Annotated in this window: 103 protein-coding genes, 1 tRNA gene and 2 pseudogenes; 62 read left to right on the forward strand and 44 right to left on the reverse strand. The window is 73.2% G+C overall.

All coding sequences use genetic code 11. The features are described 5' to 3' along the window. Positions 1-327 precede the first annotated feature (327 nt). The 6 genes from ACZ4MH_RS22820 to ACZ4MH_RS22845 all read left to right on the forward strand — a co-directional run bounded on the left by ACZ4MH_RS22820 (position 328) and on the right by ACZ4MH_RS22845 (position 4,965). Complete coding sequence (locus ACZ4MH_RS22820) at positions 328-948, forward strand: DUF6230 family protein (protein ID WP_351599428.1); 621 nt, start codon at positions 328-330, stop codon at positions 946-948. Further along, positions 939-1,382, forward strand: a complete 444-nt coding sequence (locus tag ACZ4MH_RS22825; RefSeq protein WP_351599429.1) for a DUF6114 domain-containing protein — start codon at positions 939-941, stop codon at positions 1,380-1,382. The genes ACZ4MH_RS22820 and ACZ4MH_RS22825 overlap by 10 nt, the downstream gene beginning before the upstream one ends. 107 nt (positions 1,383-1,489) lie before the next feature. Then, the gene (locus ACZ4MH_RS22830) at positions 1,490-2,191 is read left to right on the forward strand and encodes a hypothetical protein (protein ID WP_351599430.1); all 702 of its coding nucleotides are present in this window, start codon (positions 1,490-1,492) and stop codon (positions 2,189-2,191) included. Between the two features lie 468 nt (positions 2,192-2,659). Continuing rightward, positions 2,660-4,000: a glycine betaine/L-proline transporter ProP gene (gene proP, locus ACZ4MH_RS22835; protein WP_467754672.1), complete on the forward strand. Its 1,341-nt coding sequence runs from the start codon at positions 2,660-2,662 to the stop codon at positions 3,998-4,000. Between the two features lie 126 nt (positions 4,001-4,126). Beyond that, positions 4,127-4,453 (forward strand): antibiotic biosynthesis monooxygenase family protein, encoded by a 327-nt coding sequence (locus tag ACZ4MH_RS22840; RefSeq protein WP_351599432.1) that lies wholly within the window; start codon positions 4,127-4,129, stop codon positions 4,451-4,453. Between the two features lie 5 nt (positions 4,454-4,458). Continuing rightward, positions 4,459-4,965 (forward strand): GNAT family N-acetyltransferase, encoded by a 507-nt coding sequence (locus tag ACZ4MH_RS22845; RefSeq protein ID WP_351599433.1) that lies wholly within the window; start codon positions 4,459-4,461, stop codon positions 4,963-4,965. A 31-nt stretch (positions 4,966-4,996) separates the two neighbouring features. On the opposite strand, the gene ACZ4MH_RS22850 is transcribed toward ACZ4MH_RS22845, so the two are convergent. After that, positions 4,997-7,057: an MDR family MFS transporter gene (locus ACZ4MH_RS22850; RefSeq protein ID WP_351599434.1), complete on the reverse strand. Its 2,061-nt coding sequence runs from the start codon at positions 7,055-7,057 to the stop codon at positions 4,997-4,999. 216 nt (positions 7,058-7,273) lie between these two features. On the opposite strand from ACZ4MH_RS22850, the gene ACZ4MH_RS22855 reads away from it, so the two are divergent. Together ACZ4MH_RS22855 and ACZ4MH_RS22860 are read left to right on the forward strand one after the other, a co-directional pair. Then, positions 7,274-8,218, forward strand: a complete 945-nt coding sequence (locus tag ACZ4MH_RS22855) for a peptidoglycan-binding domain-containing protein (protein ID WP_467754658.1) — start codon at positions 7,274-7,276, stop codon at positions 8,216-8,218. Between the two features lie 207 nt (positions 8,219-8,425). After that, the gene (locus tag ACZ4MH_RS22860; RefSeq protein WP_351599436.1) at positions 8,426-9,088 is read left to right on the forward strand and encodes an HAD-IA family hydrolase; all 663 of its coding nucleotides are present in this window, start codon (positions 8,426-8,428) and stop codon (positions 9,086-9,088) included. A gap of 73 nt (positions 9,089-9,161) precedes the next feature. On the opposite strand, the gene ACZ4MH_RS22865 is transcribed toward ACZ4MH_RS22860, so the two are convergent. Then, the gene (locus ACZ4MH_RS22865) at positions 9,162-9,743 is read right to left on the reverse strand and encodes a TMEM165/GDT1 family protein (protein ID WP_351599437.1); all 582 of its coding nucleotides are present in this window, start codon (positions 9,741-9,743) and stop codon (positions 9,162-9,164) included. A gap of 247 nt (positions 9,744-9,990) precedes the next feature. Further along, complete coding sequence (locus tag ACZ4MH_RS22870) at positions 9,991-10,749, reverse strand: ABC transporter permease (RefSeq protein ID WP_351599438.1); 759 nt, start codon at positions 10,747-10,749, stop codon at positions 9,991-9,993. Positions 10,750-10,911: 162 nt separating this feature from the next. Here ACZ4MH_RS22870 and ACZ4MH_RS22875 point away from each other — a divergent pair, with 162 nt between their 5' ends. From ACZ4MH_RS22875 to ACZ4MH_RS22885, 3 genes are all read left to right on the forward strand, one after another. After that, a complete protein-coding gene (locus tag ACZ4MH_RS22875) occupies positions 10,912-11,556 on the forward strand; it encodes an HNH endonuclease family protein (protein WP_351599439.1) in 645 nt (214 codons plus the stop codon). Positions 11,557-11,745: 189 nt separating this feature from the next. After that, positions 11,746-13,446 carry an alkaline phosphatase D family protein gene (locus tag ACZ4MH_RS22880; RefSeq protein WP_351599440.1) on the forward strand — a complete coding sequence of 567 codons (1,701 nt, stop codon included), beginning with the start codon at positions 11,746-11,748 and terminating at the stop codon, positions 13,444-13,446. A 180-nt stretch (positions 13,447-13,626) separates the two neighbouring features. Beyond that, the gene (locus ACZ4MH_RS22885; RefSeq protein WP_351599441.1) at positions 13,627-14,100 is read left to right on the forward strand and encodes a DoxX family protein; all 474 of its coding nucleotides are present in this window, start codon (positions 13,627-13,629) and stop codon (positions 14,098-14,100) included. 80 nt (positions 14,101-14,180) lie between these two features. Here the strand turns inward: ACZ4MH_RS22885 and ACZ4MH_RS22890 are convergent, their stop codons facing one another. Then, entirely contained in the window at positions 14,181-14,777 is a 597-nt protein-coding gene (locus ACZ4MH_RS22890) for a superoxide dismutase family protein (RefSeq protein WP_351599442.1), read from the reverse strand. Positions 14,778-15,005: 228 nt separating this feature from the next. On the opposite strand from ACZ4MH_RS22890, the gene ACZ4MH_RS22895 reads away from it, so the two are divergent. Beyond that, positions 15,006-15,644 (forward strand): DedA family protein, encoded by a 639-nt coding sequence (locus tag ACZ4MH_RS22895; protein WP_351599443.1) that lies wholly within the window; start codon positions 15,006-15,008, stop codon positions 15,642-15,644. A gap of 18 nt (positions 15,645-15,662) precedes the next feature. On the opposite strand, the gene ACZ4MH_RS22900 is transcribed toward ACZ4MH_RS22895, so the two are convergent. Next, a complete protein-coding gene (locus tag ACZ4MH_RS22900) occupies positions 15,663-16,616 on the reverse strand; it encodes a universal stress protein (protein WP_467754659.1) in 954 nt (317 codons plus the stop codon). 227 nt (positions 16,617-16,843) lie between these two features. On the opposite strand from ACZ4MH_RS22900, the gene ACZ4MH_RS22905 reads away from it, so the two are divergent. Continuing rightward, positions 16,844-18,118, forward strand: a complete 1,275-nt coding sequence (locus tag ACZ4MH_RS22905) for a class I SAM-dependent methyltransferase (RefSeq protein ID WP_351599387.1) — start codon at positions 16,844-16,846, stop codon at positions 18,116-18,118. Between the two features lie 2 nt (positions 18,119-18,120). Here the strand turns inward: ACZ4MH_RS22905 and ACZ4MH_RS22910 are convergent, their stop codons facing one another. Next, on the reverse strand, positions 18,121-19,695 hold the full coding sequence (locus ACZ4MH_RS22910; protein WP_351599386.1) for a glycosyltransferase family 39 protein: 1,575 nt from the start codon (positions 19,693-19,695) through the stop codon (positions 18,121-18,123). Between the two features lie 138 nt (positions 19,696-19,833). On the opposite strand from ACZ4MH_RS22910, the gene ACZ4MH_RS22915 reads away from it, so the two are divergent. Beyond that, positions 19,834-20,712, forward strand: coding sequence for an alpha/beta fold hydrolase (locus tag ACZ4MH_RS22915; protein WP_351599385.1), 879 nt, complete (start codon positions 19,834-19,836; stop codon positions 20,710-20,712). Positions 20,713-20,792: 80 nt separating this feature from the next. Here the strand turns inward: ACZ4MH_RS22915 and ACZ4MH_RS22920 are convergent, their stop codons facing one another. From ACZ4MH_RS22920 to ACZ4MH_RS22940, 5 genes are all read right to left on the reverse strand, one after another. Beyond that, positions 20,793-21,440: an STAS domain-containing protein gene (locus tag ACZ4MH_RS22920; RefSeq protein ID WP_351599384.1), complete on the reverse strand. Its 648-nt coding sequence runs from the start codon at positions 21,438-21,440 to the stop codon at positions 20,793-20,795. Between the two features lie 310 nt (positions 21,441-21,750). Beyond that, on the reverse strand, positions 21,751-22,290 hold the full coding sequence (locus ACZ4MH_RS22925) for a hypothetical protein (protein WP_351599383.1): 540 nt from the start codon (positions 22,288-22,290) through the stop codon (positions 21,751-21,753). 333 nt (positions 22,291-22,623) lie between these two features. Beyond that, the gene (locus ACZ4MH_RS22930; protein ID WP_351599382.1) at positions 22,624-23,421 is read right to left on the reverse strand and encodes a Crp/Fnr family transcriptional regulator; all 798 of its coding nucleotides are present in this window, start codon (positions 23,419-23,421) and stop codon (positions 22,624-22,626) included. 70 nt (positions 23,422-23,491) lie between these two features. Then, entirely contained in the window at positions 23,492-24,142 is a 651-nt protein-coding gene (locus ACZ4MH_RS22935; RefSeq protein ID WP_351599381.1) for a chemotaxis protein CheB, read from the reverse strand. Positions 24,143-24,250: 108 nt separating this feature from the next. Continuing rightward, a tRNA-Val gene (locus ACZ4MH_RS22940) sits at positions 24,251-24,322 on the reverse strand. 233 nt (positions 24,323-24,555) lie between these two features. Between ACZ4MH_RS22940 and ACZ4MH_RS22945 the strand changes: the two genes are divergently transcribed. Next, complete coding sequence (locus ACZ4MH_RS22945; protein WP_351599380.1) at positions 24,556-25,815, forward strand: coiled-coil domain-containing protein; 1,260 nt, start codon at positions 24,556-24,558, stop codon at positions 25,813-25,815. A gap of 76 nt (positions 25,816-25,891) precedes the next feature. Here the strand turns inward: ACZ4MH_RS22945 and ACZ4MH_RS22950 are convergent, their stop codons facing one another. Together ACZ4MH_RS22950 and ACZ4MH_RS22955 are read right to left on the reverse strand one after the other, a co-directional pair. Then, positions 25,892-26,266 carry an ANTAR domain-containing protein gene (locus ACZ4MH_RS22950; RefSeq protein WP_351599379.1) on the reverse strand — a complete coding sequence of 125 codons (375 nt, stop codon included), beginning with the start codon at positions 26,264-26,266 and terminating at the stop codon, positions 25,892-25,894. After that, positions 26,263-26,478 (reverse strand): hypothetical protein, encoded by a 216-nt coding sequence (locus ACZ4MH_RS22955; protein ID WP_351599378.1) that lies wholly within the window; start codon positions 26,476-26,478, stop codon positions 26,263-26,265. The genes ACZ4MH_RS22950 and ACZ4MH_RS22955 overlap by 4 nt, the downstream gene beginning before the upstream one ends. Positions 26,479-26,612: 134 nt before the next feature. Here ACZ4MH_RS22955 and ACZ4MH_RS22960 point away from each other — a divergent pair, with 134 nt between their 5' ends. The 6 genes from ACZ4MH_RS22960 to ACZ4MH_RS22985 all read left to right on the forward strand — a co-directional run bounded on the left by ACZ4MH_RS22960 (position 26,613) and on the right by ACZ4MH_RS22985 (position 30,982). Further along, positions 26,613-26,963, forward strand: coding sequence for a helix-turn-helix transcriptional regulator (locus ACZ4MH_RS22960; protein WP_351599389.1), 351 nt, complete (start codon positions 26,613-26,615; stop codon positions 26,961-26,963). Positions 26,964-27,106: 143 nt separating this feature from the next. Continuing rightward, on the forward strand, positions 27,107-27,775 hold the full coding sequence (locus ACZ4MH_RS22965) for a DUF4383 domain-containing protein (protein WP_351599377.1): 669 nt from the start codon (positions 27,107-27,109) through the stop codon (positions 27,773-27,775). 45 nt (positions 27,776-27,820) lie between these two features. Continuing rightward, the gene (gene dgoD, locus ACZ4MH_RS22970; RefSeq protein ID WP_351599376.1) at positions 27,821-29,005 is read left to right on the forward strand and encodes a galactonate dehydratase; all 1,185 of its coding nucleotides are present in this window, start codon (positions 27,821-27,823) and stop codon (positions 29,003-29,005) included. Between the two features lie 102 nt (positions 29,006-29,107). Beyond that, complete coding sequence (locus tag ACZ4MH_RS22975) at positions 29,108-29,746, forward strand: bifunctional 4-hydroxy-2-oxoglutarate aldolase/2-dehydro-3-deoxy-phosphogluconate aldolase (protein ID WP_351599375.1); 639 nt, start codon at positions 29,108-29,110, stop codon at positions 29,744-29,746. Further along, entirely contained in the window at positions 29,743-30,717 is a 975-nt protein-coding gene (locus ACZ4MH_RS22980) for a sugar kinase (protein ID WP_351599374.1), read from the forward strand. Before ACZ4MH_RS22975 ends, ACZ4MH_RS22980 begins: the two co-directional genes overlap by 4 nt. A gap of 52 nt (positions 30,718-30,769) precedes the next feature. After that, positions 30,770-30,982: an FmdB family zinc ribbon protein gene (locus ACZ4MH_RS22985; protein WP_030618155.1), complete on the forward strand. Its 213-nt coding sequence runs from the start codon at positions 30,770-30,772 to the stop codon at positions 30,980-30,982. A gap of 60 nt (positions 30,983-31,042) precedes the next feature. Here the strand turns inward: ACZ4MH_RS22985 and ACZ4MH_RS22990 are convergent, their stop codons facing one another. From ACZ4MH_RS22990 to ACZ4MH_RS23000, 3 genes are read right to left on the reverse strand one after another with little or no spacing between them, the layout of a single operon-like run. Continuing rightward, positions 31,043-31,858 carry an HAD family hydrolase gene (locus ACZ4MH_RS22990; RefSeq protein ID WP_351599373.1) on the reverse strand — a complete coding sequence of 272 codons (816 nt, stop codon included), beginning with the start codon at positions 31,856-31,858 and terminating at the stop codon, positions 31,043-31,045. A gap of 11 nt (positions 31,859-31,869) precedes the next feature. Beyond that, positions 31,870-34,347, reverse strand: coding sequence for a phosphoribosyltransferase (locus tag ACZ4MH_RS22995; protein ID WP_351599372.1), 2,478 nt, complete (start codon positions 34,345-34,347; stop codon positions 31,870-31,872). Continuing rightward, positions 34,340-35,518, reverse strand: a complete 1,179-nt coding sequence (locus ACZ4MH_RS23000) for an HpcH/HpaI aldolase/citrate lyase family protein (protein ID WP_351599371.1) — start codon at positions 35,516-35,518, stop codon at positions 34,340-34,342. Before ACZ4MH_RS23000 ends, ACZ4MH_RS22995 begins: the two co-directional genes overlap by 8 nt. Before the next feature lie 272 nt (positions 35,519-35,790). Here ACZ4MH_RS23000 and ACZ4MH_RS23005 point away from each other — a divergent pair, with 272 nt between their 5' ends. Then, positions 35,791-36,891: a TerD family protein gene (locus tag ACZ4MH_RS23005; protein WP_467754660.1), complete on the forward strand. Its 1,101-nt coding sequence runs from the start codon at positions 35,791-35,793 to the stop codon at positions 36,889-36,891. Positions 36,892-36,983: 92 nt separating this feature from the next. Here the strand turns inward: ACZ4MH_RS23005 and ACZ4MH_RS23010 are convergent, their stop codons facing one another. From ACZ4MH_RS23010 to ACZ4MH_RS23035, 6 genes are all read right to left on the reverse strand, one after another. Then, positions 36,984-37,718 carry a TerD family protein gene (locus ACZ4MH_RS23010; RefSeq protein WP_351599932.1) on the reverse strand — a complete coding sequence of 245 codons (735 nt, stop codon included), beginning with the start codon at positions 37,716-37,718 and terminating at the stop codon, positions 36,984-36,986. A gap of 103 nt (positions 37,719-37,821) precedes the next feature. Further along, positions 37,822-38,952 (reverse strand): DUF475 domain-containing protein, encoded by a 1,131-nt coding sequence (locus ACZ4MH_RS23015; RefSeq protein WP_351599930.1) that lies wholly within the window; start codon positions 38,950-38,952, stop codon positions 37,822-37,824. Between the two features lie 54 nt (positions 38,953-39,006). Continuing rightward, positions 39,007-39,582, reverse strand: coding sequence for a TerD family protein (locus ACZ4MH_RS23020; protein WP_351599928.1), 576 nt, complete (start codon positions 39,580-39,582; stop codon positions 39,007-39,009). Positions 39,583-39,682: 100 nt separating this feature from the next. After that, positions 39,683-40,258, reverse strand: a complete 576-nt coding sequence (locus tag ACZ4MH_RS23025; protein ID WP_351599926.1) for a TerD family protein — start codon at positions 40,256-40,258, stop codon at positions 39,683-39,685. Between the two features lie 122 nt (positions 40,259-40,380). After that, positions 40,381-40,839, reverse strand: a complete 459-nt coding sequence (locus tag ACZ4MH_RS23030; protein ID WP_351599924.1) for a peroxiredoxin — start codon at positions 40,837-40,839, stop codon at positions 40,381-40,383. A 161-nt stretch (positions 40,840-41,000) separates the two neighbouring features. Beyond that, positions 41,001-41,441 (reverse strand): DUF3052 domain-containing protein, encoded by a 441-nt coding sequence (locus tag ACZ4MH_RS23035; RefSeq protein ID WP_031055156.1) that lies wholly within the window; start codon positions 41,439-41,441, stop codon positions 41,001-41,003. Between the two features lie 526 nt (positions 41,442-41,967). Between ACZ4MH_RS23035 and aceE the strand changes: the two genes are divergently transcribed. Then, positions 41,968-44,700: a pyruvate dehydrogenase (acetyl-transferring), homodimeric type gene (aceE, locus tag ACZ4MH_RS23040; protein WP_351599923.1), complete on the forward strand. Its 2,733-nt coding sequence runs from the start codon at positions 41,968-41,970 to the stop codon at positions 44,698-44,700. Positions 44,701-44,764: 64 nt separating this feature from the next. On the opposite strand, the gene ACZ4MH_RS23045 is transcribed toward aceE, so the two are convergent. Both ACZ4MH_RS23045 and ACZ4MH_RS23050 read right to left on the reverse strand, forming a co-directional pair. Next, positions 44,765-45,121, reverse strand: coding sequence for a peptidase inhibitor family I36 protein (locus ACZ4MH_RS23045; protein ID WP_351599922.1), 357 nt, complete (start codon positions 45,119-45,121; stop codon positions 44,765-44,767). Between the two features lie 155 nt (positions 45,122-45,276). Then, positions 45,277-46,878 (reverse strand): MFS transporter, encoded by a 1,602-nt coding sequence (locus ACZ4MH_RS23050; protein ID WP_351599920.1) that lies wholly within the window; start codon positions 46,876-46,878, stop codon positions 45,277-45,279. Positions 46,879-46,992: 114 nt separating this feature from the next. Between ACZ4MH_RS23050 and ACZ4MH_RS23055 the strand changes: the two genes are divergently transcribed. The 7 genes from ACZ4MH_RS23055 to ACZ4MH_RS23085 all read left to right on the forward strand — a co-directional run bounded on the left by ACZ4MH_RS23055 (position 46,993) and on the right by ACZ4MH_RS23085 (position 54,992). Then, positions 46,993-47,658: a TetR/AcrR family transcriptional regulator gene (locus ACZ4MH_RS23055; protein ID WP_351599918.1), complete on the forward strand. Its 666-nt coding sequence runs from the start codon at positions 46,993-46,995 to the stop codon at positions 47,656-47,658. A gap of 145 nt (positions 47,659-47,803) precedes the next feature. Next, positions 47,804-49,018: an alpha/beta hydrolase gene (locus tag ACZ4MH_RS23060; RefSeq protein WP_351599916.1), complete on the forward strand. Its 1,215-nt coding sequence runs from the start codon at positions 47,804-47,806 to the stop codon at positions 49,016-49,018. A gap of 134 nt (positions 49,019-49,152) precedes the next feature. After that, positions 49,153-50,055 (forward strand): DUF4429 domain-containing protein, encoded by a 903-nt coding sequence (locus ACZ4MH_RS23065; protein ID WP_351599914.1) that lies wholly within the window; start codon positions 49,153-49,155, stop codon positions 50,053-50,055. Between the two features lie 235 nt (positions 50,056-50,290). Next, on the forward strand, positions 50,291-51,562 hold the full coding sequence (locus ACZ4MH_RS23070) for a sensor histidine kinase (protein ID WP_351599912.1): 1,272 nt from the start codon (positions 50,291-50,293) through the stop codon (positions 51,560-51,562). Then, a complete protein-coding gene (locus tag ACZ4MH_RS23075) occupies positions 51,559-52,239 on the forward strand; it encodes a response regulator transcription factor (RefSeq protein WP_351599910.1) in 681 nt (226 codons plus the stop codon). Before ACZ4MH_RS23070 ends, ACZ4MH_RS23075 begins: the two co-directional genes overlap by 4 nt. A 198-nt stretch (positions 52,240-52,437) precedes the next feature. Beyond that, positions 52,438-53,673 carry an alpha/beta hydrolase gene (locus tag ACZ4MH_RS23080; RefSeq protein WP_467754661.1) on the forward strand — a complete coding sequence of 412 codons (1,236 nt, stop codon included), beginning with the start codon at positions 52,438-52,440 and terminating at the stop codon, positions 53,671-53,673. Between the two features lie 26 nt (positions 53,674-53,699). After that, the gene (locus ACZ4MH_RS23085) at positions 53,700-54,992 is read left to right on the forward strand and encodes an acyltransferase family protein (protein ID WP_351591868.1); all 1,293 of its coding nucleotides are present in this window, start codon (positions 53,700-53,702) and stop codon (positions 54,990-54,992) included. 37 nt (positions 54,993-55,029) lie between these two features. On the opposite strand, the gene ACZ4MH_RS23090 is transcribed toward ACZ4MH_RS23085, so the two are convergent. From ACZ4MH_RS23090 to ACZ4MH_RS23100, 3 genes are all read right to left on the reverse strand, one after another. Further along, on the reverse strand, positions 55,030-57,279 hold the full coding sequence (locus ACZ4MH_RS23090; RefSeq protein ID WP_351591866.1) for an ATP-binding protein: 2,250 nt from the start codon (positions 57,277-57,279) through the stop codon (positions 55,030-55,032). A 179-nt stretch (positions 57,280-57,458) separates the two neighbouring features. Then, complete coding sequence (locus ACZ4MH_RS23095) at positions 57,459-58,475, reverse strand: aldo/keto reductase (protein ID WP_351591863.1); 1,017 nt, start codon at positions 58,473-58,475, stop codon at positions 57,459-57,461. Continuing rightward, entirely contained in the window at positions 58,468-58,947 is a 480-nt protein-coding gene (locus ACZ4MH_RS23100) for a MerR family transcriptional regulator (RefSeq protein WP_351591860.1), read from the reverse strand. Before ACZ4MH_RS23100 ends, ACZ4MH_RS23095 begins: the two co-directional genes overlap by 8 nt. Positions 58,948-59,060: 113 nt before the next feature. On the opposite strand from ACZ4MH_RS23100, the gene ACZ4MH_RS23105 reads away from it, so the two are divergent. Then, positions 59,061-59,885: a serine hydrolase domain-containing protein gene (locus ACZ4MH_RS23105; protein WP_351591857.1), complete on the forward strand. Its 825-nt coding sequence runs from the start codon at positions 59,061-59,063 to the stop codon at positions 59,883-59,885. Between the two features lie 24 nt (positions 59,886-59,909). On the opposite strand, the gene ACZ4MH_RS23110 is transcribed toward ACZ4MH_RS23105, so the two are convergent. Beyond that, positions 59,910-60,602 carry a pirin family protein gene (locus tag ACZ4MH_RS23110; RefSeq protein ID WP_351591854.1) on the reverse strand — a complete coding sequence of 231 codons (693 nt, stop codon included), beginning with the start codon at positions 60,600-60,602 and terminating at the stop codon, positions 59,910-59,912. 168 nt (positions 60,603-60,770) lie between these two features. On the opposite strand from ACZ4MH_RS23110, the gene ACZ4MH_RS23115 reads away from it, so the two are divergent. The 5 genes from ACZ4MH_RS23115 to ACZ4MH_RS23135 all read left to right on the forward strand — a co-directional run bounded on the left by ACZ4MH_RS23115 (position 60,771) and on the right by ACZ4MH_RS23135 (position 65,774). Then, a complete protein-coding gene (locus tag ACZ4MH_RS23115; protein ID WP_351591851.1) occupies positions 60,771-61,955 on the forward strand; it encodes a PucR family transcriptional regulator in 1,185 nt (394 codons plus the stop codon). 89 nt (positions 61,956-62,044) lie between these two features. Next, a complete protein-coding gene (locus tag ACZ4MH_RS23120) occupies positions 62,045-63,001 on the forward strand; it encodes an ACP S-malonyltransferase (RefSeq protein ID WP_351591848.1) in 957 nt (318 codons plus the stop codon). 14 nt (positions 63,002-63,015) lie between these two features. After that, positions 63,016-64,062 (forward strand): ketoacyl-ACP synthase III, encoded by a 1,047-nt coding sequence (locus ACZ4MH_RS23125; protein WP_351591845.1) that lies wholly within the window; start codon positions 63,016-63,018, stop codon positions 64,060-64,062. A gap of 103 nt (positions 64,063-64,165) precedes the next feature. Continuing rightward, positions 64,166-64,414 (forward strand): acyl carrier protein, encoded by a 249-nt coding sequence (locus ACZ4MH_RS23130; RefSeq protein WP_351591842.1) that lies wholly within the window; start codon positions 64,166-64,168, stop codon positions 64,412-64,414. Positions 64,415-64,490: 76 nt separating this feature from the next. Next, positions 64,491-65,774 carry a beta-ketoacyl-[acyl-carrier-protein] synthase family protein gene (locus ACZ4MH_RS23135; RefSeq protein ID WP_351591839.1) on the forward strand — a complete coding sequence of 428 codons (1,284 nt, stop codon included), beginning with the start codon at positions 64,491-64,493 and terminating at the stop codon, positions 65,772-65,774. Positions 65,775-65,862: 88 nt separating this feature from the next. Here the strand turns inward: ACZ4MH_RS23135 and ACZ4MH_RS23140 are convergent, their stop codons facing one another. Together ACZ4MH_RS23140 and ACZ4MH_RS23145 are read right to left on the reverse strand one after the other, a co-directional pair. Continuing rightward, positions 65,863-66,738 carry an NAD(P)-dependent oxidoreductase gene (locus tag ACZ4MH_RS23140; protein ID WP_351591837.1) on the reverse strand — a complete coding sequence of 292 codons (876 nt, stop codon included), beginning with the start codon at positions 66,736-66,738 and terminating at the stop codon, positions 65,863-65,865. 51 nt (positions 66,739-66,789) lie between these two features. Beyond that, positions 66,790-67,284 carry a DUF3145 domain-containing protein gene (locus ACZ4MH_RS23145; protein WP_031055108.1) on the reverse strand — a complete coding sequence of 165 codons (495 nt, stop codon included), beginning with the start codon at positions 67,282-67,284 and terminating at the stop codon, positions 66,790-66,792. Between the two features lie 326 nt (positions 67,285-67,610). On the opposite strand from ACZ4MH_RS23145, the gene ACZ4MH_RS23150 reads away from it, so the two are divergent. From ACZ4MH_RS23150 to ACZ4MH_RS23165, 4 genes are all read left to right on the forward strand, one after another. After that, entirely contained in the window at positions 67,611-68,534 is a 924-nt protein-coding gene (locus ACZ4MH_RS23150; protein WP_351591833.1) for an SGNH/GDSL hydrolase family protein, read from the forward strand. 56 nt (positions 68,535-68,590) lie between these two features. Further along, complete coding sequence (locus ACZ4MH_RS23155; RefSeq protein ID WP_351591830.1) at positions 68,591-69,637, forward strand: aldose epimerase family protein; 1,047 nt, start codon at positions 68,591-68,593, stop codon at positions 69,635-69,637. 61 nt (positions 69,638-69,698) lie between these two features. After that, complete coding sequence (locus ACZ4MH_RS23160; RefSeq protein ID WP_351591827.1) at positions 69,699-71,009, forward strand: pyroglutamyl peptidase; 1,311 nt, start codon at positions 69,699-69,701, stop codon at positions 71,007-71,009. 7 nt (positions 71,010-71,016) lie between these two features. After that, a complete protein-coding gene (locus ACZ4MH_RS23165; RefSeq protein ID WP_351591824.1) occupies positions 71,017-72,378 on the forward strand; it encodes a nitrilase-related carbon-nitrogen hydrolase in 1,362 nt (453 codons plus the stop codon). A 28-nt stretch (positions 72,379-72,406) separates the two neighbouring features. Here ACZ4MH_RS23165 and ACZ4MH_RS23170 read toward each other — a convergent pair whose 3' ends face one another. The 6 genes and pseudogenes from ACZ4MH_RS23170 to ACZ4MH_RS23195 form a co-directional block, all read right to left on the reverse strand. Then, the gene (locus ACZ4MH_RS23170) at positions 72,407-73,330 is read right to left on the reverse strand and encodes a ribokinase (protein ID WP_351591821.1); all 924 of its coding nucleotides are present in this window, start codon (positions 73,328-73,330) and stop codon (positions 72,407-72,409) included. Between the two features lie 97 nt (positions 73,331-73,427). Beyond that, positions 73,428-75,397: pseudogene (locus ACZ4MH_RS23175) on the reverse strand (ABC transporter permease/substrate-binding protein). After that, positions 75,387-77,000 (reverse strand): sugar ABC transporter ATP-binding protein, encoded by a 1,614-nt coding sequence (locus ACZ4MH_RS23180; RefSeq protein ID WP_351591818.1) that lies wholly within the window; start codon positions 76,998-77,000, stop codon positions 75,387-75,389. Before ACZ4MH_RS23180 ends, ACZ4MH_RS23175 begins: the two are co-directional and overlap by 11 nt. After that, complete coding sequence (locus ACZ4MH_RS23185) at positions 76,997-78,070, reverse strand: LacI family DNA-binding transcriptional regulator (RefSeq protein WP_351591815.1); 1,074 nt, start codon at positions 78,068-78,070, stop codon at positions 76,997-76,999. Before ACZ4MH_RS23185 ends, ACZ4MH_RS23180 begins: the two co-directional genes overlap by 4 nt. A gap of 506 nt (positions 78,071-78,576) precedes the next feature. Beyond that, complete coding sequence (locus ACZ4MH_RS23190) at positions 78,577-79,005, reverse strand: organic hydroperoxide resistance protein (RefSeq protein WP_103834187.1); 429 nt, start codon at positions 79,003-79,005, stop codon at positions 78,577-78,579. A gap of 160 nt (positions 79,006-79,165) precedes the next feature. Continuing rightward, entirely contained in the window at positions 79,166-80,185 is a 1,020-nt protein-coding gene (locus tag ACZ4MH_RS23195) for an NADP-dependent oxidoreductase (RefSeq protein ID WP_351591811.1), read from the reverse strand. 96 nt (positions 80,186-80,281) lie between these two features. Between ACZ4MH_RS23195 and ACZ4MH_RS23200 the strand changes: the two genes are divergently transcribed. After that, on the forward strand, positions 80,282-80,779 hold the full coding sequence (locus ACZ4MH_RS23200; RefSeq protein ID WP_351591808.1) for a MarR family winged helix-turn-helix transcriptional regulator: 498 nt from the start codon (positions 80,282-80,284) through the stop codon (positions 80,777-80,779). A gap of 4 nt (positions 80,780-80,783) precedes the next feature. Continuing rightward, positions 80,784-81,407, forward strand: a complete 624-nt coding sequence (locus ACZ4MH_RS23205; protein ID WP_351591805.1) for a mycothiol-dependent nitroreductase Rv2466c family protein — start codon at positions 80,784-80,786, stop codon at positions 81,405-81,407. A gap of 78 nt (positions 81,408-81,485) precedes the next feature. Here ACZ4MH_RS23205 and ACZ4MH_RS23210 read toward each other — a convergent pair whose 3' ends face one another. Then, positions 81,486-81,632 (reverse strand): hypothetical protein, encoded by a 147-nt coding sequence (locus ACZ4MH_RS23210; protein WP_169746102.1) that lies wholly within the window; start codon positions 81,630-81,632, stop codon positions 81,486-81,488. A 269-nt stretch (positions 81,633-81,901) separates the two neighbouring features. Between ACZ4MH_RS23210 and pgfA the strand changes: the two genes are divergently transcribed. The 10 genes and pseudogenes from pgfA (at position 81,902) to ACZ4MH_RS23260 (ending at position 94,784) form a co-directional block, all read left to right on the forward strand. Continuing rightward, on the forward strand, positions 81,902-82,951 hold the full coding sequence (pgfA, locus tag ACZ4MH_RS23215; RefSeq protein ID WP_351591803.1) for a cell envelope lipid trafficking protein PgfA: 1,050 nt from the start codon (positions 81,902-81,904) through the stop codon (positions 82,949-82,951). A 106-nt stretch (positions 82,952-83,057) separates the two neighbouring features. Beyond that, positions 83,058-84,242, forward strand: coding sequence for a glycosyltransferase family 4 protein (locus ACZ4MH_RS23220; RefSeq protein WP_351591800.1), 1,185 nt, complete (start codon positions 83,058-83,060; stop codon positions 84,240-84,242). 8 nt (positions 84,243-84,250) lie between these two features. Then, the gene (locus ACZ4MH_RS23225) at positions 84,251-84,976 is read left to right on the forward strand and encodes a class I SAM-dependent methyltransferase (protein WP_351591797.1); all 726 of its coding nucleotides are present in this window, start codon (positions 84,251-84,253) and stop codon (positions 84,974-84,976) included. Further along, positions 84,973-89,573: pseudogene (locus ACZ4MH_RS23230) on the forward strand (alpha-(1->3)-arabinofuranosyltransferase domain-containing protein). Before ACZ4MH_RS23225 ends, ACZ4MH_RS23230 begins: the two are co-directional and overlap by 4 nt. 23 nt (positions 89,574-89,596) lie before the next feature. Then, positions 89,597-91,036 (forward strand): condensation protein, encoded by a 1,440-nt coding sequence (locus ACZ4MH_RS23235; protein ID WP_351591791.1) that lies wholly within the window; start codon positions 89,597-89,599, stop codon positions 91,034-91,036. Beyond that, positions 91,033-91,815 carry a class I SAM-dependent methyltransferase gene (locus ACZ4MH_RS23240; protein WP_351591788.1) on the forward strand — a complete coding sequence of 261 codons (783 nt, stop codon included), beginning with the start codon at positions 91,033-91,035 and terminating at the stop codon, positions 91,813-91,815. The genes ACZ4MH_RS23235 and ACZ4MH_RS23240 overlap by 4 nt, the downstream gene beginning before the upstream one ends. Before the next feature lie 88 nt (positions 91,816-91,903). After that, on the forward strand, positions 91,904-92,164 hold the full coding sequence (locus ACZ4MH_RS23245) for a Trm112 family protein (protein WP_351591786.1): 261 nt from the start codon (positions 91,904-91,906) through the stop codon (positions 92,162-92,164). Continuing rightward, positions 92,161-92,994, forward strand: a complete 834-nt coding sequence (locus ACZ4MH_RS23250) for an FkbM family methyltransferase (RefSeq protein WP_351591783.1) — start codon at positions 92,161-92,163, stop codon at positions 92,992-92,994. The genes ACZ4MH_RS23245 and ACZ4MH_RS23250 overlap by 4 nt, the downstream gene beginning before the upstream one ends. Continuing rightward, positions 92,978-93,622 carry a hypothetical protein gene (locus ACZ4MH_RS23255; RefSeq protein WP_351591780.1) on the forward strand — a complete coding sequence of 215 codons (645 nt, stop codon included), beginning with the start codon at positions 92,978-92,980 and terminating at the stop codon, positions 93,620-93,622. The genes ACZ4MH_RS23250 and ACZ4MH_RS23255 overlap by 17 nt, the downstream gene beginning before the upstream one ends. Before the next feature lie 130 nt (positions 93,623-93,752). Next, a complete protein-coding gene (locus ACZ4MH_RS23260) occupies positions 93,753-94,784 on the forward strand; it encodes a rod shape-determining protein (RefSeq protein ID WP_351591777.1) in 1,032 nt (343 codons plus the stop codon). A 134-nt stretch (positions 94,785-94,918) separates the two neighbouring features. Here the strand turns inward: ACZ4MH_RS23260 and ACZ4MH_RS23265 are convergent, their stop codons facing one another. The 5 genes from ACZ4MH_RS23265 to paaI all read right to left on the reverse strand — a co-directional run bounded on the left by ACZ4MH_RS23265 (position 94,919) and on the right by paaI (position 98,584). After that, a complete protein-coding gene (locus tag ACZ4MH_RS23265) occupies positions 94,919-95,515 on the reverse strand; it encodes a histidine phosphatase family protein (protein WP_351591774.1) in 597 nt (198 codons plus the stop codon). Beyond that, positions 95,508-95,891 carry a thioredoxin gene (gene trxA / locus ACZ4MH_RS23270; protein WP_467754662.1) on the reverse strand — a complete coding sequence of 128 codons (384 nt, stop codon included), beginning with the start codon at positions 95,889-95,891 and terminating at the stop codon, positions 95,508-95,510. The genes ACZ4MH_RS23265 and trxA overlap by 8 nt, the downstream gene beginning before the upstream one ends. A 243-nt stretch (positions 95,892-96,134) precedes the next feature. Then, positions 96,135-96,752 (reverse strand): TetR/AcrR family transcriptional regulator, encoded by a 618-nt coding sequence (locus ACZ4MH_RS23275; RefSeq protein ID WP_351591769.1) that lies wholly within the window; start codon positions 96,750-96,752, stop codon positions 96,135-96,137. Between the two features lie 72 nt (positions 96,753-96,824). Continuing rightward, positions 96,825-98,174, reverse strand: a complete 1,350-nt coding sequence (gene paaK / locus ACZ4MH_RS23280; RefSeq protein WP_351591873.1) for a phenylacetate--CoA ligase PaaK — start codon at positions 98,172-98,174, stop codon at positions 96,825-96,827. Between the two features lie 5 nt (positions 98,175-98,179). Beyond that, positions 98,180-98,584, reverse strand: coding sequence for a hydroxyphenylacetyl-CoA thioesterase PaaI (paaI, locus tag ACZ4MH_RS23285; protein WP_351591767.1), 405 nt, complete (start codon positions 98,582-98,584; stop codon positions 98,180-98,182). A 100-nt stretch (positions 98,585-98,684) separates the two neighbouring features. Between paaI and paaN the strand changes: the two genes are divergently transcribed. The 9 genes from paaN (at position 98,685) to paaE (ending at position 107,628) form a co-directional block, all read left to right on the forward strand. Continuing rightward, entirely contained in the window at positions 98,685-100,472 is a 1,788-nt protein-coding gene (gene paaN, locus ACZ4MH_RS23290; protein WP_351591765.1) for a phenylacetic acid degradation protein PaaN, read from the forward strand. A gap of 1 nt (position 100,473) precedes the next feature. Further along, positions 100,474-101,709 carry a thiolase family protein gene (locus ACZ4MH_RS23295; RefSeq protein WP_351591763.1) on the forward strand — a complete coding sequence of 412 codons (1,236 nt, stop codon included), beginning with the start codon at positions 100,474-100,476 and terminating at the stop codon, positions 101,707-101,709. Beyond that, positions 101,706-102,605: an enoyl-CoA hydratase/isomerase family protein gene (locus ACZ4MH_RS23300; protein WP_351591761.1), complete on the forward strand. Its 900-nt coding sequence runs from the start codon at positions 101,706-101,708 to the stop codon at positions 102,603-102,605. Before ACZ4MH_RS23295 ends, ACZ4MH_RS23300 begins: the two co-directional genes overlap by 4 nt. Next, positions 102,602-103,501: a 3-hydroxyacyl-CoA dehydrogenase family protein gene (locus ACZ4MH_RS23305; RefSeq protein ID WP_351591759.1), complete on the forward strand. Its 900-nt coding sequence runs from the start codon at positions 102,602-102,604 to the stop codon at positions 103,499-103,501. The genes ACZ4MH_RS23300 and ACZ4MH_RS23305 overlap by 4 nt, the downstream gene beginning before the upstream one ends. Before the next feature lie 206 nt (positions 103,502-103,707). Beyond that, positions 103,708-104,715, forward strand: a complete 1,008-nt coding sequence (paaA, locus tag ACZ4MH_RS23310) for a 1,2-phenylacetyl-CoA epoxidase subunit PaaA (protein WP_351591757.1) — start codon at positions 103,708-103,710, stop codon at positions 104,713-104,715. Next, positions 104,712-105,038, forward strand: a complete 327-nt coding sequence (paaB, locus tag ACZ4MH_RS23315) for a 1,2-phenylacetyl-CoA epoxidase subunit PaaB (RefSeq protein WP_351591755.1) — start codon at positions 104,712-104,714, stop codon at positions 105,036-105,038. Before paaA ends, paaB begins: the two co-directional genes overlap by 4 nt. Positions 105,039-105,074: 36 nt before the next feature. Then, the gene (gene paaC, locus ACZ4MH_RS23320; RefSeq protein ID WP_351591752.1) at positions 105,075-105,962 is read left to right on the forward strand and encodes a 1,2-phenylacetyl-CoA epoxidase subunit PaaC; all 888 of its coding nucleotides are present in this window, start codon (positions 105,075-105,077) and stop codon (positions 105,960-105,962) included. A gap of 2 nt (positions 105,963-105,964) precedes the next feature. Then, positions 105,965-106,513 carry a 1,2-phenylacetyl-CoA epoxidase subunit PaaD gene (gene paaD, locus ACZ4MH_RS23325; protein WP_351591747.1) on the forward strand — a complete coding sequence of 183 codons (549 nt, stop codon included), beginning with the start codon at positions 105,965-105,967 and terminating at the stop codon, positions 106,511-106,513. Continuing rightward, entirely contained in the window at positions 106,513-107,628 is a 1,116-nt protein-coding gene (gene paaE / locus ACZ4MH_RS23330) for a 1,2-phenylacetyl-CoA epoxidase subunit PaaE (RefSeq protein WP_351591744.1), read from the forward strand. The genes paaD and paaE overlap by 1 nt, the downstream gene beginning before the upstream one ends. A 41-nt stretch (positions 107,629-107,669) precedes the next feature. Here the strand turns inward: paaE and ACZ4MH_RS23335 are convergent, their stop codons facing one another. Then, a complete protein-coding gene (locus ACZ4MH_RS23335) occupies positions 107,670-109,463 on the reverse strand; it encodes a helix-turn-helix domain-containing protein (RefSeq protein WP_467754663.1) in 1,794 nt (597 codons plus the stop codon). A gap of 133 nt (positions 109,464-109,596) precedes the next feature. Here ACZ4MH_RS23335 and lysA point away from each other — a divergent pair, with 133 nt between their 5' ends. Then, on the forward strand, positions 109,597-110,892 hold the full coding sequence (gene lysA, locus ACZ4MH_RS23340) for a diaminopimelate decarboxylase (RefSeq protein ID WP_351592395.1): 1,296 nt from the start codon (positions 109,597-109,599) through the stop codon (positions 110,890-110,892). A 73-nt stretch (positions 110,893-110,965) separates the two neighbouring features. Here the strand turns inward: lysA and ACZ4MH_RS23345 are convergent, their stop codons facing one another. Continuing rightward, complete coding sequence (locus tag ACZ4MH_RS23345; protein WP_351592392.1) at positions 110,966-111,919, reverse strand: DUF6801 domain-containing protein; 954 nt, start codon at positions 111,917-111,919, stop codon at positions 110,966-110,968. Between the last annotated feature and the right edge of the window lie 83 nt (positions 111,920-112,002).

Genomic DNA, 112,002 nt, shown 5'->3' on the forward strand with positions numbered 1-112,002 from the left:
GTGGGTGGGTGGGGTGGGGAGAAGGGGGGGAAGGGGGGGGGGGGCAAGAGAGGGCCCCCCCCCCCCCCCCACAGTTGCTCCCCCCCCCCCCCCCCCCCCCCCACCGCCCTTCTTTTCGTACTTACCGAGGCTGCCATTTGGCGGAAAACCACCTGACGCGCAACCTTGCCAACACCTACTGGCGCACTTACATTCAACTCAACTCGCCAGTAACACCGGCGGTAACACCCGGCGCGCGGCCCGACCCCCGCGCTCGCCCCACCCCCACGCGCCTCGCTCTTCTCCCCCCACTCATCGATCACGCACGCATCGAAGGGGACAGCAGCCATGAAAGACGCACACGGCAGACCGGTCACGGGACGCGTCAGCGCACGGAAGTTCGCCGTGCTCGCCGTCCCGGCCTTCGCGGGCACGGCGGCCCTGGCCATCGCGCTGGCCAACGGGGCGCTGGCGGCGTCCTTCGCCGTATCCGGCCAGCAGTTCAAGGTCTCGGCGAGCAGCCTCGACGGGGACGGCTTCGCGCAGTACGGCAGCGTGGACGCGAACGCCCGCGGCGAGCTGCTGCCGGTCGCGGTGACGGCCATCAAGAAGGCGGAACTGAACGACCTCTGCCAGTCGGTGGTCACCAAGCTGCCCGTACTGGGCAACATCTCGCTCAACCTGACAGCGGGCACGGGCGGCAAGCCCGTCGAGGCCGAGAACCTCTACGTGGACGCCACCCAGCTCTCCGGCAACGCGTCCTTCCACAACATCGAGATCGGCCGGGACGCCTCGACGCTGGACAAGGGGCCGGCCGACGCGCAGGGCATGCAGGACGCGTTCTCCCAGCAGGCCGACGACGTGCACATCACCGGCCTGAAGCAGACCGCCTGGGCGACCAACGCGGGCACCTTCAAGCTCTCCGGCCTGAGCATGAAGATCAGCAAGGGCAAGAAGGAATGCTTCTGACCCGGCGACCGGCGGCCCGGCAGTCGGCCGACGGCGCGGCGCGGCCGCGCTCCGCCTGGTGGCGCTGGCGCAAGGGGCGTCCCTTCTGGGGCGGCCTGGCCACCGTCCTGGCGGGCGCCGAGATCTGCGCGATCCCGCTGGCCCCGCTGAAGATCATGCTGCAGCAGGGCATCGCCGGCGTCCCGTCCGTGCTGATGGGGCTGGTGATGATCGTCATGGGCCTGACGGCCTGGTTCACGCCGCAGTACCGCGGCCCGGCAGGCGTACTGACCGTCCTGATGGCGGCCGCCGCGCTGGTCATGTCCAACCTCGGCGGCTTCCTCATCGGCACCCTGATCGGCATCCTCGGCGGCGCCCTGATGTTCGCGTGGCAGCCCCTGCCCGCCGCCGCTGATCCGCTGCCCGGCGCCCCGGCCGCGCCGACCGCTCCGTGAGCCGCGGAGCCCGTCGCCCCCGGCCCCTCCACCGACCCACCCCCCGCACCTCCGCACCGGTAACCGCACGTTCACCCGCAACGGCAACCGTGAAGGAGCTCCCCCCGATGAGGCACCTCAGATCCCGCACGTACGCCCGTCCGCACGCCCGCACCCTGCTCGCCACCGCCACCGGCATCGCGGCGGCCGGCGCGCTGTGCCTGTCCGCCGCCGGTACCGCGACCGCGGCGGCGCCCGCCGCACCCGGAATCGCGGCCGGCTCCACCACCGTCACCCCCGCAGGGCACGCCTTCGCCGCGAAGCTCAGCGGCAAGGCCACCTTCAAGGCCGGTTCGGTGACCGTGACCTGTACGGTCTCGAACGCCACCGGCAAGGTCCCGGACGCGCCGGCGAATCACAACGACGCGGGCGCGGTGGCCAGTACGATCACCGCCCCGACGTACAGCTCCTGCACGACGAGCATGGCGGGCGTCAGCGCCACCGTCACCACCAGCGGCACCTGGGGCGTGGCCATGCAGAACGGCGCGCCCAGCACCGCGGCCATGAACATCCCCCAGGGCGGCGTCGTCGTGAAGACCAGCGGCCTCGCCACCTGTACGGTCACGGCGGCGCCCGGCGGCCCCGCCACCGTCAACGGCACGTGGACCAACGGCGCGCCGTCCACGCTCACCTTCTCCGGCGCCTCGGTCCCGGTGACCGTCACCGGCGGTTTCGGCTGCCCGACCAGCGCGACCACCTCGACGTTCGGCGCCACCTATACGGTGTCGGACACCACCGACCCGGCCGCGCAGATCACCGTCACCGGCTGACACCCCTGACCGGGTGACCGGCCGGCCCGCATATCGTCCGAGTGGCGCGGCACGGCCGCCGGGCGGATGCTGGACGGGCGACGATCCGACGGCGCGGTGCTCACCGGAGTACCGCGCCGTCCACGTGCGCCAGGCCACACGAGAGGCCCCAGTTCCGCCGGATCGCAGCGACAAGGATCACAGGCATACTTTCCCGGTGTCCGGTTTGCCGCCGACGTCGGCCCTGCAATGAGGCGGTTTTCCTGCATTCCCTTATGCAACTGTGCACACTCCGTGACGATCCGATCTGCCCCTATGGTCGGTGTTCGCCCGTCGGTGGCCCGGCGGGCGATTGTTTTGCAGTCGTCCCAGAGAGCGCAGGCGAGCGAACACGTGCCGACGCACACTTCCGTCGCACCCGGTCCCCGTACCCGTACGAAGAGTCCGTCCAGCACGTCGGCGCACGGCGCCACGGTCGTCGACCCGGCCATGGCGAAACGGGCCGTCTCGGCGGCCGCGCTCGGTAACGCGATGGAGTGGTTCGACTTCGGCGTCTACAGCTACATCGCGGTCACCCTCGGACAGGTGTTCTTCCCGTCCGGGAATCCGACCGCGCAGTTGCTGTCGACGTTCGGAGCGTTCGCGGCGGCCTTCCTCGTGCGGCCCATCGGCGGCATGGTCTTCGGTCCGCTCGGCGACCGTATCGGACGCCAGAAGGTCCTCGCCATCACCATGATCATGATGGCGATCGGCACCTTCGCGATCGGCCTGATCCCCTCGTACTCCGCCATCGGCGTCGGGGCCCCGATCCTGCTGCTGATCGCCCGCCTGGTGCAGGGCTTCTCCACCGGCGGTGAGTACGGCGGCGCCTCGACCTTCATCGCCGAGTACTCGCCCGACAAGAAGCGCGGCTTCCTCGGCAGCTGGCTGGAGTTCGGCACGCTGGCCGGCTACATCGGCGGCGCCGGCCTGGTCACGCTGATGACCGCGCTGCTCAGCCACGACGACCTGCTCTCCTGGGGCTGGCGGATCCCGTTCCTGATCGCGGGCCCGATGGGCATCATCGGCCTGTACCTGCGGATGCGCCTGGAGGAGACCCCGGCCTTCGCGGAGATGGAGAAGGAGGCCGCGGAGCAGGAGAAGGAGCGCCGCGCCGCCGAGAAGAAGACCGGCATCCGCGACATGGTCTTCGGCCAGTGGCGCGCGATGCTGCTCTGCATCGGCCTGGTCCTGGTCTTCAACGTCACGGACTACATGCTGCTGTCGTACATGCCCAGCTACCTGACCTCGGAGCTGAAGTACGACGAGACGCACGGCCTGCTGGTCGTACTGGCCGTGATGGCCGTGATGATGTGCGTCCAGCCGTTCGCGGGCCGGGCCTCCGACCGCTTCGGCCGCCGCCCGGTCATCGCCGCCGGCTGCGTCGGATTCTTCGTCCTCTCCATCCCGGCGCTGCTGCTGATCCGCCAGGGCTCGCTGGCCGCGATCGGCCTGGGCATGGCCGCGCTCGGCCTGCTGCTGGTCTGCTTCACCTCGACGATGCCGTCCACGCTCCCCGCGCTCTTCCCCACGAAGGTCCGCTACGGCTCCCTCTCGATCGGCTTCAACATCTCCGTCTCGCTCTTCGGCGGCACGACCCCGCTGGTCGTGACGGCCCTGATCAGCGCGACCGGCGACAAGATGATGCCCGCGTACTACATGATGGCCGCCGGCGTCATCGGCGGTATCGCGGTGTGGAAGATGACCGAGAGCGCCGGCCGCCCGCTGCCCGGCTCCAAGCCCGCGGTGGCCAGCGAGGCCGAGGCCCGCGAACTGCGCACAGCGGCCTGACCCCGCCACCGCCCGCACCGACTGCACGACGGAGCCCCCTACCGCCCCGGCAGGGGGCTCCGTCGTGGGCGCGTCCGCCCGTGGGGCGCCCGGGGGTCGCGTGGGGCGATGCGGCAGGATGACGGCATGAGCATCGTGAAGATCAATGTGCTGACCGTCCCCGAGGAGCAGCGGGAGGTGCTGGAGAAGCGCTTCGGCGCCCGGGCCGGTGCCGTGGAGTCCTCGGACGGCTTCGAGTGGTTCGAGCTGCTGCGCCCGGTGGAGGGCACCGACCAGTACCTCGTGTACACCCGCTGGCGTGACGAGGAGTCCTTCCAGGCGTGGATGGAGGGCCCGATGAAGGCCGCGCACCAGGGCGGCGGCGAGGGTGGCGAGCGTCCGAAGCCGGCCGCTTCCGGCTCCACCGTGTGGTCGTTCGAGGTCGTCCAGCAGGCCGCCCCGAAGCAGGGCTGAGCCGCGTGACGGGGGATTGCGCGACCGGCCGCCGGGCGTGGACGGTCGGCGAGGAGCCGGTCGCCTCGTCCGGGGCCGCCGCCCTCCTGCGGGCCTACCTCGCCGAGGTGGCGTCCCGCTGGTACCGCCGCCCTGCCACCGACGAGGAGCTGGACCGGGCCGTCGCCGAGGACCCGGTCGAGGACCTGACGCCGCCCGCCGGGGCCTTCCTGATGGCCCGGTACGGCGACGAGCCGGGCGGCTGCGCCGGCGTACGGCTGCTGGCTCCGGGCACGGCCGAGCTCAAGCGCATGTACGTCCGGCCCGAGCTGCGCGGCAGCGGGGGCAGCGGCGCGCTGCTGGCCGCCGCGGAGGCCGCCGCGCGCGGGCTCGGCGCCCGGCGCGTCCGCCTCGACACGCGCCTCGACCTGGTGGAGGCGATCGCCTTCTACCGGCGGTCGGGGTTCGTGGAGATACCGGCGTACAACGAGGGTCCGTACGCGCAGATCTGGTTCGAGAAGCGGCTGGACTGAGGGCGGAACGAGGGTCAGGGCGGGCCGGGGATCAGGCCGGGCCGGCCCCCGTCGTGCGGCGCTGGAGGCGTGCGTCGTCGCCGTCGTGCGGGCGCTCGCCGTCCGAGCCGCCCATCTCGGCGGTCAGCTGCTGGACGAGTTCGGTCAGGTCGGTGGGGCGGTCCTTGGTCCACCAGTCGCCGAGCAGCTCGGCCAGCGCTTCCTGGCGGGCGGCCGCGAGCCGGCTCGCGACCCGCTGCCCCGCCTCGGTGAGCACCATCGGCATCCCGTGCCGCTCCGCGAGCCCCCGCTCCTCCAGCTGCCGGGACGCCTCCGAGATCACGCCGAGCGGTACGGCGCTGCGCTCGGCGAGCAGCGCGGGCTCCACCGAGCCGTAGCGGTTCATCCGCAGCGCCATCCAGCTCGCCGCCGGTTTCAGGTCGTACCCGGCGCGCGCGGTGATCGACTGGTACAGCTTCTTGCGGCCTTCCAGGCAGCCCAGCTTGGTGAGCGCGCGGGCGCATTCGTCGCGCGAGGACCGTTCGACCGGGTTCGAGGAGAGCACCTCGGTGGTGTCCGGCGCGGTGACCGAGCCCCGCAGCGGCTCCTCCTTGAGCAGCCAGGCCAGCGCGAAGGCCAGCAGCACGACGGGCACCGCGTACAGGAAGACGTCGGTGATCGACGACGAGTAGGCGTCCAGCACGCCGGACGCCTGGCCGGGCGGCAGCTTCGCGACCGAGCGGGGGTCCTCGGCCAGCGTGCCCGGGTCCACGCCGGGCGGCAGCCGGCGGCCGGCGAGCGCGTCGGCGATCCGCGGGCCCAGCATGTTGGCGAAGACCGTGCCGAAGATCGAGACGCCGAAGGACGCGCCGATCGAGCGGAAGAAGGTCGCGCCAGAGGTGGCCACGCCCAGGTCGGCGTACGGGACGGCGTTCTGCACGATGAGCACGAGGACCTGCATGACCAGGCCGAGCCCGAGGCCGAAGACGAAGAAGTACCCGCTCATCTCCGCGACGCTGCTGGCCCGGTCGAGCTGGTGCAGGAGGAGCAGGCCCACGGCGGTGACCGCGGTGCCGGCGATCGGGAAGACCTTGTAGCGCCCCGTACGGCTGACGAGCTGGCCCGAGACCGTGGAGGAGAGCAGCATGCCGACCACCATCGGCAGCATGTGCACGCCGGACATGGTCGGCGAGACGCGGTGGACGACCTGGAGGAACGTCGGCAGGTAGGTCATCGCGCCGAACATCGCGAAGCCGATGACGAAGCCGATGGCCGAGGTGAGCGCGAAGGTGCGGATCGTGAAGAGGCGCAGCGGCAGCACGGGCTCGGCTGCCCTGCGTTCGACCAGTACGAAGGCGCCGAGGAGCAGCACGCCGAGCACGCCGAGGCCGATGATCTGCCAGGAGCCCCACGGGTAGCTGACGCCGCCGAGCGAGGTCATCAGCACGAAGCAGGCGGCGACCGCGGCGATCAGGACCGTGCCGGGGTAGTCGATGCGGTGCGGGGTGCGGCTCGACGGGATGTGCAGCACGGCGGCGATGACGATGAGCGCGACCGCGCCGATGGGCAGGTTGATGTAGAAGACCCAGCGCCAGGTGAGATGGTCGACGAAGAGGCCGCCGAGGAGCGGCCCGAGGACGCTCGTCCCGCCGAAGACCGCGCCGAACAGTCCCTGGTACTTGCCGCGCTCGCGGGGCGGCACGATGTCGCCGACGATCGCCATCGACAGCACCATGAGGCCGCCGCCGCCCAGGCCCTGGACGGCGCGGAAGGCGATGAGCTGCGGCATGTTCTGCGCGATGCCGCACAGCACGGAGCCGATGAGGAAGATGACGATGGCGGTCTGGAAGAGTTTCTTGCGGCCGTACTGGTCGCCGAGCTTGCCCCACAGCGGGGTGGCCGCCGTGGAGGCCAGGAGGTAGGCGGTGACCACCCAGGAGAGGTGGTCCAGGCCGCCGAGCTCGCTGACGATCGTGGGCAGCGCGGTGGCGACGATGGTCTGGTCGAGCGCCGCGATCAGCATGCCGAGCAGCAGCGCGCCGATCGCCACCAGGACGGTCCGCTGCGGCCGGTCCTCGGCGGGGACGGCGGGAGCGCTGGTGTCCTGCGCCATGGACGTCTCCTTACGTCGGAACCGCGGCGGCGGGCGGACACGGGCGGGCCCGGCCGCGGCCGGGGAGCGGAGCCGCACTCCCCGTCCGGATCATTTTGCCCCGCTATGGCCCGTCGGGCGATGTGTTGGACTCCACTTGTTCACGTCCGGGCGCCCTGTGCAGGAGGCGGCGGCGTCTGGATAATCGCAGCCGACGACGAGGGAGGGGACCCGTACGTGGAGGCCAGGAACTGCCCGACCTGCTTAGCCCCCGCTCGGACCGACGGCCGCCCCGGCTGCCGGTGCGAGCAGGCGGTGGCGCCGGATTTCGACCCCCTGCACATCCGGCCGTACGTCACGCTGCCGGACGCGCCCGACCCGGACGATCCGCCGGACCCGCCCCGCAGGCCGCGCGCGTTCACGGTGCGGGCCTACGGTCCGCCGGCGTTCCCGCCGCCTTCGTACGTCCGGGTGGAGCGGCCGCCGTACGCGCCGCCGCCGTACTCCTCGCTGCCGGCCCCCGAGCCGTACGCCACCCAGGCCGATGAGCCGGTCCCGGAGCCGTACTCCGGGGAGACGCCCGACCGGCGGCGCGCCGCGCTCCCCGTCGTGGGTCCGGTGGCGTTCATGGACCCGCCGCCGGAGGCCGCTCCCGTCATGGGGCGGGCGGGCGGGCAGACGGTTCCGCCCGCGCCCCGGCGGCACGGCCGGTCCGCGCTGCTGGCCGGGCTCGTGGTCACCGCGGCGGCCGGTTCGGTCTGCGCGGCGCTCTTCGGCGGTGAGCTGCGGCCCGCGGGCGGGACGGGTCAGGCGCTGCCCGACCTCGGCGGACGCTCCAGCGCCGACCTGCCCACCGAGGAGGCCGGGGAAGCCGGGGAAGCCGCGCGGGCCCGGCCGACCGCCCCGGCCGCGGCCTCCCGCTCGGCCGCCCGGCTGCCCGGTGCGCGGACCGTCGACGCGGCCCTGCTGTCCGAGGGCGCGAACGGCCCGGAGGTCGTCGAGCTGCAGCGGCGGCTGGCGCAGCTGGCCCTGTACGCCGGCGCCGCGGACGGCCGGTACGACGCCGGGGTGACCGCCTCCGTGGCCCGTTACCAGCGGGCGTACGGCGGGACCGGCGATCCGTACGGCGTCTACGGCCCCGTGACCCGTGCCTCACTGGAGTCGCGCACGGCCCGGCCCTGACGCCTCTGACCGGCCCTTTTCCGCTCCGTACCACTTCGCCCCCTTGGTCCTTCGGCCAGGGGGGCCTGGCGTATGGCGGCAGCGCTTTGTATCGTGGATGAACAAAGTGGTTCCGCCCGTTTTCCCTGACCGGCGGGCGGAGCCGCTCTTGTTCTCGCGTCGCTCTCGTTCTCGCACCACTTCAGCCCTCCAGCCGAGGAGCCCGCCATGACGGCACCCCGCACGCTCACCGCCCGCGCGCTGCTGCTCGACATGGACAGCACCATCGTCAACTCCGAGGCCGTCGTCGAGCGCTGCTGGCGCCGCTGGGCCGCCGAGCAGGGCATGGCCGCCGAGGACGTGCTGAAGGTCGTGCACGGCCGCCAGGGCTGGGCCACCATGGCCGCGCTCCTCCCCGACCGCCCGATGGAGCAGAACCACGAGGACAACCGGCGGATGCTGGCACAGGAGACCGCGGACACCGACGGCGTCGTACCGGTACCGGGCGCGCCCGCCTTCATGGCCGCGCTCGACGGCGTGCCGCACGCCCTGGTGACCTCCGCGAGCGTCCCGCTGGCCGACGCCCGGATGGGCGCCGCCGGGCTGGCGATGCCGGCCGTACGGATCACCGCTGAATCGGTGAGCGCGAGCAAGCCGGACCCGGAGGGCTTCCTCAAGGGCGCCGCCGAGCTGGGCTTCGCCCCCGAGGACTGCCTCGTCTTCGAGGACTCCGAGGCGGGCATCCGGGCCGGCCAGGCCGCCGGGATGCGGGTCGCCGGCGTGGGCGAGCGGGCCGCGGCCTTCGCGCCGACGGTGCAGGTGGACGACCTGACGCAGGTACGCGTCGAGGTACTGCCCGAGGGCGGCGTGCGGCTGCACTTCGCCGTCTGAGGGCGCGAGCGACCAGGAACCACGAGGGGCGCCACCCGGCCGGGTGGCGCCCCTCGACGCTGTCACGGCGCGCTCAGCCCGCGATCGCCTCGTACAGGCTGAAGCCCGCGAGCACGATCATCACGCAGGCCGCGATCTTCGTGATGAGCTTCAGGGGGACGAACCGCATCAGCGTGCGGCCGCCCAGGATGCCGAGCGCGGCCACCGCCCACAGGGCGAGCACGGCACCGACGCCGACGGAGACGGGATCGCTGTAGCGGGCCGCGAGGTTCGCCGTCATGATCTGCGTGAGGTCACCGAACTCGGCGACCAGGATCATCATGAAGCCGGCCCCGGAGACCTTCCAGAAGCTCTGGTCGGCGGGCTTCTTGACCTCTTCCTCGTCGTCGTCCTTCTTGAACAGCAGCACGGCGGCGCCCGCCAGGAAGAGCACGCCGACGATGCCCTGGACCAGGCGGTGCGGCAGCAGGGTAAGCACGCTGCCCGCGGCGATGGCGAGCGCGACGTGCACCAGGAAGGCCGCCGCGACGCCGACGAACACGTACGACGCGCGGTAGCGGGTGCCGAGCATCAGCCCGGCCAGTGCGGTCTTGTCGGGCAGCTCGGCGAGGAAGACGACGCCGAAGACGACGGCTGCGACGGAAAAGCTGAACACGGGGTGGAATACCTCGTTCGATAGGGCCGCACCGAAAGGGGCCCGGGAAGAGGGGTCGCTTCGGCACGGCAGCGTCGGACACTGCGGCCGAAGGTCTCGCTGGCGTACGGAAACGATCCCGCGGATCCGATCCGTACGCTCCGGGCGCCGGCGGGTCCATCCATCGCGCGCGTGCGAAGCACGCTCCACCAGGGGTGGTGGTCGGGCGACGGGTGGGACCGCAGTATGTCGACGGTCCGGCGAAGAGCTACTCCCCTTCTGCTGGGACCAAGCGTACGCGGTGCAGCCGCCCGCGGGCGACCAGCTCCAGTACCACCGATACCGCGACCGCCTGCACGGCCAGCAGCGCCACCAGGACGAACAGCTGCACCGCACCGGCCTGAACGGGTGAAGCGCCGCCCAGCAGCATGCCGACGAACGCGCCCGGCAGTGTGACCAGCCCCACCGTCCGGGTCTGGTCGAGGCCCGGCAGCAGCGCCTCGGAGGCGACCGGCCGGGCCACCTCCATCCGCGCCTCCCGGTCGAGCAGCCCCAGCGCCAGGCCCGCCTCCACCTCGCCGCGCCGGGACTCCAGCTCGTCCAGCGCGCGCCGCCCGCTCAGTACCGTCGCCGTGAGCGCCCCGCCGATGAGGATGCCGGTCACCGGGATGAGGGTGACCCCGCGGGGCGGCACCAGGCCGGTCAGCAGCAGCACGGCGACCACCGGCAGCACGCCCGCGGCGATCGGCGCCGCGGCCCACCACCACGTGCGGTTGGGGGTGATCCGGCGGCCCGCCGTCCGCACCGCGACCAGGAACATCAGCAGCAGGAAGCAGACCAGCAGCGGGGCCGCGCGCACCACCCAGCCGATGAGGAAGGAGACGGCGGCGAGCTGGGCGGCGGCGCGCAGGCCCGCGACGGCGATGTCCCGGGCGTGGTCCAGCCGGCACAGCGCGGCGACCGTCACGGCGGCGACGAGCAGCACCCCGAGCACGACCGCGAGGGTGACGTTGACCGGCAGCAGCACACGATCACCTTAAGGACTCCGGGCCGGCCGGCACGGTCAACGGACGCATGTTCGGCGCGTGCTGGCGGCGCGTCACCTCTTGATCTGACGTGGGCATGTCGCCACTCTGTTACCTGGAACCCGCACGACTTCCCTTGTCCCCCCACATCAACGGGAGTTCCGATGTCCAAGGTCTACGCGCGTCGCGCATCCCTCGCCGCCGGTTCGGCCGCGGCCCTCGTCTGCACACTGCTGCTCAACGGCCAGTCCGCCCAGGCCGCGCCGCCCGCGCCGCCGAGCGCCGCCACCGCCCGTACGTACCTCGCCGAGATCAAGGAACAGGCCGAGGGCCCGCAGGACGGCTACAGCCGCGACAAGTTCCCGCACTGGAGCGACCAGGGCGGCAGCTGCAACACCCGTGAGGTCGTCCTCAAGCGCGACGGCAAGGACGTCGAGACGGACGGCAGCTGCGCCGCGGTGAGCGGCAGCTGGACCTCCCCCTACGACGGCGCGACCTGGACGCAGTCCTCGGACGTCGACATCGACCACGTCGTACCGCTCTCCGAGGCGTGGAAGTCCGGCGCCGCCGACTGGACCACCGACCGCCGCGAACAGCTCGCCAACGACCTCACGCACTCCCAGCTCATCGCGGTCACCGACAACGTGAACCAGGAGAAGGGCGACCAGGACCCGGCCGAGTGGCTGCCGTCGAAGACCTCTTACCACTGCGAGTACGCGCGGATGTGGGTATGGGTCAAGCACGAGTACGGCATGACCGCCGACTCCGCGGAGAAGGCCGCGCTGAAGAAGATCCTCGACGGCTGCTGACCGGGCGGCCGCCGACCCGCGGCCACCACCGACCGGGCGGCTCCGCCCTCCATCCCCATGCCCGGCGGAGCCGCCCGACCTCCCTCCGGCCGCCGCCCCTGAAGCGGGGTGCTCCTATCCTCGGAGCCGAGTGCGGGCGGCCGTCCGTACGGGGTGCGGGCACACCGGCCCGCGCGAGGGAGGACCGCGATGACCGGACTGCGGCTCGGACCGCTGCTGCGCTACGTGGACGAGGACAGCGCGACGGTGTGGGTGAAGACCGCGGCGCCCTGCGAGGTGACCGTGGCGTGCGGCAGCGGCGTCACCGGCGCGGACCGCACCTGGCAGGTCGCCGGGCACCACTACGCGCTGGTGCCCGTCGAGGGCCTGGCGCCGGGCGAGGAGACGCCGTACCGGGTCCTGCTGGACGGGGAGCAGGTCTGGCCGCTGCCGGACAGCCCGTACCCGCCCTCCGTCATCCGCACCCTGCCCGCCGAGGGGCGCGGCCCGCTCTCCGTGGCGTTCGGCTCCTGCCGCTGGGCCGCGCCGCCCTCGGGCGGCAAGAGCCACCTGGCCGCGGTGCCGGGCGTGCCGGGCGAGCACCACGACCCGGCGGGCCCCGACGCACTGGACACCCTCGCCGCCACGCTGGCCCGCGATCCGGCCCGTCCCCGCCCCGACGTGCTGCTGCTCCTGGGCGACCAGGTCTACGCCGACCAGACCTCGGAGGCGACCGCGGCGCTGCTGGCCCGCCGCCGCGACACCGCGCGCCCGCCGTGGACGCAGGTGGCGGACTACGAGGAGTACACCCACCTCTACGACGAGTCCTGGCTGGACCCGGAGGTGCGCTGGCTGCTCTCCACGGTCCCCAGCTGCATGATCTTCGACGACCACGACGTGATCGACGACTGGAACACCTCGGCCGCCTGGCTGACCCGGATGCGCGCGACCCCGTGGTGGCGCGACCGGATCCTCGGCGGCCTGATGTCGTACTGGGTCCACCAGCACCTGGGGAACCTCTCCCCCGCCGACCTCGCGCGCGACGAGCTGTACGCCCGGGTGCGGGCGGCGGCGGACGGCACCGCGCTCGTACGGGACTTCGCCGCGGCGGCGGACGCCGACCCGACCTGCGCGCGCTGGAGCTACCGGCGCGACTTCGGGCGGGTACGCCTGGTCATGGTCGACACGCGCGCCACCCGCGTCCTGGAGGAGGGCGGCCGGGCGATGCTCGACGCGGAAGAGGCGAAGTGGGTGCGGCAGGAGGTGCTGGACGGACCCGGCAGCTACGACCACCTGCTGATCGGGAGTTCGCTGCCGTGGCTGCTGCCCCACCTGGTGCACGACGCGGAAGTCTGGAACGCGGCGCTGTGCCGCGGCGCGCGCGGCCCGGGGTGGGCGCGGCGCGGTGAAGCGCTGCGCCAGCGGGCCGATCTGGAGCACTGGGCCGCCTTCCCGGAGTCCTTCGCGGCGCTGGCCGACCTGATCTCGGAGGCCGCCGACGGGCCGGCCGCGCCGGCCACCGTGTGCGTCCTGTCCGGCGACGTGCATCACGCGTACGTGGCCGAGCCGCACTGGCCCGAGGGGGCGGGCCCGGCGGGCCGCGTCCTGCAGCTGACCTGCTCGCCGGTGCACAACAGCATCCCGGCGGTGATGCGGGTGGGCTTCCGCTTCGGCTGGAGCCGGGCGGGCCGGTGGCTGGGACGCGCGCTGTCCCGGCACGCGCGGGCCGGCCGGCCGCCGGTGTCCTGGCGCCGCACCGGCGGCCCGTGGTTCGGCAACCAGCTGATGACCCTCACCCTGCGTGGCCGCGACGCCCGGCTGAGCCTGGACCAGGCCCGCGAGGCGACGGACGCCGCGAGCGGACGACGGTCGGCACGCCTGGAGCGCGTACTGGAGCGGTCCCTGACGTGATCCGGCGGGCGGCGACCGGGGACTGCGCACCCTCTTGACGAGTCCACTGGTCTGGACCAAAGTGACGGTCACGGCAAAGGTTCAGACCAAGCACAACAAACGCTTGAAGTTGCAAGCACCAATAAGGCACGCCTAACCTCAGGTCTCTCGGTTACGTCCCCAACCGCAGGAGTCCCTGTCATGTCCACACCTCTCCCCTCGTTCACCGAACGCGCCCGCCCCCACGCGACGGCGCTCTTCCGCATCGTCACCGGCCTGCTCTTCGCCTGCCACGGCGCCTCCTCGCTCTTCGGCGTCCTCGGCGGCGCGATGGGCCAGGGCGGCACCGTCCCGACCGGTACCTGGCCGGGCTGGTACGCCGCGGTCATCCAGCTCGTCGGCGGCCTCCTGGTGCTGCTCGGCCTCGGCACCCGCACCGCCGCCCTGATCAGCTCCGGCTCCATGGCGTACGCATACTTCTCCGTCCACCAGGGCGAGGCGCTGTGGCCGATCCAGAACGGCGGGGAGGCGTCCGCGATGTTCTGCTGGGCCTTCCTCCTGCTGGTCTTCACCGGCCCCGGCGCCTGGGCGCTGGACCGCGTCTTCTTCGGCCCCGGCGACCGGGACGAGAGCGCCGCTCCGGCCGCGCCCCGGCGGGAGCCCAGCGCCGCCTGACCCGCCGCCCGGCAGCACCACTCTCCGCTCAGCCCTGAGGGCCGCCTGTCCCGGCGGCCCTCAGGTCGTTCCCGGCCCCGCTACCTCGCCGCGTGCTTGAACGGCACCGAGAAGCAGCCCAGCCGGTCGCCCGCCATGCCGGCGTGCCCCTGCCCGGTGTGCGTCTTGTGGTCGTGGATCACCACGGACCGTGCCTCACCCGGCCGGAACCACCACGAGTGCTTCGACGCCATCGAGGCGTCGCCGTCGGAGTCCGTGGTGAAGTCCAGCCACACCTCGTTCTCCGGATTGGCGTACTTCGGGTCGGTGGACGGCTGATGCGGGTCCTTCCGGTTCTGGTAGTGCGGCCCGGAGTCGTCCGGCTTCTCACCGCACGGCTTGGTGTGGACGTGCGCACCGTAGGTGCGATGCGGCTCAAGCCCCCGCACCTTCAGCCGGATGGTCATCCCGCGCTCGTTCTTCCACTGCGCGACCATGATCCGCGCGTTGGCCGGCACCTTCTTCGTGTTGTACGTCACCGCGTCGGAAGGGTCGAACTCCGACACCGGGGTGAACCGGCTGTCCTTGCCCACCACGAGGTCTCCGCCGCCGGGTGTGCCACCGTGCACGGGCGCCGCAACAACCGGCGCCGCCAGTAACAGTGCCGCCATCGCGCCCGTCAGAATTCCTGCCGCCATCCCACGTCCTCCTTGTCACTCCCCGTAGGCGCGCGGACGCGCGCCGGATCCCCCGTGTAGCCCAGCAGGGGATCTCACCGGCAGGAAACGCGTGATTCGGACAACACCTGCGGCCCCTGGCTCCGATCTCCGGACATCCCAGGCGTACGCTGTACAGCTGTACGAGCGACAAGCCGCCCCTGCCGCTGCCATGCGACGTCGCGGCCGGGGACGACTTGGAGTAATGAGGTGCTGGAGAGTCTGGGGGCGCTGGCCGATCCCCCGTGGATTTATCTGATCGTCGGGCTGTGTGTACTGCTCGACGTCTTCGTGCCCTTCCTGCCGAGCGGCGTGCTGCTGATCGCCGCCGCGACGGCCGCCGGGACCCGGTCCGCCGCCGTCGGCGTCTCCCCGGTGCGCGGTGACTCCGGCCTGCCGGACCTGCTCGCGCTCGCCCTGTGCGCCGCGACCGCTTCGGTACTGGGCGACCTGGCCGCCTACCGGGTGGCCTGGCGCGGCGGCGATCGCTTCGACCGCGCCATCGCTCGCTCGCGCCGCCTGACCGCCGCGCAGGAACGTCTCGGCACCGCGCTCACCCGGGGCGGTGGGACCATCGTCGTACTGGCCCGCTTCGCGCCCGCCGGGCGCTCCGTGGTCAGCCTCGGCGCGGGCGTCGCCCACCGCACGGTCCGCGAGTTCCTGCCCTGGTCGATGGTGGCCGGGGTGGCCTGGGCGGCGTACAGCGTGGCGCTGGGCTACTTCGGGGGCCACCTGCTGGGCGCCACGTGGTTCAGCACCGCGGTCTCGTTCCTCGCCCTCTTCGCCGCCGGCTCCGCCGCGCTGTACGTGATGCGCCGCCCGGAGCGCCGGCCCGCACACTCGGGCTGACGTCCGGCGCCGGTCCGCCTAAAACGCGTCTTTCGGATCAGCCCGTACCGCCTCCGGCACCACCGCGATCGGGCACAGCGCGTGCAGCAGCACGGCGTGGGCGACCGAGCCCAGGCGGCGGCCGACCGGCAGCCTCCGGCGGTGCCGCCCGACCACCACCAGGTCGCTCTGCTCGGACGCCTCGACCAGCTGCCCGGCCGCGTCCGCAGGGCGCAGCGCGGCCTCCACCTCGACCTCCGGGTACCGCTCCCGGTACCCGGCGAGGACCTCAGACACCTGCCTGACCAGCGCTTGTTCGTACTCCCGCTGTGTCGTGTCGTACGCGATCAGGTAGTCGAAGGCGTTCGGTACGACCATCGGCCACATGTACGCGGCGATCACCTGGAGGGCCGCTCCGCGCCGGGCCGCCTCCTGGAAGGCGAAGCCGAGCGCGCTGCTCGCCCGGGTCTCCTCCGCCGTCGGGTCGATGCCCAGGGTGACGCGGCCGTGCGCCGGTCCCTGCCGGTGGCCGACGCCGGGCCGGGCGGCCCCGCCGTCCGCGGCCGCCGTCCGCGCGCCGCCCCGGTCCGGGCGCGGCACGACCACGACGGGGCAGGCGGCGTGCGCGGCACAGGCCATGCCGTTGGAGCCGAGCAGCAGGCTGGCGAAGCCGCCCCGGCCGCGCGAGCCGAGCACCAGGAGCTGCGCCTCGTCGCCGAGCGCGGGGAGGATCGTGTCGGTGAGGCCGTTGAGGCTGCGGAACTCGACCTCCGGCGGCCCGGCATCCCCGGCCAGCTGCTGCCGCAGCTCTTCCAGTACGGGGTCGCCGGTGCCCGCCTCGGCGTCGGCGGCGCGGGCGGCGGTGACGTACGGCCAGACGTGCACGACCTGCAGTGGCGCGGAGCGGAGCCGGGCCGCCTCCGCCGCCCAGCGCACCGCGCGCTCGCTGTCCGGGGACCCGTCCACCCCGACGATGACCGGCATGCTGTCCATGTCTGCCTCCCTGCGTTCCGCCGGGCTACCCCGCACGGGAAGTACGGTGCCAGCATGCATGACAGGCGATATAGGCGTGCATTCCGGACAGGCGGGACACGGTCGGCCAGCCGGCCGGGTGTGCCGGAGCCGGTAAAGTCGAACGTCCCCGCACCGCCCCGCCTCTGGGGCGTGCCCCTCCTCCGGGACGCGCCCTCCATCGGCCGTGCCGCCTGATCCGGGACGTCATGAACGCACACCGGCCCCACGCCGCCACCGCCGCCGACCCCTCGGCCCCCGTCCTCACCTGGGAGGAGTCGGGGGTGCGACGCTCCGCCCGCTGGCGTTCGGAGAACGGCGCGGCGCCGCCGCGGCGGGTCGAGATCGCCGACGACCGGACGAAGGCCGACGCGGCGTACAAGCTGGCCTGCGAGGGCACCGCGCTGCTCTGGCGCGGCGACTTCCACAACGCCCGCCAGCTGCTGGCCGCGCTGGCCCGTCGGATCGACCGCCGCCCCCGCAAGCCGGCCCCCGCCGACGACCCAGCCCGCGCCTTCCACCTGCACCGCGCCGCGCAGAGCCAGCGCGCCCGCATCCTCGGCATGCTGCTGGTGCCGCTCGACGCCGAGTACGGGGTCCCGCTGCACCGCGCCCCCGACGTCCGCGCGGCCTGCGCCCGGGCGTACGGCCCCGCCGCGCCGCACGCCTCCGGTGCTCCCGACGCCTCCGATGCGCCGGGCGGCGACGGTACGGATTCGGCCGTCATGGAATCGGTCGTCACGGATTCGGCCGTCACGGATTCGGTCGTCTCGCTGCGCGAGCTCCTCGGGCTCGTCGGCGCGTACGAATGGCACCGCAAGGGCGTCGAGATCCCCGCCCTCGGCGGCGAGCGCGTCCACCCGGACTACGGCGTCTTCTCGCCCCAGCGCGGCGAGTACGTCGACCTGGTCGCCGAGGCGCCGCTGCCCGGACAGCCGCCGGCGCTGGCGTTCGACATCGGCACGGGCACCGGCGTACTCGCGGCGGTACTGGCCCGGCGCGGCGTCCCGCGCGTCATCGGGACCGACCAGGACCCGCGCGCGCTGGCCTGCGCGCGGCAGAACGCCGAGCGGCTCGGCGTCGCCGACCGGGTGGAGATCGTCGAGGCGGACCTCTTCCCCGCCGGGCGCGCCCCGCTGGTCGTCTGCAACCCGCCCTGGGTACCGGCCAAGCCGACCTCCTCCGTGGAGTACGCCGTCTACGACCCCAACAGCCGGATGCTGCGCGGCTTCCTCGCGGGGCTCCCGGAGCATCTGACGCCGGGCGGCGAGGGCTGGCTGATCCTCTCCGACCTCGCCGAGCACCTCGGGCTGCGCACCCGCGCCGATCTGCTCGCCCTCTTCGACGCGGCCGGGCTGACGGTCCTCGACCGGCTGGACATCGCACCGCGGCATCCGCGCGCCCGCGACACCGCCGACCCGCTGCACGCGGCCCGCGCGGCGGAGGTCACGTCCCTGTGGCGGCTGGGGGCCGCGGCGAGCTGAGTTCAGGGCTGCTTCCGTACGTAGACGTCGACGCGGCGGCCGCGCGTCTCGGTGCTGCCAATGCGCGCGAAGTGCCGTGCCAGTACGCGCTGCTTCGTGGCCTCGCGCGCCGGTACCGGCCGGGAGGCGGGCGGTGCGGCGTCCGTGACCAGCACGATCCGGCGGTGCGCGAGCATCTCGGCCCGTATGCGCGCGGGCGGGTGCTCAACCCCCTTGAGCGTGCCGCCGGCCACCGGCCCCTGCCGCAGCGCGAGATCGTCGAGTCCCGCGAAGGCCGCCGGGCTCACCAGCTCCGTGTCGCGCCGCGCCGCGGGGAGGAAGACCACCCCGTCGCCGCTGATGCTCCGCGCGGCGACCACCTCGGCGGCCCGGAGGACGTCGTCCACCCGGCTCTGCGGGCTCCGCAGCCCGGTCTCGACGGGCAGCAGCGCCAGGAAGCCGAGCGCCGTCACGCCCGCGAGCAACGCCCCGCCGGGTATGCGTAGCCGTACGGGAAGACCGCGGACCGCGAGCGCCCGTACGGCCGTCGCGACGGCCAGGCCGGCCGGCAGCGCGAAGCCGATGTTGGTGAAGAGCACGTAGCGGTCGAGGTAGAGCGGGCGTGCCAAGGAGGCCAGCAGCAGGCCGGCCTGCGGGACGGCGAGCAGGGGGAGCGCGACGGACGCGAGGGAAAGCGCGGGCACAGGGCGGGTCTTCCGGATCTTCCCGGGGCCGCACGGGACGCGCGCGCAGACCAGGCCCGCGAGCACGAGGGCGGCGATGCCCAGCAGCGTGGTCCAGGCGACCGGCTTGATCCATGACACCTGTTCGGCCTGCGAGCGGCTGGCCAGTACGAGGGGCAGCGCCCCGGCCACCGCGAGCCCCGCCGCTCCGCACCAGCGCACGAGGACGCCGCGCAGGCCACGGCGGCGGGCCAGCAGCACGGTCACCGCGTGGGCGGGCAGCACCAGCAGCGAGAACCAGTTCAGCAGCGCGGCGCACAGCACGGCCGCGGCGTAACCGGCCCACCAACCGCGGCTCTTCCGGGCCGCGTCGGCGCCGCGGACCAAGAACCAGGTGGCGGCCGCGACGCACGCGGTCACCAGGGCGTAGGAGCGGCCCTCCTGGGCGTAGTGCTGGATGTTGGGGATCAGCGCGAGGACGAGCCCCGCGGCCAGTCCGGCCCACGGCCCGGCCAGCCGCCGCCCGGTGGCCGCCGTCACCGCTGCGGCTGCCGCGACGGCCAGTACCGACGGCAGCCGCAGCGCCACCAGGTTCGGCCCGCCGAGCGCGAAGGCGGCGTGCATCAGCGCGTAGTAGACCCCGTGCACGACGTCGACCTGGCCCACGAGGTGCCAGATCTCCGGCAGCGAACGCCGGGCCGCCTGCCAGGTCGCCGCCTCGTCCCGCCACATGCTGTGTTCGCGGGTGATGCCCCAGCAGCCGAGCGCCAGCGCGAGCAGCGCGGGGACCGCGGCGACCAGCGCGGCACGGGGCGCGGGCCACCGGTCCGCCGGCCCTGCACGGCGAACGGTGCGCCGGGGAACCAACTGGCCCGGGGGGCTGTCTATGGGGGCAAGGGCGGCATCTGAGGACATGAACTGCACACTACATCGAGTGTATACACGCAGCGTATACGGATTCGGACGCGTGCGCCGCGGACGAGCGAAGTGACCGACTCCGCCCGATCTCTCCCTCCCTTCCCCTCTCCACGGCAAAAGTGTGATCATGACACCATGAGCAGCGATATGAGGATGTCCGCAGACATCGAGCCGGAGTGGTTCCCCGAGCCGGGCGTCGCGTCGGGCACCGCCCCCGTGGCGGGCGGCGAGCTGTACTACGAAGCGGCGGGAGCGGGCCCGGCGGTGGTGCTGCTGCACGAGGGCATGCTCGATCTGACCATGTGGGACGAGCAGTTCGAGTGGCTCGCGCGGTCCGGGTACCGGGTGATCCGGTACGACGCACGGGGCCACGGCCGTTCCTCCGTCGTCGACGGGGAGTACGCCCACCACGAGGACCTCCGGGCGCTGCTCGCCCATCTCAGCATCGCCCGCGCGACGTTGGTGGGGCATTCGCACGGCGCGCGCGTCGCGCTGGACAGCGCGCTGGCCCACCCGGACGCCGTCGCCGCTCTGGTACTGGCCGCGCCCGGCATCAGCGGCCGCGCGTTCTCCGACCCGTTCCTGCTGCACCACATCAGGGAGCAGGTGGCGGCGGTGAGCGCGCCGGGCGGCGTGACGCTCTTCATCGAGCACTTCCTGCGGATGTGGGTGGACGGCCCGCACCGCGAACCGACGGCCGTGGACACCGACTTGCGCGAGCGGATACGGGTGACGGCCAGGGCCACCGTGCGGGCGCACGCCGAGGGGATGGGGCGCGGCACGGCCCTGGAGGTCGGCGCGGCGGACCGACTGGCGGAGATCGGAGTGCCGACCCTCGTCATGGACGGCGACCTCGACAGCACCGACATTTCGGCCAACGCCCATGCGATTGCCCTCGCGGTACCGGGCGCCCGACGGGCCCGTATCCCGGCCGCCGGCCACCTGGTGAACCTGGAGAACGCCGCACTGTTCGACCGCGAACTGGCCGAATTCCTACGGGGCGCCGCGTACTGACGCTGACGCGCCTCGGCCCCCGCGGAGGGTTGCCGCTCCCGCGGGGAGCCGGGTCGCGTGCCGCCCGGCGACGGGCGGCGTCAGATGCCGGGCAGTACGTCGTCGTCCACCTGCTCGACCAGCTCGAAGGACTCGCGCAGGGCGGCCAGTTTGAGCAGGCGGAGCACGATGGGCCGGAGATTCATGAGCGCCAGCCGGCCGCCCCGGGCCGTCACCTGGTCCCGCAGCCGGCAGAGCAGGTCCAGGCCGCTGCAGTCCATGAACGTGACGTGCCGCAGATCGATCACCATGGCCTTCTCACCGGGCCCGGCGTTCCTGCCGCCGACGTCGCAGCAGCCCGCGAACACGCCCGAGCGCCCGTCGTACCGCACTTCGGGAAGAAATCCGGGAAGGGCGGCCGGAACCCCGCTCGTCAGCGGAATCATTTCCGCGGGCGCTCCGGGCCGGACTTCGGGACGCGCGTCCGGAGGGAGTTCCGGGTGGGCTTCGGTCCGGACGTCGGGGCGGGCTTCCGGAAGGGCCTTCACGCGCGGAAGTATCCGCGGAATCACCCTCGGCGTCCTCGGCACCGCACGGGCCCGAGGAGCGGGAAATATCGCGGACCGCCGCAGCGCGTACAGCGCGTGGAGCGCCAGCAGAACGTCGGCTTCGATGCGCAGCGCCATGGCCAGGTCGAGTTCGCCATGAAGTGCGAGAACGACCAGGTCGCCACCACGGCGAACGGTCACCTGCACATCGGCGTCGCTTCCCCCCACGTCACCCCCAGTTGTGCTTCAGGCCGTATCACGAACACGGCGACGGGCCGGTACGCACCAGGGTCTGGGATGCACAGGCACCGTAACCGCGCCCTGCAACGCAGAATCGATCAGGCATGACAGAACGCCACTGACGGGTGAATTTTATCCATATCGCTTGACGGCAAGCCAGGCTCAGACAGTGGCCGAATGGCGGCGAAAAACACCGCGAAGGGGAGCAGAACTCTGCATTTATGCAGACATTCCCCGGTCACCGGAAAGCATAAAGCAGGACGGTGAACGGTCAACCCTCGGCGGCCATATCCGTGGTGACGACCTCGGGCCTGCCGCGGGCCCCGGACGCGAGCGGAACGACCGGCAGCGGAACGACGTCTGCCGAGCCCTCCTGCTCCGGGCCGCTCGGCGCCAGTTCGGCGACCACCGGGAACGGCCGGCGGAAGCACACCTCGAGCGAGCCGTCCGTCCGGTGGTGCACGCACAGCCGCCCCGCACCCGCGTCCCCGGCACCCTGCCGCTGCCCGGGTTCCTCGTCCTCGGGGGGCTCGTCGACCCGTACCGCGCACTGCCCGTCGTCGATCTCGATCGTGAGGCGGTACGCGTCCGCGCTGCCGTGAGTCAGCATGTAGGCCGTCGCCCGGGCCAGGTCCGAGACCAGGGACGCGCTCCCCTCCGCCGGCACGCCGAGCGCGTCCAGCACCGCGCAAGCCAGCACGGTGGCCTCCTTGTCGCTACCGGGCCGTCGTCGTGCGCTGAGCGCCCAGCGGAACGCGGGGGCTCGGCCGGCGGCCGGGGACATACGGGAGGCGGCCGTACTCTGCTCCATGGCCGGACCCTGCTCTCCTTCGGAAGTGGACTCGGGGGCCTGTCCGCCGGGGAATCCCACCGGCACTCGCCACTGAAAGGGCGCGCTGAACAGGCGCGACCGGGGTCCGGGGCCACTCCGTTTCACCATAGAACTCACGATCGACGCGGAACCCGCCAATTCCGGCCACTTCGGCCCTGGACCACCTCACTCGCACGCTGTTCCTGCCGTCCGTCACACGTGCCCCTCCCGTCGCGCTCCCGGCGCAGGAAGTCACCACACCTGCATAACCGACAGAAAGGACACCGGCGTCCTCCTTACGGCATGACCGGCTTCCCGCGCGGCGACCGCTGCTCAGGCGTGGCCCGCGGCCGGCGGGAACGCGGTGTCGATGACCTCCCGCAGGGCCCGGTAACAGCTGCACGCCCGGGCCTCCAGGCGCGCGCGGTCCAGCACGGTGATCGTGCCGCGGCGGTACCTGATGCACCCCTCCTCGGCCAGCGCGCCCGCGACCTCGCTCACCGAGGACCTGCGCACCGAGAGCATCCGGGCGAGGAATTCCTGGGTGAGCACGAACTCGTCGCTGTGCATACGATCGGCGGTCATCAGCAGCCAGCGTGCGCAGCGTTGCCGGGTGCGGTGGCTGCGGTTGCAGGCCGCGTTCCGTGCCAGCTGGGTGAACATGGTCTGGGTGTAGCGCTGCAGCACCTGCTGGAACGCGCCGTCCACCACGGCCATCTCGTGCCGGAACCGGTCGGCGTCCATCCGCAGCCCCCACCCGGCGACCTGGCACGTGGCCCGCTCGGTCGGGGTGCCGACGCCCAGGAACACCGGAAGCCCGACCAGGCCCTCGTCGCCGACGGTGGCGACCTCGACGCTCGTCCCCTCCGGCTCGGCGCCCGGCTCATCCGGCTCGGCGCCCGGTCCGTCCGGCGCGCTCGGTCCGTCCAGCTCGGCGAGGAGCGAGCACACGCCGCGCACCGGGAACCACAGCGCCTCGATCCGCTCGCCGGGCCGGTACAGCACGTCCGAAAGCTTCATCTCGACCGGCTCCAGCCCGGACCGCAGCCGCTCCAGCTCCGGCTTCGGCAGGGCGGCGAGCAGCCGGTTGTCCAGTAGCGCGTCGGCACCACCCGTCGCGTTGCCCGCCATGGCGCACTCACCCTTCGGTCCGGCCGGCACTCGGGTCGCCGGCAGTTCCCTCCGGTTCATCCTCCGGCACTCAGCCGGCGACCGCCGGTGGGATCACCGCCGCCCAGGGCGGCAGCGACACGCGCATCAAGCCTGCGGCGCCCGGCGCCATCACAAGGCTGACCAGCGCGTGCGCCAGCACCGGCAAGGGGAGTACGAAGTCTACGCAGCCGGTGGCGATCGCCGCGCTGGGCATGCCGAAGGCCTCCGCCGTTCCGGCGTCCTGGGCGAGCACCCGGCCCCCGGCGCCCCGGATGTGCCGCGCCCCCAGCGCCCCGTCCTCCAGCCGCCCGGTCAGCACCGCCGCCAGCACCCGCGACCCGAACGCGGCAGCGGCCGAGGCGAACGTCGGATCCGCCACCTGACGGCCGTCGACGGCGCGCAGCGACACGTCCCCCGTCGGCGTGAAAACGGCCGACCGCCCCGCCGGCACGACATGCGCGACACCCGGCGCAAGCCGGTCCTCGTCCCCCAGCAGCCGCACCGGCAGCGCCGAGCGGTACCCCAGCACCTTGAGCAGCCCGTCCTGCTCCCGCACCGGCCGGTGCTGCACCAGCACCACCGCGGCCGGAAACCCCTCGGGCAGCGCCGCGAGCACCTCCCGGTAGGCGCTCACCCCGCCCAACGACGCGGCGAGACACACCACATCGAACGCGGCAGCCCGCTGCCCGGTACCGAACACAACGCCACTCCAATCCACCGCCCCGACACCGTCCGCCGTCCAGCCGCCCCGAAGACGGTCAAGACGCCGAAGACCCCCAGCCGAGCCGGCTGGGGGTCTTCACACATGTGGGCACAACAGGATTTGAACCTGTGACATCTGCTTTGTAAGAGCAGCGCTCTACCGCTGAGCTATGCGCCCGGATGAACCGACAGACTACCTTGCCTGCGGGGATGGTTCGCAAACCCGTGGGGCGGTCGGTCCGGATGCTGAACCTACCGGCCGGTGTGTTCGTCCGTACAGGGTGGGAGAATGGCTTCGGGCCTGGGGCGACGCGAGCGGGAGAGGGTTGTGACGGCGACACACACGCGGCCGTACGAGCAGCGAGCACGTCGTCGGTGCCCGTGCCGGCCGCGGCGACAGTCGGTGGGGGGATGATGGCGTTCGCCGGTGGCGGTACCAGACGGTGGTTCGGGCGCGGGGAGAGTCAGCGGGCGGAGGCGCAGGCGGCGAAGGACGCCGCGGCGGCCGCTTTCTACGAGCTGGACACCGCGCAGCGGGACCTGCGGATCTCGATCGAGACGATCACGGCGGTGGACGACTCGCCGGGCGCGCGGCGGGCCGCCGAGGGGTATGCGCAGCTGGGGCAACGGATCGACGAGGTCAGCCGGACGTACATCGCGGCCGTGGACGCGCACGACCTGGACCGGGACGACCTTGATGGCGCCGCCGCCTCGCGGGCGCGCGCCGATCTGACCCGGGCCAAGGACGAGCTGACGGCGGTCGGCAAGGAGCTGGAGCGGTTCGCGCAGGGCCTCGGGCCGCTGCTGCAGTCCGCGGAGACGCAGCTCGCGCGGTTGGCGCCGGCGGTGGAGCGGGCGCGGCAGGCGCTGCTCGCGGCGACCCAGGCGCTGGACGCGGTGCGCGCGAGCGGCCTGAAGGCCGACGATCTCGCGGCCCGGCTGGCGGCGCTGTCGCCCGAGCTGACCAAGCTGAACCAGGGGGCCGGGCAGCACGGCGTGCAGGAGACGATCCAGCGCGCCGACGACGTACTGCGCCGGGCCGAGGCCGTCCGTACGGAGGCGGAGCGGCTGCCGGAGAAGGCCGCGGACATCGACAAGCGGCTGGTGTCGCTGCGGACCCGGGCGCAGGCGATCACGACGCGCGCGGGCGGGGTCGATCCGGTACTGAGCGAGCTGCGGCGGCGGTACAGCGCGGCGTGCTGGCAGGACCTGCAGCAGGTACCCGACCAGGCGGCGGACGCCGTGCGGCAGGCCGAGACGAAGCTGCGGGAGGCGCAGCGCGCGCGGGACGAGCAGCGGTGGGCGGACGCGACGAGTCTGCTGGCGACCGTACGGGCGCTGCTGAACACGACGGACGAGGCGGTGTCGGCGGCCGGGGACCGGCTGCGGCGGCTGGACGAGGTGTCCTTCGACCGGCAGAAGGAGGTCGAGCGGACACGGTTCGCGATCCGGGACGCGCAGCGGCTGGCGATGGCCGGGCGCAGTACGCCCGATCCGCGGCACGCGCGTCCGCTGGACGAGGCGGTGGCCCGGCTGGAGCGCGCGGAGGCCGGGCTGGAGGGCAGCCGGCATCCGGACTGGTGGCACTTCCTGACCGAGACGGACGCGGTGCGGGAGACCGCGGCGCGGGTGGTCCGGACGATCCGCGAGGAGCGGGGCGGCGGGAGCTGAACCGTTCCGTTCGTGAGGCGCCCCACCGCCGGCCGGGCCGGTGAGGCGCCGGCCCGGCCGGTGGTGGCGTCCGCCTTCACTGGTGTTCCGGGGCGGTGTTGCACAGGGTCGAGGGGCCCGGCTGGGGCGTGACGTTCGGCAGTGTTGTGTGGGCCTTGGCGACCGCGACTCTGAGCTCGTGGTGCACGGCCTCGGACAGCGTGCTTCCCTGGGCCGTGCCCACCAGCTCTCCGGCCAGGCGGTGCAGTTTGGTGTTGGTGTTCTGCGAGGCCGCGACCAGGACGTCCCAGGCCGCCTCGGGGCTCAGCCCGAAGGAGGCCATGAGGATGCCGCGGGCCAGGTCGATGGTCGGCCGGGTCTGCATCGCCCGCCGCAACTGGGCGACCAGGGCGCGCAGGTCCTGGTCGGTGTCCTCGGGCGGGTTCACATCGTGGTCTTCGCGGTGCGTCATGTCTTCGCCGTCCGGGTGGGGGTGGGTAACAGGTCCCGGCTGCCGGTCAGGTCGAGCGGCCGCTCGACCGCGGGGCTGCTGGAGCGGAGGTCCAGGTCGATGCCGTCGGCCGAGCGGTAGAGGGTCCGGCGCAGAGCGGGGCGGAGCTCTTGACCGGCGTCGAGGGCCGGCTCTCCCCGCACCGCCACGCGCGTCCGGTCGCCGTCCGGCATGGCCTCTCCCTTGCGTGTGCCTGCGTGTCCGTCTGCGGTCCCAGGCTGCCTTCCGCGCCCATACACGTCAACCAATACCGGAAATGCAGTACGTGTTTTTGAACTCACGCATGTGGGGTCGCTACGGTTGGGGGATGGATGGAGTGCCCGAGCCACACGCCGGATGGACGTTTGTCACCAACCACGCACGGGTGCTGGCAGCCATCGCCGACAACCACAGCGCCCGCATCCGTGACATCGCCGCTCACTGCCGGCTCACCGAACGTGCCGTGCAGAAGATCATTGCCGACCTGGAGCAGGACGGTTACCTCTCTCACACCCGGGAGGGACGCACCAACACCTACCGGATCGACCCCAGCAAAGTGCTTCGGCACCCGGCCGAATCCGGGCTGACCGTGGCCGCGCTGCTCTCCCTGCTCGTCCATGACGAAGCCGGCCGCTCCCCGTCGCCCGACGCGAACGGCCGACGCCGCGCACCGGCCTGAGAGCCCGACCGTCACGACTGGCTGCCGGTCCGGCCCGCACGGCTTGCTGCCGGTGGGATGGCGTCCCGCCGCCCCGGGGCGGAAGCTGGAGAGAGGTACGGCAGTACGGCCCTGGCGGTCACTCTGCGCAAAGGAGGCCGGACATGACTGCTGGCCACGCCCTTCACGGGCCCGCCCGCACCCCGCGGCGGCACGCTCCCGGACGGCACATCCCCGGGCGGCACGCCCCTCGGCGGCACACCAAGCTCGACGAGCATCTGCCCGTCGACCACCGGCTGAGCACGGTCTACCGGGTCGGCGCCGGGCTGATGGGGCTGGTGCTCGTCGCCTTCGGCGTCCTCGGTCTGATCGACCGGATCGGCTTCTTCGACACCGGCGGCGACACGGTCGCGGGCCTGAACACGAACGGCGCGCTGAGCGTGCTGTCCATCCTCATCGGCCTGCTGCTCTTCGTGGGGATGGTGATCGGCGGGAACTTCGCCTCCACCCTCAACACCGTGCTCGGCCTCGCCTTCCTGCTGAGCGGCTTCGTCAATCTGGCGGTCCTGGAGACCGGCTTCAACTACCTCGCCTTCCACCTCCAGAACGTCCTGTTCAGCTTCGTGGTCGGGCTGATGCTGCTGGTCTTCGGCATGTACGGCCGGGTCAGCGGCGGCCTGCCGCACGACAACCCGTACTGGCTCGCCCGGCACCCGGAGGCGGTGCCCCGCTCCGCCCGCCCGACCCCGCAGCAGGCCGCGCTCCTGCGCAAGACCGAGCGCGAGGCGCAGGAGCGGGAGGCGCGGGAGCGGGAGCGGAATCCGGGACGGTAGGCCACCGGAGAAAGCGCAAGGACGAAGGACGACAGGAGGCCGCGGTTGGCAGCGGGACGGATTGCGCGGGTCGAGACGTTCCTGGTGCCGCCGCGGTGGCACTTCGTGCGCGTCGAGACCGAGGACGGCGTGGTCGGGTGGGGCGAGCCGGTGGTCGAGGGGCGCGCGGAGCCGGTGCGCGCCGCGGTCGGCGTGCTCGCCGAGTACCTGGTCGGGCGGGACGCGTCACGCATCGAGGACCACTGGCAGGTGCTGACCAAGGGCGGCTTCTACCGGGGCGGCCCGGTGCTGTCCTCGGCCGTCGCCGGGCTGGACCAGGCGCTGTGGGACATCAAGGGCAAGACGTACGGCGTGCCCGTGTACGAGCTGCTGGGCGGGGCGGTACGGGAGCGGGTGCGGGCGTACGCCTGGGTGGGCGGTGACGAGCCCGCCGAGGTCAGGGACGCGGTATCGGCGCAGGTGGCGGCCGGTTTCACGGCAGTGAAGATGAACGGCTGCGGGCGGCTGACGCCGGTCGCGACCCGGGCCGAGGTACGGGACTGTCTGCGGCGGGCCGAGGCCGCGCGCGAGGTGCTGGGGGACGAGCGGGACTTCGGGCTGGACTTCCACGGGCGGGTCTCGCCCGCGAACGCGCGCCGGCTGCTGCCGCTGCTCGCCGAGTACGCGCCGATGTTCGTGGAGGAGCCGGTGCTCGGCGAGTACGCCCACGAGGGGACGCTCGCCGGCCTGGTGAACGCGCCCGGGTCCGGCATCCCGATCGCGCTCGGCGAGCGGCTGTACTCGCGGCGGGAGTTCCTGGAGCCGCTGCGGGCCGGGGTGGCGATCGTGCAGCCGGACGTGTCGCACGCGGGCGGGATCTCGGAGCTGCGCCGGATCGCGGCGCTGGCGGAGACGTACGGGGCGCAGCTCGCCCCGCACTGCCCGCTGGGCCCTGTCGCGCTGGCGGCCTGTCTGCAGCTCGCGTTCACCACCCCGAACTTCCTCATCCAGGAGCAGAGCATCGGCATCCACTACCACCGGGGTGCGGACGGGCAGCGCGGCGCCGAACTGCTGGATTACGTGGTCGACCCGGAGCCGTTCCGCTTCGAGGGAGGCTCCCTGCTGCGGACGGCCCGGCCGGGGCTGGGCGTGGACGTCGACGAGGCGGCCGTACGCGCCGCCGACCGCAGGGGGCACGCCTGGCGGAACCCGGTGTGGCGGTACGAGGACGGGTCGTTCGCCGAGTGGTGAGGTCGGTGTCCGCACCCTGGTCGGCCCGGGTCCCTCGGTGCGGCGCGCGGTGATTCAGAATGGGCGGCACGTACCGCCCCCGCCGCACCCACCGGGAGAACCATGGACTTCAGCGCAGCGCTCCGGGCCGGGCGACTCGTCGCCATCATCCGCGGCAAGGACCCCGAGGCGTCCTTCCGTACGGTCATGACCCTCGTCGAGGAGGGGGTGCGGCTCGTCGAGGTGTCCCTCAGCGGTACGGACGCGCTGGGCGTCATCCGGCGGGCGCGGCAGGAGCTGGGGCCGGACGCCTGGCTCGGCGCGGGAACGGTCACCACCGCTGAGGACGTCGAGCGGGCCGCCGAGGCCGGCGCGAACCTGGCGGTCACGCCGGGGCTGGGCGCCGGCGTGGACGAGTGCGTGCGCCGGGGGCTGCCGGTGGCGGCCGGGGTGCTGACGCCGACCGAGGTGATCGCGGCGGAGGCGGCGGGGGCGACGGCGCTGAAGCTCTTCCCCGCGTCGTTCGGCGGCCCGGCGTACCTCAAGGCGCTGCGGGCGCCCTTCCCGGAGCTGCCGTTCGTGCCGGTCGGCGGGGTGGACGCGGCGGCGGCCCGCGCGTACCTGGCGGCAGGCGCGGTGGCGGTGGGCGTCGGCTCGCCGCTCATCGGGGACGCGGCGGACGGCGGCGACCTGAGCGCGCTGCGCCGCCGGGCCGCCGACTTCCGGGCGGTGTGCGCCGAGGGTGCGGAGGGGCTGGCGTGAGCGGTACGGACGCGGCCGGGCCGGAGGTGCTGACCCTCGGCGAGACCATGGTCGCGCTGCGCGGCAGCGGGCCGCTGAAGCTGGGCGGCACGATGCAGGTGTCCGTCGCGGGCGCGGAGAGCAACGTGGCCATCGGTCTGGCCCGGCTCGGGCACCCGGTGCGCTGGGCGGGCGCGGTCGGCGACGACGAGGCCGGGCAGCTCGTGCTGCGGACGCTGCGGGCCGAGGGCGTGGACGTCTCGGGCGCGTCGACGGACGCCGGCGGCGCGCCGACCGGGCTGCTGATGTTCGAGCCGCGGCTGCCCGAGGTGACGCGGGTGCACTACTACCGGGCGGGCTCGGCCGGTTCGCGGCTGCGCGCGGACGCCGTAGAACGGGCGTTCGCGGCAGCGCCGCCGCGCGTCCTGCACCTCACCGGCATCACCCCCGCGCTGGGCCCCGAGGCGCGGGATGCGGCCGAGCGGGCCCTGCGGCTGGCCCGCGCGCACGGCAGCACGGTCTGCCTCGACGTGAACTTCCGGTCCCGGCTGTGGAGCGCGGAGGCGGCGGCCGAGGTGCTGTGCGCCTGGGTGCCGTCCGTGGACGTACTGATCGCCTCCGAGGACGAGCTGCCGCTGTGCCTGCCGGAAAGCGCGGCTTCCCTGGAGTTCCAGGCCGAGTTGCTCCTGAAGGCCGGGCCCGGCGAGGTCGTGGTCAAGCTCGGCGCGGCGGGCGCCACCGCCTACACGGCCGACGGGCCGCGGCACGCGCCCGCGAAGGCCGTACGGGCGGTGGACGCGGTCGGCGCGGGCGACGCCTTCGTGGCGGGGTACCTCTCGGCCCTGCTGGACGGCGATCCTGTGGCCGGGCGGCTGGAGCGCGCGGTCACCACGGGCGCGTTCGCGGTCGCCTCGCCCGGTGACTGGGAGGGCGCCCCGACCCGCGCCGAGCTGGGGATGCTGGGCGCGGCGCCGGGCACGGTCGTGCGCTGAGCGCCGGTGTCCGGGCGGGCCTCCGCCCGGCCGCACGCCGTATTCTTGGGCCATGCCCCGATACGAGTACCGCTGCCGGTCCTGCGAGACGACCTTCGAGGTCAGCCGCCCGATGGCCGAGTCCGCCGCGCCGGCCCCCTGCCCCGAGGGCCATGCCGACACGGTGAAGCTGCTGTCGGCCGTCGCGGTCGGCGGTACGGCCGCGGCACCGGCCCCGAGCGGGGGCGGAGGCGGCGGCTGCTGCGGGGGCGGCTGCTGCGGCTGACGGCCCGCCGGGCGTACGGCTGACGCCGGGCCGAGCGGCGGCGCACGGGTCGGCTGCCTCTCAGTAACTCCCCACTTCCCCCAGGAACGCCCGCAGGATCTCCTCCCCCGCCGCCACGCCACGCTCGTCCAGCGCCGTGACGTGCGGGGCCGACCAGCCCGCGTCGGCCAGTTCGCCGTGGCCAGGGCGCCAGCCGCGGTCCGCCGCCAGCAGCAGGTCGGCGTCCAGCAGGGAGTCGCCGGCCGCGAGGACGCGCTCGGCGCCCGCGCGGCGCGCGGCCTCCCGGACCGCCGCGCTCTTCGTGAGCGGCTTCGGCACCGCGTAGATCTTGCGGCCCTGGAGGGAGACGGTCCAGCCGCGCACCTCCGCCCAGCCCGCGAGGTCCTTCACCCAGGTCTCCGGCAGCCGCGCCCGGTCGACGACGAGGTACGCGAAGAGGTCCTCGGCGGTACGTTCCTTCAGCAGCCAGGCCGGGTCCGCGGTGGCCAGCAGATGTGCCCGTACCTCGTCGAGCGGGGCGCACTCGGCGGCCAGCCGGGCCGCGACCGTCCGCTGCCAGTCCCGGTCGGACTCCCCGTTGACCAGCAGATGGCCGCCGTTCGCGCAGACCGCGAACTCCGGGACGGGACCCGGGAGATGGATGCGGGCGTACTGCTCGCGGGTGCGGGTGGTGGCCGGGACGAAGCGGGCGCGGCGGGCGGCCGCCAGGGTGGCGAGCAGCGCGGCCGCGGTCTCGGTCAGGTACGAGAGCGGCTTGTGGTCGTACACCTCGACGCAGAGCAGGCGGGGTGCCCGCGCGTCGGGCACGGTCAGGCCGAGCGCGGCGGCGGAGTAGATGAGCGTACGGTCGAGGTCGCTGGCGACCAGCGTGGGCATCGGTGAGCCGGTCACTCGGCCGCCACCGCCCTGCCGTCGGCGCCGGTCGCGCCGCGGGTGTAGCGCGGGTGGATCAGTCCGACGCAGCTGTACGGCAGGCCGTCGGTCTCCTCCACCGGCACGCCGCGCTGCTCCGCCAGCAGCCGTATGTGCGTGAGGTCCGCGCCCGCGCCCTTCCTGGCGAGGATCTTCCAGGGGACGCGGCGCAGCAGGACGCGGGTGGTCTCACCGACGCCCGGCTTCACGAGGTTGACGTCGTGGATGCCGTACTCCTCGCTGATCCGCTCCACCGCCGCCCAGCCCTCCCAGGTGGGCGCGCGGTCGGCGGCGAGCAGCGCCGCGGCGTCGGCGCGGGCTTCCGCCGCGACCTCGTCGAAGCGGGCCGCGACGGTGTCGAGGAAGTGCTGCGAGACGTCCGTGTCCGCCAGCTCGCGGTAGAACTTCGCGCCGTGGAAGTCGTCCGGGCCGACCAGGTCGGCGCGCAGCACCGTGCGGGATATCAGGCCTGAGACCGTGGAGTTCAGGCAGGCGGAGGGGATGAGGAAGTCGTCGCGGGTGCCGTAGGTGTCCACGCAGCCGCCGGGGTCGGCGAGCACCGCGATCCGCGGGTCGAAGGCCGCGCCGGGGAAGTCCCGGAGCGCCTGCGCCAGTTCGCGGGTGATCGCGCCCTTGCCGGTCCAGCCGTCGACGAAGACCACGTCGGCCGGGTCGTGGTGGGCCGCGAGCCAGCGCAGCGCGGTGGTGTCGATACCGCGGCCGCGGACGATCGATATCGCGTAGTGCGGCAGGTCGAGGCCGTGCGCGTGCTGCGCCCAGCGGCGCATCAGGACGCCGACGGGGGTGCCTGCGCGGGCCAGGGAGACCAGCACCGGGCGGGGCGACCGCTCGGCGAGCACCGTTTCGGTGACGGCGCCGACGGCCCGGGCGATGCGCGCCGCCGAGGTGTCCAGGGCGGCGCGGAAGAGCGCCTGGTACTCCTCGCTGGGCTGGTACTCCACCGGCAGCGATTCGGCGTAGTGCGCGCCGCCGCGCTGGATCGCCTCCTCGCGCTCCTCGGTGGGTGCTTCGAGGGAGACCTCGGAGAGGTCCTGCAGCAGCCAGCCGACGTCCTCGGGGGCGTAGGAGGAGAAGGCGGGGCCGCGCAGCGGTCCGGCTCCCGGCGCGTACGCGGGGACGACGCCGAGCAGGACGTGGTCCGTGTGCGCGGCGAGGGACGCCAACAGGCCGCCGGGGGCGTGCAGTTCGGGGGTGTCACCGGCCGAGTCGACCAGCGCGACGACCGCGTCGAAGCGGCGGCCGGGGTCCGCGCCGGGCGCGACGTTGTACGCGTACCGCTCGCCGGGGCCGTCCGCCGGGCGGTCGTGCGCCGGGAAGACGAGCTTCGTACGGATCGCGTAGCCGGGGTCGTCCACGGCGAGCACCGGGGAGCGCGTCGTGGTGGAGAAGCGGACCTCGGCGGGCAGCGCCTCGTCCAGCGCGCCGGCCACCCGCAGCGGCGCGTACATCAGCTCTTCGTTGCCGAGGACGAGGACCCGGGCGTCCGCGCGGAGCCCGCGCTCGCCCAGCGCGGCGGCGATCCGGGCCGCCATGGCCGGCAGGGCGGCCTCCAGCCGGGCGCGGTGCTCCGGGGTGAAGCCGTGCCGGCCGCCGTCCGGGAGACCGGCGGGCCACTCCAGGGCGACCCGGGTGACCTCGGCCGCGTCCGGGGCGGCGGGGACGGGGGCGGGCTCCGTGCCGTACTCCGCCACCAGCGCCCGGCCCCGCTCCAGTACGTCCGCCGGGAGCCCGGCCGTGCCGGCGGCCAGCGCGACCAGGTCGACGCGCGCCCCCAGCTCGGCGGCGAACTTCTCCAGGTGGGCGCGGTCCGCCGCGGACCGCATGTCGGTCAGGGCGACGATCACGTACCGCGGGCGGGGGTAACGGGCGTGCAGGGCCGCGATGGTGTTGAGGACCGTGCGCCCGGTGGAGAACTCGTCGTCGACCAGGACCAGCGGGCCGTCGCCGGTGAACAGGGCGCGGTCCTCGGGGAGCAGCAGATGCGAGGTGGCGTGGCTGTGCTCCTCCTCGAAGCCGCCGGCCTGCTCGACGCCGCGCACCGGGCGGCGGGTGGAGTGCACGTACGTCGCGAGCGCCAGGCCGTCGGCGACGCTGTGCCCGAGCCCGGTGGCGGTCTCGGCGTACCCGAGGACCACGGCCCGCGCGGCGGCCGCGTCGCCCAGCAGGGCGCGGACCCGGCGGCCGAGGCCGTGCCCCGCTTCGTACACCACGGCGGGCCGCTGCGGCACGTGCTTGCCGAGCACCTGCGACACGAGCAGATGGGCCCGCTTCGGATTGCGCCGCAGCGCGAGCCCCAGCAGCCCGGACAGTCCGTCAGCGCTCTCGGAGCCGGGCTCACCGGCCGGCCCCGCCGCGCCCTTCAGTTCGACCCCGAGCCGCTCCGCGACCCATTCGCCGGTCCACACCACGCCGTTATTCCCTCTCTCATGCATGCGGCACGCTCGCCGCCAGCAGTTCCACGAAGCTGACGCCCTCGCGCGCGACGCCGAAGACCTCGGCGCGCAGCAGCGTGCGCTCCGCCCAGGCGCGGTGCGGCTTCACCTCGTTCATCTTGTTCGTGTAGGCGGAGCGCAGGACGCCGCCGCCGTCGCGCTCGGGGCGCAGGATGTCGGCCGCGTCGCTGAACTCCTCGTGGCTGACGACCGACAGCGCGTGCACCGGGGGGACGTGCGAGGGGTGGATGCAGGTCTTGCCCTGCAGGCCGTTCGCCCGGTCCAGCTCGATCTCGCGCAGCAGGCCGTCCATGGCGTGCTCGATGAGGGAGGTGCGCAGCTCCTCGGCGCGGCCCCGGAAGGGGCTCTGCCGCAGCTGCGGCTTGAACATCCGCTCGTGCAGCCGGAAGTACTCCCAGACCGGCCCGGTGACCGTGAAGCCGCTGCCGTCGGCGCGGCCCAGGACGTTGACGACGTCGGCGATCACGGACGCGACGATCCGTACGTCGTACGCGGTCATGTCCGGCGCGCGGCGCAGGCCGTACGCGGAGCAGAAGTCCGTGACGCCGAGGCGCAGCGCGAGGACGCGGTCGCGGTAGGCGTCGACGGCGCGGGCGATGCCCTGCAGGGTCTCCGTGCGGCTCTCCAGGTGCAGCAGCTCGGGGGACTCCAGGACCGGCATCGCGAACAGCCGCCGCCCGCAGGCCGCTTCGGCGGCGGCGAGGGCCTCCAGGAACGGCACGCCGCGCAGCGCGGTGAACTTCGGCAGCACGAATCCGGAGAGCAGCCGGACAGCGGGGCCGAGCCGCCGGGTCAGGTCCGGTATCTGGTCGGGGGTGCGGACGCGGATGAAGAGAAGGGGAAGCGGACTTTCCGGGTCCCTGGCCTCGATTTCGGCCAGCTCGGTGAACTGCCGTACGAGATTGTCCTCACCGGCCGCCACGTCGCCGTCGCCGATGGAGTCCTCCAGGCACAGCACCATCGACACGACGCCGCGCGCGGCCTGCTTGATCACGTCGGCGGCCAGCCGTGACCTGGTCGCGGGGCTGTAGAGGGTGGCGCCGAGCGCGACGGCGAGCAGCCGCTGCGGGGAGTCGGCGGTGAACTCCGCGGGCTCCTGGTGGAACAGCGTCGCGCGGAGGCCCGGCGGCAGGTGTCCGAAATGACGCATACAACTCCCCGTGTGCGGGCGGGATTCGGCCACCCCTGCGGTTCTTTCTCCGGCTTCCGGTGTCTGGATCCGGTCGGTAATCGTACGTGTGAGCCCCTATGGAAAGTTCCCGCGCAGGTGAAAATCACGTGACGCGCGCCCGGCCGGCGGGGGCCGCGCATCCTGTCTGCGGGGGCCGCGCGCCCTGCCGGGCGAGGCCGCGCGCCGCCGTTTCCGCACGCCGTCGGTCCCCCGCGTTGTCCGCCGCCCCGCTCAGCAGGCAGGATGACGTCATGACGCACGCCATGCAGAAGGGGTCGAACGTGCCCCTCGACGCCACTGCCGTACGCGCCGTCCTGCGCTGGACGCCGGGCACGGAAGTGCCCGATGTGGACGCCTCCGCGCTGCTGCTGGGCACCGACGGGCGGGTGCGCTCGGACGCGGACTTCGTGTTCTACAACCAGCCGCGGCACCCCAGCGGCCTGGTGCGTCATCTCCCCAAGAAGCAGCTGTCCGACGCGCTGACCGACACCGTCGAGGCCGACCTGTCGGCGCTGGACCCGTCGGTGGACCGGGTGGTGCTGGCCGCGTCGGCGGACGGCGGCCCGTTCGGGCGGGTGCCGGATCTGCGGGTGGTGCTGTACGACGCGACCGGGGGCGACGGGGAACCACTGGCGGTGTTCGAGGTGGAGCCGGAGACCGGCGAGGAGACCGCGCTGATGTGCGGCGAGCTGTACCGGCGGGCGGACGCCTGGAAGTTCCGCGCGCTGGGCCAGGGGTACGACAGCGGCCTGGTGGGGCTGGCGACGGAGTTCGGCATCTCGGTGGACGACGGCGAGGACGCGGCGGACGACGCCGTGGAGCCGGCCGGCGCCGCACAGGGGGCCGACGGGGCGACGGCGGCGCAGGGAGCCGTGCCGGGCGCCGACGACGCGACCCGCGCGGTGCCCCAGCCGCCGGCGGCCGGCTCCGAGGACGTCACGCGTGCCGTGCCGGACCCGGTGCCGTTCCCCGAACCGGCCGCCGGGGCCACGGAGCCCGTCGGCACCGCGGCGTTCGCGCCGCCGACGCAGCCCACCGGCGCTCCGGCGGCCGGCCCTGCCGCCTACGGCTACCCGGAGAACGTGCCCCCGCCGCCGGCCATGCCGCCGGGTCCGCCCGCGTACGGCTATCCGGGGCCGCCCGAGCAGTCCCCGGGGCCCGCGTACGGCTACCCCGGCCCGCAGCCGGGCCCGGGCCAGGCGCAGCCCGCGTACGGCTATCCGCAGCCGCAGACGGCGGCCACCGGCTACGGCTACCCGCCGCCCGCGCCCGACGGAGCGGCCCCCGGGCCGGTGCCGGAGCACGGGCCGCTCGTACTGCCGCCGCAGGGACCGCAGTTCCAGCGCCGCTGAGGCGCTCATGGGACGGCGCGCGCCGCCCGTTCACGTCACGTGCGGGCGGGCGGGCGCGCCTGCCCGCACGTGCCGGCAGGCGCGCCCGGCGCTCACACCTGGCTCTTGTAGCCGCGCCCCCACTGCAGGCCCCAGCCGTACAGCCGGTCCAGCTCGGCCTGGAAGCCGTAGACGTACCTCACCTCGCGGCGCACCGTCAGCTCGCCCTTGGTGTTCTCCAGCATGAAGACCGCGCACGAACGGGCCTGCGGCGCCCGCTCGTCCAGCCCGATCTCCACGCGCGGCCCGTTGCTCGGGTAGAGCGTGATGATGGCGTGCGTGCGGTCGAAGGCCGGGGTGCCGTCGTAGATGTAGACGAAGATCAGCAGGCGCTTGAACTCCTCCTGGTGGTCGAGGTTGATGTAGAGCGTCTCGCCCGACCCCGAGCCGAACCGGTCGTCGCCGCTGAGCTGGATGTACGGCGCGTTGTTGATCTCGCCGAGGAAGTTCCCCAGCGGCTGCACGACGCCCTTCGTGCCGTCCTTGAGCTCGTACATGCACGCCAGGTCGAGGTCGATCTTCACGACCGCCGGGCCCTGCGCCTGCACCACTTCGGGCTTGAAGATCCGGCCCGGGTGCCGCCACAGGCTCTGCCGCCTGCCGGCGTACTCCGCGAAGTCCGTGGTGCGCATCTGCCAGGAGAGGTTGACCCGGAGGTTACCGCTGGCGGCGCCCTGTTTGGTCAGCGAGACCACGGGATCGCGTTTGGTCAGTTTGACGACGTACGACGCTCCGCCGTTGTCGAACTGCGGCGCTCCGCCGCGTCGCCAGTTTCCTAAGAACGACACTTCGCCCCACCCCATCGATCAACACCGGACACAGCCGCGGGACGGCCCGAGGTACCCCACCTCATGGCCGCCCCGCTCAGAGCGTTCCTCAATCAGGCCGTGGTCACACCCCCGAGCTGACCTCGGACTTCGAGGACGACCCCGCGCTCGGCTTGCCTTCCAGACGGTTCTTGCGGACCGAGGAGAAGAAGGACAGGGCGATCAGGAGGACGCCGATGAGACCCGTGATGACCTCGTGGATCTCGTACTTGATGGTGATGAGGAGGATCACCGCCAGCGCGCCGATGGCGTAGTGCGCGCCGTGCTCCAGGTAGACGTAGTCGTCCAGGGTGCCCTTGCGGACGAGGTAGACGGTCAGCGACCGGATGTACATCGCGCCGATGCCCAGACCCAGCGCCATCTCGAAGATGTCGTTGGTGATGGCGAAGGCGCCGATGACGCCGTCGAAGGAGAAGGACGCGTCGATGACCTCCAGGTAGAGGAACATGAAGAACGCGGCCTTGCCGGCCAGGCCCACGGCCGCGCCGGTGCCCTTGGCCTTGGCGGGCGCGCGCTCCTCGCCGTCCTCCGCGTCCTCCTCATCCTCCAGCTTGTCCTCGAAGTAGCCGGAGACGCCGCCGACGATGAGGTACGTGAGCAGGCCCGCGACGCCGGAGAGCAGCACTGTGGCGCTCTTGTCACCGCCGCCGTGCGCCACGTCCGTGGCCACGGTCATGGCCGTGACGAGCAGCGCGACCAGCGCGATGATGACCGAGAGGGTGTCGAGCTTGCCCAGCTTGCCCATCGGCTTCTCGATCCACGAGAGCCACTTGTAGTCCCGCTCCTCGAAGATGAAGTCGAGGAAGATCATGAGCAGGAACATGCCGCCGAAGGCGGCGATCGCCGGGTGTGCGGCGGTGACGAGGTGTTCGTACTGCGGCTTGTTGTTGATCGCGAGATCGACGGCCTCGATCGGGCCCAGCTTGGCCGTGATGGCCACGATGACGACCGGGAAGACCAGCCGCATGCCGAACACGGCGATCAGGATGCCGACGGTCAGGAAGACCTTCTGCCAGAAGGCATTCATCTTCCGCAGGATGCCCGCGTTGATGACGGCGTTGTCGAACGAGAGCGAGATCTCCAGGATCGAGAGGATCCCGACGATCGCGAGCCCCTGCCACCCCCAGAGCACGCCGGCCAAGGCCAGGCCCGCCACCGTGACGGCGAATGACCAGCCAAAGGTTTTCAGGAGCACTTCCTACCCAATCCCTCGTTGTGTGGGGTCCCCCGCGCACGGGTGGACGGCGCTTTACGAAACGTTGACCCCGAAGTCTAGAGCGATGCCGCGCAGACCCGACGCGTACCCCTGCCCAACAGCCCTGAACTTCCACTCCCCGCCGTAGCGGTAAACCTCGCCGAAGATCATCGCCGTCTCCGTGGAGGCGTCCTCGCTCAGGTCGTAGCGCGCCAGTTCACTGCCGTCGGCCTGGTTGACCACCCGGATGAAGGCGTTGCTGACCTGCCCGAAGCTCTGTCCGCGGGCGTCGGCGTCGTGGATCGAGACCGGAAAGACGATCTTGTCGACCTGGGCCGGGACCTTGGCGAGGTCCACGAGAATCGATTCGTCGTCGCCCTCGCCCTCACCGGTGAGGTTGTCCCCGGTGTGCTCGACGGAGCCGTCCGGGCTCTTGAGGTTGTTGTAGAAGACGAAGTACTCGTCCCCGAGCACCCGGCCGCTGGTGCACAGCAGGGCGCTGGCGTCCAGGTCGAACGGCGCGCCGGTCGTGGAGCGCGCGTCCCAGCCGAGGCCGACCATGACCTGGGTGAGATTGGGTGCGGCCTTCGAGAGGGAGACATTGCCCCCCTTGGCGAGTGTGACGCCCATGTTCTTCGCTTCCTCCCCGGTGTCGGTGCTCTGGTCTCAAGCGCGCCCGGCGCCGCACTCCCCTTGGGGCGTACGGCGCCGGGCAGGTGTGCGTCCTCGGTCAGACGTTCACGCCGAAGTCCTGCGCGATGCCGCGCAGGCCCGAGGCGTAGCCCTGGCCGATGGCCCGGAACTTCCACTCCGCGCCGTTGCGGTACAGCTCGCCGAAGACCATGGCGGTCTCCGTCGAGGCGTCCTCGCTCAGGTCGTAGCGCGCCAGCTCGGTGTTGTCGGCCTGGTTCACCACGCGGATGAAGGCGTTGCGCACCTGGCCGAAGCTCTGCTGGCGGTTCTCGGCGTCGTAGATCGACACCGGGAACACGATCTTGGAGACATCGGCCGGCACACCGGCCAGGTTCACCTTGATCTGCTCGTCGTCGCCCTCGCCCTCACCGGTGATGTTGTCCCCGGTGTGCTCGACCGACCCGTCCGGGCTCTTCAGGTTGTTGAAGAACACGAAGTTCTGGTCGTTCCCGACCTTGCCCTGGTCGTTGGTCAGCAGAGCGCTGGCGTCGAGGTCGAAGTCGGTACCGGTGGTGGTACGCGCGTCCCAGCCCAGACCGACGATGACCGCGGTCAGATTGGGGGCTTCCTTCGTCAGCGAGACGTTGCCGCCCTTGCTGAGGCTGACTCCCACGAGTCCTCCCATAGGTTCGAGGGGTACACAATCGCCCCCGTCGTGCATGGCATCAGAACAACGAATTGATCCTAGTGACCGGTTCCCGCCGATGACGCGTTGTCGAAACCGAGGGTGTCGGCTCAGAGGGTGTCGAGCGCCTTGGCGTACTCATTCAGGTCACGCGCGTCGGGCAGGCCGTTGACGACCGTCCAGCGGACCACGCCCTCCTTGTCGATGATGAAGGTGCCGCGCACCGCGCAGCCCTTCTCCTCGTCGAAGACGCCGTAGGCGCGGGAGGCCTCGCCGTGCGGCCAGAAGTCCGACAGCAGGGGGTACTCCAGGCCCTCCTGCTCGGCGAAGACGCGCAGCGAGAACGGGGAGTCATTCGAAACGGCGAGCAGCTGCACCTCGTCGTTGACGAACTTGGGCAGTTCGTCGCGCAGGGCGCACAGCTCACCGGTGCACACGCCGGTGAAGGCGAAGGGGTAGAAGAGCAGCACGACGTTCTTCTCGCCGCGGAAGTCGGAGAGCTTGACGGTCTCCCCGTGCTGATTCTTCAGCTCGAACTCCGGAGCCTTCGCGCCGACCTCGATCGCCATGGGTTCTGTTTCCCTTCGCAGATGCTGAACAGATACCCGCCAACCCTACGTGGCGACCCTCTTCCGGATATGCGTCGAGCCCCCTTCCGGACGGCCTTCCCTGGGCACGGGGGCCGGGGAAGGCTGCGGAAGGGGGCTCGGGGACGTGCCGGCGTGAGAGCTCAGCGCTTGCCGGACTTAGCGGCCTTCGGCGTGACCAGCCGGCTGCCGCTCCAGTCCTTGCCCGCGTTGATGCTCTTCGTCTGGGACAGACCCGCAGTCTGCGCGGCCTCATTGATGTCGCTCGGCTCGACGTAACCGTCGCGTCCGGTCTTCGGCGTCAGCAGCCAAACCGGGGCACCTTCGTCGATCAGACCGATGGCGTCGACCAGGGCGTCCGTCAGGTCGCCGTCCTCGTCCCGGAACCAGAGCAGGACGACATCGGCGACGTCGTCGTAGTCCTCGTCGACAAGTTCCTGGCCGATCGCGGCCTCGATGCCTTCACGGAGCTCCTGCTCGACGTCGTCGTCGTAGCCGATCTCCTGGACCACCTGTCCGGGCTCGAACCCCAGCCTGACGGCCGGGTTGGTCCGCTCCTCCGCGTGGTCCGCGGTCGCGCTCACGGATTGCCTCCTGTCATGTCTTGTGGATATGCCTTGTACCTCGCGCGTGCGCGGGGCATTGGGCGTAGTCCACACGGGCGGGGCGAATCGCGCAAGTACCCGGCCCTCCAGACCGCCAAAACGGTGACGGATACGGCCGTCTCGCCGCAACTGCGACCCCTTCTACCCCGTGCTGCGGTGATTCACGCCACAGCGTCGTGCCGGTCCCATGGGGTACACGCGCGCGACCGGGCCCGGTGAGGGGTACGGACAGCCCGCATGCGGGTGTTCGATAACCGTACGGCCAGCCGCCGGGGGCGCGCGACATGGGCGTATGGTTGCGATTTGGTCTCCCCCGGGGCGCGCCTGTCGGCAGCCGTCTACGAGGGGCGGTTACCCGCAGGTAGAGATGACGTATCCGCGTGCCTCGGTACACGATGGAAGACGGCGCGACACCAGCAGAGACAGAAATCTGACCTCGTGCTCGGCACTTCATGGACTCACATGCGTGCAAAGTACGACACGACCAGAACAGTGAAGGAACAGCGTGGCTTCCGGATCCGATCGCAACCCGATCATCATTGGCGGCCTTCCCAGCCAGGTCCCGGACTTCGATCCTGAAGAGACCCAGGAATGGCTCGACTCGCTCGACGCAGCCGTCGATGAGCGAGGCCGGGAACGTGCCCGCTACCTCATGCTCCGCCTCATCGAGCGGGCCCGCGAGAAGCGCGTGGCCGTGCCGGAGATGCGCAGCACGGACTACGTCAACACCATCGCGACCAAGGACGAGCCGTTCTTCCCCGGCAACGAGGAGATCGAGCGCAAGGTCCTGAACGCGACCCGGTGGAACGCGGCCGTCATGGTCTCCCGGGCCCAGCGCCCCGGCATCGGTGTCGGCGGCCACATCGCCACCTTCGCCTCCTCCGCCTCCCTGTACGACGTGGGCTTCAACCACTTCTTCCGGGGCAAGGACGACGGCAAGGGCGGCGACCAGATCTTCTTCCAGGGCCACGCCTCCCCCGGCGTCTACGCCCGCGCCTACCTGCTGGACCGGCTCAGCTCCGACCAGCTGGACGCCTTCCGCCAGGAGAAGTCCAAGGCCCCGAACGGCCTGTCCAGCTACCCGCACCCGCGGCTGATGCCGGACTTCTGGGAGTTCCCGACCGTCTCGATGGGCCTCGGCCCGCTCGGCGCGATCTACCAGGCCCGGATGAACCGCTACATGGAGGCGCGCGGCATCGCCGACACCTCCGACAGCCACGTGTGGGCGTTCCTCGGCGACGGCGAGATGGACGAGCCGGAGTCGCTGGGCCAGCTGTCCATCGCCGCGCGCGAGGGCCTGGACAACCTCACCTTCGTCGTCAACTGCAACCTGCAGCGCCTGGACGGCCCGGTCCGCGGCAACGGCAAGATCATGCAGGAGCTGGAGTCGCAGTTCCGCGGCGCCGGCTGGAACGTGATCAAGCTGGTCTGGGACCGCTCCTGGGACCCGCTGCTCGCGCAGGACCGGGACGGCGTGCTGGTCAACAAGCTGAACACCACGCCGGACGGCCAGTTCCAGACGTACGCCACCGAGACCGGTGCGTACATCCGCGACCACTTCTTCGGTGACGACCACCGGCTGCGCAAGATGGTCGAGAACATGACCGACGACCAGATCCTGCACCTGGGCCGCGGCGGTCACGACCACAAGAAGATCTACGCGGCGTACGCGGCGGCCAAGGCGCACAAGGGTCAGCCGACCGTGATCCTCGCGCAGACCGTCAAGGGCTGGACGCTCGGCCCGAACTTCGAGGGCCGCAACGCGACCCACCAGATGAAGAAGCTGACGGTCGACGACCTGAAGATGTTCCGCGACCGGCTGCACCTGCCGATCCCGGACAAGGACCTGGAGAACGGCAACCCGCCGTACTACCACCCCGGCCGGGACTCCGAAGAGATCCAGTACATGCACGACCGCCGCAAGGCGAACGGCGGGTACGTCCCGACCCGTATCGTGCGCGCGAAGCCGCTGGAGCTGCCGGGCGACAAGGCGTACGCGACCGCCAAGAAGGGCTCGGGCCAGCAGAAGATCGCCACGACCATGGCGTTCGTCCGCGTCCTGAAGGACCTGATGCGGGACAAGGAGATCGGCAAGCGCTTCGTGCCGATCGCGCCGGACGAGTACCGCACGTTCGGCATGGACGCGTTCTTCCCGACCTCCAAGATCTACAACCCGCTGGGCCAGATCTACGAGTCGGTCGACCGCGAGCTGCTGCTGGCGTACAAGGAGTCGCCGACCGGCCAGATGCTGCACGACGGCATCACCGAGGCCGGCTGCACGGCGTCGCTGATCGCGGCGGGCTCGGCGTACGCCACGCACGGCGAGCCGCTGATCCCGGTGTACGTCTTCTACTCGATGTTCGGTTTCCAGCGGACCGGCGACCAGTTCTGGCAGATGGCCGACCAGCTGGCGCGCGGTTTCGTCCTGGGTGCGACCGCGGGCCGTACGACCCTGACCGGTGAGGGTCTGCAGCACGCCGACGGCCACTCGCAGCTGCTCGCCTCGACCAACCCGGCGTGCGTCGCCTACGACCCGGCCTTCGGGTTCGAGATCGCGCACATCGTCCGGGACGGTCTGCGCCGCATGTACGGCGAGAACAGCGAGGACATCTTCTACTACCTCACGGTCTACAACGAGCCGATCGTGCACCCGGCCGAGCCGGAGGACGTGGACGTCGAGGGCATCCTCCAGGGCATCCACAAGTTCCGGCCGGGCACGGCGGGCAGCATCCCGGCGCAGATCATGGCGTCCGGCGTGGCCGTGCCGTGGGCCATCGAGGCGCAGCGGATCCTCGCCGAGGAGTGGAACGTCAAGGCGGACGTCTGGTCGGCGACCTCCTGGAACGAGCTGCGCCGCGAGGCCGTCGAGGTGGAGGAGCACAACCTCCTGCACCCGGAGGAGGAGCAGCGCGTCCCGTACGTGACGCGGAAGCTCGCCGACTCCGAGGGTCCGTTCGTGGCCGTGTCCGACTGGATGCGTGCGGTTCCGGACCAGATCGCGCGCTGGGTGCCGGGCACGTACCAGTCGCTGGGTGCGGACGGCTTCGGCTTCGCCGACACCCGTGGCGCGGCCCGCCGCTTCTTCCACATCGACGCGCAGTCGATCGTGCTGGGTGTGCTCACCGAGCTCGCCAAGGAAGGCAAGATCGACCGCTCCGACCTGAAGAAGGCCGTGGACCGGTACCAGCTGCTGGACGTCACGGCGGCGGAAGCCGGCGAGGCGGGCGGCGACGCGTAGAACTGGCTGCTGAGCGCACGCGGGGCCCCCGGACAGCACGACTGTCCGGGGGCCCCGGCGCGTTTCACCGCTCGGCGATCCGGAAGGCACGCACCGTGTACGGCGCGTCCGGGACGTACGTCCCACCGCCCGGATACGTGTCGAACTCGCCGGTCTCGGCGCATTCGGCGCTCTGGAAGGTGGTCACGGGCCGTCCCGTGCGGTTCACGAAGGAGCGCGCGGGGCGGCCGTCGGGCAGCGGTACGCAGCTCTCGATGTCGGTGTCGGAGAGCTCGTGGGTCACGCGCGGGCCTTCGTAACCGGCCTTCGGCCAGAGACAGAGCTGCCCGGCGGCACAGGAGCCGGATGCCGCGTGCGCGGCGAAGGGCGTGCTGAGCAGTGCGGCCGCGCCTACCGCGGCGGCGAGGACGGTCGTACGCATACGGATCAACCCCCGTGTGATGACGGTTCTGGTGGCCGCCACGGTGGCCCGTCCGCGTACACGGTGAAAAGGCATCCGGGCCCCGTCCACCCTGATAGGGGAAGACGGGGCCCGGTGGTGGTGCGAGGCGGCGCTCCGAAGCGCGAGGCGGCGCGTCAGATGTGGCCGACGCCGGCGCCCGCCTCGGCATTCGCGCCACGCTTGGTGAACACCGCTACCGCCGCCGCGACGATGGCGACACCGCAGGCGACCGTGAAGGCCAGCCCCATGCCGGAGATGAAGGTGTCGTGGGCGACCGCGGTGATCTTCTCGGCGATCGGCGCGGGGGTGCCCTTGGGAACCGGCGAGATGCCGACCGCGACCGCGTCGGCGGCCTTGTCCAGCTGCGCCTGCGGGACCGGCGGGAGGTGTGCGCCGTTCCAGTTCTCGGGCAGCTTGGTGTCGACCCGGGAGGCCATCACGGCGCCCAGTACAGCCGTGCCGAGGCTGCCGCCGACCTGCATCGCGGCCTGCTGGAGACCGCCGGCGACGCCGGACAGCTCCATGGGCGCGTTGCCGACGATGACCTCGGTGGCACCAACCATGACGGGCGCGAGGCCGAGGCCCAGGAGGGCGAACCAGAGGGACATCGCGCCGGTACCGGTGCCGGTGTCCAGCGTGGACATGCCGTACATCGCGACGGCGGTGAGGACCATGCCGCCGACCAGCGGCACCCGCGGCCCGAACTTGGTGATCATGGCGCCGGCGAGCGGCGAGCCGACGATCATCATGCCGGTGAGCGGGAGCAGGTGCAGCCCGCTGTCCACCGGGCTCATCCCGTGCACGTTCTGCAGGTAGAAGGTGACGAAGAACAGTCCGCCCATGAAGGCGAACGCCATCAGCACCATCAGGATCGTGCCGGCGGTGAGCGGTACGGAGCGGAACATCCGCAGCGGGATGAGCGGCTCGCGGACCTTGGTCTCCAGCACGGCGAAGAGCGCGAAGAGCACGATCGAGCCGATCAGGAAGCCCCAGGTCTTGCCGTCGCCCCAGCCCCAGGTGCCGGCCTTGATGAGCGCCCAGATGAGGCAGAACATCGCGCCGGACAGCAGCACGATGCCGGGGACGTCGAAGGAGCGCGGGGCGTTCTTCGCGCGGTGGTCCTTGAGGATGACCAGGCCGAGGAGGAGGGCCACGACGCCGACGGGCACGTTGATGAAGAAGACGGACTGCCAGTTGACGTGCTCGACGAGCAGGCCGCCGACGATCGGGCCGCCGGCGGTGGACGCGCCGATGACCATGCCCCAGATGCCGATGGCCATGTTGAGCTTCTCGGCAGGGAAGGTCGCGCGCAGCAGGCCGAGCGCGGCCGGCATCAGCAGCGCGCCGAAGAGGCCCTGCAGTACGCGGAAGACGATGACCAGCGACACCTCGCTGGACAGGCCGATGGCCCCGGAGGCGAGGGCGAAGCCGATCACGCCGATGAGGAAGGTCTGCCGGTGGCCGAAGCGGTCACCGAGCTTGCCCGCCGTGATCAGCGCGACGGCCAGCGCGAGGAGGTACCCGTTGGTGATCCACTGGACGTCGGCGAGCGTGGCGCCGAGGTCCTTCTGGATGGCCGGGTTGGCGATGGCGACGATGGTGCCGTCGAGCGCCACCATCATCACGCCGATCGCGACGGAGAAGAGGGTCAGCCAGGGATGGCCACGCAGTCCCCTGCGCGGCTCCGGGGTCGGTGCGTCCGGTATCGCCTCGGCTACCGGGGTCTGTGAGCTCATGTCCCCGACAATAATGTCAGCCACTGACAGTTGACAAAGCATTTCATCAGTCGGTAACTGTCAGTTAGCTCACAGGTATCGTGAGCAGCAGTGATCCATCGAGGAGGGCGGCGCATGAAGGCCGAGGTGACGCCGCGTGAGGGACTGCGCTGCGGACTGCGCGAGCGGAAGAAGCGGCGTACGCACGACGCGCTGATCCGCGCCGCGCTGGAGCTGTGCACCCAGCAGGGGTACGACCACACCACGATCGACGAGATCGCCGAGGCGGTCGACGTCTCCCAGCGGACGTTCTTCCGGTACTTCACCACCAAGGAAGACGTGGTCTTCGCCGTCCAGGAGATCGTGGAGGCGCGCTTCCTGGAGGCACTGCGGGCCCGGCCGGCCGCCGAGGTCCCCCTGGAGGCCCTGCGCAACGCCGTCCTGCTGGCCTGGGACGACCTCGGCCAGGTGATCGAGTCGATCATCCCGGTCGAGCTGCACATGCGGACGTACCAGATGATCGAGTCGACGCCTGGACTGCTCGCCGCGCACCTGCGGCGCAGCTCCGACCTGGAGGAGCTGATCGCCACGGTCATCGCCCGGCGCGAGGGCCTGGACGTGGACGCCGACCCGCGGCCGCGGATCGTGGTGGCGGCGTTCAGCGGCGTGATGCGGCTGGCCGGGCGACTCTGGGGCGAGGCCGGGGAGTGCAGCGTGGAATCCATCCGCGCGATCACCGAGAACCACCTGGACGGCATCGTTCCGGCAATCGCGGGCCAGTGGCGGAAAACCACCCCTTAACGGGACCACATGAGCATCTCGCCGCACTCGTGAGCAGGACAAATGGGCGCGAAGTGTCCGTTGTGACCCTAATGACCCACACTGAAACGTGAGTTGACTCACCCAATCCACGGCCACCGCGCGCCGTCTCCTAGGCTGTCCCGCGGTGACTTCCTTCTCCGAGCTCGGCGCTCCTCCCGGTTTTCTGCAGTCCTCCGCCTGGCGTGCGGCACTCGCCCTGGTGGTGGTGTTCGTGATGCTCGCGGTGACCGGCTGGACGGGCATCAGAGGTACCAGAGGGGACACCGATCCGCTGGGCAGCTCCCGGGCCGCCTGGGCGGGCGGCACCTTCCACGGCCACCGGCTGCCCGACCCGGCAGCGGGACCGCACCGCATCGCGGCGTTCTTCGCCGGGCTGCGCAAGGCGGACCGGCTGCGGCTGGCCGACCGCTATCCGCTCGCCGTCGGCAACATGGCGGGCGCCCCCGCCTCGCTGCGCTACCTGGCCAACCACAAGGCCATGGACCGGGCACGCGACGTGGCCGCGCAGCGCTCGCACGACGGACGGCTGACGCCGGAGGGGCGCCAGGACGCCGGCCGGCTCATGCACCGCCTGGACTCGATGATGCGGCCGGGGCGGCAGATCCTGTCCTTCGACCCGGCCGCCGGCGGCCGCGCCGCCGAGGTCTTCGGCGACCTCACGCACGCCCGCCGGGTCTCGGTCGTGGTGCCCGGCGTGGACACCAATCTGGTGAACTTCGAGCGCACCAAGCGCGCGGACAGCGCACCGGTGGGCATGGCCTCCTCGCTGTACGACGCGGAGCGCGCGGTGCGCCCCGACGCCCGTACCGCAGTGATCGCCTGGGCCGACTACACCGCGCCCGCCGGCATCGGCGTGGACGCGGCGGCCGGGCAGCTGGCGCAGGCGGGCGCGCAGCGCCTGGAATCGATGGTCGGCGCGCTGCCGACCGGCGCCGACGTCTCGCTGTTCTGCCACAGCTACGGCTCCGTGGTGTGCGGGGTGGCGGCCCGCGCGCTGCCCTCCCGGGTCGGCGACATCGTGGTGGCGGGCAGCCCCGGCATGCGCGCCCGGAACGCCGCCGCGCTGCACACCACCGCCCGGGTGTGGGCGATGCGGGACTCCGACGACTGGATCCAGGACGTGCCCAACCTGGAGCTGGGCGGGCTGGGGCACGGCGCCGACCCGGTGGACCCGGCGTTCGGCTCCCGGGTGCTCTCCGCGGCGGGCGCGAACGGCCACGCGGGGTACTTCACCCGGGGGACGCAGAGCCTGTCCAACTTCGCGCTCGTCGGAGTCGGCGCGGTCGCGGGCGTCAGCTGCGCGGCCGACGACGGGAACTGCTCGGCCGACCTGGCGTGAGGGCCGGCCCGGCGCCGTACGGGACCGGCGGCCGGCCGGAGCCGCCAACGGGGCCGGGGAACGGCGTGACGCGCGTAGCGCAGTGCTGTACGGAAGGGGGACGGGCGGGCTGCCCGCCGCTTACGATGAACCGCATGGGTGATGTGCTGGCCGGTTTTCATGCCGTCTGGGAGTTCGACACGGACTCCGTGCTCATCCGCTTCGAACGGGGGATCCGCAAGCCCAAGCTGTTCCAGGCGCTCGGCGAGCGCCGCATCCCCTACGAAGCGCTGAGCTCGGTGAAGCTCTCGCGGGGCAGGCGCGGGACGGTGGTCCTGCATGCCCGGCCCCGGCCGGGCGCCGACCCGCTGATGGACGCCGCCGACGGGCAGCTGAAGGACGACGCCGACCCGTACCGCCTGGTGCTCCCCGCCGACCGCGCCGAGCAGGCCGAGTACTACCGCGACCAGCTGACCGGCCTCCTCGGCCCGTACGCGGCGGGCCCCGCCGACCAGCACCTCGTGGCGGCCCCGGAGCCGCCGCTGACCTTCAAGGCGTACGACGGCAAGGCGTCCTTCGACGGCAGCTCGGTGGCGTTCCGCTGGTTCTGGACCGGCGCCTCGTCCGCGAAGTGGAAGTCCGGCGACCAGAGCTTCCCGGTCGACGGGCTGGCCGGCGTGGTGTGGCGCTCCCCGGAGAACGGCAGCTCGGCGCCCGCGCCGCCCGGCGCGTGGCACAACGGCTACCTGCGGCTGCTGGCGCACGGCACCGAGGAGGAGGGCCAGGGCGGCGCCGACCAGGACCCGGCCTCGGTGATCTTCGGCCTCGGCTACGGCCCGGTCCACGAGTCGCTGCCGTTCGCCGCGGCCGTCCTGCAGGCCGTACGGACCGCGGGCCCGGCCCCCGCGCCCGCACCCCAGCGCCGCACCCTGGAGCCGCACCGCGGCCCCGCCGACATCGCCGACCGCATACGGCAGCTCGGCGAGCTGCACGACGCGGGACTGCTGACGGACGCCGAGTTCAGCGCGAAGAAGGCGGAACTGCTGGCGGAGCTGTAGGGCTCCTACGGTGCGGTGACCGCTTTCGGTACGGCGCCGTGATGAGCCGCCGTACGGCGGAGGGGCGGCGCTTCGTACGACAGGGCGGCGGGCCTTCGTACAGCGAGGCGGCCTGTCCGGTGCGACCGGCGGGGCCGGCCCTCGTACCGCCGCTCCTGATACCCAGGTATGACCCCGGACCGACGACTCCGGTATGACGCCCCGGCGTACCCGGCCCGCATACGCTGATCCGGCGATGTCCACGTCCTCCCCTTCCTCCCCCTCCTCCGGCCCCTCCCCCGGGCCGCTCTTCGGCGCGGGCCGGCCCCGCTGGCTGCAATGGCTGCCGTACGTCGTCGCCTTCGGGTTCACCGTCTCGCTGCTGCCCATCACCATCGTCGTGCTGACCGACGACTACGGCTTGAACGCCGGACTGGCCGGTGCGCTCGGCGTCGCCCAGACCGCCCCGCTGCTGCTGGCGGTGGTCCGCCCGCTGCAGGCGTGGTGGGTGATCTTCGCGGCCGACCTCGCCGCCGGTTTCGCGCTGGCGCTCATCCCCGTCCACCAGGGCACCAGCTGGCCCTGGCCGCCGCCCACCATCGTGGGGTACCTCGCCCTGGCGCTCGCCCTCGGGCTGCGCGAGCGGCGCCGCGTACTGCTCGCCGTGTGGCTCGCCACCGGCGCCGCCGGCATCCTCTTCGGAGGCCTGCGGCCCGCCCGCTCCGACGCCACCTGGCTGCTGCTCTTCGTACTCTCCGGCGTGGTCCTGCTGCTGGCGGGCGCGCTGCGGGAACGCGGCGACGCCCGGCGCCAGTTGGCGGAGCAGGAAACGATCAGTGAGGCGGAGCGCGCCCGGCGCACGCTGCTGGAGGAGCGCACCCGCATCGCCCGCGAGCTGCACGACGTCGTCGCGCACCACATGTCGGTGATCACGGTGCAGGCGGACAGCGCGCCGTACCGCCTCCAGGGACTCCCGCCGGAGGCCGCCGAGGAGTTCGGGACGATCGCCGCGACCGCACGCGAGTCGCTGGGCGAGATGCGCCGACTGCTGGGCGTGCTGCGCAGCGAGGAGAGCGAGCGGCACGGCGGCCCCGAGAAGGCGCCGCAGCCGGGCCTGGACCAGCTGTCGCGGCTGGTGGAGGGGACCGTACGCGCGGGTGTGCCGGTGGAATTGACGCTCTCCCGGGCGCTCGGCGAACTCCCGCCCGCCGTCGGCCTGTCGGGGTACCGCATCGTGCAGGAGGCGCTGTCGAACGTCGTACGGCACGCGCCCGGCGCGCGCACCCGCGTCTCGGTCACGCCGGACCGCACGAGCCTGACCGTCCTGGTCGTCAACGGCCCGCCGCCGCGCCCCGCCGCGCCGCTGGAGACGACCGGAACCGGCCACGGCCTGGTCGGCATGCGCGAGCGCGTACGCCTGCTGGACGGCACCCTGGACACCGGCCCCCTGCCGGACGGGGGTTACCGTGTCGCCGCCCGGCTCCCGCTCACGGAGCCCCCGACGGGGAAGGACCCGACACGCGCATGACCACCCGCGTGATCATCGTTGACGACCAGGCCATGGTGCGGGCGGGCTTCGCCGCGCTGCTCGCCGCGCAGAGCGACATCGACGTCGTCGGCGACGCGGAGGACGGGGCGCGCGGCGTCGAACTGAGCCGCCGCAGCCACCCCGACGTGGTGCTGATGGACGTCCGGATGCCGGAGATGGACGGCCTGGAGGCGGCCCGGCAGCTGCTCTCCCCGCCCCCGGGCGTCGTGCACCGCCCGAAAGTGCTGATGCTCACCACCTTCGACGTCGACGACTACGTGTACGAAGCGCTGCGCGCCGGCGCGTCCGGCTTCCTGCTGAAGGACGCGCCGCCGGCCGACCTGATCTCGGCGGTACGGGTCGTGGCGGCCGGCGAGGCACTGCTCGCCCCCTCGGTGACCCGCCGTCTGATCGCCGACTTCGCGCGGCAGCGCCCTGCGCCCCGCAAGGACCGCGCCTCGCTGCGTCTGAACGGCCTCACCCCGCGCGAGACCGAGGTGCTGGAGCTGATCGCGCGCGGCCTGTCCAACCAGGAGATCGCGGCCGAACTGGTGCTGGCCGAGCAGACGGTGAAGACCCACATCGGACGGGTGCTGGCCAAGCTGGACCTGCGCGACCGCGCCCAGGCCGTGATCTTCGCGTACGAGTCGGGCCTGGTGACACCGGGCACGTCGTAAGAAACGGGGAGCTGCGCCCCGTAAGGGGCGCGGGGAACTGCGCGCTCAGCCACAACGGTGCCGCGCCCGGCCATCGGCCACGTCCCCCACCCCCTACCCCGGTATCACCGGGCAGTTGGCCCCATGGTGTGACGCCTCACCACCCTTCCCCTTCCTACGTTTCCCTCCGCCAGATCACCGGAAGAGGGGAACACCGTCATGCCGCTGCGCACACCGCCGCGTACCGCGGACACCGGACGCGCGACGGACAACCACGCAACGGACGACCGTCCCGCACCGGCACGCCGCCGCGCCCCGCGGCACCGCGGCCTGGCGGCCCTCGCCGCCGTCGTCGCGCTCGTCGCCGGCACCGGCGGCTGGGCCGCCGGCAGCGAGCAGACCGCCGTCACCGGGCCCGCGCCGGGCGCCGCCGCCTGGCGCGCCGACCACACGCTCGGCCGGCCGCTGCCCGACCCGGCGACCGCCTCGCCCGCCGCCGTGGCCCGCTTCTTCGCCGGCCTGACCGAGACGGAGCGGCAGCGGCTCGCCCACCGGCACCCGATGACCGTGGGCACCTTGGACGGCGCACCCGTACGGCTGCGCTACCGCGCGAACGCCCGCGCCCTCCGGGCCGAACGCGCCCGCCTCTACGCCCGCGCGGACGACCCCGCCCGCGCCGCCGAGGACCGCAGCCGGGCCCGCGCGCTGGCCGCCCGCTGCACCGAACTCCTCGCCCCGGGGCGGCAGATCCTCTTCTTCGACCCGCGCGGCCGGGGCCAGGTCGCCGAGGTGTACGGGGACCTCGGCGCGGCCCGGCGCACGGCCGTGATCGTGCCTGGCTCGGACATCGACCTCGGCACGTTCGACCGTGAGCGGGACCGGTACGGCACACCGACCGGCATGGCCGCCTCGCTGCGCGCCCGGATGTCCGCCGAGGACCCGGCGACGCCCACCTCGGTGATCGCCTGGGCCGGCTACACCACGCCGGTCGGCCTCGGCCCGGACGCCGCGACGGGGCGGCTCGCGGAGGCCGGCGCGCCCCGGCTGGCCCGGCTGCTGACGGGGCTCGCCGCGACCGGCGCCCCGGCGCCCGCCCTGCTCTGCCACAGCTACGGCTCGGTCGTCTGCGGCCTGGCGTCGCCCCGCGCCGGACGGAGCGCGGTCGGCGACGTGATCCTCTTCGGCTCGCCGGGGGCGCGCACGGAGCGCGCCGCGGACCTGCACGCCGGCGGGCGGGTGTGGGCGGCCCGGGACGCCTCGGACTGGATCGGCGACATCCCGAACGTCGAGGTGCTGGGCCTGGGCCACGGCACCGACCCGACCGACCCCGCGTTCGGCGCGCGCCGCGTCGCCGCCGACCGCGCCGAGGGCCACACCGGCTACCTCGTGCCCGGCACCGACTCCCTGGACGGCTTCGCCGACATCGTGCTCGGCCGTCCCTCCCGCGGGCGCTGAGCGCGCCCTCAGCCAAGGACACCGCCATGACCATCGCGTTCCTGAACCCCGGCGGCGGACCGGCCGCCGGTGCCGCCGGCAGCGGCCTGCGGGCCAACCGGACCGAGAAGCACGGGCCGCTCCGCAGGGCCGTGACCGCCATCGAGGGCCGCACCCCCGCGCACCGCGACCGCGCGATCGACGGGCTGCGGGCGCTCGCGCTGCTCGCCGTGCCGACCGGGCACTGGCTGGTCGGCGGCTTCACGCGGGACGCCGACGGCGCGCTGCACAACGCCAGCCCGCTGTCCACGCTCGGCTTCTTCGCGCCGGTGAGCTGGGTGTTCCAACTGCTGGGGATCTTCTTCCTGGTCGGCGGGTACTCCTCGGTGCTGTCCTACCGGCGCGCGAGCGGGCGCGGCGAGTCCACCGCGCGCTGGCTGGGCGGCCGGCTGGCCCGCCTGGGCCGCCCGGTCCTCGCCGTGACGGCCGTGTGGGCGCTGCTGATCGGGGTGCTGTTCGCTGCCGGAGTGCCCGAGGCGACGCTGCGGACGGGGGCGACGCTGGTCGTGCAGCCGTTGTGGTTCGTGGGCGTGTACGCCGGGGTCACGGCGCTCACGCCGTACTGCGTGCGCGCCGCGCGCCGGCTCGGGCCATGGGCGGCCGCGCCGCTGTTCGCGGCCGTCGCGGTGGTCGACTTCCTGCGCTACGGCCCGTACGCGGCCGCCGTGCCGTCCTGGCTCGCCCTGCTCAACCTGCTCCCCGGCTGGCTCTTCGCGTACCAACTCGGGGTCTGCTGGGGCGAGAAGCGACTCGGCCGCCGCACCGCCTGGGTACTCCTGGCAGGCGGAGCGGCCGTGTTCGCCGCCCTCCTCCTGGTCTTCCACTACCCCGCGAGCATGGTCGGCGTCCCGGGCACGGCCCGGACGAACTCGCACCCGCCGTCGCTGCTGGTCCTGGCGCTGGCGGCGGCGCAGTGCGGGGCCGCCGTCCTGCTGCGGGACCGGATCGCCGCGCTGCTGCGCCGGCCGGCGCTGTGGGCGCCGGTCGTGGTCGTCAACCTCTGCGCGATGACCGTCTTCTGCTGGCACCAGACCGCGATGCTGACGGTGGCGGTGCCGTCGTCGTACTTCGGCCCGGTACCCGGCCTGACCACGGCGCCCGACTCAGGGGCCTGGCTGCTGACCCGCCTCGCCTGGCTCCCGCTCTTCGCGCTGACGCTGGTCGCGCTCGGCCTGCTCACCCGCCGCTTCGAGGCCCCCTGGGGCGCGAGCCGCACCCGCCGCGCCACCGCCACCGTCCTCTCCACCGGCTTCACCCTCTTCGCGCTGGGTATGGGCTGAGTGGGGCCCTCCCCCCGCTCAGCGCCCGGCGAATCCGCTACGCGTGCTCCTCCCCGAGAGCCGGGGCGATTTCCGCGCGGGAGGAGCAGCCGAGTTTGCCGAGGATGTGTTCCAGGTGGGCGTCGGCGGTGCGTTTGGAGATGACGAGCCGCTCGGCGATCTCACGGTTGGACAGCCCCTCCCGCACGAGAGCCGCGACCTCGCGCTCGCGACGCGTCAGGGTGTGGGTCGGGTGCGGGTCGGCGTCGCAGGGCGCGCCCGCGTCCGGGCGCTCGGCGTCCGCCTCGACGAGGTCCACCACCTCCCCTACGGAGAGCCCCGCGCCGCGGCGGAGCAGCCGCTCGAAATGCGTCTCGCCCAGCTGCCGGGCGGCCTCGGCCCGTGCGCCGTCGTAGGCCCCGGTCAGGCTCGGGAACCCGAGCAGGATGGCGGACATGTTCTCCCCCAGCTTCTCGGCAGCGCCCACCAGCCAGGCCGTGCGGACATACCGTCCCTGGCCGGCGGCGAGCCAGGTCAGGATGGCCAGGCAGGCAGCCGTCCCGTCCTTGTCGCCCATCCGGTACTTCAGCCGGACCGCCGTCCGCACGGCGGACGTGGCCGCCCCGAGGTCTCCGCGACGCCAGTACGCCAGGCCCCGCGCGACGAAGCCGTAGCCGCGCATCCAGCACTCATCCGGATACTCGGCGAGAAGATCCAGGAACTCGTCGATGAGTACCAGCCCCTTGCCGGGGTCGCCGCCGATGGAGTGCATCATGCCGTGCTCCGACAGGGCCCGCATCCGGATGGCGCGTTCGCCGAGGCGCCGGAACCTCTTATAGCCCTCTTCGAAGAGGGCCATGGCCGTGTCCACTTCACCAGTGATGAAGCTCTGGAATGCCGCGAAATGGACGGCGTGGGCCAGCAGGCGTTCGTCGTCGAGCCGTTCGGCGAGGGTGCGGAGCTCCTGGACCGCGGCCAGCGCCGGTCCGCGGTCGGCCTGCCGGCAGGCGCAATAGCACAGCACGATCAGCGCGTCCGCCCGCTCCGCCACCGGCTCCGGCGCCTGCTCCAGGCACCGCGTCAGCCAGCGGCGTCCCTCGCTGAAATACGCTCCGCACTCCCAGTAGTGTCCGAGCGTGACCGCGAAGGCCAGCGCCTCCCGTTCGGCTCCCGGCCGCAGGCAGGCGTATTCGAGGGCGGCCCGTACATTGGCGCGCTCCCGGTCCACCGCCCGGAACAGCTCGACCTGCTCACTGCTGCACCAGCCGTCCCCCAGGCGCCGGGCCAGCGCACGGTAGTGGTTCACGTGCCGCTCCCGGCAGGGGTCCACCTCGCCGAGCTCGGTGAGCCGGTCGGCCCCGTACTCGCGGATCGTGTCGAGCAGCCGGTAGCGGGGATCCTGCTGATCGGGGTCGTCGATCCGGGTCACCACGGACTTGTCGACCAGGCCGATCAGGGTCTCGACCACGTACTCGGCGGGCAGCGCGCCGCCCGCACACACCCGTTCCACCGCGGCCAGGTCGAAGGAGCCGGCGAAGACCGAGAGCCGTGCCCACAGCAGCCGTTCGACGTCGGTGCACAGCTCATGACTCCAGCCGATCGTCGTACGGAGCGTCTGGTGGCGCGGGACCGCGGTGCGCCGGCCGCCCGTCAGCACCCGGAAGCGGTCCTCAAGCTGGGTGACCAGCTGGCCCAGGCTGATCGCGCGCAGCCGTACGGTCGCCAGCTCGATCGCCAGGGGGATGCCGTCCAGGCGGCGGCACAGGGCTTCGACCTCGCCGCGGTTGCCGTCGGTGACGGCGAAGCCGGGGCAGACGACGGCGGCGCGCTGCTGGAACAACTCGACCGCCGTGCCGACGGGGAGCGCCGGCACGGGGAAGATGTGCTCGCCGGGCACGTCCAGCGGCTGCCGGCTGGTGGCGAACACGGTCACGCCGGGCGCCTCGCCGAGCACCACGTCCGCGAACATCGCGCAGGCGTCGACCAGATGCTCGCACGTGTCGAGGATGAGCAGCAGCCGTCGACCCTGCAGATGGTCGAGGAGGATGTCCAGCGGCGGTTCGGCCGTCTGGCTCGGCAGGCCCAGGAGCGTACACAGGGTGTGCGGCAGCAGCTCCGGGTCGCGCAGGGCGGTCAGCTCGGCCAGGCACAGGCCGTCGGGGAAGTCCTCCCTGACGGTGGCCGCGGCGCGCAGCGCTATCCGCGTCTTGCCGACGCCGCCGGGGCCGGTGAGCGTCACCAGCCGAGCCCCGGCCAACATCTCCCGTACCCGGGCGAGTTCTTCCGTGCGACCGACGAAGCCGGTCACCTCAGCGGGAAGTTCGCCTCCGCGCCGACCGAAAACCCGTGCCATGTCGCACCGCCCGGCGTCGTGACCGCCCTGCCCACTTGCCCAGGCTACTCACGGCACGCCGGCCCTCGTGGCCCGTACGGGAGAAGAACCCGACCGAGGGAGGCGCCCCTATAGGCCGTCCCGGAGGCCCCGGATCACTCCCGTCCCGCCGAAGTGAACGCCATGTCGGCGTAGCGGTCGCCCGCCACTCGGGAGGCGATGGGGTCCAGGCGGGACAGTTCTTCGGGGGTGAGGCGGAGGAAGGTCGCGGCGGTGTTCTCCGTGACGCGGGCGGCGCGGCGGGTGCCGGGGATCGGGACGACGGCGAGGTCGCGGAGTCCGGCCTGCTGCTGCACCCAGGCCAGCGCGATCTGGCCCGGCGTCACACCGCGCGCCTCGGCGATCTCCCGTACGGGCGCGAGCAGTTCGGCGTTGGCGGCCGCGTTGTCGCCGGTGAAGCGCGGCTGGGTGCGGCGGAAGTCGTCCTCGGTCAGTTCCTTGTCGGCGCTGACGAACGAGCCGGTCAGGAAGCCGCGGCCGAGCGGCGAGTACGGTACGAAGCCGACGCCCAGTTCGGCGGCGGCCGGCACCACGCCGGCCTCCACGTCCCGGCTGAAGAGCGACCACTCCGACTGCACTGCGGCGATCGGGTGCACGGCGTGCGCGGCGCGCAGCTCCTCGCCCGTGACCTCGCTCAGGCCCAGGTGCTTGACCTTGCCCTCGGCGATCAGTTCGGCCATCGCGTCGACCGTCTCCTCGATGGGCACGTTCACGTCGCGGCGGTGCATGTAGTACAGGTCGATCGTCTCGACGCCGAGCCGCGCGAGGCTCGCGTCGATGGCCTGGCGGATGTAGGGGCGGTCGTTGCGGATGCCGCGCTTGTACGGGTCGGACGGGTCGCTGATGATCGAGAACTTGGTGGCGAGCACGACCTCGTCACGGTGCGCCTGGATGAAGGGCGCGATGAGCTTCTCGTTCTCGCCGTTGCCGTAGACGTCGGCGGTGTCGTAGAGCGTGACGCCCAGTTCGAGGGCGCGCTCCAGCGTGCCGCGGGTCTGGGCGGCGTCGGAGCCGGGGCCGTACGCCCAGCTCATGCCCATGCAGCCGAGGCCCTGGACGCCGACGCGCGGTCCCCCGTTGCCCAGCTCGACGGTCGCGATCTTCTCAGCCATGTTCCAGCTCCCTCTCCGACGCCCGGCGGGCGTCGGCGTACAGGTCGATCTTGTAGTCGAGGACGTCCAGCGTGTCGCGCAGCTCGTCGATCCGCTGCCGGACGTCCTCGCGGTGTGCCGTGAGGAGCCGTTCCCGTGCGGCGAACGTCGCCGGGCCTTCGCGGACCATTTCGGCGTACCGGACCATGTCGGCGACCGGCATGCCGGTCAGCCGCAGCTTGCCCACCAGGTCCAGCCAGTCCAGGTCGCGGTTGGTGAAGCGGCGCTGCCCGGTGTGGGTGCGGTCGACGTGGGGCATCAGGCCGATGCGTTCGTACCAGCGCAGGGTGTGGGCGCTGAGCCCGGTGAGGCCGACGACCTCGCTGATCGTGTACTGGTCCCGGCCGTCCGCCCGCCGCGGTCCGGACCGCAGGCCGGCGCAGTTGCGCGGCTTCGCCGGGGCCGTGACCGGAGCGCTCTCCATGACCGTCATGCCGTCTCTCCCGTTCGCCGTTTCGCTCACGACGCTGACAACGCTAGAGAGCTGGAGTGCACTCCAAGCAAGGGAAGACTTGGCGGAATCTTGAGGAAGTTACGCTGGGCGCCATGGAGAGCCTGCGGATGATCGAGAACTGGCCGGTGCCCACCGCTGCGGCGGTCGTCGTACGAGCCGACGGCACGGTGGCCGGCGCGCACGGGCCGCAGGAGCACCGGTTCGCGCTGGCCTCCGTGACCAAGCCGCTGGCCGCGTACGCGGCGCTGCTCGCGGTGGAGGAGGGCGCGGTGGAGCTGGACGAGCCGGCGGGCCCGGACGGCGCCACGGTACGGCATCTGCTCGCGCACACGTCCGGGCTGGCGTTCGACGAGGACCGGGTCATGGCCGCGCCCGGTACGCGGCGGATCTACTCCAACGCCGGTTTCGAGGCGCTGGGCGAGCACCTCGCGAAGGCCACGGACATCCCCTTCCCGCAGTACCTGAAGGAGGCCGTGCTCGATCCGCTGGGCATGGCGGCGACCGAGCTGCCGGCCGGCGGCTCGCCCGCCAAGGACGGCACCTCGACCGCCGCCGACCTGGCCCGTTTCGGCGCCGAGCTGCTGGCGCCGCGACTGCTGGCGCGCGAGACGCTGGACGCGGCGACGTCGGTGGTCTTCCCCGGGCTGTCGGGTGTGCTGCCGGGCTACGGCAACCAGAAGCCGAACGACTGGGGGCTGGGCTTCGAGATCCGGGACGGCAAGTCGCCGCACTGGACGGGTGCCGCGTCCTCGCCGCGTACGTTCGGGCACTTCGGGCAGGCCGGAACGTTCCTGTGGGTGGACCCGGACGCGGGCGCCGCCTGCGCCGCGCTCGCGGACCGCGCGTTCGGCCCGTGGGCGATCGAGGCGTGGCCGCCCTTCACGGACGCGGTACTGGCGGACCTGCGGGCGGCCTGAGCCGCCCTCCCCGCCGGGGACGCGTCAGCCGTACGCCGGCTCCTCCGGCATCTCCCACAGCAGGCACTCCGCCGCCGACTCCGCGGTCAGCTCCAGCTCCTTGGCGTCGGTGACGCGCGCCGCGTCGCCCGCCTCCAGCAGCGCGGGGCCGCCGTCGGTGAGCGCGTCGCCGAGCCGTACCGCGCCGCGCACGACGTGGACGTAGACCCGCGCGCCGTCCGGTACGGCCGTGCGGTCGCCCGGCGCGAGCCGCCGTACGTGCAGCATCGCGTCGGCGCGCGGCACGGCGTACGGGGTGCCGTCGGCGATGCCGCGCACCACTTCGTAGTCCGGTTCGCCGCCGAAGGCGGTGGGCGCCAGCCACATCTGGACGAAGCGGAGCGGCTCGGTGCCGTCGTTGCGCTCCACGTGCCGTACGCCGCCGGCCGAGCTGAGCCGCTGCACGTCCCCGGCCCGTACGAGCGTCTCGTGTCCGGTGGTGTCGCGGTGGGTCAGTTCGCCCTCGACGACCCAGGTGAGGATCTCGGTGTTGCTGTGCGGGTGCTCGTCGAAGCCGCTGCCCGGCGCCAGCCGCTCCTCGTTGCAGGCGATCAGCGCGCCGAAGCGGATGTTGCCGGGGTCGTAGTGCGGTCCGAAGGAGAAGGCGTGCCGCGTGTCGATGCCGGCGTCCGCGTCCCCGCCCCGGTACCGCTCGTCGCTTCTCCGTACCTCGATCACGCGTGTCCACCTCTCCTGATCCGCTCCGGCCCGTCCGGCCGGCGGCCCGGCCGGGGCCCGCCCGCGGCGGTGCCGCCGGCGTGCGCGGCGTCCCGCGGGCAACACAGCATTCAGCCACCGTAGCCCCACCGCGCCACCACCCCGCCCCGATGAGGCAGGCTTGTCCCCGTGTCTGAACCCGCATCGCACGACGCCCACCCGCACTCCGCGACCCTGCGCCGCCTGGAGAAGTCCTCCGGCAAGCTCGCGGCCCATGCCATCGCCCGCATGGACGAGACACTGCCGTGGTACCGGGCGATGCCGCCGGAGAACCGGTCGTGGATCGGTCTGGTGGCGCAGGCGGGCATCGCGGCCTTCACGGAGTGGTTCCGGCATCCGGAGACCCCGCAGGCGATCTCCACGGACGTCTTCGGCACGGCGCCGCGCGAGCTGACCCGGGCGATCACGCTGCGGCAGACCGTGGAGATGGTCCGCACCACGATCGAGGTCATGGAGACGGCGATCGACGATGTCGCCGCTCCGGGTGACGAGTCGGTGCTGCGCGAGGCGCTGCTGGTGTACGCCCGGGAGATCGCCTTCGCGACCGCACAGGTCTACGCGCAGGCGGCGGAGGCCCGGGGCGCCTGGGACGCGCGGCTGGAGTCGCTGGTGGTCAACGCCGTGCTGTCCGGTGAGGCGGACGAGGGCGCGGTGTCCCGGGCCGCGGCGCTGGGCTGGAACTCCCCGGAGCACGTCGCGGTGGTGCTCGGTACGGCCCCGGACGGGGACAGCGAGCTGACGGTGGAGGCGATCCGGCGCGCCGCGCGGCACGCGAAGCTGCAGGTGCTGACGGGCGTGCTCGGGACCCGGCTGGTGGTGATCGCGGGGGGTTCGGACAATCCGCTGAAGGCGGCGAAGGCGCTGATCGGGCCGTTCGCGGCGGGCCCTGTGGTGGCGGGCCCGGTGGTCTCGGACCTGCTGGCGGCGACGCGGTCGGCGCAGGCGGCCGCGGCGGGCCTGAGGGCGTGCGCGGCGTGGCCGGACGCGCCGCGGCCGGTACTGGCGGACGACCTGCTGCCGGAGCGCGCGATGGCCGGGGACCCGGCCGCACGCGATCAGCTGGTGGAGGAGATCTACAGACCACTGGAGGAAGCGGGCAGTGCCCTCCTGGAGACGCTGAGCGTCTACCTGGAGCAGGCGAGCAGCCTGGAGGGGGCGGCGCGGATGCTCTTCGTGCACCCCAACACCGTGCGCTACCGGCTGCGACGTGTGACGGACGTCACCGGATGGTCGCCGTCCGATGTCCGCTCGGCGTTCACCTTGCGTATCGCCCTCATCCTGGGGCGTCTGGCCGACCGTGAGGCCCAGCCCTAAGCTTTTGTCGGACACCCACAATTACCCCGATGGTTCTTCGTCCCTGTCCCCACGGGCGGGCGGGACCTCCCACAAGAGAGAGTGTGAGAGTGCTCGTACTCGTCGCTCCCGGCCAAGGCGCTCAGACGCCCGGCTTCCTGACCCCCTGGCTCGACCTCCCCGGTGTCGAGGACCGGCTGCGTGCCTGGTCCGCGGCCATCGACCTCGACCTGGTCCACTACGGCACGAAGGCGGACGCGGAAGAGATCCGTGACACCGCCGTCGCCCAGCCGCTGCTGGTCGCTTCCGCGCTGGTCTCCGCGCGGCAGCTCTTCGCCACGCCGGAGGACTTCGCGTCGCTCGTCGGCGCCGCGGCCGGGCACAGCGTCGGTGAGCTCGCCGCCGCCGCGCTGACCGGCGTGCTGCCGGACGAGGCCGCGCTGGGACTCGTACGCAAGCGCGGCCTGGCCATGGCCGAGGCCGCCGCGATCACCGAGACCGGCATGTCGGCCCTGCTGGGCGGCGAGCCGGAGACGGTACTGCCGCACCTGGAGAAGCTGGGCCTGACCCCGGCGAACGTGAACGGCGCGGGCCAGATCGTGGCCGCCGGCACCGCCGAGCAGCTGGCGGCGCTGGCCGAGGACAAGCCGGAGGGCACCCGGCGGGTCGTCCCGCTGAAGGTGGCCGGCGCGTTCCACACGGTGCACATGGCCCCGGCCGTCGCCACGCTGGAGTCCGCGGTGGCACAGCTGTCCCCCGCGGCCCCGCACACCCGGTACGTCTCGAACAAGGACGGCCAGGTCGTCACCGGCGGCCAGGAGGTCGTGCAGCGGCTGGTGGGCCAGGTGGCCAACCCGGTCCGCTGGGACCTGTGCATGGAGACCTTCAAGGAGCTGGGCGTCACCGCGATGATCGAGGCGGCCCCCGGCGGGACCCTGGTGGGTCTGGCCAAGCGCGCGCTGCCCGGTGTGAAGACCCTCGCGCTGAAGACCCCGGATGACCTCGACGCTGCCCGCGAGCTGATCGCCGAGCACGCTTCTCCCGCTGCCGAGAACTCGGCCGGATAAGGAGACCGAAGAGCATGACCTCGAAGATCAAGCCCGCGCAGGGCGCCCCGTACGCGCGGATCATGGGCGTGGGCGGCTACCGCCCCGTCAACGTCGTGCCGAACGAGGAGATCCTCAAGTACATCGACTCGTCCGACGAATGGATCCGGTCGCGCTCGGGCATCTCCACGCGCCACTGGGCCGGTCCGGAAGAGACCGTCGCGGCGATGTCGGTGGAGGCCGCGGGCAAGGCGATCGCCGACGCCGGGCTCACGCCGGAGCAGATCGGCGGCGTGATCGTCTCGACGGTCTCGCACTTCAAGCAGACCCCCGCGGTCGCGACGGAGATCGCGCACCGGATAGGGGCGGGCAAGCCGGCCGCGTTCGACATCTCCGCGGGCTGCGCGGGCTTCGGTTACGGCCTGACCCTGGCCAAGGGCATGATCACCGACGGCTCGGCCGAGTACGTGCTGGTCATCGGCGTGGAGCGGCTCTCGGACCTGACCGACCTGGAGGACCGCGCGACGGCCTTCCTCTTCGGTGACGGCGCCGGTGCCGTGGTCGTGGGCCCCGCGCAGGAGCCGGCCATCGGCCCGACGGTCTGGGGCTCGGAGGGCGACAAGTCCGAGACCATCAAGCAGACGGTGGGCTGGGACGCGTACCGCCGCACCCCGGTGCCCGGCGGCAACGGCCCCGGCGACCAGCTGGCCCTGGACGAGATCCGCTACCCGGCGATCACCCAGGAGGGCCAGGCGGTCTTCCGCTGGGCGGTCTTCGAGATGGCCAAGGTCGCCCAGGAGGCGCTGGACGTGGCCGGCGTCGCCCCGGAGGACCTGGACGTCTTCATCCCGCACCAGGCCAACATGCGGATCATCGACTCGATGGTGAAGACGCTCAAGCTCCCCGAGTCCGTCACGGTCGCCCGTGACGTGGAGACCACCGGAAACACCTCGGCCGCCTCGATTCCGCTCGCGATGGAGCGGCTGCTGGCGACCGGTCAGGCCAAGAGCGGCGACACCGCGCTCGTCATCGGGTTCGGGGCGGGTCTCGTGTACGCCGCCACGGTCGTTACTCTCCCCTAGGCAAGATCTACGCAGCGCCGACGTCCCCGTACGATCCGGCGGCTGTACTGGAACTTCACCGCAAAGCACAGTTTCACTCGAAAAACACCGAAGGAGCGCCATCATGGCCGCCACTCAGGAAGAGATCGTCGCCGGTCTCGCCGAGATCGTGAACGAGATCGCCGGGATCCCCACCGAGGACGTCCAGCTGGACAAGTCCTTCACCGATGACCTGGACGTCGACTCGCTGTCCATGGTCGAGGTCGTCGTCGCCGCCGAAGAGCGCTTCGACGTGAAGATCCCCGACGACGACGTCAAGAACCTCAAGACGGTCGGCGACGCCACCAAGTACATCCTCGAGCACCAGGCCTGATCCAGGCCCGCATGTCGCCACCCCGCGGTGGCGCCGTCGATTCTCGACCCCTCTACCTGTGGAGACAAGAATTCCCGTGAACGCGACCAATCGCACCGTGGTCGTCACCGGTATCGGCGCAACCACACCGCTGGGTGGCGACTCCGCTTCGACCTGGGAAGGTCTGCTGGCGGGCCGCTCCGGCGTGCGGCCTCTGGAAGGCGAGCGCTTCGCCGACCTGCCCGTACGGATGGCCGCCACCGCGGCCGTCGAGCCGGACCAGGTCCTGCCGCGCCCCGTCGCCCGCAAGCTCGACCGCTCGGCGCAGTTCGCGCTGATCGCCGCTCGTGAGGCGTGGGCCGACGCCGGTTACACCGGCCCGGCCGGCGAGGACACCGCCGAGGACGGCTCGGCCCTGATCGACCCGGACCGCCTGGGCACCGTGATCGCCTCCGGCATCGGCGGCGTGACCACCCTGCTCGACCAGTACGACGTGCTGAAGGAGAAGGGCGTACGCCGCGTCTCCCCGCACACCGTGCCCATGCTCATGCCCAACGGCCCGTCCGCCAACGTCGGCCTGGAGGTCGGCGCGCAGGCGGGCGTGCACACCCCCGTGAGCGCCTGCGCCTCCGGCGCCGAGGCCATCGGGTACGCCGTCGAGATGATCCGCACCGGCCGTGCCGATGTGGTCGTCGCGGGCGGCACCGAGGCGGCGATCCACCCGCTGCCCATCGTCGCCTTCGCGAACATGATGGCGATGTCGAAGAGCAACGACGAGCCGGAGAAGGCGTCCCGCCCGTACGACACCGCCCGGGACGGCTTCGTCCTCGGTGAGGGCGCGGGCGTGGTGATCCTGGAGTCGGCGGAGCACGCGGCCAAGCGCGGCGCCAAGGTGTACTGCGAGGTGCTGGGCCAGGGCCTGTCCGCGGACAGCCACCACATCGCGCAGCCCGAGCCGACCGGCCGGGGCATCGCGGCGGCCGTGCAGAACCTGCTGGACGCCACCGACCTCAAGCCGGCCGAGCTGGTGCACCTCAACGCGCACGCCACGTCCACCCCGCAGGGTGACGTCGCCGAGATCAAGGCGCTGCGCCGGGTGCTGGGCGACGATGTGGACCACATCGCGATCTCCGGTACCAAGTCGATGACCGGCCACCTGCTGGGCGGCGCGGGCGGCGTCGAGACCGTCGCGACGGTCCTCGCGCTGTACCACCGCCAGGCCCCGCCGACCATCAACGTCGAGAACCTCGACGACGAGGTGGACGCGGACATCGTCCGCGACGAGCCCCGGCAGCTGCCGGAGGGCACGATCGCGGCGATCAACAACTCGTTCGGCTTCGGCGGGCACAACGTGGTGCTGGCGTTCCGCAGCACGAGCTAGCCCCTGCCGTCGTACGTGACGAGGCCCGCCCCGGGTGTTTCCGGGGCGGGCCTCGTCACGTATGCGAAGGCGTCAGAACTCGCAGGCGTCAGTCCTCGAAGCTCGCGAAGTACGAAGCGGCCATGTCCTCGTCGCCGTGTCCGGCCGCCGTCGCGCGGCGGAAGCGTTCCGCGCCCGCCGCCGTGACGTCCAGGCGTACCCCCGCGCTCTTGCCCGCCTCGACGATGAGCCGGGCGTCCTTCTCGGCGGTGCGGGTCTGGAAGCTGGGGGTGAGGTCGCCCTCCAGCAGGGCGTGGGTCTTGGCGCGCAGGTACCCCATGTCCAGCGGGCCGCCCTCGACGGCGTCCAGGAACTCCTGCGGGGCGACACCGAGCCCCTTGGCCAGGGCCAGCGCCTCGGCGGCGCCGTGGGTGACCGTGAGCACCCAGCTGTTGATGACGAGCTTGAGGCGGGTGGCGGCGCCCTCGTCGCCGTTCTCGCCGATCCAGGCCGTCCGGCTGCCGATCGCTTCGAAGACGGGCGCGAGCAGTTCGCGTGCGGCGCCCGGCCCGGCCGCGAGGACCACGAGCTTCCCGGCCTCGGCGGGCTCCTTGGTGCCCAGCACGGGCGCGTCGACGAAGACCAGGCCGTGCTCCCGGGCGAAGCCGGCGAGCTCGCCGAGCGCTTCGAGGCCTGCGGTGGTGGACTGCGCCCAGACCGTACCGGGGCGCAGCGCGGTGCCGGCGGCGCGCACCGTCTCCAGGGCGGCCGGGCCGTCGTGCAGCATCGTCAGGACGACGTCGGCGCCGTCCACGGCCTCGGCCGGGGTGTCCGTGACGCGTGCGCCGTCCTCGGCGAGCGGTTCGGCCTTGGCGCGGGTGCGGTTCCACACCCGGACGTCCAGGCCTGCCCCGGCGAGGTTGCGGGCCATCGCGGCACCCATGATCCCGGTGCCCAGCACTGCTACTGAGATGTTGTCAGCCATGGGGGAACGCTAGGCGTTCGAGCGGGCTCGACGACAACCACGCCACGCGCCTCAGACGACTTGGTGCAGCCAGCGGACCGGGGCGCCCTCGCCCGCGTACCGGAAGGGCTCCAACTCGTCGTCCCAGGGCTTCCCGAGGAGCCGGGCGACCTCGGCCGCCAGGTCGGTCTCGCCGCGCGCAGAGCGGGCCACAGCGGCCCGCAGCCGGTCCTCGGGGATCAGGATGTCGCCGTGGATGCCCGTGACGGCGTGGAAGATGCCCAGGTCGGGCGTGGAGCTGTAGCGCTCGCCCTCGGCGGCCGCGCAGGGCTCGGCGGTCACCTCGAAGCGCAGGAGGTGCCAGCCGCGCAGCGCGGAGGCGAGTTTGGAGGCGGTGCCGGACTCGCCCTGCCAGGAGAACTCCGCGCGCCAGGTGCCGGGCGAGGCGGGCTGCCGGATCCAGTCGAGATTGACGCGCACGCCGAGGACGCCCGCGACGGCCCATTCGACGTGCGGGCACAGCGCGCGCGGAGCGGAGTGGACGTACAGAACTCCACGTGTCGTCACCGGGACCTCCAGTACGGTTCGAGGTTCGCCTTCCCCAGCGGCCTCGTGCCCGTTCCGGTCGCGGCCGGGACAGCTGCTGACATTCTGCCCCAATGATCACTTCGGCACCAGCACGCGAGGTTACCTTCAGTAAACACCATGGGGCTCAATTCGCCACAAAAGGGACAGGAAATGACGTGTTGTAATTTGTTCGTACGGGAGTGCGCTACTCCTCCAGGTCGCCGCCCGACGGCCACGGGGCAAAGCTATCGCGCTGTGACCGCCGAGGAGTGACGTACCGTCGCTCACGGAAGAGATATCACTCGCACGTCGGAGGGGGACAGGGGATGGCAAAGATCAACTGGACCTCCGGCCGCCTCCGCCGGCGGCCGTTCACTTTGCGCGCGGCGCTCGCCGCCGCCCTGCTCCTCGCCGTGCCGGCCTGCGGTTCCGGCGACGGTGGCGACAACTCCCCGGCCTCGCGCGGCCGCACGGAATCCGCCCGTCCGCACTCGGCGCCCCCACCGGTTTGGGACACCCGTCCGGATTCGGTGGCCGCGCTGGGTGACTCGATAACGGCCGGCTTCGACGCCTGCGGACTGCTGGCCGACTGCGCCGCCGCCTCCTGGGCCACGGGCACCGATCCGGCCGTCCGCAGCCTGGCCGAACGCCTGCTGGCGCACCCCTCGGGACACGCCTGGAACTACGCCCGCACGGGTGCCCTCATGGACGATCTGCCGCGCCAGATCGACCGCGCGATTCCGCACAAACCCCAACTTGTCACGATCCTGATCGGCGCCAACGACGCCTGCCGGAACAACGCCTCCGCCATGACACCGACGGCTGATTTCCGCGCCGGTTTCCGGACGTCCCTGAAGAGGCTGCGCCAGGCGCTGCCCCGTACGCAGGTCTACGTCGCCGCGGTGCCCGACCTGATGCGGCTGTGGTCGCAGGGCCGCCGGAACCCGGTGGGCAAGCAGGTGTGGCAGCTCGGGATCTGCCAGTCGATGCTGCACGACGCCGACGACGTCTCACGCGCCGCGAGTGACCGCAGGGAAGGTGTGCGGGACCAGGTGGTGGCCTACAACACGGCGCTGCGCGAGGTGTGCGAGCAGGACCGCCACTGCCGGTTCGACCAGGCGGTTTTCGACTACCGCTTCACCGGCAGGGAGTTGAGCGAGTGGGACTGGTTCCACCCGAGCAAGCGCGGCCAGCGGGAACTGGCCGGGATGGCCTACCGCACCGTCACCCGCCCCGAGGGCCGCGGCTGACCGGGCGCCGCCTTCGGGGCGCGCGGGCATGGACGCGCGGGCATAGGCTCGCCGCCATGAGCGCGACCCACGTCGCCGAAGAGCCCTTCGGCACCTTGAAAAACGGCAGTATCGTCCACCGCTGGACACTCGAAGCAGGCGCAGTCCGGGTACGGATCCTGACGTACGGCGGCATCGTGCAGAGCATCGAGACACCCGACCGGCACGGTGCGCGCGGCGAGATCGCGCTCGGCTTCCCGGACGCGGCCGGGTACGAGGCGCACGGCGAGTCGTACTTCGGGGCGCTGGTCGGCCGGTACGCGGGCCGCATCGGGGGCGCCGCGTTCACCCTCGAAGGGCGGCGGTACGCGCTGCCCGCCAACGACGGCCCGAACTGCCTGCACGGCGGCGTCGCGAACTTCTCCACGGCCCTGTGGGACGCCGCGCCGTGCCCAGGAGGGGTGGAGCTGCGCCGCACCAGTAGGGACGGCGAGGAGGGCTTCCCCGGGGCGCTGGACGTCCGCGTCCGGTACACCCTCTCCGCAGCGGGCGAGCTGGCCGTCGACTACCTCGCCACCACGGACGCGCCGACCGTCCTCAACCTCACCAACCACACGTACTTCGACCTCAGCGGCGACGGCAGCGGCGGCGCGGAGACCCACCGGCTGCGGATGGCGGCCGACCACTACCTCCCGGTCGACGCGGCCGGGATCCCGGCCGGCGCCCCGGCCCCCGTCGCCGGCACCCGCTTCGACTTCCGGGCGCGCCGCACCGTCGGCCGCGGGTACGACCACACCTTCGTGGTCGGCGACGGCTCCGGGACGATCGGCGACCCCGAGGACCGGGCTCCAGAGCCGCGTCCGGTGGCCGAGCTGAGCGAGCCCGCCTCCGGGCGCGTCGTACGGCTGTCGACCACGGAGCCGGGCATCCAGCTCTACACGGCCGAGCACCTCGACGGTACGTATACGGGCACCACCGGCCGTCCCTACGAGGCGGGCGCCGGCCTCGCCCTGGAGACCCAGCACTTCCCCGACTCCCCCAACCGCCCGGACTTCCCGGGCACGGCGCTGCGCCCGGGGCAGGTGTTCCGGTCGCGGACGGTTTACGGGTTCGGGGCGGAGTAGCGGCCGGGCCGGGCCCGCCGCCCCCTACCGGCACACGGGCCCCTCCCGCTTTACTCGCCGCATGAGACGCATACGTACCAGGCTGAGGCTCATCGCTCTCGGGGCGGCGCTGACCGCCGCGCTCCCTCTGGCGCTGACCGCTCCGGCGGCCGCCCACGACCGGGCCGCAGACACCGAACAGTCCCCCGTCGCCGTGGAGGAGCAGCGGCTGTCGCTGGCCGCGCCGCGGGAGATCCTGCGGCGCAGCGGCTTCGACGAGGTCGGGCCGGAGTTCGCCCGGGGGCTGGCCGCGACGCGCTCGGAGGGAGCGGCGAAGCGGTACGTCGAACACGCCGCGCGTGCCCTGTGGGAGCGGGCCGTGGACCGGGTCCAGGGGCACGGCCCGGCGGGCGGCGATCTCAGCCGGGACGACGACCGGCCGCTGTACTGGGCGCGGCTGGAGATGACCCGGGCGCTGCGGGAGTGGCAGCCGTCCTTCGGGCTGTCCGACGGGCGGCGCGCGGCGCTGGCCGGGGCGCTGGAGCGCGCGTCCCGGGGCGAGGACTCGATCGACCTGCCCGCGGGCCGGCACGTGACGCGCGTCCTGGTGACCGGCTTCGACCCGTTCCAGCTGGACGCCGACGCGCGCCGCAGCAACCCGTCGGGCGCGTCGGCGCTCGCGCTGGACGGGACGACGGTGCGTACCGCTTCGGGGCGGGCCGTACGGATCGAGACGGCGGTCTTCCCGGTCCGCTGGTCGGACTTCGCCGCGGGAACCGTGGAGCGCACCCTGCTGCCGCACTTCCGGCCGGGGCCGCGCCAGGTCGACCTCTTCACGACCGTCAGCCAGGGGCGGCCCGGCCGCTTCGACGTGGAGCGGACCAACGGGGCCTGGCGTGGCGGCTATCCGGACAACGCCCGGGAGTCGCGCACGGAGACGGTGCCGATCCCGCACGGCGTACCGACCGTACGGCCGCAGCCCCAGTGGACGCGCACGACGCTGCCGTACGAGGCGCTCGCGGGCGGCGACACCGGACCGTACCCGGTGCACGACAACACCGCCGTCACCGAGATCCCGGCGGGCGGCGGCGCGCCCGTGGAGCGCCCGGACGGCCCGACCCCGGGCTCCACGGCCCGCGCGGGCGGGGGCGGCGACTACCTCTCCAACGAGATCGCCTACCGGGCAACGCTCCTACGGGACGCGGTGGCCCCGTCTCTGACCGGCGGCCATCTGCACACGCCGGTACTGGAATTCGGCCCCGGCAACACCGACCCGAAGACCGGCACGGTCACCGACCCGGCCTTCGTCCACAACCGACTGACCATCGTCGGCCAGCTGCGGGAGCTGCTGCGGACGGCGGTCGAGGCCGGTTGTCAGTGGCCGGGTGCATGATGGCCAAATGATCCTCGCAGCAGCACAGTTCACCCCCGTTCCGCTGGACGCGGCCGCCAACGCGACGCGGATGGCCGGGCTGATCACCGAGGCCGCGAACCGCGGCGCCGGGCTCGTCGCCTTCGCCGAACTGGCCCTGACGGGGTACGAGCTGGACGCGATAGCCGCCGCGCCGGAGCGGTATGCGTACGCGCCGGACGACCCGGCCCTCGCGCCGATCGCGGCGGCCTGCCGGGCGACGGCCACGGCCGCGATAGTCGGCTGCCCGGCCCCCGCGCCGGACGGCACCCTGACGCTCACGTCGTACGTCTACGGCCCGGACGGCGCGCTGCTGACCCGTTACGACAAGCGGCATCTGTACGGCCCGGAGAAGGCGGTCTTCGCACCGGGCCGCGCCGACGGCCGGTGCACCCTCGGCGGCCTGCGCATCGCCCTGGCCACGTGCTACGACACCGCGCATCCGGAGGTGTGGGACCGGGCCGCGGCGGACGGCTGCGGGGTGCTGGTGGCGAGCGCGTTCCACGGCACGGCGGAGCGGGTCGGGGAGTATGCGGCGGCCGCGCGGGAGCACCGTCTGCACGTACTGCTGGCCAACGGTCTGGGCCCCGGGAGCCCGGGCCCGGCCTGCGGGCTGAGCGGCGCGTGGTCGCCGGAGGCCGGCCGGCTCGCGGACGCCGGTCCCGAGGAGGGGCTCGTGCTCGCCGACCTCCGGGAGCGGATCACGCTGATGTCCGACCCGGCGGTGGCGGCCGTACCGGTCGTGGAGTGCGGGGAGCCGCTGCTCGACGTGCGGACGGCGGCGCCGGAGCTGCGGATCTCCGGGATACGGCAGGATGCGCCGGGCGCCTTCGCGTATCTGCGCGCGGGCGTGGTGGAGCGGCTGCTGCGCGCCCAGGATTCGCTGCCCGACGGCCTGCGGCTGCAGCTGGTGGAGGGATACCGCCCGCCTGCCCTGCAGCGCCGGTACTTCGAGGAGTACGCCGACGAGCTGCGGGCCGCACATCCGGAGTGGCCGCCCGCGCGCATCCGGGACGCCGCCGGCCGGTACGTCTCGCCGCCGGAGATCGCCCCGCACAGCGCGGGCGGCGCGGTGGACCTGCTGCTCGTCACGGACGGCGGCACGGAGCTCGACATGGGCTCGCCGATCAACGCGAGCCCCGAGGAGAGCGGCGGCGCCTGCTACACACACGCGCCGGGGCTCGGCACCGAGGCCCGCGCCAACCGCCGCCTGCTGGCAGCGGCACTCGGCGGCGCGGGCCTGGTCAACTACCCCACGGAGTGGTGGCACTGGTCGTACGGCGACCGGTACTGGGCACTGATGACCGGTGCGGACCACTGCCTGTACGGCCCGAAGGAGCTGAGCGCATGACACGGCTGTGGCATTCGTTCCAGCCGGCTCAGCCCGCCGGGAGTTCCTCCGGTGTCGGGTAGGAGGGCTGGGCGCCGGGCTTGGTGACGGCGGCGGCGCCGACGCGTACGGCGTAGTGCGCGGCCGTGGCCAGGGTCTCGCCGCGGGCGAGGCGGGTGGCGAGGGCGCCGGTGAAGGCGTCGCCCGCGCCCGTGGTGTCCACGGCCGTCACCTTCACGCCCGGTACGGACGCGTCGCCGTCCGCGTCCAGGACGTACGCGCCGTCGCCGCCGAGGGTGACGACGACCGTCCGCGCGCCCAGGTCGCGCAGCGCGCGGGCCCAGTCCGCCGGGCCGCCGTCCGCGGCGCCGGAGAGCCGGCGTGCCTCGTGCTCGTTGACCACCAGCGGATCGGCGGCGGCGAGCAGCGCCGGGGACAGGCTCTCGGGTGCCGGGGAGGGGTTGAGCACGACCCGGGTGCCGGCCTCGCGCGCCGCCGCGGCGGCCGCCTCCACGGACTCCATCGGGATCTCCAGCTGGAGGGAGACCACGGCGGCGCCCGCGATGACCTCGCGCGCCGCGGCGACGTCCTTCGGGGTGAGCGCCGCGTTGGCGCCGGGCGAGACGACGATGCTGTTGTCGCCGTCCGTGCCGACGATGATCATCGCGGTGCCGGTGCGGGCTTCCGGGTCGGCGATGACGTGCCGTACATCGGTGCCGGCCGCGCGCTGGGCGTTCATCAGCAGCTCGCCGTACGCGTCCCCGCCGATCCGCGCCAGCAGCGCGACCCGGCCGCCGAGCCGGGCGGCGGCGGCTGCCTGGTTGGCGCCCTTGCCGCCCGCCGACTCGACCAGGTCCGTACCGAGCACGGTCTCGCCCGCGTCCGGCCGCCGGTCCACCCGGACCGTCAGGTCGGCGTTGGCCGAGCCCACCACCAGTACGTCGTAGTCGTAGTCGTCGTTGTGTGCGTCCACGTCCGCCGTTTCCATCCTTTGTCACTGCCGGGCAGCGGTCTGCCGCTGCCCGGTGTCCTGCTGCCGCACGGTGGTCATCCGCCGTACCGTGCGGCGGTCATCCGTCGTACTGCGCGGCGTTCTTCTTGGTCACGAGCACCACCGGCACCTTGATCTGCTTCGGCAGCGGCTGGTGCCGGGCCGCCTTGAGCGCCCAGTCCACGGCCTGCTTGCCGAGCAGCTTCGGCTGCTGCGCGACGGTCGCCGTCAGCGTCCCATTCCGTACCGCCTTGATGCCGTCCGGCGTGCCGTCGAAGGCCACGACCCGCACCTTCGAGCCGGACTTGGCGCCGAGCGCCTTGGACGCGCCGAGCGCCATCTCGTCGTTGGCGGCGAAGACGCCGGCGATGTCGCGGTGTGCCTGGAGCATATTGGACATCACGTCCATGCCCTTGGTCCGGTCGAAGTCGGCGGGCTGCCGCGCGACGACCTGGATGCCGGGGTACTTCTTGATGCCTTCCTCGAAGCCCTGGCCGCGCTCGCGCGCCGCCGAGGTGCCCGCCTGGCCTTCGAGGAACGCCACCTTGCCCTTGCCGCCGAGCGACTCGGCGAGCGTCTTCGCGGCGAGCCGGCCGCCCGCGACGTTGTCGGAGGCGATGGTCGAGCCGACCGTGCCGCCGTTGACGCCGCGGTCCAGAGAAATGACGGGGACGTCGGCACGGTTGGCGACGCCGACGGCCGGTACGGCGGCGTCGGAGTCGACCGGGTTGATGATCGCGGCCTTGACGTTCTGGCTGGTGAACGTCTCCAGCTGGTTGATCTGCTGGGTGGGGTCGTTCTGCGCGTCGGTGATGTTGATCTTCAGCCCGCGGGCGTCCGCCTCGGCCTGCGCGCCTTCCTTGATGCCCACGAAGAACGGGTTGTTCATGGTGGACAGGGCGAGGCCGAGGTCGGTGTTCCCGCCGCGGTCGCAGCCGCTGAGGGCGAGGGCTGCCAGTACGGTCCCCACCACCCCGAGTGCTCCTATGCGCCCCTTCATCGCACGCCCCCTCATCACGCGCCCCGTCCTCGTACGGCCCCTCATCGCGCGCTCCGCCGCCGCAGCGTGTCCAGCAGGACCGCGAGGGCGATGACCAGGCCGGTGGCGACCTGCTGCCAGAACGCGGAGACGCTCAGCAGGTTCAGGCCGTTGCGCAGCACCGCGAGGATCAGCGCGCCGATGAGCGTGCCGGACGCCTTGCCGGAGCCGCCGGAGAGGCTGGCGCCGCCGATGACGACGGCCGCGATGGCGTCCAGTTCGTAACCGGTGGCGGCCTGCGGCTGGGCGGAGGTGAGCCGCGCCGCCAGCACGATGCCGGCGACCGCGGCGAACAGCCCGGACAGCGCGTAGATGACCAGCTTGCGGCGCTTGACGTGGATGCCGGAGAGCCGCGCCGCCTCCTCGTTGCCGCCGATGGCGAACATCGCGCGCCCGGTGTACGTACGGGCCAGTATCAGCGCCGCGATCAGCCCCATCACGATCATGACGAGGACGGGCACCGGCAGCCAGCCGCCCAGCGTGTCGCCGAGCTTGCCGATCGAGGCGGGGAACGCGATCGGCGAGCCGCCGGAGATCACCAGCGCGAGGCCGCGGCCGACGGAGAGCATCGCGAGGGTGGCGATGAAGGCGGGCAGCCTGCCGTACGCGACGAGCGCGCCGGAGACCAGGCCCGCGGCGGCGCCGACCACCAGGCCGAGCAGTACGGCGACGACGACCGGCAGGCCCTCGTTCGAGGCCGCCCAGGCGACGACCGTCGCCGACAGGCCCGCGACCGAGCCGACGGACAGGTCGATGCCGGCCGAGACGATCACGAAGGTGACGCCGAAGGCCAGGATCGCGGTGACCGACGCCTGCACGCCGACGTTGAGCAGATTCTGTCCGTTCAGGAAGTCCCTGGACAGCACCGCCATCACCACGACCAGCGCGATCAGGCCGCCCAGCGGCCCGTTCCGCAGCACCGCGCGGGAGAACCACGGCCCGAAACCGTCCCGGTCCGGTGCCTCACCCACCGCCTCGGCGGCGGCTCCCGTCTTCACCTCAGCGGACATCGGAGCCCTCCATCGCGCTCTCGTCATTGTTCGTCGTGTTGTGGGGGGCGGCCTGGAGCGCCAGCTCCATCACCGCGTCCTGGGTGGCCTCGGCCGCCGGCAGTTCGCCGGCCAGCCGGCCCTGGGACATCACCAGCACCCGGTCGCTCATGCCGAGCACCTCGGGCAGATCGCTGGAGATCATCAGGACGGCCCGTCCGGACGCCGTCAGTTCGTTGATCAGCTGGTAGATCTCGACCTTCGCGCCGACGTCGATGCCGCGCGTCGGCTCGTCGAGGATCAGCAGCCGGGTGTCGGTCAGCAGCCACTTGCCGATGACGATCTTCTGCTGGTTGCCGCCGGAGAGGGTGCGGGCGCTCTGCCCGAGGCCGCTCATCCGTACCTTCAACTGCCCCGCCACCCGGGCCGCTTCGCGCCGCTGCGCACCGCGGTCCACCAAACCGCCGCGGGTGTCCCGGTCCAGCCGCGCCAGGGTCAGGTTGTCCTGCAGCGACGCGTCCAGGACCAGGCCCTGGCCCTTGCGGTCCTCGGGTACGAGACCGAGCCCGGCCCGCATGGCCGCGCGGACGTCGCCGCGCGCCAGCTCCGTACCGTCGATCTCGACCGTGCCGGCGTCGTACGCGTCCACGCCGAAGATCGCCCGGGCGACCTCGGTACGGCCCGCGCCCACCAGCCCGGCGAGGCCGACGACCTCCCCGGCCCGCACCTCGAAGCCGACGTCCTGGAACACCGGCCCGCCCTTCGGGCCGTTACGGGTCAGCCCGCGCACCCGCAGCAGGGGCGCGCCCGGCTCCTCGGGGCGCTGCCGCGGGTACTGCTCGGCGATGTCCCGGCCGACCATGAGGCGGATCAGCTCGTCCTCGTCGGTGGATGCGGGCACCTCGTCGACGGACCGGCCGTCGCGCAGCACGGTGACCCGGTCGCCGAGCGCGCCGATCTCCTCCAGGTGGTGGGTGATGAAGATGATCCCGACACCGGATTCGCGCAGCTCGCGGACGAGGCCGAAGAGCGTCTCCACCTCCTCGGAGGTGAGGACGGCGGTCGGCTCGTCCATGATCAGGATGCGCGCCTTGAGGCTGAGCGCCTTGGCGATCTCGACCATCTGCAGCCGGGCGATGCCCAGTTCGGCGACGGGCGTGTTCGGGGAGACGTCCAGCCGTACCCGCTTCAGCAGCTCGGCGGCGCGGGCCCGCATGGTCTTCCGGTCGACCAGGCCGAGCGCGGTGCGCGGCTGGCGGCCGAGGAAGATGTTCTCGGCGACGGTGAGGCCGGGGACGAGGTTGAACTCCTGGTAGATGGTGGCGATGCCGAGCCGTTCGGCGTCCTGCGCGGAGCGGATGTGCACCTCGTGCAGGCCGTCGTGCGCGCCGTCCTGTCCGCCGTCGGCCAGGATGCGGCCGTCGTCGGGGCGGTGCGCGCCGGAGAGCATCTTGATCAGGGTGCTCTTGCCCGCGCCGTTCTCGCCGAGGAGTACATGCACCTCGCCCGCGCGCAGACTCATGTCCACGCCGTCCAGGGCGCGCACACCGGGGAACGACTTCGTCACCCCCTCCACGCGCAGCAGTTCGCGGCCGCCCGGTACGTCGTCGTTGACGCCGGTCATGCGCTGCCCCTCTCGTTGTGGGTGTCGGTGTACGTGTCGGTGTACGTGTCGCCGGTGGTCGGGGGGTTCGCCGCCGGGTCGGGTTCGCCGCAGGAGCGGCGCGGTACGAGGCGGGCGGGGAGCAGGACGGACTCGGCCGGCCTGCCCTCGATCCGCTCCAGCAGGGTGTGCACGGCGGCCCGGCCCAGCTCGCGGGTGGGCTGCGCGATGGCGGTCAGCGGCGGGTCGGTGTGGGTGAACCACGGCACGTCGTCGTAGACCACCAGCGCCACGTCGTCCGGTACGCGCAGGCCGCGCGCCCGGATCTCGTCCATCGCGCCGAGCGCCATCAGGTTGTCCGTGGCGAGCACGGCGTCCGGCGGCTCGGGGAGGTCGAGGAAGTCGCGCATGACCCGGCGGCCGCCGGTGTGCTGGAGGTCGGGCGTGGAGCCGACCCGCTCGTCGGGCAGCTCGATGCCGTACGGGCGCAGCGCCTCCCGGAAGAAGCGCAGCCGGTCCGCGCCGGTGCGGGTGCCGGCCGGGGCGACGATGATCGCGGGGCGGCGGCGGCCCAGCGCGGCGAAGTGGGCGGCGAGGTCGGCCAGCGCCGCGCGGCCGTCGGCCCGTACGCAGGGCACGTCGAGCCCGTCCACGGCGCGGTCGAGCAGGACCAGCGGGGTGCCGGCCGCGGCGATCTCGCGCAGTACGGGCGAACCGGTGCCGGCCGAGCTGACCAGCAGGCCGTCGATCCGCCGGTCGATGAGCGTACGGATGTGGTCGTCCTGCTGCTGCGGGCTCTCGCCGGCGTTGCCGATGACCAGGCTGTAGCCGAGGCTGCGGGCCTCGTCCTCCACGGCGTCGGCGAGTTCGGTGAAGAACGGGTTGGTGAGGTCGCCGATGAGCAGGCCGAGCGCGCCGGTGCGGGCGGTGCGCAGGGCGCGGGCGACGTTGTTGGGCCGGTAGCCGAGTTCGGCGACGGCGGCGAGCACCCGGTCGCGGGTGGCCGCCACCGGCGAGTGCCCGTTGAGCACGCGCGAGACGGTGGCCACGGAAACGCCTGCCCGCTCCGCCACGTCCTTGATGTTCGCCAAGGCGCCCTCGCCCTCCCCGTTCGTCGTCGACCGGTGATCCGCGTGTAATCGATTACTCGCGCTGTCGTGGGGGCTACGTAATCGATTACACGGGTGCGGCGTCAAGGTTTCGTAAGTGTGGCCTGTGTCACGGGGGGTGAGGGGTGTGGGCGGTGTGGGGGGTGTGGGGGGTGTGGGCGGTATGGGCGGGCGCGGGGGCTGCCGCGGCGGAGGACTCCGGGTGCGGCGGGCGCGGCTGAAGCGCGGGCGCGGCAGGGCGCGCGGGCGCGGGGGGGCGCGAGGGGGCGCGGGGGGGGCGCGGCGAAAGGTGCGGGCGGGGAGCGGGGCCGCCGGGGGCAACGGGCCCGGCGCACGGTGCGGGCGGAAGCGGGGCCGGTATCGGGGGGACGGGAAGCGCCACCCGACGTGGGCATGAGGGCGAGTCGGCCCGGCCGCCGCGGACGGCGAAGGGCCGCACCCCCGGCAGGGGTGCGGCCCTTCTTGCGGCGTGCGCCGCGCGTCACGGGTCAGGCGACGGTCAGCGTGACCTCGATGTTGCCGCGGGTGGCGTTCGAGTACGGGCAGACCTGGTGCGCCTTCTCCACGAGCGCCTTCGCGGTGTCCGCGTCGACGTTCGGGATCGAGGCCGAGATCTCGACCTTGAGGCCGAAGCCGCCGGCCGGGGTCTTGCCGATGCCGACCTTGGCGGTCACCCGCGAGCCGGAGACGTCCGCCTTCTCCTGGCGGGCGACGACGCTCAGCGCGCCCTGGAAGCAGGCGCTGTACCCGGCGGCGAAGAGCTGCTCGGGGTTGGTGCCGGCGCCGCTGCCGCCCTGCTCCTTGGGCGGGTTGACGACGACGTCGAGCTTGCCGTCGTCGGAGGCGACACGGCCGTCACGGCCGTTCTCCGCCGTGGCGACAGCGGTGTAGACGACGTCGACGGGCTGGATGGACATACGGATTCCTCCTGTACGTACGCCGCGACTCGCGCCCACGATCGCGACGGCTTGCCCCGAGCCTAACGGGCGACCGCAAGGGGCCTGCGGGCAAGGGGGCTTGACGGATTGCGCAGCTGCCGGTAGGGCGAGGGCGATCTCCCGCAGCCGCCGTGACGCGTCAGGCGGGCAGGCTGACGACCATCTTGCCGGTGTTCTCGCCGCGGAGCATGCCGAGGAACGCCTCGACGCCGTTCTCGATGCCCTCCACGAACGTCTCGCGGTACTTCAGCTCGCCGGACCGCACCCAGGCGGAGACCTCCTCGACGAACTTCGGCTGGAGGTCGTAGTGGTCGCCGACGAGCAGGCCCTCCATGCGGAAGCGCTTGGCGATGATCTGGGCCAGATTGCGCGGGGCCGGGGTCGGCTCGGTCGCGTTGTACTGGGAGATCATGCCGCAGACGGCGATGCGGCCGTGGAGGTTCAGCGCCGCGATGGCCGCCTCCAGGTGGTCCCCGCCGACATTGTCGAAGTAGACGTCGATGCCGTCGGGCGCGGCCTCCTTGAGCTGGTCCTTCACCGGGCCGTTCTTGTAGTTGAACGCCGCGTCGAAGCCGTACTCCTCCAGGAGGACCTTGACCTTCTCGTCCGAACCGGCCGAGCCGATCACCCGGGACGCGCCCTTGAGCTTGGCGATCTGGCCGACCTGGCCGCCGACCGCGCCCGCCGCGCCGGAGACGAAGACCGAGTCGCCCTCCTTGAAGTCGGCGACCCGCAGCAGGCCGGCGTAGGCGGTCAGGCCCGGCATGCCGAGCACGCCGAGGTAGGTGCTCAGCGGGGCGGTGTCGGAGTCGATCTTCACCGCGGTCTTCGCGTTGACCGTGGCGTACTCGCGCCAGCCGAGGAAGTGCAGGGCGTGGTCGCCCACCTCGAACCCCTCGGCGTTGGAGGCGATGACCTCGCCGACCGCGCCGCCCTGCATGGGCTTGTCCAGCTCGAACGGCTCGGCGTACGACTTCGCCGTGCTCATCCGGCCGCGCATGTACGGGTCGACGGAGAAGTGGATGTTACGGACCAGGATCTGGCCCTCGCCGGGCTCGGTGACCGGGGCCTCGCGCAAGGCGAAGTCGGCCGGGGTCGGCCAGCCCTGCGGGCGGGCGACGAGGTGCCATTCGCGGCCGGTCGTGGGGAGTGCGGACATGCCCGGAGCCTCCTGATGCGGCAGATGCTTCATGTACTGAAACAACCATGCTCCTCGATATTTCATGTTGTCAAGCAACCGGGTATCCTCATCTGTATGACGCCTCGCACCGACCCGTTGACCCTCGAGGTCGTGGAACTGATCGGCACCGTCGTCGCCCGTTACCACGAGGAGTACGAGCACGCGGCGGCCGACCACGCACTCACGGGTGCCCAGGCCCGGGTGCTGGGCATCCTCGCGCGCGAGCCGCTGCCCATGCGCCGCATCGCGCAGCGCCTGAAGTGCGAGCCGTCGAACGTCACGGGGATCGTGGACCGACTGGAGTCCCGCGGCCTGGTCGAGCGCCGCCCCGACCCGGCCGACCGCCGCGTGAAGCTCGCCGCGCCGACCGAGGAGGGCCGGAGCACGGCGGAGGAGCTGCGGGCCGCGCTCGGCTTCGCGCGCGAGCCCCTGGGCGGCCTGACGTTCGCCGAGCGGACGGTGCTCAAGGAGCTGCTGCGGCGGATGCTGGGGATGGACGCGGACGACGAGGCGGACGACACGGCCGGCGCTGCCGAGACCGGTCCCGGAGAGGGCGCCGCGCCTCTACGGTGAGGCCATGAGTACCGAAAACGGCCGCGCCACCGTCGATTTCTACTTCGACCCGCTCTGCCCCTTCGCCTGGATCTCCTCCCGCTGGATCCTGGAAGTGGAGCGCCACCGCGACCTGGACCTGCGCTTCCGGGTGATGAGCCTGGCCGTCCTGAACGAAGGCCGCGAGGACCTCCCCGAACAGTACAAAGAGCTGCTCGAACGGGGCTGGGGCCCGGTGCGCGTCTGCATCGCCGCGGCCCAGCAGCGCGGCGGGGAGGTGCTGCGCGACCTGTACACCGCGCTCGGCACGCGCATCCACAACGAGGGGCGTGGCGAGGAGACGGACGCCGTGATCGCGGAGGCGCTGGCCGAGGTGGGGCTCCCCGCCGAGCTGGCCGAGGCGGCCCACAGCACCGCGTACGACAAGGCGCTGCGCGCGAGCCACCACGAGGGCATGGACCCGGTCGGCTACGAGGTCGGCACGCCCACGATCCACATCGACGGCGTGGCCTTCTTCGGTCCCGTACTGTCCGCGATCCCGCGCGGCGAGGAGGCGGTACGGGTCTTCGACGGCGCCCGCCTGCTCGCCGGTTACGACAAGTTCTTCGAGCTGAAGCGGACACGCACCGGAGACCTGGACTTCAGCTGACCCGAAGGTGCGGCAGCCGCCCCAGAGGCACGGCCGCCGCCCCGTAGGGCGCCGCGCCGCCCTACGGGAACCGCCCGCCTACCCGCCGGTCCGTTCGAAGGTGACCAGCGGAACGTTCGGCTGCTCCGGGGTGGCGTGCAGCACGGCGACGGCGCCGAGGCCCGCGCCGACGGCCAGCGCGGCGGCGGCCAGGCAGGTCAGGGCGGCGGCGAGCAGTCGTGGCATGGCGCGGCGGGCCCTTCGTCGTCGTACCTCACCGCCGTGTGCGGCGCCCAGAGTCTCGGCGGGCACTGACGGGGAGTCAAGGCGCGCCTACTGCGCCAGGCCCAGGGCCGGGTACGACCGCCGGTACGGTTTCGGCCCGCTTCCGTGCCCGTTCGGCCCACCTCCGGGCACCGGCGCCCGGCCCGGCGGGCGCGCCGCTACGGTGTGCCGCTCGGAGCCCGGCACGGGCTCTCAGGGAGTGCCCCGCGTCTGCCTCCAGGAGTGCCCGTATGCGGAAGACTGCCTCACCCCTGTCCCTGGCCCTGCTCGGCAGCGGCGTGTTCCTGCTGGTACTGGCGGCGATGCTGACCTGGTACGTCGAGCCGCGGGCGAAGCGGACTCCCGTGGACGTCGACGTCACCACGGTGCTCACCGGGCCCGGGCGCTACTTTGAGACCGAGGCCCTGGAGACCAGAAAGGGCCGGCTCACGATCACCCGGCACGTGCTCGGTGACGTGGCGGACAGCGAGCGCACCGGGCGGGCCGTCTGGGACGTGTCCACGACCATCGATACGCCGCGGACGCTGCGCCTGAAGGACCCCCGTAAGGCGCTTCTTTGGACCACCGGGCGCTGGGTCACCGACCGGCGGACGAACGAGCCGGTGCACTGCTGTGCCGAGTCCCCGGCGCGCTACGAGGGCGAGGCGTACCTGAAGTTCCCCTTCGATGTGCAGCGGCGCACCTACCGGTGGTGGGACGACACACTCCGGGACGCGGTCCCGCTCCGGTACGCCGGTACGCGGTGGGTGGCGGGGTACCGGGGCTACGTCTTCACCGGATCGGTGCCGGCGGCCAGGACCGGCACCCGCCAGGTGCCGGGGAAGTTCGTCGACCGGCCGCGGCAGCCGCAGATCCAGGCCGAGGAGTGGTACGCCAACGCCGGGATCCAGCTGGTCGTCGACCCGCTGACCGGCCGGATCATCGACGCGGTGTCCTCGCCGCGCAGGACGCTGCGGCCGCCCGGCGGGCAGCGGGACGTGGTCACGCTGCTGGACGGCCACCGGCTGCGCTTCACGCCCGCCACCCGCCGCGCCCAGGCGGCCCTGGCGGACGCGGACGCCACGAAGCGGGAGCTGGCCGGTGAGACGGTTCCGCTGTGGGCGGCCCGGGCGGGCGGCGTACTGGCCCTGGCGGGCGCGGTACTGGTCGCCATCGGGCGGCGGCCGCGTCCCGAGGACGCCCGTCGTGCGGACGCCCCTCGTGCGGACGAACCAGAGGGCGCGGGGCCGGAGTTCCTCGCTCCGGTGACTGGCCACGACGGAGGACGCGGCGCACACTGACCACCCTCGGGCCACCGGCGCTTTCCGGTCGGCTCGTTCCGCACGGCTCAGTACGCAGTACGTCCCCCACCCTTGGTACCGCACCCTGAGACGAGTGGGAGCGCAGATGCCCCAGCACGTGCCACCGCTGCCGCAGGCCCCTGCCCCGGAGCCCGTACGCCCCTGGCACGAGCCGCTGCGCCCGCACGCCCGCAGACCGCCCCGTACGGCGCCACAGGCCGCTCCGCGCCGCATCGTCTTCCTCGCCCGCCGGGACCTCGGCAACCCGGCTGCGGGCGGCTCCGAACTGCTCGTCGACCGCCTCGCCGACGGGCTCACCGCACTGGGCCACCAGGTCACCCTGCTGTGCGGCGGACCGGCCGCACACCGCGGCTACCGGGTCGTCTCGGCGGGCGGCGACGCGAGCCACTTCCTGCGCGCCCGCGGCCGGTTCACCCGCCACATCGGCGGCTGCGACCTGCTGGTGGAGGTCTGCAACGGCATGCCGTACCTGGCGCCCCTGTGGCACAGTGGCCCCACCCTGTGCCTGGTCAACCACGTGCACACCGACCTGTGGGGGCTGCGCTGTCCGGCCCCCGCCGCCTTCCTGGGCCGCCGCCTGGAGCGGTGGGCGCTGGCCGGCACCCACCGCGGCAACCTCATGGTCGCGGTCTCCGGGTCGACCGCCGAGGCGCTGCACGGCCTGGGCGTGCCGCGGGACCGCGTCCGGCTGGTCCACAACGGCGTCGAGCAGCCGGGTCCGCTGCTCCCGAAGTCCCCCGAACCGCTGTTCCTGGCCATGGGCAGACTCGTCGAGTACAAGCGGATCGGCCTGCTCCTGCGGCTGTGGGAGCGGGTACGGCCGGTCACCGGGGGCCGCCTGGTCATCGTCGGGGACGGGCCCGAACGGCGCCGCCTGGAGGCCCTGGCGGGCCCCGGCGTCCGCTTCACGGGCCGCGTCACCGAGCGCGAGAAGCACGAGCTGCTCTGCCGCTCCTGGCTGTTGCTGCACCCCTCGCTGATCGAGGGGTGGGGCCTGGTGGTCATGGAGGCCGCGGCCCGGCGCACCCCGGCCCTCGGCTTCGACATACCGGGCCTGCGCGACTCCGTACAGGATGGGGTGACGGGGCTGCTCGCACGGGGGGAGAGCGCGTTCGCCGCCCACTGGTGCGCGCTCGCCTTCAGCCCGGAGCGCCGCCACGCGCTGGGCAGTGCGGCCGAGTTGCGCGCCGCGCGCTTCCGGTGGAGCGCCACGGTCAGCAGCTTCCGCGCGGTGGCCGCGGAGGCCGCGTACACGGCACGGGGGCGGTGAAGCGGGCGGTGCGCGATCCTTCGTTACGCAGGTCCCTCGCCCTCCTCCGGGCCTTCCGGCACGAGCAGACCGACCCCGAGGGCTGTTACGGGCTGCTCGCCCGGGACGCGGCCGACCAGCTCGAACGGTACGTCCCGCTGGCCGGGGCCGTGGTGGCCGATGTCGGCGGCGGCGCAGGGCACTTCACCGAGGAGTTCCGCCGCCGCGGCGCGCTCGCGGTGCTCCTCGAACCGGACCCGGCCGAGCTGTACACGCGCGGCGCAGCGCCCGAAGGCGCGGTGCGCGCCGACGGCTACCTGCTGCCGCTCGCGGACGGCGTCGCCGACATCTGCTTCTCCTCCAACGTCCTCGAACACGTCGCCGACCCGCGCACCTTCCTCAGTGAGATGGTGCGGGTCACCCGCCCCGATGGGCTGATCTACGTCGCCTTCACCAACTGGCTGTCCCCCTGGGGCGGCCACGAAACGGCGCCCTGGCACTACCTGGGCGCGCGCCGGGCCCGCGACCGCTACCGGCGGCGCACCGGGCGCAGCCCCAAGCACACCCTCGGGGAGAACCTCTTCGCTCTCCATGTCGGGCCCACGCTGCGCCAGGTACGGGCCCGCCGGGACGTCGAGGTGCTCGCCGCCCGGTCCCGCTACGCGCCGTTCCTGGCCGGCGCCGTCGCCCGCCTGCCCGGCGTGCGCGAGGTCGCCACCTGGAACCTCCTTCTCATACTCCGGCGGTTGCCATGACCCAGACGCTCGCCAGCTCGCGCTCTCCGGGCTCCCCCGATCCCGGGAGCACCCCGACGCCCGTGCCCGGCGGGCCGCCACCGGAGCGGCCACGGCGGCGGAGCTGGCTGCTCGCCTTCTGGGCGGCCGCCTTCGTCGCCTTCCTGGCGCCGTCGCCGGGCCGGATGACCTTCGAGACCAAGCTCGGTGTGGCGCTGGCCCCGTGGCGCTTCCTCGTCGACCTCGGGAGCCTGTGGCACGACCGGGCCGGGTTCGGCGGCCTCGCCGACCAGTACGTCGGCTACGCCTTCCCGATGCTCCCGTACTACGCGCTGGCCGACCTGGCGCACCTGCCGGTCTGGATCGCCGAACGGCTGTGGCTGTCCCTGGTGGTGACCACCGCCTTCTGGGGCGCGCTGCGGCTGGCCGAGCGCCTGAGGGTGGGCAGTCCGCCGTCCCGGTTGCTGGGCGCCGCCACGTATGCGCTGTGGCCCGCCTTCACCATCGTCATCGGCTCGACGTCCGCGGCCGCGCTGCCCGGCGCGGTGCTCCCCTGGGTCCTGCTGCCGCTGGCGGACCCGCGCCGCACCGCGCGCCTGTCCGCGGCCCGTTCGGCGGTGCTGATCCCCTTCATGGGCGGCGTCAACGCGGCCTGCACACTCGCCGCGCTGCTGCCCGCGCTGCTGTACGTGCTCACCCGTACCGGCTCGCGGAGGTGGCGGCTCCTGGCCTGGTGGCTGCCGGGCGTGCTGCTGGCCACCGCATGGTGGTCGATACCGCTGCTCCTCCTGGGCGTGCACGGCGAGAACTTCATGCCGTACATCGAGCAGGCCGACACCACCACCGCCACCATGTCGGCCACCGAACTGCTGCGCGGCGCCGGGAACTGGGTCGCGTACCTGAACTTCGGCGAGCCCTGGCTGCCGGCCGGCTGGACGCTGGTCGCCGGGGCCTTCACGGTGCTCGGCACCGCACTCGCCGCCGCGCTGGGGCTGGCCGGGCTCGCCCGCCGGGACCTGCCCGAGCGGCGCTGGCTGCTGCTGACCGTGCTGGCCGTCGCGGCGGTCGCGCTGGCCGGGTACGGGGGCGCGCTGGGCGGCCCGCTGCACGAGCAGGTGCGCGGCTGGCTGGACGGGCCGCTGCGGCCGTTCCGCAACGTCTACAAGTTCGCGCCGGGCCTCGCCCTCGCGCTGGCGTACGGGCTGGCACAGCTCACGGGCGTGGCATACGGGCCGCGCGGCAGCCGTCCGGTACGCGGCGGCCGGTGGTACGCGCCGCTGCTCGTCGCGTTCCTGCTGCTCCCGGCACTCGCCCTGCCCTACCTGAACGGCACGGTCCTGCAGTCCGGCGCCTTCACGCGGCTGCCCGCCCACTGGCAGCGCACCGCCGACTGGCTGAAGGACCACAGCCCCGACGACCGCGCGCTGGTCGTCCCCGCCACCGCGCACGGCCTGTACACCTGGGGCTCCCCCATCGACCAGCCGCTGGACGTGCTCGCCGAATCCCGTTGGGCACAGCGCGACTTCGTCCCCTTCGGGACGAAGGGTTCGCGGCGCACGATGGACGCCGTGGAGCAGGCCCTGATGACCGGCGCCGAAGTACCGGGCCTGCGCGGCTTCCTCACCCGGGCGGGCCTCTACGACGTCGTGGTGCGCAACGACCTGGACCCCGACCAGATCGGGTACGTCCCCCCGCAGACCGTCCGGCGCACCCTCGTGGCGTCCGGCTACCGCAAGGTGGCCTCCTTCGGGCCACTGACCACCAGTGGCCGGATCGCGGCCGGCACCCCGGTCCGGGTGCAGGGGCTGTACCCGAGGCAGCGCGCGGTGGAGATCTACGAGCCGGTGGGCACCCCGCGGCCCGGGCCCGTCACCGTCAAGGCCGCGGCCGACACGGCACAGCTCAGCGGCGGCCCCGAAGCGCTGCTGCAGTTCGCCGCCGACCCCGGGCTGCGCGACCGCCCGGCCGTACTGACCGGCGACGCGCACCCCGGTGTGGACAGCCCGGCACTCCAGCTCACCGGTGACGGCCTGCGCCGCGCCGATACCCGCTTCGGCCTGGTCAACACCAACACGTCCTACACGTACACCGCCGGCGAGCGGAACGGCCCGGACAGCGTGCAGGATCCCGGCCGTCCGCCGCGCCAGATCCTGCCCGTCCATGGCATCGAGCACCAGACCACCGCCGTGCTGCGCGGCGCCCGCGCGGTCACCGCGTCCTCCAGCGGCAGCTGGCTCTTCCACCTCCCGCAGTACGACCCGGTGCACGCCTTCGACGGCGACCCGGACACCGCCTGGGCGGAGGGCAGTGCGGGCGACCCGGTGGGCCAGTGGCTGCGGATCGCCTTCAGCCGCCCCGTGGACCTCCCCGCGACGCTCTCGCTCACCCCGCTGCCCGGGGACGGGCTGCGCGCCGCACCCACGGCCGTCCGCGTCACGACCGACCGCGGCAGCGCGGTCAGCCAGTTGCGCACCGACGGGCGGCGGCAGCCGGTCAAGGCACCACCGGGACGGGCGAAGTGGCTGAAGCTCACCCTCGTGGGGGCGGAACAGCCGCGCCCCGGGGTCTCCGGCGCGGGCATCTCGGAGGTCGCCATCCCCGGCGTCCGGGTCACCCGGCTGCTCCGGCTCCCCGCGGACTCCACGTACCCGGACGCGCCCGCCACGACGTACGCGCTGCACCGGGGCAGCGACCCCGGCGGACTGTCCCCGGGCTCCGCGGAGTCCGGGCTGCACCGCCAGTTCCGTACCGGGGCCGACGGCTCGTACCGGGTCTCCGCCGAGGCGCTGGCGGTACCCGGCCGCGCCCTGGACGCGCTGCTCACGAAGGCCGCGCCCGAACAGCGCCGCCGGATCACCGTCACCGCCGACTCCACCAGCGGCACCGGGCAGTCGCTCAGTCCGCGCAACCTCGTGGACGGCGATCTGACCACCGCCTGGATCGCCGGGGACACCCCCACGGTCCATCTCCGCTGGCCCGGCAAGAAGAAGATCGACACCCTCGTGCTGCCCGCCGCCGGCGGCATCTCCTCGCGCCCAGAACAGATCCTGATCGACTCGCCCTACGGGGCGGCAACCGCCGGGGTCGACGAGAACGGCGCGGCCCGCTTCGACCCGATCACCACCGACCGCCTCGACATCACCGTCTCCCGAGTGGCGCCGCTGACCCTGCACAACCCTGTCGCCGGCCAGCCGCTCCAACTGCCGTGGGACTCAGCGAGATCTACGTACCGGCGCTCAAGAAGTACCGCACCCCGCCGCCCCAACGGGACGCGCGCTTCTCGCTGCCCTGTGGCCGGGGCCCGGACCTCACCATCGACGGCGTCCCGCACGCCACCAAGTCCTCCGGCCTGGTCCGCGATCTGGTGCAGCGCCGCCCCGTCAGGGTCGAGCTGTGCCGTCCGGAGGGCGGCCGGGTCGCCCTGCCCGCCGGGCGGCACCGCGTGGAGGCCGGTGACCGCGGGCCGCTCGCGCTGACCGACGTGACGCTCCGCCGCGGCACCGCGGCGCCGACCGTCGTCGCGCCGCGCCGGGTCATCGCGGGCGCGGACTGGTCCGGCGACAGCCGGGACGCCTACGTCGGCCCCGGGCGCGCCGTCTACCTCCAGACGTACGAGAACGCCAACGACGGCTGGCGCGCCACCCTGGACGGCCGCCGGCTCACCCCGCTGCGGGTGGACGGCTGGCAGCAGGCGTTCCTGATCCCGGCCGGCGGGGGCGGCACGGTCCACCTGTACTACGCGCCGGCCGCGCAGTACCGGCTGGGGCTGATCCTCGGGGCCGTCGGCGTGCTCCTGGTGGCGGCGTGCGCGCTGGTACGGCGGCGCAACGGGGCGGGCGAGGCGCCGGTACCGGTGGCGCCGCCCGCGCCCTCCTGGGTGCTCGGCGTCGTCGTGCTCACCGCCGTACTGGCACTCGCCACCGGACCGTACGCCGCGGCCGTACCGGTGCTCGCGCTGCTCGCGCGCGCCCGCCCGGGCGTCCTCGCGCCGCTCGCCTTCCTCTCGATGGCGGCGGCCGGCGTCGTCGCGTCCTTCGGGGCGGGCCTCCCGGCCTCACTCGGCCGCGGCCCGTTCAGCGCCCCGGCCCAGGCCCTTGCCCTGTTCGCCCTGGCGGCGGCGCTGGTGACAGTACCGCCGGGACGGCTGTGGCCGGCGTCGTGGCGACTGCGACGCAAGCGGACGGCGCCGGAGCCGGCACCGGAGGAAGGGGTGGCTGAGGAGGGGGCTCCTGGTGAGGCCGCGCCCGGCCAGGAACCCGCCCCCACGCGACCGCTCCCGGCCGACGGCGGCGTCCCGCCCGGCTCCGAGGACGACACGGCGGTCCTGCCACCCGTACCCGCGGAGGAACCGCCCCGCGAGACCGCACCGCCTCCCGAGACGGAGACCCCGCCCCGCGAGACGAAGGCACCGCCTCCCAAGGAGCAGGCGCCCCCTCCCGAGGAGCAGACACCGCCTCCCGAGGAGGAGGCCCCGCCCCGCCAAGAAGAGACGCCGCGGCCCCCGCTGCCGCGCCGGAGGAAGCCCAACAGCGACAAGCCCATCAACGAGAAACCCAACAGCCAGAAGCGCGACAGCGAGCCGCGCGAGGAGAAGGACGGGGAGGAACCCGGCCCATGACTCCGAAGACCCCCATGGCCCCCATGCCCCCCACGCCAGCCAAGACGCCCCTGCGCCCACCCACGGCGCTGCGCACCACCGTTCCACCTCCCCGCCCGGTCCCTTTCCCCCTCGTGGACGAGATCGCCCGGCACTGCGCCCAGGAGGCCGAACCGGAGACCGTGCACGTGGAGGTGCACCTGCCGGAACGTGTGGACCACCCGCGGCTGCGCGCCGCATTCGGGCGGGCGCTGGCGCGGCACCCGAGGGCGCTACTGCGGCAGGCCCCCGTGCGCTGGTGGCACCGGCGGTACGTATGGGAGCCGGCCGGCGCACCGGGCCTGCCCCCGGTGTCCTTCCCTGGGCCGGGTCCGGAGGCGCTGCGCCGCGACCGGGAGCGGGCACTTGCCGAGTGCCCGCCCCTGGACGCCGGCCCGCCCGTACGCCTGGCGGTGATCGAACGGGCCACCGGTACGGGCACCGGCTCCGTGCTGCTCCTCACCGCCCACCACACGGCCCTGGACGCCCCGTCCTGCCTGCGTCTGCTGGCGACCACCGCCGAGCTGTACGGCGGCGCGGACAACTCCCCCGCGCCGCCTCCCGTACGCGCCCCGGAGCCGGCCGTCCGGCACGCCCGTAGGAGCAGCGCGGCGCACGTAAGCACCGCGCTGCGCCATCCGGCCCGTGTCACCGCCGACCACGGTGACGCGGCCCCCGGCAACAACAGCAGCAGCAATGGCAACGGCATGCTCCTGACCGAACTGCCCGTACCGGACCGGCCGCCCCGCGCTCCCGGGGCGGCCCGGTCCGCGCACACGGTCAACGACCAACTCCTCGTCGCCGCCTTCCTGATGGTGACCCGCTGGAACCACCTCCACGGAGCCCGCGCCGCTCCCGTGGTGCTCACCATGCCCGTCGACGACCGGCCACGCGGTACCGAGATGCCGCTGGGCAACGGGACACGGCTGGTATCGGTGTGCTTCGGGCCGGCGGACCTCCGGGACGCGGCGCCGGCCGCCGTCTCCGGGACGCCGGACCCGGCGGCGGTCGCCCGGCTGCTGCGCCGCACCGCGGCCCGCACCCGCGTCCTCAAGGCCACGCCCGGCCGCCAACTGGGGCTCGCGGGCTCGGTCCTGACCGCCCCCGTGCTGCCGGTCGGCGTACGGGCCGCCGTGACCCGCCGCGTGCGTGCCGCCGCCGCGCCCTGGACCTCCACCGCCCTGCTCTCCAACATGGGCCGGGTGCCGTACCCGTTCGACTTCGGCGACGCGGGCCGGGCCACCGGGGTGTGGTTCTCCGCGCCGGCCCGGATGCCGCGCGGACTGTCGCTCACCGCCGTCTCCGTCGGCGGGGACAGCGGAGAGGGTGGCCGGATCCAGCTCACGCTGCGGTGGTCCCGGGCGCTGCTGGACGACGCGGCGGGCGCGGCCCTGTGCGCGCTCTTCGAGGAGTCGTTGGCGGCGACCTCCTGGAGCGGCGCATGACCACGGCAGGCGCGCGGCACGGCCCCGGGGGCCTGCGGTCCTTCTACGAGAACCCGTTGGTGCCCGTCGCCTCCGGGGCCGAACGGGCCCGGCGGCAGGCGCAGATGCTGGCACGGGCGCTCGGCCCGGCCGGCGGCGAGCAGGCCGGTGGCGGACAGGTCGGCAGCGGGCGGGCCCCGGCCACCGTGCTGGACGTCGGTTGCGGCGACGGGTCGGCCGCGGCCACCGCCGCGCCGTACCTGTCCGGTCACCGCCTCGTGGGCGTCGACTGGTCACAGGGCGCGCTGCGTCGCGCGGCGACCCGCATCCCGTATGCCGTGCGCGGCGAACTCACCGGTGCCGGGCTGCCCTTCGGGGACGGGGTGGCCGGCGCGGTGCTCTTCAGCGAGGTCGTCGAGCACCTCGTGGAGCCCGACGCGGCCCTCGACGAGCTGCGCCGCGTCCTGCGCCCGGGCGGTCATCTGCTGCTCTCCACGCCCAACCTCGCCGCCTGGTACAACCGCGGCCTACTGCTGGCCGGCGTGCAGCCGGTGTTCTCGGAGGTGAGCCTGCGCGGCATCCACGGCCGCCCGGGCAGCCAGGTCGTCGGCCACCTGCGGCTCTACACCGCCCGTGCGCTGCGCGGTTTCCTGACGGCTGCCGGGTTCGAGGTCGTACGGATGGCGGGGGCGCCGTACCACGACGTGCCGCGCCCGCTGCGGCCACTGGACCGGGCGGCCTGCCGGGTGCCGTCGCTGGCGTCCATCCTGCTGGTGCACGCCCGCAAGGCGGGGCGGTAGCCGTGCCGCGCGCGCCGTGGACCGGCATCCGCCGGCGGACGACGGTCGGCGCCGTCCCACCACCGCATTCGTACGAGGGAGCTGATGGATGAAGCCGGACGACCCGCTGCTGCGGATTCTCGCCTGCCCGCTCGACAAGGGGCCGCTGGCCCTGATTGCCCCGGAGGGCGTGCTCTACAACCCCCGGTTACGCCGCCGCTATCCGATCCTGGACGGCGTGCCGCAGCTGCTGCCCTCTTCGGGGGAGCAGGTCTCCCCCGAAGAGCACGAGCGGCTGCTGTCCCGTATGGAGGCGGCGGGCGGGGCGCACGGCGCGGCGGGCCCCTCCGAAGGCGGGGCCCGGCCGTGACGCTCGCCGCGCGGCTCGCCCCGCACCTGCCGCCACGGCTGGTCTCCGCCGCCGCGACGCTGCTCTACCCGCGCTTCGAGCCCGAGCTGCACCGGCTCTCCGACTTCTGCCGACCCGGCGGCACCGCCGTGGACGTGGGCGGCTGGTACGGGCCCTGGGCGCGGCATCTGGCGCGCCGCTCCGACCGGGTCGTCACGCTGGAGCCGGTGCCGCACCTGGCGCGGCTCCTGGCGGCCGTGACGCCCGACAACGTCGAGGTGATCCGGGCCGCGGCCGGCGACCGCTCGGGGACCGCCACGCTGTGGCTGGCCTCTGGAGGGCGCGGCGACCGCGGCGTCTCCTCACTGGTGCGCCGCCGGCTGCACCGCAGCGCCCTGGAGGTGCGCTGCCTGGCCCTGGACGATCTGGAGCTGTCCGACGTGACGCTCATCAAGATCGATGTGGACGGCGGCGAACCGGCGGTGCTGCGCGGTGCCGAACGCACCGTCGAGCGGTACCGGCCCGCCCTCTTCGTGGAACTGGAGACCCGTATCCAGCCGCTCGGGCCGGTCCTGGAGTGGATCGCGGCGCGCGACTACAGGGGCTGGGTGCTGCCCGGCGACCGCTGGCTCCCCCTGGCCGCCTTCGACCTTCCGGGGCATCAGGCCCGCACGTCCTACGTGGCCGAGCACGGCCTGCTGCGCCGCACACTGGTGCCGCACCGCCGCTACGTCAACTCGGTGCTGTTCCTGCCGCGCGGCCGCGGCCCCGGGGACCCCGCGTACCGTACGAACCCGGCCGCCACCCGACCCGTTCTGCGCGACGATGTGCGGCATGAGCCCTACGGATGAGCCCGGAACCCCCCGCGCACCGCGGAGCCGGCTGGAGGAGCCCGGAGGAGGGCCGCAGGGCCCGCTCGGCGTGCCGGGCCGGCTCGGCTTCCAGCTGGTCCTGCTGCGCCGCATGGCCGATCACCAGCCGGGCCTGGTGGAGGACGCGCTGCGCACCCTGGGCGCGACCCGCCCCGAGATGCGCGAGGCCAACCGCCGCTGGCAGGCGATGAGCCGCTCGCCCCGGTCGCGCGGCGCCCTGCAGCGGTACCGCTCGGTCCTGGGCCCTCCGGAGACCGACACCGCCCGCCGACTGGGCGACCTGACGTGCCGGGCGCTGACCTGGCCGGTACCGCTCTGGCCGGGTCTGCGCTTCGAGGTGCTGGCCGCGCCCGGGGGCGCGGTGTGGAACGAGTGGCTGATCCGCGCCCCGGGTGCGCCGGGTCCGGTACTCCGTACGGCCGACGACCTGGTGCCGTGGTCCTGCACCGTCGACGAGGTCGCACGCGCGTTCCCCCCGGCCCGCCCGATGGAGGGCTCTGCGCCCACCCGCTGGCGCCTCGCCTTCACCGCTCCCGGCCCGTCCGGAGGCCCGGAACCGCGGGTCGCGGAGTTCACCTGGGGCCTGCTGCAACGGGTGACCGAGTAGGGCGGCGGACGGCCGTGGGTCCCTCACACGGCCCCGTTCAGCGGGCAGCCGGACGCGTGCGGCAGAAGGATGACGGTCGAGAGGTGTGCTGCCGCTCCTGCCCCTACCGGCCCACCCGCGGAGGAACTCCATGACCACCAGCGTTGGGCAGCTGCGTCGTTGCTCGGTCGCCGTCGACCTCGGCGCGGCGCGCACCCGGGTGTACGTGAAGAACCACGGCCTGATCGTGGACGAACCGACCGTCACAGCCGTCAACAGCCGTACCGGCGCGCTCATAGCCGTCGGCGGCCGCGCCGAGTACATGGCGGGCCGGACCCCCGACCACATCCGGGTGGTCCGCCCGGTCTGCCACGGCACGATCGTGGACATCGAGATGGCCCAACGGCTGCTGCGGCAGCTCGTGGGCGACAAACTGCGCCGCGCGTGGCGGCGCAAACCCACCATGCGGGCGGCGGTCTGCCTGCCCGCGGGAAGCGAGCCGCTGACCCAGCGGGCCGCCGTGGAGACGCTCACCGGGCTCGGCGCCCGGCGGGTGGAACTGGTCGACACGATGGTGGCCGCCGCCGTGGGCTGCGGGCTGCCGGTCGAACAGCCGGAAGCGACGATGATCGTGGTCTGCGGAGCCGGCACGACGCAGGTCGCCGTGCTGTCCCTCGGGTCCATCGTGGCCTCCGAGACCGTCCCCGTGGGCGGCGAGGCCGTCGACCACGCCGTCGTACAGCATCTGCGGCTGCACCACGAGCTGATGGTGGCCAGCCAGAACATCCGCCCGCTGCACCTGGCGCTCGCCGGTGACGACGGGCCCGAGCCGGCCCCGGTGGAGGTGCACGGCCGGGACGTGGCCAGCGGCGAGGCCCGCTGCGTCCTCGTGGAGCCCGAACGCGTACGGCGCGCCATCGCCGCCCGGCTCACCGGCGTCCTCGACGGCATCAGTGAGGTGCTGCGGCGCTGCCCGCCCGACCTGGTCGCCGACCTCGCCGAGCGCGGCATCATGCTGGCCGGCGGCAGCGCGCTGATCCCGGGCCTGGAGCCGATGATCCGGCAGGGCACGATGATGCCCGTCCAGGTGGCCGAGCGCCCGGACACCTGCGCCGTACAGGGGCTGGCCGCGATGATCGAGGGCCATGTCTCCCCTCTGGAGCTGGCGCCGCTGACCCCCTGAAGAGCACACGGCCTCAAGCGCATACGTAAGAAGCCCGCGAGCCGGAAGGCTCGCGGGCTCCGTACGTATGCGGGAAGGATCGCCCCCGTAGGAGAGGCCGCCGTCGGCCTCTGGGGAGCGTCCGCGGACACTCCCTAGGGCGTCCGGGTGTTCCAGGCCACCACCGCGGGGCGGTCGTGTTCCGTGCCGAGCACGCCGATCGCCCCCGTCTCGAAGGTGAACAGCGCGCCTGCGGACGCGGGCAGCCCCAGCTGCCGGGCCGCCAGCACGCGCAGGAAGTGCGCGTGCCCGACCAGCGCGACGTCCCCGTCGGCCGCCGCCCGCCGCGGCGCGAGCCGGGCCAGTACGCGGTCGGCGCGCGCACCCACCTGCTCGGGCGTCTCGCCCGGATGCCCCTCGGGGCCCGGGGTGACGCCGTCGGTGAACAGGAACCAGTCGGGGCGGGTGCGGTGGATGTCCGCCGTGCGCACGCCTTCGTAGCCGCCGTAGTCCCACTCCACCAGGTCGGCATCGACCTCGGTGTCGGTGAGCCCGGCCAGCTCGGCGGTCCTGCGGGCCCGGACCATCGGGCTGACCAGCGTCAGCGCCACGGTCCGGCCGGCGAGCAGCGGGCGCAGCTCCCGGGCCTGCTCGACGCCGCGCTCGGTGAGGGGGAGGTCGGTCCAGCTGGTGTGCTGACCCGAACGGCTCCACTCCGTCTCACCGTGCCGGATCAGCAGGAGCTCACTCACCGCCGCCCTGCTGCTCCTTCTGGGCCTCCTCGACGGACGCGCGGACGTCGTCCATGTCGAGGTTGCGGGCCTGGCCGATGACGTCCTCCAGGGCCTCCTCGGGGAGCGCGCCGGGCTGCGAGAAGACCGCGATGTTGTCCCGGACGATCATCACCGTGGGGATCGACTGGATCTGGAAGGCCGCGGCCAGCTCCGGCTGCGCCTCGGTGTCGACCTTGGCGAAAATCAGGTCCTCGTGCTTCTCGGAGGACTTCTCGAAGACCGGCGAGAACTGCTTGCACGGACCGCACCACTCGGCCCAGAAGTCGATGAGGACGAAATCGTTCCCGGAGACGATCTCGTCGAAGTTGTCCTTGGTGAGCTCTACCGTGCTCATGTGCTTTCCCTGCTTCCGGTCCGGTCGTCGGTGTTCAGCCGCGTCAACGGGAGACGCGGAGGGACGTATTCCACCAGGGTGTCCCACATACCGTGCTCCGCATCCCGCGCCACGCGGCCGTCCGGCACCCCTGCCCAGGTTGCGCCGTCCTAGACATACACATTCCGCCTGATCGGGAACGGGCCGCCGCCCGGGCGTGTCGCGGACCCGGCACCGGATGGTCGGCCCCGCGCCCTGGGGTGGTCAGTCCCGCTGCGCCCGTAGGCCGTCGAAGACCATCGTGGCCAGCGCACCGGCCATCGTCGGTACGGACAGCCCGCCGTCCGGGCGGTACCACTCGATCAGGGAATTGACCGTACCGAACAGCAGCCGGCTGATCAGCGCCGGGTCGATGTCACCGCGTACCCCGCCCTCGGCCGCCGCCTGCCGCACCAGCTCCGCGACCCGGTGATCGAACTCACGCCGCCGCTCCAGGGCCCGATTCTCCGCCGCACTGTTGCCGTGCACGCGCAGCAGCAGCGTCACGTACGGCAGCTCGGCGGCCAGCGTCTCCACGCTGCGCCGCACGGTGTGCTCCAGACGGGCCGTGGCGTCCGCGTGCGCGCCGCACGGCTCGTCGAGTACCGCGAAGAGCGCGTCCAGGGCCCGCCCGACGGCCAGGTCGAGCAGCTCTTCCTTGCCGGACACGTGGTGGTAGATGGAGGACTTGCTGATGCCCAGCCTGCGGGCCAGCTCCTCCATGCCGGTGCCGTCGTAGCCGCGCTCGTTGAACACCGCGACCGCGACCTCCACGAGGGAGTCGCGGTCGTAGGTGGTCCGGCCCTGCCGTGCCCCCGGGTTCCGGTCGGGTGGTCTGATCATGCCCTCACTGTGGCACGGGGTGCGCCCGCTACGGGTGGCGGGCGGGCGCCCCGTACTGGGGCGTGCGGGGCGTCAGTCCCGTTCGCGCAGGTCCACGATGCGCTTGAGCTTGCCGACCGAGCGCTCCAGCGTCTCCGGGTCGACGATGTCGACGCCCACGGTCACCCCGACGCCGTCCTTGATGCCCTTGGCGATCGAGGCCGCGGCCGCCGCGCGGGCATCCGTACCGGCGTCGGCGCGCGCCTCGACCCGTACGGTCAGGTGGTCCATCCGGCCGCGCCGGGAGAGCTCCAGCTGGAAGTGCGGGGCGACCGCGGGGGTGCGCAGCACGATCTCCTCGATCTGGGACGGGAAGAGGTTCACCCCGCGCAGGATGATCATGTCGTCGCAGCGCCCGGTGACCTTCTGGATGCGGCGGAAGTTCGGGCGGGCCGTGCCGGGCAGCAGCCGGGTGAGGTCGCGGGTGCGGTACCGGATGACCGGCAGCGCCTCCTTGGTCAGCGAGGTGAACGTCAGCTCGCCCTCCTCGCCGTCGGGCAGCGCCTCTCCGGTGACCGGATCGACGATCTCGGGGAAGAAGTGGTCCTCCCAGACGTGCAGCCCGTCCTTGGTCTCCACGCACTCCTGTGCCACGCCCGGGCCGATGACCTCGGACAGGCCGTAGATGTCGACCGCGTGGATGTCCATCCGCTCCTCGATCTCGCGGCGCATCTCCTCGGTCCACGGCTCGGCACCGAAGATGCCGATCTGCAGGGAGGTCGTACGGGGATCGACGCCCTGCCGCTCGAACTCGTCGAGGAGCGTGAGCATGTACGAGGGCGTGACGAGGATGATCTCGGGCCGGAAGTCCTGGATGAGCTGGACCTGACGGGCGGTCATGCCGCCGGAGGCGGGGATGACCGTGCAGCCCGCGCGCTCGGCACCGTAGTGCGCGCCGAGCCCGCCGGTGAACAGGCCGTACCCGTAGGAGTTGTGCACCTTGTGGCCCGGGCGGCCGCCGGCCGCGCGGATCGAGCGGGCGAACACGTCCGCCCACATGTCCAGGTCGGCCTCGGTGTACCCGACGACGGTGGGGCGGCCCGTCGTCCCGCTGGAGGCGTGCAGGCGCCGGACGTCCGCCATGGGCACGGCGAACATCCCGAAGGGGTACGTGTCGCGCAGGTCGGCCTTGGTGGTGAAGGGAAAGCGCGCCAGGTCCGCCAGGCTGCGGCAGTCCTCGGGCCGGACGCCGGCCGCGTCGAACTTCGTGCGGTACAGCTCGACGTTGTCGTACGCGTGCCGCAGCGTGGCTCGGAGGTTCTTGAGCTGCTGCGCCCGCAGTTCGTCGCGGCTGAGCCGCTCGCCCGCGTCCAGGAGCTCGTCGGGGAGCGGGGTGCCGGTCTTCCGGCGCTCGGCCGCCGCGGCCGTCGGATTGCTGCCCATGCTGCTCATTCCTCCACACCTCGGATCACGCGGCTCCGCCCCCGGAACTCCGCGATGACTTCCTCGCCCCGCCGGACGCTCACGTCGTATATGCCGCTCCGCCCGTACCGCGTGCGCTCCTCGGCCCGTGCCAGGAGGACGTCGCCCTGCCTGGCCGGGGCCACGAAGGTCACGTCGGCACCGGCGGCCACGGTCACCGGGCCATGGCTGTTGCAGGCGCAGGCGAAGGCCGTGTCGGCGAGCAGGAAGAGGTAGCCGCCGTGGGCGATGCCGTGCCCGTTGACCATGGTTTCGCACACGGTCATACGCAACAGGGCCGACCCCTCGTCGGCCTCCAGCAGCTCGATGCCGAGCCGCTGTGATGCCTGGTCCGCGGCGAAGATCCGCTGTGCAGGTCCGGAGTTTTCCACAGGCCATCAACCACCCTTGCTGCCCGACCGAACATTCGGTTAGCGTTACGACGCGGTTAAACAATCAGCATCTGAAGTGCCTGTCAAGAGGTGGACTGCCTTGTCCGAGAGCGTCACTGACCGAGCCGACGACCGATCCTCCGGTCGCGCCACTGACCGAGCCGACTTCTTCGCCCGCCACAAGTACCTGCTGGAGCGGGCCGTCGCCGCGGCCGGTGACCGGGACCACTGGTCGCCGCACCCGGAGTCGCCGAGCCCGAAGGTGTACGGCCCGGAGGCGGCGCCCGGCGGCGAGGCCGCCTTCCGCGCCCACCTCGGCGCCGCCTTCAAGCTCCCCGGCCATCCGCAGAGCGGCACGGTCGCCGTCGGCGAGCGCTCTCCGTACGGCCCGGCGCTGGACATCGACTATCCGCGGGTCACGCCGGAGGAGGCGGTGGCCGCGGCGAAGGCGGCGGCGCCGGCCTGGCGCGCGGCCACGCCCGACGTCCGCGCGGGAGTGGCCGCCGAGATCCTGTCCCGGCTGAACGCCGCGAGTTTCGAGATCGCGCACGCCGTGCACCACACGACGGGCCAACCGTTCGTGATGGCGTTCCAGGCGGGCGGGCCGCACGCGCAGGACCGCGGCCTGGAGGCGGTGGCGTATGCCTGGGCCGAGCAGAAGAAGCTCCCGGCGGTCACGCGCTGGGCGAAGCCGCAGCGCAAGGGCGAGCCGCTGGTCATGGAGAAGACCTTCACCCCCGTGGGCCGCGGGGTGAACCTGCTCATCGCGTGCAACACCTTCCCGACGTGGAACGGCTATCCGGGCCTCTTCGCCGGCCTGGTCACGGGCAATCCCGTGATCGTCAAGCCGCACGCGGGCGCCGTACTCCCGCTGGCGATCACCGTCCGGATCGCCCGCGAGGTGCTGGCCGAGGCCGGCTTCGACCCGGACGTGGTGCTCCTCGCCGCCGAGACCGCCGACCAGCGCACCGCCGCCGAGCTGGCGCTCCACCCGGACGTCCGGGTCGTGGACTTCACCGGCTCCAAGGAATTCGGCAACTGGCTGGAGGAGCACGCCCGCCAGGCCGTCGTGTACACGGAGAAGGCCGGTCTGAACACGGTCGTGCTGGACTCCACCGACGACTACAAGGGCCTGCTGCGCAACCTCGCCTTCGCCCTCTCCCTGTACAGCGGCCAGATGTGCACCACCCCGCAGAATCTCCTCGTGCCGCGGGACGGCATCCGTACGGACCAGGGCGCCCGCACCGCCGCCGAGTTCGCCGAGGACCTGGCGGGCGCGCTGGACAAGCTGCTCGGCGACCCGCAGCGGGCGGCCGGCACGCTCGGCGCGCTCGTCAACGACGGCGTGCGGGCGCGGCTCTCGGAGGCGGCCGGCCTGGGGCAGGCCATACATCCCTCGCAGACCGTTGACCACCCCGAGTACGACGGCGCCACGCTGAGCACGCCGCACGTCGCGCTGCTGGACGCGGCCGCCGACGCGGGGACGTACACCCGCGAGTGGTTCGGCCCGGTCTCGTTCGTGATCGCCACCGACTCCACCGAGCACAGCCTGCGGCTCTTCACCGAAACGGTCCGGGCGCACGGCGCGCTCACCGCCACCGTGCACGCCACCGGCGAGGACGTACTGGAGGCCGCCCGGGCCGCCGCCCTGGAGGCCGGGGTCCACCTCTCCGAGAACCTCACCGGTGCGGTCTTCCCCAATCAGACCGCCGCGTTCAGCGACTTCCACGGCAGCGCGGCGAACCCGGCGGCCTCGGCCACGCTCACCGACTCGGCTTTCATCACCGGCCGGTTCGACGTGCTCCAGTCCCGCCGCCACATCGCCCCGGAAACCACCACCTCTACCGCCACCGCCACCGCCACCGCCACCGCCACCGAGGAGAGCTGACGTGTCCGACGAGGTCTATCTGGTCGACGGCGCCCGTACGCCGCAGGGCCGGTACGGCGGCGCGCTGGCCTCCGTGCGCCCCGACGATCTGGCCGCCCTGGTGGTCGGCGAGGCGGTACGCCGCGCCGGCGCCCCGGCCGAGGCTGTCGACGAGGTCATACTCGGCGCGGCCAACCAGGCCGGCGAGGACAACCGCGACGTGGCGCGGATGGCCGTGCTGCTGGCCGGCCTCCCGCACACCGTCCCCGGGTACACCGTCAACCGCCTGTGCGCGTCCGGCCTGACCGCCGTCGCCTCGGCCGCGCAGGCCATCAGGGCGGGCGAGGCGGACCTGGTCGTGGCGGGCGGCGTGGAGTCGATGACCCGCGCGCCCTGGGTGATGGCCAAGCCCGGCACGCCCTGGGCCAAGCCGGGCGAGGTGCACGACACGTCGCTGGGCTGGCGGTTCACCAACCCGGCGTTCACGGCCGCCGACCGGGAGGTGGCCGGGTCCGGTCCGGAGACCGCCAAGCTGACGCTCTCCATGGGCGAGACCGCCGAGGAGGTCGCGGCGCTCGACGGCATCACGCGGGCCGAGTCCGACGCGTTCGCGCTCCGCAGCCACCAGCGGGCGGTCGCCGCGCAGGAGGCCGGCCACTTCGACCGGGAGATCGTTCCGGTCCCGGTCAAGGCCAAGCGCGGCGAGGAGACCGAGGTGACCCGCGACGAGGGCCCGCGCCCCGGCACGACCCTCGACAAGCTCGGCACGCTGCGCACGATCTTCCGCAAGGACGGCGTCGTGACCGCCGGTTCCTCCTCGCCGCTCTCCGACGGCGCGGCCGCGCTGCTGGTGGCGAGCGCCGAGGCGGTGCGGCGGTACGGCCTGACGCCCCGGGCCCGCATCGTCACCTCCGCCTCAGCGGGCCTCCAGCCGAACCTGATGGGCCTGGGCCCGGTGCCGGCCACGGAGAAGGCGCTGGCCCGCGCGGACTGGAAGATCTCGGAGCTGGACGCGATCGAGCTGAACGAAGCCTTCGCCGCCCAGTCCCTGGCCGTCACCCGGCGGCTCGGCCTGGACGAGGGCAAGGTCAACGCCGACGGCGGCGCCATCGCCCTCGGCCACCCCCTCGGCTGCTCCGGCGCCCGCATCCTGCTGACGCTGCTGGGCCGCCTGGAGCGCGAGGACGCCCGCAAGGGCCTGGCCACGCTGTGCGTCGGCGTCGGCCAGGGCGTCGCGATGCTGGTGGAGCGGATATGAGCGAAGCGGATATGAGCGACGAGGCAGCGGCCGGGAGACCCGGCACGACGACGGCCCCGGACCGCACGGCGGCCGACGCGGGCGGCGCGAGCGGCGCGGTGGTGGACGCGTCGTACGAGACGCTGCGCGTGGAGGAGCGGGACGACCGGGTCGTGGTGACGCTGTACCGCCCCGAGGCGCGCAACGCCATCAGCGGCCGGATGATCTCCGAGCTGCACGCCGTCTGCGATCTGCTGGAGCGCGACCCGAGGCTGCTGCTGCTCACCGGGCACGGCGGCGTGTTCGCGGGCGGCGCGGACATCTCCGAATTGCTGCGCCGCGGCGGGGACGACGCGCTGCGCGGCATCAACAGCCGGCTGTTCGAGCGGGTGCGGCGGCTGCCGATGCCGACGCTGGCCGCGGTGGACGGCTGGGCGCTGGGCGGCGGCGCCGAGCTGAGTTACGCCTGCGACCTCCGGATCGCCGGGCCGGACGCGGTGTTCGGGAATCCGGAGCCGGGGCTGGGCATCCTCGCCGCGGCCGGCGCGTCCTGGCGGCTGCCGGAGCTGGTCGGCGAGTCGGTCGCCAAGCAGGTGCTGCTCGCCGGGCGGAATCTGGACGCGCCGGCGGCGCTCGCCGCGGGCCTGGTCATGGAGGTCGTCCCGGCCGACGAGCTGCTGGACAGGGCACATGCCGTACTGGACCGCATGGCGCGCTCCTCGGCGACCGCGCTGCGGCTGACCAAGCTCGTCATGGACGCGCCCGGCGCGCATCCGGTCGCCGACGATCTCGCGCAGGCGGTGCTCTTCGAAGGACAGGACAAGCGGGACCGGATGACGCACTTTTTGGAGAAGAGGGGCCTGGAGAAGAGGGGCCTCGAGAAGAGGGGCCAGGAGAAGAAGGGAAAGCGGTCGTGAGTTCGGGAGTGGAGGGGGCGGCGGCGAGCGCCGCCGTGCCGAGTGCCGCCGCGCCGGCGGCCGTGGCCGTCATCGGGGGCGGCCGGATGGGCGCCGGTATCGCGCAGTCGTTCGCGGCCATCGGGTCGCGGGTCACGGTCGTCGAGAGCGGGGCCGAGGCCGCGGCCGCCGCGCTGGACCGGGTGGCCACCGGGCTCGCGCGCGCCGCCGAGCGCGGCAAGCTCGCCGAGCCGGCGGACGCGGTGCTGGCCCGGGTCGCCACGGTCGCCTCCCCCGAGGAGCTGCCCGCCGGCGTCGAGCTGGTCGTCGAGGCGGTACCGGAGAACGCCGCGCTCAAGGCGAAGCTGCTGGCCGCGGCCGAGCAGGCGGTCTCCGACGACACCGTACTGGCGACGAACACCAGCTCCCTGTCGGTCACCGAGCTCGGCGCCGCGCTCCGGCGCCCGGCCCGCTTCCTCGGCATGCACTTCTTCAACCCCGTGCCCGCCTCGGCGCTGATCGAGCTGGTCGTCGCCCCGGAGACCGCCGACGCCACCCTGCAGTCGGCGCTGGCCTGGACGCACGCGCTCGGCAAGACCGACGTCGTGGTCAAGGACTCCCCCGGCTTCGCCAGCAGCCGGCTGGGCCTGGCGCTCGGCCTGGAGGCGGTGCGGATGGTCGAGGAGGGCGTGGCGGAGCCCGCCGCGATCGACGCCGCGATGAGCCTCGGATACAAGCACCCCATGGGCCCGCTGAAGCTGACCGATCTGGTCGGCCTGGACGTCCGCCTCGCGATAGCGGAGTACTTGCAGGCCACGCTGGGCGAGCGGTTCGCGCCGCCCGCGCTGCTCCGCGAGAAGGTCGCCCGCGGCGAGCTGGGCCGGAAGACGGGACAGGGCTTCTACACATGGGAGTGAGCCGCTGAGCGACGGTGACGGTCGCCGCGCGAGGGGCTACGGCCGAGGCCCCCACCGCCGGGGCGGGGCTCGCCCCCAGGAAGCCGGCCCCGTCCCCGAAGGCGCGCACCCGCCCCTCGTAACCGATTCACGGCCGCCTCTTGCCATACACGCCGCAATACACGAGACTGAGTAACCGAACGAACGGTCGGTTGGGAAGGATGGACATGCCAAGCTCTGCATCCTCGTCACCGGGCGACACCGCGGCGGCGCCGCCCCCGGAGCCCGGGCTCCAGGCGTACTTCGACCGCACGATCGCCCGTGACCAGCGCGTCGAGCCGCGGGACTGGATGCCGGAGGGGTACCGCAGGACGCTGATCCGGCAGATCGCCCAGCACGCCCACTCCGAGATCATCGGCATGCAGCCGGAGGGCGCGTGGATCACCCGCGCCCCCTCGCTGCGCCGCAAGGCGATCCTCTTCGCGAAGGTCCAGGACGAGGCCGGCCACGGCCTGTACCTGTACTCCGCGGCCGAGACCCTGGGCGCGGACCGCGACGACCTGACCGACCGGCTGATCGAGGGCCGCCAGAAGTACTCCTCGATCTTCAACTACCCCACCCCGACCTTCGCCGACGTGGGCGTGATCGGCTGGTTCGTGGACGGCGCCGCGATCTGCAACCAGGTGCCGCTGTGCCGCAGTTCGTACGGCCCGTACGCGCGGGCCATGGTGCGGGTCTGCAAGGAGGAGTCGTTCCACCAGCGGCAGGGCTATGAGCTGCTGCGGACGATGATGGCGGGCACGCAGGCGCAGCGCGACATGGTGCAGGACGCGGTGGACCGCTGGTGGTGGCCGTCCCTGATGATGTTCGGCCCGCCGGACGACGACTCGCCGAACTCCGCGCAGTCGATGGCCTGGCGCATCAAGCGCCACTCCAATGACGAGCTGCGGCAGAAGTTCGTCGACATGACCGTCCCGCAGGCCGAGAAGCTCGGCGTCACCCTCCCCGACCCCGAGCTGAAGTGGAACGAGGAGCGCGGCCAGCACGACTTCGGCACCCCCGACTTCACCGAGCTGATGCGGGTCATCAAGGGCGACGGGCCCTGCAACGCCGAGCGGATGACCCGGCGCCGCACGGCCCACGAGGAAGGCGCCTGGGTGCGCGAAGCGGCGGCGGCACACGCCGCCAAGCAGGCCGAGCGGGCCCGTGAGGACGAGAAGGAGCACGCGGCATGAGCGAGACCCAGGGCCACCCGGAGGCGGCACAGCACCACCCCAAGGGCCAGTGGCCGCTGTACGAGATCTTCGTACGCAGCAAGCGCGGCCTGAACCACGTGCACGTCGGGTCGCTGCGCGCCGCCGACGACCGGATGGCGCTCACGCACGCCCGCGACCTCTACACCCGGCGCAACGAAGGCGTCTCCCTCTGGGCCGTGCGCAGCGACAACATCGCCGCCTCCGCGCCCGACGAGAAGGACCCGTTCTTCGAGCCCAGCGGCGACAAGGTCTACCGCCACCCGACCTTCTACGACATCCCGGCGGATGTCCCGCACATCTAGCCCACGGCACCCACGGCCTGACCAGGAGCAGCAGAAATGAGTGAAGGCGTCCACGACGATCTCGACGATCACGTGTACATGTCCCTGGCCGAGGCCGGGGGTGCGGACGGTGACGCCCGCTGGGCCTTCGGCACGGGCTTCGCCGACCCGCTGCACGGCGTGCCGACGGCGCTGCCCGAGGGCGTGGACGCCGCCGCGCTGGCCGCGGTGTGCGTGGCCCTCGGGGACGATGCGCTGATCGGCGCGCAGCGGCTGGCCGAGTGGTGCACCCGCGCCCCCGAGCTGGAGGAGGAGATGGCGCTCGCCAACATCGGCCTCGACCTGCTCGGCCAGGCCCGGCTGCTGTACGCCCGCGCCGGGCAGGCCGACGGCACGGGCCGCGGCGAGGACGCGTACGCCTACTTCCGTGACGCGGCGGACTTCCGCAACGTACGTCTGGCGGAGCTGCCCCGCGGCGACTTCGCGTGCTGCGTCGGGCGGCTGCTGGCACAGTCCGCGTGGCGGCTGGCCCTGTTCGAGCGGCTGGCCGGCTGCGCCGACCCGGTGCTGGCGGCGGTGGCGGCGAAGGGCGTCAAGGAGCTGACGTACCACCGGCAGTACGCGGCGGAGTGGGTCGTCCGGCTCGGCGACGGCACGGCGGAGTCGCACCGCCGGATGCAGGCCGCCTGGACGGAGCTCGCCCCCTGGCTGGACGAGCTGTACGCGGACCGGACCGCCGAGGGTTTCGGCGCGCCCGCCGAGGAGGTCGCCGAAGCCACCCGCGCGGTGCTCGCCCAGGTGGCCGAGGCGGCCGGGCTGACGACTCCCGCGCAGGTCACGGCCGTGCCGGGCGCGGGCCGGGCCGGCGACCGCACGGAGCACCTGGCGCCGCTCCTCGCCGAGCTGCAGGGCCTCGCCCGCGCCCACCCGGAAGCCGCGTGGTGACGATGACCGCGACCCTGCACTCTCTCCACGACAACGGTGCTGCGCCGGAGACCGCCGCGGCCCGCGCCCGGCGGATCGCCTCCGAGGTCGTCGACCCCGAGCTGCCCATGGTCACCCTCGCCGAGCTGGGCGTTCTGCGCGGCGTCGAGGTGGCGCCGGACGGCTCGGTCACCGCCACCATGACCCCGACGTACTCGGGCTGCCCGGCCATGGCCGAGATGCGGGCCACGCTCGCGGCGCGGCTGCGCGCTGCCGGGTACACGGATGTCCGTATCGAAACGGTGCTGGACCCGCCGTGGACGACGGACTGGATCTCCGAGGAGGGCCGCCGCAAGCTCGCCGAGCACGGCATCGCGCCGCCCGGCCCGGCCCCGCGCCGCACCGAAGGCCCGGTCCTGCTGGACCTGTCGCCGACCCGCCGGACCGTGCCCTGCCCGCGCTGCGGCTCCGCCGACACCGAGGAGCTCTCCCGCTTCGGCGCCACCTCCTGCCGGGCGCTGCGCCGCTGCCGCAGCTGCCGGGAACCGTACGAGCACGTCAAGGAGATCTGATGACCGCCCCCACCGCGCCCGCCTCGCCCGCCCCGGCGGCGGCCCCGGCCCGCCGGCGTCCGGCGTTCCACTCCCTCCGCGTCGCCGCGGTCGAGCCGCTGACCGACGACTCCGCCGCCGTCGGCTTCGAGGTACCGGAGGAGCTGGCCGAGGAGTTCGCGTTCGCGCCCGGCCAGTCGCTCACCCTCCGCCGGGAGATCGACGGCCGCGACGAGCGCCGCTCGTACAGCATCTGCGCGCCCGTGGGCGACACCCCGCGCATCGGCGTCCGCGTCGTGCCCGGCGGCCTCTTCTCGTCCTGGCTGGTGGAGGAGGTGCGCCCGGGGGACACCGTCGAGGTAATGGCGCCCACCGGCTTCTTCACCCCCGACCTCACCGTCCCCGGCCACCACGTCCTGATCGCGGCCGGCTCCGGGATCACGCCGATGCTCTCCATCGCCGCTTCCGTGCTGGCGGCGGACGACAGCTCGCGCGTCACGCTGTTCTACGGCAACCGCCGCACGGCCACGGTGATGTTCGCGGACGAGCTCGCCGACCTGAAGGATCGTTACCCCACCCGCTTCCAGCTCGGCCACGTCCTCTCCCGGGAGCCGCGCGAGGCCGAACTGCTCTCCGGGCGCCTGGACGCCGACCGCCTGTCCGCGCTCATCGGCTCGCTGGTGGACGTCGCGGACGCCGACCACTGGTGGCTGTGCGGCCCGCACGGCATGGTCCGCGACGCCCAGCAGGTACTGGCCGGCCTCGGCGTGCCCGAGGACCGCGTACACCAGGAGCTGTTCTACGCCGACGACGAGCCGGTGCGCGAGGCGCGGCACGAAGAGGCCGCGGCCGACGGCCCGGTCAGCGAGGTCACGATCACCCTCGACGGCCGGACGACGACCCAGCCGCTCTCCCGCGACCGCGCCATACTGGACGGCGCCCAACAGGTCCGCCCGGACGTCCCGTTCGCCTGCAAGGGCGGCGTCTGCGGCACCTGCCGCGCGCTGATCCGCGATGGCGAGGCCGACATGCGCCGCAACTTCGCCCTGGAGACCTCCGAGGTCGAGGCCGGTTACGTCCTCACCTGCCAGACCTTCCCGGCCTCCGACACCCTGACGGTCGACTTCGACAGCTGACCGCTCGGAGCGGTTCTCGGAGCGGCTCCCGGAGCCTGTGTCTAGACAGAGGCTCTCAGCTCCAGCCACGCCGCCAGCCGTACGTCCGGGTCGTCCAGGTCCAGCGGGAACAGCTCGCGGATGCGGCGCAGGCGGTGGCGCAGGGTGTTCGGGTGCACCGTGAGGCGGGCCGCGGCCGAGGCCACGTCGCCGACCGCGGCCAGCCACGCCGTGAGGGTCGCCGCGTAGTCCGTGCCCTGCTCGCGGTCGTGCGCCAGCAGCGCGGTGACGCCCGGCAGCCGCAGCCAGGGGTCCCGGTCCAGCTCGTCCCCGAGGCGGTCCAGCAGGATGCGGTGGCGGACGTCGCCGGCCGTGGCCGCCGGGCGCGCGGGCCCGTCGCCGGCCGTCGCGCGCAGCACGTCGTCCGCCTCCCGGCGCAGCGCCACGGGCCGCAGCAGGTCGGTGTGCGGGCGGGTGACCGCGGCCCGTACGCCGTCGCCGACCGCCGTACGGACGGCCGCCAGCGCCGCGTCGGCGAACCGCCGGGCCGCCGCCTCCCCCGCATCCGGCAGCAGGACGTGTACGGCGTCGGCCGTGGCGGCCACGGTGGCCGTGTCCCGGTGGGCGGCGCAGTGCCGCACCAGGGCCGATTCGAGGTGCCCGAGCAGCGCGGCCCCGGCTCCGTACCCGCCGAGCCGGGCGGCCCCGGTGCCGGCTGGGCCCGGGCCGGACGCCCCGAGCAGCGCGGCGCCCGCGCCGGCCGCACCGGTCCCGGCGCCCGCCGCGAAGGCCGCCAGGCAGAACTCCGTACCGGGGCGCAGCCCCAGCCGCGCCGCCGCCTCCTCGGCGGGCGGCCCCGCGCCGTGCAGCACGGCGCGGAAGGTGTCCCGGCGCAGTCGGCGCTCCGTCTCCGGCGAGTGCAGTGCGCGCAGCAGGTGCGGCGCGGCGAGCCGGGCGGCGTCCTGGAGGGCCGCCGCGGCGTCGTCGGACAGCCCGCCGGCCGGTTCGATCGCCCAGAGCGTGCCGAGCGGCAGCGCCCCGGCCCGTACGGTGACGGCGGCCCGCGCCAACTCGTCGCCCTCGGCCGGGAAGCGGACGACGCCCGGCGCGGCGAGCACCTCGCGGTACTGGCGGCGCTGTTCGGGGATGTCGGGGACCCGGCGCTGGAGGATGCCGCGCTCGCGCAGGGCGTCGATGCGCTGGCCGGGAACCTTGGAGTACGCGACGACGTTCTGGTCCAGGTCCTCGATGGCCACCGAGCCGCCGGCCACGGCCGCGAGGGTGTCGGCGAGCGCGAACAGTTCCTCGCCGCCGGCCGGTGACGCGCCCGCCGCGCCGCCGATCCCGTACGCCGCGAGCGCGCAGCTCAGCTCCGCGTCCACCTGCCGCCACGGCACCGCGTCCCCGGCCGCCAGTACCGCGATCCCGCAGCCGGCCGCCGCCTCGACCAGCCGCGCCGGGTCCTGGCCGCGCTGCTTGACGACGACGGCGGCGAACCCCAGTGCCGCCGCCCGCCGCAGCACCGCGCACGCGTCCGGGTCCGTCACGTCGGTACCGACGAGCAGCAGGACCGCGGCGGGCGAGGGCGGCAGCGGGTCGCCCGGGTCGTGGATCACCGTGCCGCGTACGGGGGCGTCCAGGCCCGCGGGCGCGGCCAGCACCCGCACGAGGACGCCGGGCGCGCCCTCCACGAGCAGCCGCAGCGTGCCGGCGGCCCGCTCCCCCAACGGCCCGCCCGACGCGACGACGGGCCCGGGAACCGCAGGTCCCGACGCGGCGGCCGGCACCGACGCGGGCGCGGCGGCCGACGCGGAGGCAGGCCCGGACGCGGGCCCGGAGGCCGAGCCGGAAGCCACCGTCGTCACCCTTGTCGAATCGGACAACCGGGGCCTCGTTTCCTGCGTCGATCGGCCGGGGTGCCGGCCCGTGCGGGCTGCCACGATAGCCGCGCAGCCCGCCGCCGCAGTGACAGGAGCCGCATCCGTGACCATGACCGCCCGACCGGCCCCGGCCCCCGCCGCCGACCTCGTAGGACTCTTCCCGCCCGGCTCCCACCTGGACCGGGACGGCGAGCTGGTGGTCGGCGGCTGCCGGCTGACCGACCTCGCCGAGCGCTTCGGTACGCCCGCCGTGATCGTCGACGAGGCCGCCCTGCGCGACCGCGCCCGGCAGTACGTACGGGCCCTCGCCGCCCATTGGCCGAACAGCCAAGCCGCCTTCGCCTCCAAGGCGTTCCCCTGCACCGCGGTGATCCGCGTGCTCACCGAGGAGGGGCTGGGGGTCGACGTCGCCGGGGGCGGCGAGCTGGCCGCCGCGCTCGCCGCCGGCGCCGACCCGGCCCGCATCGTCGTGCACGGCAACGCCAAGACCGACGAGGAACTGGCCATGGCCGTCGAGGCGGGCGCCGGGACGGTCGTGGTGGACAACGAGGACGACATCGACCGCCTGGAACGCCTCGTACCCAAGGGCGCCGAGCAGCGCGTCCTGCTCCGCGTCATCCCGGAGGTCGAGGCGGACACGCACGAGGCGATGGCCACCGGGCAGCGCGGCTCCAAGTTCGGCCTGGCGGTCCCGGACGCGGTCCGCGCGGCCGCCCGGCTGCGGGCGAGCGACCGGCTGCGCCTGGAGGGCCTGCACGTCCACGTCGGCTCACAGCTGCTGGACACCGCACCGTTCGCGCGCGCCGTGGAGGCGCTGGGGGCGCTCGGCGAGCTGGGCGAGCACGCGGTGTACGACCTGGGCGGCGGCCTCGGCGTGCGCTACACCTACGACGACCGCCCGCCGAGCATCGAGGAGTACGTCCGCACCCTCACCGACGCGGCCCGCACCCGGCTCCCGGCCACCGCCCGCCTGATCATCGAGCCCGGCCGCTCCCTGGTCGCCGGCGCCGCGCTCACCCTCTACCGCGTGGTGACCGTGAAGCCGGGCCCGCGCACGCTGGTGGCAGTCGACGGCGGCATGGGCGACAACCTGGAGCCGATGCTCTACGGGCAGCGCTTCGAAGCCACGGTCGCCGCGCGCGTGGGCGGCGGCGAGCCCTGCGACCTGGTCGGCCGGCACTGCGAGTCCGGCGACACCCTGATCCGCGACGTCCCGCTGCGCGCTCCCCGGGTCGGCGACGCCATCGCCGTACCGGTCACCGGCGCGTACTGCTACTCCCTCGCCAACAACTACAACGGCGCCCGCCGCCCACCCGTCGTCTTCTGCCACCACGGCACGGCCCGCGAGGTCGTCCGCCGCGAGACGTACGAGGACCTCCTGCGGCGGGACGTACGGGAGGCGTGATGCCCGGACCGCAAGCCCGTGGAACGGGCCAGGAGCGGTGACAGGGCCGAACCCCGCCCAGTTTCCGGGTGGTTCACCGTGCGTCCTTGCGGATGCGGAAGGCGATGGCGAGGGCGACGAGGAGAGCGGCGCCGACGGTGACGGCGCCTGCGGTGAGCAGGACTGGAGTACTGGAGTCCTGGTCGGCGGTCGGAGCGGCGTGCACGGACGGGTCGTCGGTGGGGTCGTCGGAGCGGGCGGCCGAGCCGGGTGTGGTGCCGTTTCCCTTCGCGCTGTCGTCGCTGTGGCGTGCCGGGTCCCGTGCTCCGTGTGCCGCGTCGGCGGGGTCCGATCCGTTGTCGGAGCCGGACGCGGGCGGGCGGCGCGTGCCGTCGTTCGCCGATCCGGCACCCTCCGAGGTGCCGGGCCGGGCGGTGCCGGCGGGGGCCGTACCGTCGCTCCCGCCGCTGTTTCCGTCGTTGTTTCCGGAGGGTGTCGAGCCGGACGGCGCCTTTGACCGAGTGATGTCGAACGACGCCAGTACCGCGTTCTGGCCGGGGTCCAGCGTGCACGGCACCTCGGTCTCGCCCGGGTTCACCTTGCCGTCCGCGTCCTTCGGGACGACATGCAGCGTGAGGTCACCAACGGTGATCTTCGCCTTCCCCGGATGGTGGAAGGTACGCGCCGGTGCGTAGCCGGCGCCCTTGACGTCGAACGGGCCGGACTCCGGGACGCTGGTCCTGGGCACGGTGAACGGCACGACGACCTCGGCGTCGTCCCGGGGCGCGGTCACATGGACCCGCGCGTCCACCCGGCCTTCGACGGTTTTGACGCCGATCCAGTTCAGGCCGCTCGTCCCGGCGCCGCTGACCCGCGACCTCGCGTGGATCGCGAATCGGCGGGTGGGCTTGCCCACCACGGCCGACCTGGTGACGTCCGCGTCGATCGTCACCGCGGCGTGCTGGCTGACCGACTGCAATGAACAGGTGTAGTTCAGCGTGCGGGAGACGGGGGCCGCGGCGGCCGGGCCGGCTCCCGTCGCCCCCACGAGTCCGCCTGTGACCCCTGCGACCGTCACCAAGCCCGCGGCTCCCCGGGCCACTCGGCCGTTCAGGGCGGGACGGCGCCTCC

The sequence above is a fragment of the Streptomyces sp. NPDC026301 genome (assembly GCF_055567935.1).

Bases quoted from the DNA above. Each gene is read 5' to 3' on its own strand.
- ACZ4MH_RS22820 (WP_351599428.1), top strand. From the start codon at position 328: ATGAAAGACGCACACGGCAGACCGGTCACGGGACGCGTCAGCGCACGG.
- ACZ4MH_RS22825 (WP_351599429.1), top strand. From the start codon at position 939: ATGCTTCTGACCCGGCGACCGGCGGCCCGGCAGTCGGCCGACGGCGCG.
- ACZ4MH_RS22830 (WP_351599430.1), top strand. From the start codon at position 1,490: ATGAGGCACCTCAGATCCCGCACGTACGCCCGTCCGCACGCCCGCACC.
- proP (WP_467754672.1), top strand. From the start codon at position 2,660: ATGGCGAAACGGGCCGTCTCGGCGGCCGCGCTCGGTAACGCGATGGAG.
- ACZ4MH_RS22840 (WP_351599432.1), top strand. From the start codon at position 4,127: ATGAGCATCGTGAAGATCAATGTGCTGACCGTCCCCGAGGAGCAGCGG.
- ACZ4MH_RS22850 (WP_351599434.1), bottom strand. From the start codon at position 7,057: ATGGCGCAGGACACCAGCGCTCCCGCCGTCCCCGCCGAGGACCGGCCG.
- ACZ4MH_RS22860 (WP_351599436.1), top strand. From the start codon at position 8,426: ATGACGGCACCCCGCACGCTCACCGCCCGCGCGCTGCTGCTCGACATG.
- ACZ4MH_RS22875 (WP_351599439.1), top strand. From the start codon at position 10,912: ATGTCCAAGGTCTACGCGCGTCGCGCATCCCTCGCCGCCGGTTCGGCC.
- ACZ4MH_RS22880 (WP_351599440.1), top strand. From the start codon at position 11,746: ATGACCGGACTGCGGCTCGGACCGCTGCTGCGCTACGTGGACGAGGAC.
- ACZ4MH_RS22885 (WP_351599441.1), top strand. From the start codon at position 13,627: ATGTCCACACCTCTCCCCTCGTTCACCGAACGCGCCCGCCCCCACGCG.
- ACZ4MH_RS22890 (WP_351599442.1), bottom strand. From the start codon at position 14,777: ATGGCGGCAGGAATTCTGACGGGCGCGATGGCGGCACTGTTACTGGCG.
- ACZ4MH_RS22900 (WP_467754659.1), bottom strand. From the start codon at position 16,616: ATGGACAGCATGCCGGTCATCGTCGGGGTGGACGGGTCCCCGGACAGC.
- ACZ4MH_RS22905 (WP_351599387.1), top strand. From the start codon at position 16,844: ATGAACGCACACCGGCCCCACGCCGCCACCGCCGCCGACCCCTCGGCC.
- ACZ4MH_RS22910 (WP_351599386.1), bottom strand. From the start codon at position 19,695: ATGTCCTCAGATGCCGCCCTTGCCCCCATAGACAGCCCCCCGGGCCAG.
- ACZ4MH_RS22915 (WP_351599385.1), top strand. From the start codon at position 19,834: ATGAGCAGCGATATGAGGATGTCCGCAGACATCGAGCCGGAGTGGTTC.
- ACZ4MH_RS22925 (WP_351599383.1), bottom strand. From the start codon at position 22,290: ATGGAGCAGAGTACGGCCGCCTCCCGTATGTCCCCGGCCGCCGGCCGA.
- ACZ4MH_RS22930 (WP_351599382.1), bottom strand. From the start codon at position 23,421: ATGGCGGGCAACGCGACGGGTGGTGCCGACGCGCTACTGGACAACCGG.
- ACZ4MH_RS22945 (WP_351599380.1), top strand. From the start codon at position 24,556: ATGATGGCGTTCGCCGGTGGCGGTACCAGACGGTGGTTCGGGCGCGGG.
- ACZ4MH_RS22950 (WP_351599379.1), bottom strand. From the start codon at position 26,266: ATGACGCACCGCGAAGACCACGATGTGAACCCGCCCGAGGACACCGAC.
- ACZ4MH_RS22955 (WP_351599378.1), bottom strand. From the start codon at position 26,478: ATGCCGGACGGCGACCGGACGCGCGTGGCGGTGCGGGGAGAGCCGGCC.
- ACZ4MH_RS22960 (WP_351599389.1), top strand. From the start codon at position 26,613: ATGGATGGAGTGCCCGAGCCACACGCCGGATGGACGTTTGTCACCAAC.
- ACZ4MH_RS22965 (WP_351599377.1), top strand. From the start codon at position 27,107: ATGACTGCTGGCCACGCCCTTCACGGGCCCGCCCGCACCCCGCGGCGG.
- ACZ4MH_RS22975 (WP_351599375.1), top strand. From the start codon at position 29,108: ATGGACTTCAGCGCAGCGCTCCGGGCCGGGCGACTCGTCGCCATCATC.
- ACZ4MH_RS22985 (WP_030618155.1), top strand. From the start codon at position 30,770: ATGCCCCGATACGAGTACCGCTGCCGGTCCTGCGAGACGACCTTCGAG.
- ACZ4MH_RS22990 (WP_351599373.1), bottom strand. From the start codon at position 31,858: ATGCCCACGCTGGTCGCCAGCGACCTCGACCGTACGCTCATCTACTCC.
- ACZ4MH_RS22995 (WP_351599372.1), bottom strand. From the start codon at position 34,347: ATGCATGAGAGAGGGAATAACGGCGTGGTGTGGACCGGCGAATGGGTC.
- ACZ4MH_RS23000 (WP_351599371.1), bottom strand. From the start codon at position 35,518: ATGCGTCATTTCGGACACCTGCCGCCGGGCCTCCGCGCGACGCTGTTC.
- ACZ4MH_RS23005 (WP_467754660.1), top strand. From the start codon at position 35,791: ATGACGCACGCCATGCAGAAGGGGTCGAACGTGCCCCTCGACGCCACT.
- ACZ4MH_RS23020 (WP_351599928.1), bottom strand. From the start codon at position 39,582: ATGGGCGTCACACTCGCCAAGGGGGGCAATGTCTCCCTCTCGAAGGCC.
- ACZ4MH_RS23030 (WP_351599924.1), bottom strand. From the start codon at position 40,839: ATGGCGATCGAGGTCGGCGCGAAGGCTCCGGAGTTCGAGCTGAAGAAT.
- ACZ4MH_RS23045 (WP_351599922.1), bottom strand. From the start codon at position 45,121: ATGCGTACGACCGTCCTCGCCGCCGCGGTAGGCGCGGCCGCACTGCTC.
- ACZ4MH_RS23050 (WP_351599920.1), bottom strand. From the start codon at position 46,878: ATGAGCTCACAGACCCCGGTAGCCGAGGCGATACCGGACGCACCGACC.
- ACZ4MH_RS23055 (WP_351599918.1), top strand. From the start codon at position 46,993: ATGAAGGCCGAGGTGACGCCGCGTGAGGGACTGCGCTGCGGACTGCGC.
- ACZ4MH_RS23065 (WP_351599914.1), top strand. From the start codon at position 49,153: ATGGGTGATGTGCTGGCCGGTTTTCATGCCGTCTGGGAGTTCGACACG.
- ACZ4MH_RS23070 (WP_351599912.1), top strand. From the start codon at position 50,291: ATGTCCACGTCCTCCCCTTCCTCCCCCTCCTCCGGCCCCTCCCCCGGG.
- ACZ4MH_RS23075 (WP_351599910.1), top strand. From the start codon at position 51,559: ATGACCACCCGCGTGATCATCGTTGACGACCAGGCCATGGTGCGGGCG.
- ACZ4MH_RS23080 (WP_467754661.1), top strand. From the start codon at position 52,438: ATGCCGCTGCGCACACCGCCGCGTACCGCGGACACCGGACGCGCGACG.
- ACZ4MH_RS23085 (WP_351591868.1), top strand. From the start codon at position 53,700: ATGACCATCGCGTTCCTGAACCCCGGCGGCGGACCGGCCGCCGGTGCC.
- ACZ4MH_RS23095 (WP_351591863.1), bottom strand. From the start codon at position 58,475: ATGGCTGAGAAGATCGCGACCGTCGAGCTGGGCAACGGGGGACCGCGC.
- ACZ4MH_RS23100 (WP_351591860.1), bottom strand. From the start codon at position 58,947: ATGACGGTCATGGAGAGCGCTCCGGTCACGGCCCCGGCGAAGCCGCGC.
- ACZ4MH_RS23105 (WP_351591857.1), top strand. From the start codon at position 59,061: ATGGAGAGCCTGCGGATGATCGAGAACTGGCCGGTGCCCACCGCTGCG.
- ACZ4MH_RS23125 (WP_351591845.1), top strand. From the start codon at position 63,016: ATGACCTCGAAGATCAAGCCCGCGCAGGGCGCCCCGTACGCGCGGATC.
- ACZ4MH_RS23130 (WP_351591842.1), top strand. From the start codon at position 64,166: ATGGCCGCCACTCAGGAAGAGATCGTCGCCGGTCTCGCCGAGATCGTG.
- ACZ4MH_RS23140 (WP_351591837.1), bottom strand. From the start codon at position 66,738: ATGGCTGACAACATCTCAGTAGCAGTGCTGGGCACCGGGATCATGGGT.
- ACZ4MH_RS23150 (WP_351591833.1), top strand. From the start codon at position 67,611: ATGGCAAAGATCAACTGGACCTCCGGCCGCCTCCGCCGGCGGCCGTTC.
- ACZ4MH_RS23155 (WP_351591830.1), top strand. From the start codon at position 68,591: ATGAGCGCGACCCACGTCGCCGAAGAGCCCTTCGGCACCTTGAAAAAC.
- ACZ4MH_RS23160 (WP_351591827.1), top strand. From the start codon at position 69,699: ATGAGACGCATACGTACCAGGCTGAGGCTCATCGCTCTCGGGGCGGCG.
- ACZ4MH_RS23165 (WP_351591824.1), top strand. From the start codon at position 71,017: ATGATCCTCGCAGCAGCACAGTTCACCCCCGTTCCGCTGGACGCGGCC.
- ACZ4MH_RS23180 (WP_351591818.1), bottom strand. From the start codon at position 77,000: ATGACCGGCGTCAACGACGACGTACCGGGCGGCCGCGAACTGCTGCGC.
- ACZ4MH_RS23190 (WP_103834187.1), bottom strand. From the start codon at position 79,005: ATGTCCATCCAGCCCGTCGACGTCGTCTACACCGCTGTCGCCACGGCG.
- ACZ4MH_RS23195 (WP_351591811.1), bottom strand. From the start codon at position 80,185: ATGTCCGCACTCCCCACGACCGGCCGCGAATGGCACCTCGTCGCCCGC.
- ACZ4MH_RS23200 (WP_351591808.1), top strand. From the start codon at position 80,282: ATGACGCCTCGCACCGACCCGTTGACCCTCGAGGTCGTGGAACTGATC.
- ACZ4MH_RS23205 (WP_351591805.1), top strand. From the start codon at position 80,784: ATGAGTACCGAAAACGGCCGCGCCACCGTCGATTTCTACTTCGACCCG.
- ACZ4MH_RS23210 (WP_169746102.1), bottom strand. From the start codon at position 81,632: ATGCCACGACTGCTCGCCGCCGCCCTGACCTGCCTGGCCGCCGCCGCG.
- pgfA (WP_351591803.1), top strand. From the start codon at position 81,902: ATGCGGAAGACTGCCTCACCCCTGTCCCTGGCCCTGCTCGGCAGCGGC.
- ACZ4MH_RS23220 (WP_351591800.1), top strand. From the start codon at position 83,058: ATGCCCCAGCACGTGCCACCGCTGCCGCAGGCCCCTGCCCCGGAGCCC.
- ACZ4MH_RS23235 (WP_351591791.1), top strand. From the start codon at position 89,597: ATGCCCCCCACGCCAGCCAAGACGCCCCTGCGCCCACCCACGGCGCTG.
- ACZ4MH_RS23240 (WP_351591788.1), top strand. From the start codon at position 91,033: ATGACCACGGCAGGCGCGCGGCACGGCCCCGGGGGCCTGCGGTCCTTC.
- ACZ4MH_RS23245 (WP_351591786.1), top strand. From the start codon at position 91,904: ATGAAGCCGGACGACCCGCTGCTGCGGATTCTCGCCTGCCCGCTCGAC.
- ACZ4MH_RS23255 (WP_351591780.1), top strand. From the start codon at position 92,978: ATGAGCCCTACGGATGAGCCCGGAACCCCCCGCGCACCGCGGAGCCGG.
- ACZ4MH_RS23260 (WP_351591777.1), top strand. From the start codon at position 93,753: ATGACCACCAGCGTTGGGCAGCTGCGTCGTTGCTCGGTCGCCGTCGAC.
- trxA (WP_467754662.1), bottom strand. From the start codon at position 95,891: ATGAGCACGGTAGAGCTCACCAAGGACAACTTCGACGAGATCGTCTCC.
- ACZ4MH_RS23275 (WP_351591769.1), bottom strand. From the start codon at position 96,752: ATGATCAGACCACCCGACCGGAACCCGGGGGCACGGCAGGGCCGGACC.
- paaK (WP_351591873.1), bottom strand. From the start codon at position 98,174: ATGGGCAGCAATCCGACGGCCGCGGCGGCCGAGCGCCGGAAGACCGGC.
- ACZ4MH_RS23300 (WP_351591761.1), top strand. From the start codon at position 101,706: ATGAGCGAAGCGGATATGAGCGACGAGGCAGCGGCCGGGAGACCCGGC.
- paaA (WP_351591757.1), top strand. From the start codon at position 103,708: ATGCCAAGCTCTGCATCCTCGTCACCGGGCGACACCGCGGCGGCGCCG.
- paaB (WP_351591755.1), top strand. From the start codon at position 104,712: ATGAGCGAGACCCAGGGCCACCCGGAGGCGGCACAGCACCACCCCAAG.
- paaC (WP_351591752.1), top strand. From the start codon at position 105,075: ATGAGTGAAGGCGTCCACGACGATCTCGACGATCACGTGTACATGTCC.
- paaD (WP_351591747.1), top strand. From the start codon at position 105,965: ATGACCGCGACCCTGCACTCTCTCCACGACAACGGTGCTGCGCCGGAG.
- paaE (WP_351591744.1), top strand. From the start codon at position 106,513: ATGACCGCCCCCACCGCGCCCGCCTCGCCCGCCCCGGCGGCGGCCCCG.
- lysA (WP_351592395.1), top strand. From the start codon at position 109,597: ATGACCGCCCGACCGGCCCCGGCCCCCGCCGCCGACCTCGTAGGACTC.